At 60.7% G+C, this 113453-nt stretch carries 104 protein-coding genes, 10 tRNA genes and 1 riboswitch (2 of these 115 cut by a window edge); of the genes, 71 read left to right on the forward strand and 43 right to left on the reverse strand.

Annotated elements, in window-relative coordinates; all coding sequences use genetic code 11:
• Both AACH73_RS13915 and galA (AACH73_RS13920) read right to left on the reverse strand, forming a co-directional pair.
• Positions 1-216 carry the start of a family 43 glycosylhydrolase gene (locus tag AACH73_RS13915; protein WP_338736331.1) on the reverse strand. It extends 1389 nt beyond the left edge of the window, so 216 of the gene's 1605 nt are visible here — the first part of the coding sequence; the start codon lies at positions 214-216; the stop codon falls past the left edge of the window.
• A gap of 46 nt (positions 217-262) precedes the next feature.
• Positions 263-3130 carry a beta-galactosidase GalA gene (gene galA / locus AACH73_RS13920; protein ID WP_272741691.1) on the reverse strand — a complete coding sequence of 956 codons (2868 nt, stop codon included), beginning with the start codon at positions 3128-3130 and terminating at the stop codon, positions 263-265.
• 241 nt (positions 3131-3371) lie between these two features.
• Between galA (AACH73_RS13920) and galA (AACH73_RS13925) the strand changes: the two genes are divergently transcribed.
• Positions 3372-6209 carry a beta-galactosidase GalA gene (gene galA, locus AACH73_RS13925; protein WP_272741692.1) on the forward strand — a complete coding sequence of 946 codons (2838 nt, stop codon included), beginning with the start codon at positions 3372-3374 and terminating at the stop codon, positions 6207-6209.
• Between the two features lie 27 nt (positions 6210-6236).
• Here the strand turns inward: galA (AACH73_RS13925) and AACH73_RS13930 are convergent, their stop codons facing one another.
• Complete coding sequence (locus AACH73_RS13930; RefSeq protein WP_272741693.1) at positions 6237-6962, reverse strand: hypothetical protein; 726 nt, start codon at positions 6960-6962, stop codon at positions 6237-6239.
• Positions 6963-7123: 161 nt separating this feature from the next.
• Between AACH73_RS13930 and AACH73_RS13935 the strand changes: the two genes are divergently transcribed.
• The 3 genes from AACH73_RS13935 (at position 7124) to AACH73_RS13945 (ending at position 13286) form a co-directional block, all read left to right on the forward strand.
• Complete coding sequence (locus AACH73_RS13935) at positions 7124-9070, forward strand: winged helix-turn-helix domain-containing protein (RefSeq protein WP_338736332.1); 1947 nt, start codon at positions 7124-7126, stop codon at positions 9068-9070.
• Positions 9071-9332: 262 nt separating this feature from the next.
• Positions 9333-11684, forward strand: coding sequence for a TonB-dependent receptor (locus tag AACH73_RS13940; RefSeq protein WP_338736333.1), 2352 nt, complete (start codon positions 9333-9335; stop codon positions 11682-11684).
• Positions 11685-13286: a sulfotransferase gene (locus AACH73_RS13945; RefSeq protein ID WP_272741696.1), complete on the forward strand. Its 1602-nt coding sequence runs from the start codon at positions 11685-11687 to the stop codon at positions 13284-13286. It begins immediately after the preceding gene.
• Between the two features lie 34 nt (positions 13287-13320).
• Here the strand turns inward: AACH73_RS13945 and AACH73_RS13950 are convergent.
• A tRNA-Thr gene (locus tag AACH73_RS13950) sits at positions 13321-13396 on the reverse strand.
• Between the two features lie 182 nt (positions 13397-13578).
• Between AACH73_RS13950 and metG the strand changes: the two genes are divergently transcribed.
• Both metG and AACH73_RS13960 read left to right on the forward strand, forming a co-directional pair.
• Complete coding sequence (gene metG / locus AACH73_RS13955) at positions 13579-15297, forward strand: methionine--tRNA ligase (protein WP_272741697.1); 1719 nt, start codon at positions 13579-13581, stop codon at positions 15295-15297.
• Between the two features lie 63 nt (positions 15298-15360).
• Positions 15361-15732 (forward strand): DUF805 domain-containing protein, encoded by a 372-nt coding sequence (locus AACH73_RS13960; RefSeq protein ID WP_272741698.1) that lies wholly within the window; start codon positions 15361-15363, stop codon positions 15730-15732.
• 17 nt (positions 15733-15749) lie between these two features.
• On the opposite strand, the gene AACH73_RS13965 is transcribed toward AACH73_RS13960, so the two are convergent.
• Both AACH73_RS13965 and AACH73_RS13970 read right to left on the reverse strand, forming a co-directional pair.
• Positions 15750-15823, reverse strand: a tRNA-Gly gene (locus AACH73_RS13965).
• Between the two features lie 50 nt (positions 15824-15873).
• Positions 15874-15957: transfer RNA gene (locus AACH73_RS13970), tRNA-Tyr, on the reverse strand.
• 162 nt (positions 15958-16119) lie between these two features.
• On the opposite strand from AACH73_RS13970, the gene rlmB reads away from it, so the two are divergent.
• Positions 16120-17088 (forward strand): 23S rRNA (guanosine(2251)-2'-O)-methyltransferase RlmB, encoded by a 969-nt coding sequence (rlmB, locus tag AACH73_RS13975; RefSeq protein WP_272741699.1) that lies wholly within the window; start codon positions 16120-16122, stop codon positions 17086-17088.
• Here the strand turns inward: rlmB and AACH73_RS13980 are convergent.
• Positions 17036-17656: a class I SAM-dependent methyltransferase gene (locus AACH73_RS13980; protein ID WP_338736334.1), complete on the reverse strand. Its 621-nt coding sequence runs from the start codon at positions 17654-17656 to the stop codon at positions 17036-17038. The genes rlmB and AACH73_RS13980 overlap by 53 nt on opposite strands.
• A 227-nt stretch (positions 17657-17883) precedes the next feature.
• Here AACH73_RS13980 and AACH73_RS13985 point away from each other — a divergent pair, with 227 nt between their 5' ends.
• The gene (locus AACH73_RS13985) at positions 17884-18654 is read left to right on the forward strand and encodes a YjbE family putative metal transport protein (protein WP_272741701.1); all 771 of its coding nucleotides are present in this window, start codon (positions 17884-17886) and stop codon (positions 18652-18654) included.
• A gap of 7 nt (positions 18655-18661) precedes the next feature.
• Here the strand turns inward: AACH73_RS13985 and AACH73_RS13990 are convergent, their stop codons facing one another.
• The gene (locus tag AACH73_RS13990; RefSeq protein ID WP_272741702.1) at positions 18662-19078 is read right to left on the reverse strand and encodes a DUF805 domain-containing protein; all 417 of its coding nucleotides are present in this window, start codon (positions 19076-19078) and stop codon (positions 18662-18664) included.
• 296 nt (positions 19079-19374) lie between these two features.
• Between AACH73_RS13990 and AACH73_RS13995 the strand changes: the two genes are divergently transcribed.
• From AACH73_RS13995 to nusG, 7 genes are all read left to right on the forward strand, one after another.
• A complete protein-coding gene (locus tag AACH73_RS13995; protein ID WP_126423920.1) occupies positions 19375-19725 on the forward strand; it encodes a YbaN family protein in 351 nt (116 codons plus the stop codon).
• A gap of 74 nt (positions 19726-19799) precedes the next feature.
• Positions 19800-22025, forward strand: coding sequence for a S9 family peptidase (locus tag AACH73_RS14000; protein WP_272741703.1), 2226 nt, complete (start codon positions 19800-19802; stop codon positions 22023-22025).
• Between the two features lie 110 nt (positions 22026-22135).
• Complete coding sequence (locus tag AACH73_RS14005; protein WP_272741704.1) at positions 22136-22978, forward strand: DUF2807 domain-containing protein; 843 nt, start codon at positions 22136-22138, stop codon at positions 22976-22978.
• A gap of 242 nt (positions 22979-23220) precedes the next feature.
• Entirely contained in the window at positions 23221-24018 is a 798-nt protein-coding gene (locus AACH73_RS14010; protein ID WP_272741705.1) for an SPFH domain-containing protein, read from the forward strand.
• A gap of 107 nt (positions 24019-24125) precedes the next feature.
• A tRNA-Trp gene (locus AACH73_RS14015) sits at positions 24126-24201 on the forward strand.
• An 88-nt stretch (positions 24202-24289) separates the two neighbouring features.
• On the forward strand, positions 24290-24592 hold the full coding sequence (gene secE / locus AACH73_RS14020) for a preprotein translocase subunit SecE (protein ID WP_272741706.1): 303 nt from the start codon (positions 24290-24292) through the stop codon (positions 24590-24592).
• A gap of 13 nt (positions 24593-24605) precedes the next feature.
• A complete protein-coding gene (gene nusG, locus AACH73_RS14025) occupies positions 24606-25175 on the forward strand; it encodes a transcription termination/antitermination protein NusG (RefSeq protein WP_272741707.1) in 570 nt (189 codons plus the stop codon).
• A gap of 448 nt (positions 25176-25623) precedes the next feature.
• On the opposite strand, the gene AACH73_RS14030 is transcribed toward nusG, so the two are convergent.
• Positions 25624-26307, reverse strand: a complete 684-nt coding sequence (locus tag AACH73_RS14030; RefSeq protein ID WP_338736335.1) for a hypothetical protein — start codon at positions 26305-26307, stop codon at positions 25624-25626.
• Between the two features lie 269 nt (positions 26308-26576).
• Between AACH73_RS14030 and rplK the strand changes: the two genes are divergently transcribed.
• Together rplK and rplA are read left to right on the forward strand one after the other, a co-directional pair.
• Positions 26577-27005, forward strand: a complete 429-nt coding sequence (rplK, locus tag AACH73_RS14035; RefSeq protein WP_272741709.1) for a 50S ribosomal protein L11 — start codon at positions 26577-26579, stop codon at positions 27003-27005.
• 11 nt (positions 27006-27016) lie between these two features.
• Positions 27017-27703 carry a 50S ribosomal protein L1 gene (rplA, locus tag AACH73_RS14040; protein ID WP_126423912.1) on the forward strand — a complete coding sequence of 229 codons (687 nt, stop codon included), beginning with the start codon at positions 27017-27019 and terminating at the stop codon, positions 27701-27703.
• Positions 27704-27869: 166 nt separating this feature from the next.
• Here the strand turns inward: rplA and AACH73_RS14045 are convergent, their stop codons facing one another.
• Positions 27870-28490: a tRNA-(ms[2]io[6]A)-hydroxylase gene (locus AACH73_RS14045; RefSeq protein WP_272741710.1), complete on the reverse strand. Its 621-nt coding sequence runs from the start codon at positions 28488-28490 to the stop codon at positions 27870-27872.
• Positions 28474-29502, reverse strand: coding sequence for a transcriptional regulator FtrA (gene ftrA, locus AACH73_RS14050; RefSeq protein ID WP_272741711.1), 1029 nt, complete (start codon positions 29500-29502; stop codon positions 28474-28476). The genes AACH73_RS14045 and ftrA overlap by 17 nt, the downstream gene beginning before the upstream one ends.
• A 390-nt stretch (positions 29503-29892) precedes the next feature.
• On the opposite strand from ftrA, the gene rplJ reads away from it, so the two are divergent.
• Both rplJ and rplL read left to right on the forward strand, forming a co-directional pair.
• The gene (gene rplJ, locus AACH73_RS14055) at positions 29893-30411 is read left to right on the forward strand and encodes a 50S ribosomal protein L10 (protein ID WP_272741712.1); all 519 of its coding nucleotides are present in this window, start codon (positions 29893-29895) and stop codon (positions 30409-30411) included.
• A 40-nt stretch (positions 30412-30451) separates the two neighbouring features.
• A complete protein-coding gene (gene rplL, locus AACH73_RS14060; protein WP_013480213.1) occupies positions 30452-30838 on the forward strand; it encodes a 50S ribosomal protein L7/L12 in 387 nt (128 codons plus the stop codon).
• A 177-nt stretch (positions 30839-31015) separates the two neighbouring features.
• Here rplL and AACH73_RS14065 read toward each other — a convergent pair whose 3' ends face one another.
• The 4 genes from AACH73_RS14065 to AACH73_RS14080 all read right to left on the reverse strand — a co-directional run bounded on the left by AACH73_RS14065 (position 31016) and on the right by AACH73_RS14080 (position 34508).
• On the reverse strand, positions 31016-31924 hold the full coding sequence (locus AACH73_RS14065; RefSeq protein ID WP_272741713.1) for a YihY/virulence factor BrkB family protein: 909 nt from the start codon (positions 31922-31924) through the stop codon (positions 31016-31018).
• 118 nt (positions 31925-32042) lie between these two features.
• On the reverse strand, positions 32043-32624 hold the full coding sequence (locus tag AACH73_RS14070; RefSeq protein ID WP_272741714.1) for a polymer-forming cytoskeletal protein: 582 nt from the start codon (positions 32622-32624) through the stop codon (positions 32043-32045).
• Positions 32608-33747 (reverse strand): peptidoglycan DD-metalloendopeptidase family protein, encoded by a 1140-nt coding sequence (locus AACH73_RS14075; protein ID WP_338736336.1) that lies wholly within the window; start codon positions 33745-33747, stop codon positions 32608-32610. Before AACH73_RS14075 ends, AACH73_RS14070 begins: the two co-directional genes overlap by 17 nt.
• Before the next feature lie 245 nt (positions 33748-33992).
• Complete coding sequence (locus tag AACH73_RS14080) at positions 33993-34508, reverse strand: peroxiredoxin (protein WP_338736337.1); 516 nt, start codon at positions 34506-34508, stop codon at positions 33993-33995.
• 102 nt (positions 34509-34610) lie between these two features.
• Here AACH73_RS14080 and AACH73_RS14085 point away from each other — a divergent pair, with 102 nt between their 5' ends.
• Entirely contained in the window at positions 34611-38798 is a 4188-nt protein-coding gene (locus tag AACH73_RS14085; RefSeq protein WP_338736338.1) for an AsmA-like C-terminal region-containing protein, read from the forward strand.
• Positions 38799-39036: 238 nt separating this feature from the next.
• Here the strand turns inward: AACH73_RS14085 and tyrS are convergent, their stop codons facing one another.
• Positions 39037-40290: a tyrosine--tRNA ligase gene (tyrS, locus tag AACH73_RS14090; protein ID WP_272741718.1), complete on the reverse strand. Its 1254-nt coding sequence runs from the start codon at positions 40288-40290 to the stop codon at positions 39037-39039.
• A gap of 83 nt (positions 40291-40373) precedes the next feature.
• Between tyrS and AACH73_RS14095 the strand changes: the two genes are divergently transcribed.
• Positions 40374-41504, forward strand: coding sequence for an anhydro-N-acetylmuramic acid kinase (locus AACH73_RS14095; protein ID WP_338736339.1), 1131 nt, complete (start codon positions 40374-40376; stop codon positions 41502-41504).
• 204 nt (positions 41505-41708) lie between these two features.
• Here AACH73_RS14095 and AACH73_RS14100 read toward each other — a convergent pair whose 3' ends face one another.
• On the reverse strand, positions 41709-42359 hold the full coding sequence (locus AACH73_RS14100; RefSeq protein ID WP_126423901.1) for an alpha/beta hydrolase: 651 nt from the start codon (positions 42357-42359) through the stop codon (positions 41709-41711).
• Between the two features lie 200 nt (positions 42360-42559).
• Here AACH73_RS14100 and AACH73_RS14105 point away from each other — a divergent pair, with 200 nt between their 5' ends.
• From AACH73_RS14105 to AACH73_RS14145, 9 genes are all read left to right on the forward strand, one after another.
• Complete coding sequence (locus AACH73_RS14105; RefSeq protein WP_126423900.1) at positions 42560-43078, forward strand: Rrf2 family transcriptional regulator; 519 nt, start codon at positions 42560-42562, stop codon at positions 43076-43078.
• The gene (locus AACH73_RS14110) at positions 43078-44202 is read left to right on the forward strand and encodes a cysteine desulfurase family protein (protein WP_338736340.1); all 1125 of its coding nucleotides are present in this window, start codon (positions 43078-43080) and stop codon (positions 44200-44202) included. Before AACH73_RS14105 ends, AACH73_RS14110 begins: the two co-directional genes overlap by 1 nt.
• The gene (gene sufB, locus AACH73_RS14115) at positions 44202-45668 is read left to right on the forward strand and encodes a Fe-S cluster assembly protein SufB (protein WP_272741721.1); all 1467 of its coding nucleotides are present in this window, start codon (positions 44202-44204) and stop codon (positions 45666-45668) included. Before AACH73_RS14110 ends, sufB begins: the two co-directional genes overlap by 1 nt.
• Complete coding sequence (locus AACH73_RS14120) at positions 45665-45988, forward strand: hypothetical protein (RefSeq protein ID WP_272741722.1); 324 nt, start codon at positions 45665-45667, stop codon at positions 45986-45988. Before sufB ends, AACH73_RS14120 begins: the two co-directional genes overlap by 4 nt.
• A gap of 17 nt (positions 45989-46005) precedes the next feature.
• On the forward strand, positions 46006-46755 hold the full coding sequence (sufC, locus tag AACH73_RS14125) for a Fe-S cluster assembly ATPase SufC (RefSeq protein WP_272741723.1): 750 nt from the start codon (positions 46006-46008) through the stop codon (positions 46753-46755).
• The gene (locus AACH73_RS14130) at positions 46755-47813 is read left to right on the forward strand and encodes a SufD family Fe-S cluster assembly protein (RefSeq protein ID WP_272741724.1); all 1059 of its coding nucleotides are present in this window, start codon (positions 46755-46757) and stop codon (positions 47811-47813) included. Before sufC ends, AACH73_RS14130 begins: the two co-directional genes overlap by 1 nt.
• Positions 47803-49023 carry a cysteine desulfurase gene (locus AACH73_RS14135; protein ID WP_272741725.1) on the forward strand — a complete coding sequence of 407 codons (1221 nt, stop codon included), beginning with the start codon at positions 47803-47805 and terminating at the stop codon, positions 49021-49023. Before AACH73_RS14130 ends, AACH73_RS14135 begins: the two co-directional genes overlap by 11 nt.
• Before the next feature lie 5 nt (positions 49024-49028).
• Positions 49029-49460, forward strand: coding sequence for an SUF system Fe-S cluster assembly protein (locus tag AACH73_RS14140; RefSeq protein WP_338736356.1), 432 nt, complete (start codon positions 49029-49031; stop codon positions 49458-49460).
• Between the two features lie 68 nt (positions 49461-49528).
• Complete coding sequence (locus AACH73_RS14145; protein ID WP_272741726.1) at positions 49529-49927, forward strand: iron-sulfur cluster assembly accessory protein; 399 nt, start codon at positions 49529-49531, stop codon at positions 49925-49927.
• A 27-nt stretch (positions 49928-49954) separates the two neighbouring features.
• Here AACH73_RS14145 and AACH73_RS14150 read toward each other — a convergent pair whose 3' ends face one another.
• The 15 genes from AACH73_RS14150 to AACH73_RS14220 all read right to left on the reverse strand — a co-directional run bounded on the left by AACH73_RS14150 (position 49955) and on the right by AACH73_RS14220 (position 66027).
• The gene (locus AACH73_RS14150) at positions 49955-50377 is read right to left on the reverse strand and encodes a hypothetical protein (protein WP_338736341.1); all 423 of its coding nucleotides are present in this window, start codon (positions 50375-50377) and stop codon (positions 49955-49957) included.
• 94 nt (positions 50378-50471) lie between these two features.
• Positions 50472-50864, reverse strand: a complete 393-nt coding sequence (locus tag AACH73_RS14155; RefSeq protein WP_338736342.1) for a hypothetical protein — start codon at positions 50862-50864, stop codon at positions 50472-50474.
• 78 nt (positions 50865-50942) lie between these two features.
• Positions 50943-51701 carry a 1-acyl-sn-glycerol-3-phosphate acyltransferase gene (locus AACH73_RS14160; protein WP_272741729.1) on the reverse strand — a complete coding sequence of 253 codons (759 nt, stop codon included), beginning with the start codon at positions 51699-51701 and terminating at the stop codon, positions 50943-50945.
• A 96-nt stretch (positions 51702-51797) separates the two neighbouring features.
• Complete coding sequence (locus AACH73_RS14165) at positions 51798-52856, reverse strand: GGDEF domain-containing protein (RefSeq protein WP_338736343.1); 1059 nt, start codon at positions 52854-52856, stop codon at positions 51798-51800.
• A gap of 101 nt (positions 52857-52957) precedes the next feature.
• On the reverse strand, positions 52958-54463 hold the full coding sequence (locus tag AACH73_RS14170; RefSeq protein WP_272741731.1) for a DEAD/DEAH box helicase: 1506 nt from the start codon (positions 54461-54463) through the stop codon (positions 52958-52960).
• A 153-nt stretch (positions 54464-54616) separates the two neighbouring features.
• Positions 54617-56713 (reverse strand): DNA topoisomerase IV subunit B, encoded by a 2097-nt coding sequence (gene parE, locus AACH73_RS14175; RefSeq protein WP_338736344.1) that lies wholly within the window; start codon positions 56711-56713, stop codon positions 54617-54619.
• Between the two features lie 130 nt (positions 56714-56843).
• Complete coding sequence (locus tag AACH73_RS14180; protein ID WP_272741733.1) at positions 56844-57551, reverse strand: TorF family putative porin; 708 nt, start codon at positions 57549-57551, stop codon at positions 56844-56846.
• A gap of 415 nt (positions 57552-57966) precedes the next feature.
• Complete coding sequence (locus AACH73_RS14185) at positions 57967-59403, reverse strand: ammonium transporter (RefSeq protein ID WP_338736345.1); 1437 nt, start codon at positions 59401-59403, stop codon at positions 57967-57969.
• A gap of 333 nt (positions 59404-59736) precedes the next feature.
• Positions 59737-61143 (reverse strand): type I glutamate--ammonia ligase, encoded by a 1407-nt coding sequence (glnA, locus tag AACH73_RS14190; protein WP_013480240.1) that lies wholly within the window; start codon positions 61141-61143, stop codon positions 59737-59739.
• A gap of 42 nt (positions 61144-61185) precedes the next feature.
• Positions 61186-61524, reverse strand: a complete 339-nt coding sequence (locus AACH73_RS14195; protein ID WP_013480241.1) for a P-II family nitrogen regulator — start codon at positions 61522-61524, stop codon at positions 61186-61188.
• A 420-nt stretch (positions 61525-61944) separates the two neighbouring features.
• A complete protein-coding gene (gene rplI, locus AACH73_RS14200; RefSeq protein ID WP_272741736.1) occupies positions 61945-62529 on the reverse strand; it encodes a 50S ribosomal protein L9 in 585 nt (194 codons plus the stop codon).
• Between the two features lie 12 nt (positions 62530-62541).
• The gene (rpsR, locus tag AACH73_RS14205; protein ID WP_013480244.1) at positions 62542-62820 is read right to left on the reverse strand and encodes a 30S ribosomal protein S18; all 279 of its coding nucleotides are present in this window, start codon (positions 62818-62820) and stop codon (positions 62542-62544) included.
• A gap of 12 nt (positions 62821-62832) precedes the next feature.
• Positions 62833-63207, reverse strand: a complete 375-nt coding sequence (rpsF, locus tag AACH73_RS14210) for a 30S ribosomal protein S6 (RefSeq protein ID WP_013480245.1) — start codon at positions 63205-63207, stop codon at positions 62833-62835.
• Positions 63208-63424: 217 nt separating this feature from the next.
• Entirely contained in the window at positions 63425-63952 is a 528-nt protein-coding gene (locus AACH73_RS14215; RefSeq protein WP_272741737.1) for a peroxiredoxin, read from the reverse strand.
• A 122-nt stretch (positions 63953-64074) separates the two neighbouring features.
• Positions 64075-66027, reverse strand: coding sequence for an alpha/beta fold hydrolase (locus AACH73_RS14220; RefSeq protein WP_338736346.1), 1953 nt, complete (start codon positions 66025-66027; stop codon positions 64075-64077).
• A gap of 206 nt (positions 66028-66233) precedes the next feature.
• Here AACH73_RS14220 and fabD point away from each other — a divergent pair, with 206 nt between their 5' ends.
• The 7 genes from fabD (at position 66234) to gmk (ending at position 72316) form a co-directional block, all read left to right on the forward strand.
• Entirely contained in the window at positions 66234-67178 is a 945-nt protein-coding gene (fabD, locus tag AACH73_RS14225; RefSeq protein WP_338736347.1) for an ACP S-malonyltransferase, read from the forward strand.
• 29 nt (positions 67179-67207) lie between these two features.
• Positions 67208-67948: a 3-oxoacyl-[acyl-carrier-protein] reductase gene (gene fabG, locus AACH73_RS14230; protein WP_272741740.1), complete on the forward strand. Its 741-nt coding sequence runs from the start codon at positions 67208-67210 to the stop codon at positions 67946-67948.
• 171 nt (positions 67949-68119) lie between these two features.
• Positions 68120-68359: an acyl carrier protein gene (locus AACH73_RS14235; RefSeq protein WP_013480251.1), complete on the forward strand. Its 240-nt coding sequence runs from the start codon at positions 68120-68122 to the stop codon at positions 68357-68359.
• A gap of 92 nt (positions 68360-68451) precedes the next feature.
• Positions 68452-69735: a beta-ketoacyl-ACP synthase II gene (fabF, locus tag AACH73_RS14240; RefSeq protein ID WP_272741741.1), complete on the forward strand. Its 1284-nt coding sequence runs from the start codon at positions 68452-68454 to the stop codon at positions 69733-69735.
• A gap of 1 nt (position 69736) precedes the next feature.
• Entirely contained in the window at positions 69737-70798 is a 1062-nt protein-coding gene (gene mltG, locus AACH73_RS14245) for an endolytic transglycosylase MltG (RefSeq protein ID WP_272741742.1), read from the forward strand.
• Positions 70795-71673, forward strand: coding sequence for a YicC/YloC family endoribonuclease (locus AACH73_RS14250; RefSeq protein ID WP_338736348.1), 879 nt, complete (start codon positions 70795-70797; stop codon positions 71671-71673). The genes mltG and AACH73_RS14250 overlap by 4 nt, the downstream gene beginning before the upstream one ends.
• A gap of 1 nt (position 71674) precedes the next feature.
• On the forward strand, positions 71675-72316 hold the full coding sequence (gene gmk, locus AACH73_RS14255) for a guanylate kinase (RefSeq protein WP_272741744.1): 642 nt from the start codon (positions 71675-71677) through the stop codon (positions 72314-72316).
• Between the two features lie 200 nt (positions 72317-72516).
• Here the strand turns inward: gmk and AACH73_RS14260 are convergent, their stop codons facing one another.
• The 3 genes from AACH73_RS14260 to AACH73_RS14270 all read right to left on the reverse strand — a co-directional run bounded on the left by AACH73_RS14260 (position 72517) and on the right by AACH73_RS14270 (position 74651).
• A complete protein-coding gene (locus AACH73_RS14260; protein WP_338735739.1) occupies positions 72517-73020 on the reverse strand; it encodes a cytochrome c family protein in 504 nt (167 codons plus the stop codon).
• A 171-nt stretch (positions 73021-73191) separates the two neighbouring features.
• Positions 73192-73461 carry a hypothetical protein gene (locus AACH73_RS14265; RefSeq protein ID WP_272741746.1) on the reverse strand — a complete coding sequence of 90 codons (270 nt, stop codon included), beginning with the start codon at positions 73459-73461 and terminating at the stop codon, positions 73192-73194.
• A gap of 125 nt (positions 73462-73586) precedes the next feature.
• Positions 73587-74651, reverse strand: coding sequence for a low specificity L-threonine aldolase (locus tag AACH73_RS14270; protein ID WP_272741747.1), 1065 nt, complete (start codon positions 74649-74651; stop codon positions 73587-73589).
• A 41-nt stretch (positions 74652-74692) separates the two neighbouring features.
• Positions 74693-74799, reverse strand: a riboswitch (SAM-I-IV-variant riboswitch).
• Between the two features lie 259 nt (positions 74800-75058).
• Here AACH73_RS14270 and lon point away from each other — a divergent pair.
• The 3 genes from lon (at position 75059) to AACH73_RS14285 (ending at position 78166) form a co-directional block, all read left to right on the forward strand.
• Positions 75059-77452 (forward strand): endopeptidase La, encoded by a 2394-nt coding sequence (lon, locus tag AACH73_RS14275; RefSeq protein ID WP_272741748.1) that lies wholly within the window; start codon positions 75059-75061, stop codon positions 77450-77452.
• Between the two features lie 263 nt (positions 77453-77715).
• Entirely contained in the window at positions 77716-77994 is a 279-nt protein-coding gene (locus AACH73_RS14280; protein ID WP_013480260.1) for an HU family DNA-binding protein, read from the forward strand.
• Between the two features lie 96 nt (positions 77995-78090).
• Positions 78091-78166, forward strand: a tRNA-Val gene (locus AACH73_RS14285).
• Positions 78167-78453: 287 nt separating this feature from the next.
• On the opposite strand, the gene AACH73_RS14290 is transcribed toward AACH73_RS14285, so the two are convergent.
• From AACH73_RS14290 to AACH73_RS14305, 4 genes are all read right to left on the reverse strand, one after another.
• The gene (locus AACH73_RS14290) at positions 78454-78699 is read right to left on the reverse strand and encodes a hypothetical protein (protein WP_272742614.1); all 246 of its coding nucleotides are present in this window, start codon (positions 78697-78699) and stop codon (positions 78454-78456) included.
• 144 nt (positions 78700-78843) lie between these two features.
• Positions 78844-82050, reverse strand: coding sequence for an autotransporter outer membrane beta-barrel domain-containing protein (locus tag AACH73_RS14295; RefSeq protein ID WP_272742615.1), 3207 nt, complete (start codon positions 82048-82050; stop codon positions 78844-78846).
• 324 nt (positions 82051-82374) lie between these two features.
• Positions 82375-82451 (reverse strand) — tRNA-Asp (locus AACH73_RS14300).
• A 60-nt stretch (positions 82452-82511) separates the two neighbouring features.
• Positions 82512-82588 (reverse strand) — tRNA-Asp (locus tag AACH73_RS14305).
• Between the two features lie 321 nt (positions 82589-82909).
• On the opposite strand from AACH73_RS14305, the gene AACH73_RS14310 reads away from it, so the two are divergent.
• From AACH73_RS14310 to AACH73_RS14400, 19 genes are all read left to right on the forward strand, one after another.
• A complete protein-coding gene (locus AACH73_RS14310; protein ID WP_013480264.1) occupies positions 82910-83287 on the forward strand; it encodes an NADH-quinone oxidoreductase subunit A in 378 nt (125 codons plus the stop codon).
• Entirely contained in the window at positions 83278-83838 is a 561-nt protein-coding gene (locus tag AACH73_RS14315; RefSeq protein WP_126423697.1) for an NADH-quinone oxidoreductase subunit B, read from the forward strand. Before AACH73_RS14310 ends, AACH73_RS14315 begins: the two co-directional genes overlap by 10 nt.
• Positions 83839-83853: 15 nt before the next feature.
• Entirely contained in the window at positions 83854-84468 is a 615-nt protein-coding gene (locus AACH73_RS14320) for an NADH-quinone oxidoreductase subunit C (RefSeq protein WP_272742616.1), read from the forward strand.
• 9 nt (positions 84469-84477) lie between these two features.
• Positions 84478-85737: an NADH-quinone oxidoreductase subunit D gene (locus AACH73_RS14325; RefSeq protein WP_272742617.1), complete on the forward strand. Its 1260-nt coding sequence runs from the start codon at positions 84478-84480 to the stop codon at positions 85735-85737.
• The gene (locus AACH73_RS14330) at positions 85737-86105 is read left to right on the forward strand and encodes a hypothetical protein (protein ID WP_272742618.1); all 369 of its coding nucleotides are present in this window, start codon (positions 85737-85739) and stop codon (positions 86103-86105) included. Before AACH73_RS14325 ends, AACH73_RS14330 begins: the two co-directional genes overlap by 1 nt.
• A gap of 48 nt (positions 86106-86153) precedes the next feature.
• Complete coding sequence (nuoE, locus tag AACH73_RS14335) at positions 86154-86819, forward strand: NADH-quinone oxidoreductase subunit NuoE (protein WP_272742619.1); 666 nt, start codon at positions 86154-86156, stop codon at positions 86817-86819.
• Between the two features lie 2 nt (positions 86820-86821).
• Entirely contained in the window at positions 86822-88135 is a 1314-nt protein-coding gene (gene nuoF / locus AACH73_RS14340) for an NADH-quinone oxidoreductase subunit NuoF (RefSeq protein WP_272742620.1), read from the forward strand.
• Between the two features lie 9 nt (positions 88136-88144).
• Positions 88145-88585, forward strand: a complete 441-nt coding sequence (locus AACH73_RS14345) for an NINE protein (RefSeq protein WP_013480271.1) — start codon at positions 88145-88147, stop codon at positions 88583-88585.
• Between the two features lie 38 nt (positions 88586-88623).
• Positions 88624-90687 carry an NADH-quinone oxidoreductase subunit NuoG gene (gene nuoG, locus AACH73_RS14350; protein WP_272742621.1) on the forward strand — a complete coding sequence of 688 codons (2064 nt, stop codon included), beginning with the start codon at positions 88624-88626 and terminating at the stop codon, positions 90685-90687.
• 6 nt (positions 90688-90693) lie between these two features.
• A complete protein-coding gene (gene nuoH / locus AACH73_RS14355) occupies positions 90694-91779 on the forward strand; it encodes an NADH-quinone oxidoreductase subunit NuoH (protein WP_272742622.1) in 1086 nt (361 codons plus the stop codon).
• The gene (gene nuoI / locus AACH73_RS14360) at positions 91776-92267 is read left to right on the forward strand and encodes an NADH-quinone oxidoreductase subunit NuoI (protein WP_272742623.1); all 492 of its coding nucleotides are present in this window, start codon (positions 91776-91778) and stop codon (positions 92265-92267) included. The genes nuoH and nuoI overlap by 4 nt, the downstream gene beginning before the upstream one ends.
• A gap of 199 nt (positions 92268-92466) precedes the next feature.
• Positions 92467-93075: an NADH-quinone oxidoreductase subunit J gene (locus tag AACH73_RS14365; protein WP_272742624.1), complete on the forward strand. Its 609-nt coding sequence runs from the start codon at positions 92467-92469 to the stop codon at positions 93073-93075.
• Positions 93072-93380: an NADH-quinone oxidoreductase subunit NuoK gene (nuoK, locus tag AACH73_RS14370; protein ID WP_272742625.1), complete on the forward strand. Its 309-nt coding sequence runs from the start codon at positions 93072-93074 to the stop codon at positions 93378-93380. Before AACH73_RS14365 ends, nuoK begins: the two co-directional genes overlap by 4 nt.
• Positions 93381-93388: 8 nt before the next feature.
• Positions 93389-95425 (forward strand): NADH-quinone oxidoreductase subunit L, encoded by a 2037-nt coding sequence (nuoL, locus tag AACH73_RS14375; RefSeq protein ID WP_272742626.1) that lies wholly within the window; start codon positions 93389-93391, stop codon positions 95423-95425.
• A 16-nt stretch (positions 95426-95441) separates the two neighbouring features.
• On the forward strand, positions 95442-96944 hold the full coding sequence (locus AACH73_RS14380; RefSeq protein ID WP_338735741.1) for an NADH-quinone oxidoreductase subunit M: 1503 nt from the start codon (positions 95442-95444) through the stop codon (positions 96942-96944).
• 11 nt (positions 96945-96955) lie between these two features.
• Positions 96956-98389, forward strand: coding sequence for an NADH-quinone oxidoreductase subunit NuoN (gene nuoN, locus AACH73_RS14385; RefSeq protein ID WP_272742628.1), 1434 nt, complete (start codon positions 96956-96958; stop codon positions 98387-98389).
• A gap of 65 nt (positions 98390-98454) precedes the next feature.
• Positions 98455-99183, forward strand: coding sequence for a biotin--[acetyl-CoA-carboxylase] ligase (locus AACH73_RS14390; protein WP_272742629.1), 729 nt, complete (start codon positions 98455-98457; stop codon positions 99181-99183).
• The gene (locus AACH73_RS14395) at positions 99180-99968 is read left to right on the forward strand and encodes a type III pantothenate kinase (RefSeq protein WP_272742669.1); all 789 of its coding nucleotides are present in this window, start codon (positions 99180-99182) and stop codon (positions 99966-99968) included. Before AACH73_RS14390 ends, AACH73_RS14395 begins: the two co-directional genes overlap by 4 nt.
• Positions 99961-101628 carry a ribonuclease J gene (locus AACH73_RS14400; protein WP_126423712.1) on the forward strand — a complete coding sequence of 556 codons (1668 nt, stop codon included), beginning with the start codon at positions 99961-99963 and terminating at the stop codon, positions 101626-101628. The genes AACH73_RS14395 and AACH73_RS14400 overlap by 8 nt, the downstream gene beginning before the upstream one ends.
• 130 nt (positions 101629-101758) lie before the next feature.
• Here AACH73_RS14400 and phaC read toward each other — a convergent pair whose 3' ends face one another.
• Positions 101759-103801: a class I poly(R)-hydroxyalkanoic acid synthase gene (phaC, locus tag AACH73_RS14405; RefSeq protein ID WP_272742630.1), complete on the reverse strand. Its 2043-nt coding sequence runs from the start codon at positions 103799-103801 to the stop codon at positions 101759-101761.
• 191 nt (positions 103802-103992) lie between these two features.
• Here phaC and AACH73_RS14410 point away from each other — a divergent pair, with 191 nt between their 5' ends.
• From AACH73_RS14410 to AACH73_RS14460, 11 genes are all read left to right on the forward strand, one after another.
• Entirely contained in the window at positions 103993-104388 is a 396-nt protein-coding gene (locus AACH73_RS14410) for a hypothetical protein (RefSeq protein ID WP_272742631.1), read from the forward strand.
• Between the two features lie 26 nt (positions 104389-104414).
• Positions 104415-105383 (forward strand): class II fructose-bisphosphatase, encoded by a 969-nt coding sequence (gene glpX / locus AACH73_RS14415; RefSeq protein ID WP_272742632.1) that lies wholly within the window; start codon positions 104415-104417, stop codon positions 105381-105383.
• A gap of 6 nt (positions 105384-105389) precedes the next feature.
• Positions 105390-107258: a single-stranded-DNA-specific exonuclease RecJ gene (gene recJ, locus AACH73_RS14420; RefSeq protein WP_272742633.1), complete on the forward strand. Its 1869-nt coding sequence runs from the start codon at positions 105390-105392 to the stop codon at positions 107256-107258.
• Between the two features lie 68 nt (positions 107259-107326).
• A tRNA-Glu gene (locus AACH73_RS14425) sits at positions 107327-107401 on the forward strand.
• Between the two features lie 26 nt (positions 107402-107427).
• Positions 107428-107502: transfer RNA gene (locus AACH73_RS14430), tRNA-Glu, on the forward strand.
• 261 nt (positions 107503-107763) lie between these two features.
• Positions 107764-108324: a cold shock domain-containing protein gene (locus AACH73_RS14435; protein ID WP_272742634.1), complete on the forward strand. Its 561-nt coding sequence runs from the start codon at positions 107764-107766 to the stop codon at positions 108322-108324.
• A 130-nt stretch (positions 108325-108454) separates the two neighbouring features.
• Entirely contained in the window at positions 108455-109270 is an 816-nt protein-coding gene (locus AACH73_RS14440; protein WP_272742635.1) for a glutaminyl-peptide cyclotransferase, read from the forward strand.
• Positions 109271-109274: 4 nt separating this feature from the next.
• A complete protein-coding gene (locus AACH73_RS14445) occupies positions 109275-109736 on the forward strand; it encodes a DUF192 domain-containing protein (RefSeq protein ID WP_272742636.1) in 462 nt (153 codons plus the stop codon).
• Between the two features lie 89 nt (positions 109737-109825).
• Positions 109826-109902, forward strand: a tRNA-Pro gene (locus tag AACH73_RS14450).
• A 272-nt stretch (positions 109903-110174) separates the two neighbouring features.
• On the forward strand, positions 110175-110897 hold the full coding sequence (locus tag AACH73_RS14455) for a murein L,D-transpeptidase family protein (RefSeq protein ID WP_272742637.1): 723 nt from the start codon (positions 110175-110177) through the stop codon (positions 110895-110897).
• Complete coding sequence (locus AACH73_RS14460; RefSeq protein WP_272742638.1) at positions 110894-111277, forward strand: hypothetical protein; 384 nt, start codon at positions 110894-110896, stop codon at positions 111275-111277. The genes AACH73_RS14455 and AACH73_RS14460 overlap by 4 nt, the downstream gene beginning before the upstream one ends.
• On the opposite strand, the gene AACH73_RS14465 is transcribed toward AACH73_RS14460, so the two are convergent.
• Positions 111274-111534, reverse strand: a complete 261-nt coding sequence (locus AACH73_RS14465; protein WP_272742639.1) for a DUF2842 domain-containing protein — start codon at positions 111532-111534, stop codon at positions 111274-111276. The genes AACH73_RS14460 and AACH73_RS14465 overlap by 4 nt on opposite strands.
• The gene (locus AACH73_RS14470) at positions 111521-111790 is read right to left on the reverse strand and encodes a transglycosylase (RefSeq protein ID WP_272742640.1); all 270 of its coding nucleotides are present in this window, start codon (positions 111788-111790) and stop codon (positions 111521-111523) included. Before AACH73_RS14470 ends, AACH73_RS14465 begins: the two co-directional genes overlap by 14 nt.
• Before the next feature lie 162 nt (positions 111791-111952).
• On the opposite strand from AACH73_RS14470, the gene AACH73_RS14475 reads away from it, so the two are divergent.
• Entirely contained in the window at positions 111953-113002 is a 1050-nt protein-coding gene (locus AACH73_RS14475; RefSeq protein ID WP_272742641.1) for a COX15/CtaA family protein, read from the forward strand.
• Between the two features lie 301 nt (positions 113003-113303).
• Here AACH73_RS14475 and AACH73_RS14480 read toward each other — a convergent pair whose 3' ends face one another.
• Positions 113304-113453, reverse strand: partial view of an alkaline phosphatase PhoX gene (locus AACH73_RS14480; RefSeq protein ID WP_272742642.1) — the final stretch only. Its footprint extends 1287 nt past the window's final position; 150 of the gene's 1437 nt are visible here — the last part of the coding sequence; its start codon lies beyond the right edge, outside the window; the stop codon is at positions 113304-113306.

Genomic DNA, 113453 nt, shown 5'->3' on the forward strand with positions numbered 1-113453 from the left:
GCCGTCCTTCAGCAGGGTCGGGTCCGGGTGGTCTCCGGCAATGATCGGATTGAGATAGGTGCCATTGCCCAGATCGGCCTTGCGCTGACCTTCGATGCCTTTGCCCCAGCGCGGTTTGGGAGTTGACGCCGCTGTGGCGGGCAGGGCGACGCTGGCGGGGAGTGCGGCCGCTGTGGCCAGACCGGTGGCAAACAGGTGTCTGCGGGACGTTTCCATCAGGGAATCTCTGTGTGTCGGGGGCAAAGGGGGAGGTCGGCGGGCATCAGGTGCGGATACGCACCACATCGGTAAAGCCGAAGGGCTGTCGGCGACGGGCCCGGAAAATCAGGCTGACCCAGTGTTTACCGGCACCCTTGGGGAAGGGGGCGCTCAGAGACGCGCTGCCGTCGCTGGTTTTTTCAGCCACCTTCTGACCGTCGATATAGAGGGTGGCCGGGCCCAGCAGGCCCAGACATTCGATGACACCGCCGCTTTTGCGCACACGGGCATAGGCTTCGACCTCGACGGCGCACAGGACCTCCGTGTCGCGGTCAGGCGCAGGGAAGGGCACGCCGGCGCGGAACCAGCCCCACGAATTCATGTCATTATCCTTTGGGCGCAGATCGGGATCGAGCGGCCCCGCCTGTTCGGGGGCGCGCCGCCAGTTTTCGGTAATCTGTACGCTTTCGGAGACGGCCTGATAGGGCCAGGGCTTTGCTGCCTGCACGTCGATCCTGAGCGTTGCGGGCTTCAGACCCTCCGCCATGGCCTTCAGGACGAGCGGGCCGGACTGGCCTTCGCGCGTCTGGACGATCACCTGCGCCAGCCCGTTGAACAGGGCGCGCGTGTCGCCTTTTTCCGGGCTGATATCATTGGGATTGCCGTTGCCGAGCCCGATAATGTCGCCGCCTTCGACCGTAAAGCGCACGCTGTGCTGCGCGGTCGGCACGTGCCGACCTTTCGCATCCAGCGCTTCGACCGTAAAGGGCTGGGCATCTATGCCATCCCCCTGCATCACCGGGCGGAAGGGGGTCAGTTTCAGTTGTACCGGTGCGCCCGTCGTTTCGACCTCAAAGCGCTTGACCGCCTTGCCGTAACGATAGCCGACGGCGCTCAGCTTTCCCGGCGCGTAGGCGACGGTCCAGCGGTTCATCTCGTAACGGTCCCCCGCCTGACGCCCCAGCGAGCGGCCATTCAGGAACAGTTCCACCGCGTCCATATTGTGCAGGGCCATGACGAGAATGTCCTGCCCCTCCTGTCCGGCCCAGTTCCAGTGCGGGGCCAGATGCAGCACCGGCTCGCTGCGCCACATGGCCTGCCGCATCCAGAAGGCGGTCTTGGCGAAGCCGCACAGGTCCATAATGCCGAAGAAGGACGAGTTGGACGGCCACTGATGCGGCGTCGGCTCGCCGTGATAGTCGAAGCCTGTCCACACGAAGGTGCCCGCCACAAAAGGCCGCTCGGCTATCGCTTTCCAGCCGACGCGCTGCGTGGTGCCCCAGTCGGCGGCGTCATCGTCATAGGAGGCGATGATGTGCTTGTCTTTTATCGTCTTGTATTCCCCGCGCGTCATGAAGGCGGAGCAGTCTTCGGACGAGGTTATGGGCAGGGTCGGGTGCGCCTTATGGAAGGCGTCGTAATTCTGGTACTGGTAGTTGAAACCGACCACATCCACGGCCTGAGACACATTGACGGGCGTAAACAGGCCGTCATTCATGGCTGCCGTCACCGGACGGGTGGTGTCGAGCGACTTGACCTTCGCCACCATGCGCCGGACCATCTGATAGCCCTGTTCCGTCCCCTGCATCGGTTCTTCGTTGAAGACGGACCACAGGATGATCGAGGGGTGGTTGCGATCGCGGCGCACCAGCCACTCCAGCTCGGCCATATGGATGGGCGAGGGGTTGAAGACGCGGTTTTCGTCCATCACCAGAAAGCCCATCCGATCGCACAGGGCATAAAACGCCTTGTCCTGCGCATTGTGCGAACAGCGAATGGCGTTGCAGCCCAGTTCCTTGAGGCGGTGCAGGCGGTATTCCAGAAGCCCCGGCGGCACGGCGACCCCCACCCCGGCATGGTCCTGATGGATGCACACGCCCTTCAGCTTGAGCGGGCGACCGTTGAGGAAGAAGCCCTTGTCCGGATCAAAGCTCTGGGTGCGGAACCCGGCGGGGGTCAGCACCTCGTCGAGGATACGCCCCTGCTGGATGAGCTGCGTGCGCACCTGATACAGGTAAGGAGAGTCGATGTCCCACAGCGTCGGGTTCCGGACGCTCATGCGACCGGTCGCGACACCGGGCTGCATCGGCGGGATTTGGGCGGTCAGGCGACATTCGCTGACGACACGGCCCGCCGCATCGACCAGCGACGAGACGATCTCCGCCGATTGCGGTCGGTCGGTGGTGTTATTCAGCGTCACTTCGACCGGAATCTGCCACTGATCGCCGGTTTTGACGGGGTGGGCAAAGACGCCGTCGGTCTCAATATGCAGCGGATGACGCTTGACGATCCACGTATTGCGATAGATGCCCGCCCCTTCGTACCACCAGCCCTGCATGGCGTCGGCATCGACGCGCACCACCAGTGAATTGAGCGCCGCGCCGTAGGACAGATAGGGCGTAATATCGACATAGATGGCATTATAACCCGACCAGTTGCGATTGATCAGCGTGCCATTGAGCCAGATCGTGGCGTGGGTCGAGATGCCGTCCAGTTGCAGCTCGATATGCTTGCCGCGGTCACTTTCGTCGAACCTCAGCAGGTTGCGATACCAGGCGATGCCGCGCTTGCGATACCCCTGCGCCAGATTTTCGCGCTCATCCGGTACCTGAAAACTGGCAAAGTCGTGCGGCAGAGTGACATGCGTCCACTCCGTATCGTCATAGGAGGCCGCCGCCGCGCCCCAGGCCGATCCGGCCTTGGCATTGGCGTAGGACCAGCCGTGCCCCAGTATTTTGGGGAAGGGAATGTCGCCTTCGAAAAAGCGCCAGCCCTTGTTCAGCGAGAGCACTTCGCGCGGAGACGCTCCACTGGCGACCCTTAGCGATGGAACAGGGGTATCGCGCCCGGCGGCACTCGCCCCCGCCGGAAGCCCATAGGACACAGCCCCCAGAAGGCTCACGGATTTCAACAGGTCGCGTCTGTCCAGCACGATCTTCTCCCTTTTATTGTCGGACAATAATATTATTTTCGCCCAGCTTGTCCAGACATGATGAGAAGATTTTACCAGAAATTGGCAATGAAGGCTTGGACCCGATTGTCCGTATCTAAGCGGGATGCGCGCGGGCGTATTGAAGCGGGGGTTATTATAATATAATAGCGCCGGATCTACACAACACAGGCACGGGGACGATATGCGCAGTCAGTCAAACGGAGGCCCCCTTCTCAGGGCGATGATCGCAGCGCTTTTTCTGATGTGCGGTCTGAACGCGTCCGCCACGGCTCAGGCTCCGCGTGAGCGTCTCAATATCGACAAGGGCTGGCGCTTCGCCTATGGCCATGCCGACGACGAAGCGGCCGATTTCGGCTATGGTCTGCGGCCGTTTTTCTTCGCCAAGGCGGGTTATGGTGATGGCCCTGCCAATCCGGAGTTCAGTGATGCGGGCTGGCGCAAGGTCGATCTGCCGCACGACTGGGCGGTAGAGCTGCCGTTTGATCAACGCGGCAATACCAACCATGGCTCCAAGGCCATCGGACACCCGTTCCCGGAAAACAGCGTCGGCTGGTATCGCAAAACCCTGACGATTCCGGCCTCGGACAAGGGACGTCGGATTTCGCTGGAACTCGATGGCGTCTATCGCAACAGCGTGGTGTGGATCAACGGGCATTATCTGGGGACGGAACCCAGCGGCTATTCGGGGTTTCGTTATGACATTACCGACTACGTCAATTTCGGCGGCGAGAATCTGATCGCGGTGCGCGCCGACGCGACGGTCGAAGAGGGCTGGTATTACGAAGGGGCGGGCATTTACCGTCACGTCTGGCTGACCAAGACCGATCCGCTGCATGTGGCGCAGTGGGGGACCTTCGTCCGATCGACCGTCGAGGGAGCGAATGCCCGGCTCGACATCGACCTGACGGTGCAGAATGTCTTCAAAAGCGAGCAGGGCTTTGCCATCCGTCATGAGGTGGTGGACGCCCGCGGGCAGGTCGTGGCCGAAACGACGCAGGCCGACCGGTCGGTGAACGCCGTATCGGACGGGGTGTTTGCCGCCACCCTGACGCTGTCCGAGGCGCATCTGTGGTCTCTGGAAGACCCGTATCTCTATACCCTGCGCACAAGCCTGTTGCGCGACGGGCAGGTCGTGGACCGCTACGACACCCGATTTGGTGTGCGCACCGTCACCTTCGATCCGGACAAGGGCTTTTTCCTCAATGGCAAGGCCGTCAAACTTCAGGGCACCAATAACCATCAGGACCATGCCGGTGTCGGCGTTGCCTTACCCGACGGATTGCAAACCTGGCGGCTGAAGCAGCTCAAATCCTTTGGCGTCAATGCCTACCGCGCCTCGCATCATCCGCCGACGCCAGAGCTTCTCGATGAAGCTGACCGTCTGGGGATGCTGGTCATCGACGAACACCGCATGATGGGGACCAGCCCGGAAATCACGCATCAGCTTGAGCGTCTGATCCGTCGCGACCGCAACCACCCCAGCATCATCCTGTGGTCGGTGGGCAATGAGGAGTGGGCGCTGGAATGGAAGGACATTGGCACGCATCTGGCGCTTGAAATGCAGGATTTCGTCAGGCGGCTCGATCCGACGCGGCGGACCACGGTCGCCACCAGCGGTTCGGGCAAGGGCACCTCGATTGGCGCGGATGTCATCGGTTTCAACTATGGCGCTCAGCACGATGTCGATGGCTTTCACGCGCAACACCCGGAAAAGCCGGCCCTCATGACCGAAGAAGGCTCTACCCTGACCACGCGCGGCATCTATTTCGACGACCCGGCAAGGGTGCACCTCAATGCCTATGACCGTCAGGGCCGGCCGGGCAGCAGCCTCAGCATCGAAGAAGGCTGGACCCGCGTCATGGCGCGTCCGTGGATGTCGGGCATGTTTGTGTGGACGGGGTTCGATTATCGCGGGGAAACCACGCCCTTCGGCTGGCCGGCCATATCGTCGCAATTCGGCATGGTGGATACGACGGGCGTGCTTAAGGACACGGCCTATTATCTGAAATCGGTGTGGACCGATCAGCCGATGGTGCACATCCTGCCGCACTGGAACTGGGCCGGGCGCGAAGGTCAGCCGATAGATGTCCGCGTTTACAGCAATGGCGATGCGGTCGAGCTGTTCCTCAATGGCAAGTCGCTGGGGCGTCAGGCGATGCCGCGCTATTCGCACCTGAGATGGCGCGTGCCCTATGCGCCCGGCACCCTGACGGCCAGGGCCTATCAGAAGGGGCGGCAGGTCGCCGTACAAAGCGTTACCACCACAGCGGCGCCCACCAAGGTGGTGGCCCGGCCCGACAAGACGGCGCTGAAAGCCGATGGCAGCGATATTTCAGTGGTATGGGTTCAGGTGAGCGACAAGAAGGGGCGTCCTGTGCCCACGGCGGATAATCTGATCGACCTCAAGGTGTCCGGACCCATCCGCCTGATCGGCGTGGGTAACGGCGATCCGGGCTCGCATGAAGCCGACAGACCGGCGGAACGCCATCGCTATGCCCGCCTGTCCAACTGGCGCAGTCTGGCCATAGACGATCTGACGGCGACAGCGGCCGCCGTGGCCCAAGACGCCGACACCTCGTCGTGGCGCGATCCGTCGCAGTGGCTGCCGCCCGAAGCCCAGCCGCCGCTGACCAAAAGCTTGGTGCTGCGCGGTGAGTTTGCCCGTCCTGACGCGCGTCCGGATGAGGAGGTGGTGCTGTTTGTCGGTGCGCTGGCGGCGGATCAGGCCCTCTATGTCAACGGGCAGCCGGTGCAGGCCGAAACTCTGGACGGGGCCCTGATCGTCAGGCTGAACCCCGCTCAGCTTCGTGAAAAGAACAGCCTCGCCTATGTCTTCACCACGCCCGCCGGTGGTGTTCAGGCCCTGTATGATCAGTCGGTGAGCGCCTCCCGATGGGGCAGCCTGCGGGTGACGACCCCGGCAGCCCCGTGGCAGCGCCACCTGTTCAACGGCTGGGCGCAGATCATTGTGCAGTCCACTGGTGAGCCGGGGATGGCCCGACTGGTGGCCCGGTCCGCCGGCCTGACGTCCGCCATGGTCGATTTCAAGGTCGAGTAGAGACGGATCAGGCGGCGTGGGAAAGACTCACCCCATCAGGCTTTGGGTGAATTGCAGAACGGGCGGCGTGAAGGCCAGCGCCCCGATCGCAAGTTGCAGGGCCGTCAGAACGCATACCACGACCAGATAGGCCGGATGTACCCGCCTGTCCTTTATCAGGTCATAGGCCATGCCGATGGCGACATAGAGGATCATACAGGCAAACACCGCCCACGGTGCCAGCGCCCCCAGAAGGGGCATGGGCAGGGCACGCCCGAAGGCGGGCGAAATCACCAGTATCGTCGCCCCCAGCATCAGGCGCTTATGCCAGGCAGGGGATTGGCGCAGCGCAATGGCGGCGCAGACGAGGCCGAAAAAGACCATTACGCCCAGCCCGTCGATAAGCAGAAAAACACTGGGCGGGAAAAAGGGCGGCACCGCGCCGCGCTGAAGGCAGACAAGGGTGGTGAAGAGACCATAGCCGGTCATCAGCATGGCCAGTGCGCCACCGAAGATGCCGAGCTTACGATGCAGGCTCACCTTCTGCGCCACCACCAGGAAATTCTGCACGAGATAGAGGCCGATCCAGCTCATGAAGATAGCCGCGTGCACATGTACATGGGGTGGAAAAATCGAGGTGTCGAAATGGTAGCGCGCCGCATTCAGGCCAAACCCGATAACGACGGTAACCGCCAGAAGAATGGCCATGCCGAGAAAAAAGCGACGTTCCTGAGCTGCCGAAGTGTCGGACCGGGTGATGCCGGATGATGTCATGAAAAAAGCCCTCCTGTGGTGTTCGCCCCGTTGCGTTCGCCCGCACTATGCGGCCGGCAGACGCGGCGAAGACAGGACCTGAACCTGACCGAAACCTGATTTTTATAGTTCACAAAACCCTGTTAGGCTAAGTTGTGCTGCAAAGGATGCCTGTCGCCCCCATGTCCAGACCGCTTGCCCACCTGACCGATCGGTCCCTTGGCCGATTGCATCTCAAGCCATCGGCCTGCGAAGTGATCCGCGGCGGCGAGGTCTGGGTCGTCGAACCGCAGCTCATGCGCGTTCTCATTCTGCTGGCAGAGCGGGCCGGGCAGGTCGTCTCGCGCGGCGATCTGGTCGAGGTGTGCTGGGACGGCCGCGCCATCAGCGAAGACGCCATCAACCGCGTCCTGTCGCGTCTCAGGCAACTGGGCCGTGAGACGGGTGACTTCCATATCCGCACGGTGCGCAAGGTCGGATACCGGCTGGAAATACGGGCGGAGGCACCGCCGCCGGAGCCGCAAGCGGCACCAACCGTGCCACGGGAAGCGTCGAGGAGCGCGGGACACCGGGCGTGGCTTTACGGGGCAGGGGGGCTTGTCGCCTGTCTGCTGGTCGGGCTGGTCTGGTGGATGGCGCTGCACAACCCGTTTGCTCCGAAGAGCTTTACGCTGGCGCTGACCGATATTCGGGCGGATGCTCCGACGACGGTGTCCCCGGAGCGGCTTCGCGCCGAGCTGGCGCATACCCTGTCGCAAATGCGTGGCCTCAGACTGGTCGCCACCGCCGATAAGGACGTACCGAGCGACTACAGCCTCTCCGGCTCCATCAGCGGTCCGCCGGCCGCGCCGACCATCGAACTGACCCTGCGGGAGACGCGATCCCGGACGCAGGTATGGAGCGCGCGCTTTGATCAGGCCCTGATGGCCGATCCCGATGCCACTGAGCGTGCCGTAGCCGCCACCGCCCGCTATCTGGCGGTGGTGCTGGGCGATCGCGTCGCCGGTCGCCAGGCCGCCAGCGAGCCACCCCCGGCGGAGGTGGCAACGCACATCAGTGAGGGGCAGCGCGCCCTGTCACAGGCGCATGAGGCCCGGCACAATCGCGACTGGCCGCGCTTCAATCGCCTGATGACCGAGGTGGACACCAGCGCCACGCGGGCGCTTGCCATCGACCCGCACGCCGCCGGTGCGCTGATGCTCAAATACGAGGTCGATGCCCTGCCCCTGTATCCGCGCCTCGACGAAACGCGGGTGCAGTTCGTCGAACGCCAGCAGCGGGCGCTCAGTTCGCTCACGCAGGCCGTCACCGCCGACCCGGACAATCCCGAGGTTCTGGCCGCGGCCGGCCGCGATATGATGGATCGCCAGAGATGGGAGGACAGCGAGCGGCTGCTTCTGCGCGCCGTGGCTATCGACCCCAATTCGCGCGACGGGAACATGTGGTACACCTACTATCTCGGTCTGATGAACCGGTGCGGAGAGGGGCTGAAAACGGCTCGTCTGGCCGCCGCTTTGGCCCCGGACGATATCTGGCGGCAACTGGCTGTGCCGCGTCTGCTGCATTGCGCCGGGCGTAAGGCCGAGGCGGCGGCGCTCTATGGCCGCATCCTCGGGCGCGACCCGTCCAATGTGTTCGTTCTGCGCGAATACTATCTGATGCTGCTGGCGCAGGAAAAGGCGGGGCCCCTGCGCGATCTCACGCGCCACGTCCGGCACGATCTGTGGCGGGATGGCCCGCCTGCGCCCGTCAGCGACTTTTTGCAGCGCATGGATGTCGCCGCCGACGCCCTAGACGGCAAGTCTCAGGCCTTTCACCGCCTGCTGGATGCCGAGCGCGCCTTTCTTGACAATCCGCAACTGGCGTCGGACGGGTTTGGCAAAAGCATTGGCGACCGTCTTTTTGTGCTGGCGGTCGAATACGGCCATACGGGGCAGGCCGATGCGTCGCTCACCTGCCTTGAGCGCGCGGTGGAACAGTCGTCGCTCTATCTCCCCTGGGCCTTGCCCTATGGAGCGTCCCCTTTGCCGCAGACTGTGACGCGGCGCCCGGCGTTTCAGGCCATCTGGCGGCGAACGCCCCAACTGTCGGAACTGATCAAACGGCGGAAGGGTCCGATGGCGTTCTGACGTCTGACCCTATGCTTGCCGGCTCAGGTTCCCTAGGGGGCCATAAGCGGAAAATTTGCAGTGCAGCAAAATCGCCACAGTTTCATTTGCGACCAAGCTCTTGATAAGTCTTGTATTTGTTTATTGATAACGGGTTTCCGGACAGGTGCCTAGGCGTCACATCTTTGTTGCGAAGCACAAAAAACTGTGTGACGCTTTTGTGATCCATACACACCGAGCGACCGGTCTCCCGCACCTCCGGCGCTCTGCAAAGGGGGCATACATGTCGCATACATCGCGTCGATCCACAGGGAAAACCGTTTACCGGCTGGTCAGTGTCTCCGCTATTGCGCTTCTGAGCGCGGGGGCGGCCTTGGCGGACGAAGGGCCCGCTGCAGAACCGGACGTGACGGACGTGGTGGTGACCGCGACGCGGCGCGCCACCAATGTGCAGAAAATCCCCTACAATATTTCCGCTGTCGGAGCGGCCGAAGCGGAACGCAACGGCATTGTTGAAATCGCCGATCTGGCGCGCATCACACCGGGTCTGAGCTTTCGCGACGTAGGGGCCCGCGACAACGGCTCCGTCATCCTGCGGGGTCTGTCGGTCTCTCCGCTTCGCGTTTCCACCGGCGGGGATAACGGCTCGGTGGCCCAGTATATCAATGAAACGCCGGTCACCAATCAGCCGCGCGTGTTCGATATCGACCATATCGAAGTGCTCCGCGGACCGCAGGGCACGCTCTACGGCTCAGGCTCGCTTGGCGGTGCCATCCGCTATATCGTCAACGATCCGAAGATGTATTTCGACGCCTCGGCCGGCACAGACTTCTACAAGATATCGGAGGCCGAAAAGGGCTCACACAAACTTACGGGTATGATCAACCTGCCGCTGGTCGAAGACAAGCTTGCCCTGCGCGTCGCCCTGCAGCACCTCGACGACTCGGGTTTTACCGACTACCCCATGGTCCTCAGCGGGCCGAAGACCGATCTGGATTTTGAAAAGCGCACGACGGCGCGCGCCTCGCTCCTTTGGAAACCCACAGAGGCGTTTTCAGCCACCGCCAGTGTTTACTACGACAATGCCAAGGCGGGGGGACGCACCGGTTCCAATGCGGGCCTGACCATCAAGCCGCCCTATGATGGCGTTTCGGATAATTCCGACCCGACCCAGTGGTCCTACCCGGCCTTCAATTACCGCCCTTATACGCTCGGCAAGTACGAAATCGGTCAGCGTTTCGAGGAGCCGGAATCGAACCACTACCTTCTGTCGGCGCTTGAACTGAAGTACGATCTTGGCTTTGCCGACCTGACCTCTTCGACCTCTTACACCAAAGAAAACGTGCTGGGGCACCGCGACCAGACCGACCTTCTGCTGGGCCTGGGGTTTGGCTATGAAAACTACCCCGACTTCCGGGCCTTCACTACGGAAGAGTCGGATTTTGACGCCGCGGTGCAGGAATTGCGTCTGGTTTCGAAGTCAGGGGGCGCGTTCGATTACGTCGCAGGGCTCTACTACACCCGCGAGAAGGCCCACAGCACCTCCAAGGAATTCACACCGGGCATGGTGCAGTTCGCCGGGCTGGGGCGAACCGATGATCTGGAGTATTTTTCGGATGAGCACACAGAATACACTGAGATCGCGGCCTTCGGTGAACTGACCTGGCACGTCACGGATCGCTGGCAGCTCACGGGGGGGCTGCGAACGTTCGAGCTTAAGGACGACGCCGTGTCTTGCACCGCTTTGCCGCTTTACGACGATCCCTTCTCGGATGCCATCACCTTCTCCTGCGCCGACGGGTCGTCCAAGGTGCGCAAGACCATCTATAAGGCCAATACCTCCTATCAGTTGACGCCGGACCTGTTGCTCTATGGCACCTTTTCACAGGGTTTCCGCCGCGGCGGCGTCAATACCCTGCCGGACGGGGCGCAGTTTGCCGGCATCACCGAGGCCCAGCGCAAATATATTCCGGATACCGTCGATAATTTCGAGCTGGGTGTCCGCTCCCAATGGTTCGACCGGGCGTTGACGCTCAATGCTGCCCTGTTCCATATCGACTGGCAGGATGTGCAACTGGCTTCGCTGGCGCCCGGAAATCTTCCCATTATTGCCAATGCGGGGAAGGCGACCTCTGACGGCGTCGAACTGGAGTCCGAATGGAAGGCCACAGACGCGTTGGCGTTTAGTTTCGGCTATGCCTATACCAAGGCCGAGATCGCGGAGACCTATTACAACCGCAATGAGGATGGCGATATCCTCAACACCTTCCTCAAAGGCACGGCCCTGCCGGGGACGCCGGAACATCAGGTCAGTCTGGCGGTCGATTACAACTTACCCACCCTGTCGGTCGGTGAGTTGAGCCTGCACGCCGATGTCAGCCATTCATCGAAGGTGACCACATCAGCGGAAAAGGACAGCCTCGACTACCGCACGCTGGAGGGCTTCTCAGAGGTGAATGCCTCGGCCATGCTGATCCCCTCGGATGGCGTGAAGGTCCGGTTCTATGTCACCAATCTGACCAATGAATACGCCTTCGTCGCGTCGCAGGGCCCCTCAACCTACGGCCTGCAGGGGCAGTTCCTTATCCCCATCCGCCCGCGCACGGTCGGTTTGTCCATTTCCAAGAATTTCTGAGTGTCGCCACAAGACCCGGATCGGCTGATGGCCGAAGCTGTGGGGCTTCGGCGCGCAGGACGGCTGACCGAGGCCATGGCCTTGGCGCGACGGCTGACCGAGGCCGATCCCGGACGACTTGACGGCTGGTTCGTTTGGGGGACGACCGCGCTGACGGCGGGCAAACTGTCCGAGGCTGAGCAGGTGCTGGGGGAGGGCGCTCGTCGCGCGCCGGCCAGTGCCCGCGCACGTTTTCTCGTGCCGCGCGCCCGGACATTGACGGCTCTGGGGCGATCATCTGAGGCGGTTGCCCTGGCGCGTGAAGCCGTTTCGCAAATCACACAGGCGGCTGACTTCAATACCCTGAGTGCCGTGCTGTCGCAGGCCAATCTGCCGGACGAAGCCGTACCTCTGTCGGAAAAAGCGGTGGCGCTCGACCCGTCTGCATCGGAAGCCTGGAATAATCTCGGCAGCCTCTATCAGTTTTTAGGGCGCATGGAGGACGCGGCGGCGGCCTTTGAGCGCGCCGTGGCGACCGGACCCAACCCCGCCGCCCATCTGGCCCTCGCCAGAGCGCGCAAGTGGTCCGCCGAAGACAATCACGTCCTGCGCCTGAAAGCGGTGCCCACCGCCTCGCCGCTCGATGAGGCGAGGATAAACTACGCCCTGTTCAAGGAACTGGACGATTTGGGGCAATACGAAGCGGCGTGGAGCCATCTGCTGAAGGGCGCGGGCGCGGCAAAAGCGGCGCTTGGCGGCTGGGACGCTGCGCAGGCGGCAGAGACCCTTGCGGCGTGGCAAAGTGCGTTTCAGGCACCATCACCCGTTACCACGGCGCGACCGGGGGATGATGGAGGGGCGGAACGGCGACCTCGTCGCCTGTTTATTGTGGGTTTGCCGCGCTCAGGCACGACGCTCGTTGAGCGCATACTGACCGCCCATTCTCAGGTACAGGCGCTGGGTGAACTCCAGACCTTCGGTCTGGCGGTCAAGCGGGTGTCGCAGAGCCGCACGCCTTATCTGCTGGATGCCGATACGGTGATGCGCGCGGCCAAGGTCGATCCTGTGGAAATCGCCGCGCTCTATGCCGCCGAAACCGCCTATCTTTGGGATGGGAAAAGCGCCGTCACCATCGACAAGCTGCCGCACAATCACGACTACTGCGCTCTGATCCGTCGCGCCTTTCCCGACGCCATCCTGCTCCACGTCCGTCGAAACCCGATGGACGCGCTGTTTGGCGCCTTCCGCTTGCTGTTCGCGCACGCTCACAAATGGTCCTACGACCTCACGGACCTTGCGGTACATTATGACCATTACCACCGCCTTATGACGCACTGGCGCGCGATGGACACGGACATTATCGACGTGTCCCTTGAAAGCCTTATTGCCAATCCGGAGAGCGAAATTCGCCGGCTGCTGAGCGCGTGCGGGCTGACGTTTGAGCCCGCGTGTCTTTCACCTCATGAAGCGAATGGTGCCGTGGCGACCGCTTCTTCGACGCAGGTCCGCAGGCCGATAAATGCCGATGGCGTAGACGTTTGGCGGCGCTACGAAAAGGGTCTCAGACCGCTGTCCGAACGGTTGAATGCCCTCGGTTATATTCCACGGGCCTCAGCATTATAGCTGACTTTAAGGCATTCGTTGTGGGACGAGGTGATGGTGCCGGTTGCAGGATTCGAACCCGCGACCTGATGTTTACAAAACAACTGCTCTACCAACTGAGCTAAACCGGCACGCCGCGAGTCAAAAGGGTATCGCCCGCAGGGCCGTCCTTATGCCGGGAGCCATTACGGAACGCAACGGATTTGCCGCCTTCGCCACAGATTTTTTCGTACTTTGGCTATCAAACCTGTGTGCAGGGCGGCAAAATGGTCTAAAGGACAAGCCGATTTCCTGAGTTTTAGACGGTCTGAGCATGTCCCGCATTCTGATCACTTCCGCGCTGCCCTATATCAACGGCATCAAGCACCTCGGCAATCTGGCCGGGTCCATGCTGCCGGCCGATGTCTATGCCCGGTTCATGCGGGCGCGCGGGCACGAGGTGCTGTATATCTGCGCGACCGACGAACACGGTACGCCGGCTGAGCTGGCCGCTGCCAAGGCCGGGCAGGACGTTAAGACCTATTGCGACGAGCAGCACCTGATCCAGAAGGCCGCCGGTGAGGCCTTCGGGCTCAGCTATGACTGGTTCGGCCGGTCAAGTTCGGCCGAAAACCGCCACCTGACTCAGGCCTTTTGCGAGGCGCTGGACCGTAACGGCCTGATCGAGGAACGCACGGACAAGATGGTCTATTCCATCGACGATGGCCGCTTCCTGCCCGACCGCTACGTCGAAGGCACCTGTCCGCATTGTAAGTTCGAAAAGGCGCGCGGGGACCAATGCGACAATTGCGGGCGGTTGCTCGATCCGACGGACCTGATCAATCCCTATTCGGCGGTGTCGGGGTCGCGGAACCTTGAGGTACGCGATACCAAGCACCTCTATCTGCTGCAAACGAAGGTCGAACCGCAGTTGCGGGCGTGGATCGAGTCGAAGACGCAGTGGCCGCAACTGGCCAAGTCCATCGCGATGAAGCACCTCGAAGAAGGTCTGATCGACCGTGGCATCACGCGTGACCTGAAATGGGGCGTGCCGGTAACCAAGGACGGAAAGCCCAGAGAAGGCTTTGAAAACAAGGTCTTCTACGTGTGGTTTGATGCGCCGGTGGAGTATATCGGCGCCACGCAGGAATATTTCAATGCGAAAGGAAACGCCGACGGCTGGCAAAGCTGGTGGCGTCTCGATCAGGGGGCGGAGGACGTAACCTACGTTCAGTTCATGGGTAAGGACAATGTCGCCTTCCACACGGTGAGCTTCCCGGCGACTATTATCGGGTCCAATGAGCCCTGGAAGATGGTCGATACGCTGAAGGCGTTCAACTGGCTGAACTGGTACGGCGGCAAGTTTTCGACTTCGATGAATCGCGGCGTGTTCATGGATCAGGCGCTGGAGCTGCTGCCCGCCGATTACTGGCGCTGGTATCTGATTTCGCAGTCGCCGGAAGGCTCGGATTCGTCGTTTACCTGGGAGCAGTTTCAGGGCGCGGTGAACAAGGATTTGGCCGACGTGCTGGGCAATTTCGCCAACCGCATCCTGAAATTTACCGAGTCGAAGTTCGGCGGCGTCGTGCCGGAAGGCGGCGAGGCGGGCCCGCTAGAACAGAAGCTCTACGCCGATCTGTCGGCCTTGCTGGCTGAGGCGACCGAAGCCTTTGAGGCCATGGAAATGCGCAAGGCCGCGCAGGCGGTGCGGCGCATCTGGGTGCTGGGGAACGAGTATCTTCAGGAAGCCGCCCCGTGGACGGCCTTCAAGACCGATGTGGAGCGCGCGGGGGTCATTGTGCGTCACGGCCTCAATCTGGTGCGCCTCTATGCCGTGCTGGCCCAGCCCCTGATGCCGTTTGCGGCACAGTCCATTGCCGACTGCGTGGGCGTTGACCTGCCGCTCGACTGGCCGACGACGGACGCTCAGGCCGAACTGTCCAAACTGCCGGCCGGTGCGACGGTCCGATCCGGCGAGGTCCTGTTCAAAAAGATCGACGACGATAGGGTCGCCGAGTGGGCCGCCCGCTTTGGCGGCAGCGAAACGGGCTGAAGAAAAATTCATTAGGGATCAAAGGCGTTCGGGCGTATCCATGGATAACGGAGGATTGCCGTTATGGATATATCGAACGCTTTTTTCAGCTATCGGGGGCGGTTTCGCCGGCGCGATTTCTGGCTCTACAGCCTGTTCCTATGGTTGATCAGTTCGGCCTTTCTGGCCCTGTTCGGCGGCGATGACCACGGCATGAGCCTGTTCAGGCCCTATCGCTTTGATGGCGTGGGGCTGGTCGGCTTCGTGGCCTGGCTGGGCGTGCTCTATGCCACCTTTGCCGTGCAGGTCAAACGCTGGCACGATCGCAACAAGTCGGGCTGGTGGGCGCTGATCACGCTGGTGCCACTGATCGGCTGGCTATGGGTTCTGATCGAATGTGGCTTTCTGGAAGGCACAACCGGCGACAACCGCTATGGGCCAGCAATGAAGCTCTGAGGTTTCAGGGAAGATATTGGAGCGGGTAGACGGGATCGAACCGACATCCTCAGCTTGGAAGGCTGCTGCACTACCATTGTGCTATACCCGCCTGTGGTCAGGCTTCGATCCGTTGCCGAAAGCCGTTTCAAGGACGTGCGGTGGTGGGGGAAGCAGGACTCGAACCTGCGAAGCTTACGCAGCGGATTTACAGTCCGCCCCCTTTGCCGCTCGGGACATTCCCCCAAAGCACGCCCGTTGAAACGAGGTGGTCCTTAAACTCAATCTTTGAACAAAGAACAAGTCCAAAAACAAAAAAACTTTTTGGTTTCTGTGGATGCCCGCATTAAACAGACCGCCAATCCAGCCAAAAAGCCTTATCGGCCTCTCATCGGAGCGCGTCTTATAGTGTCAAGCCAACGCGAACGCAACGACCCTAAATCGCGGAAAGGGCCCAATAGCTCTAAAAAATCCGGGGCGAAGGCCGCTTTTTCGGGACAATCCAAGCCTTTTACCAAGGATAAGCCGCGCGACAAGGGCGGCAACGCCCCGGCTCAGACGGCGCGCGTTCAGACTCAGACCCACTCTCAGACACGGGCCAAGCCGTCGGTGCGGGTGTCCGAAGACGGCTGGATCTGGGGCCTGCACGCGGTGGAAGCGGCGCTGAAAAATCCGTCCCGCCACGGACCGATTCGTCTTTATGTGACGCCGGAGCGTCAAAAGGCGCTGGAGCAGGTGGCCCCCAAGCGCGGCGACCTGCACGTGCGCCTGACCGAGATGGCGGAATTTTCCGGCTTCCTGCCGCAGGGGGCGGTGCATCAGGGCGTGGCGCTGAACGGCCCACCGCTGGAAGGCGACGACCTGAACGGCCTGATGGAAGGGGCGCTGAGGCAGGCGCACCCGGTGCTGGTCATGCTGGATCAGGTGACCGATCCGCAAAATATCGGGGCCATTCTGCGCACCTGCGCCGCCTTTGGCGCGGCCGGGCTGATTATGCAGGATCGCCATTCGCCGGTCATGCAGGGCGTGCTGGCCAAGACGGCGGCGGGGGCGATGGATATAGTTCCATTCGCGCGGGTGACCAATCTGTCGCGGGCGCTGGAGTCCCTGACGGAAAATGGCTTTGTCAGTCTGGGCATGGCGGGGGAGGCCGAGCACAGCCTTCAGGTCGTGTTGGAGCAGCAGGGCTGGCGTCAGACGGGCAGCCCGCGGGCGCTGGTCATCGTCATGGGCTCAGAAGGCGAGGGGCTGCGGCGTCTGGTGGCCGAACACTGCGACCATCTGGTCAAAATCCCCATGCCGGGCGGCTTTGAGAGCCTGAACGTCAGTCATGCGACGTCGATAGCGCTTTATGAGGCTCTGGGTCGCACGGTTTGATCGCCTCGTAATAGTGGTTGCCGCCTTCATCGTGGTGACTGCCGACGAGGGACAGGCCGTGGGCGTCCAGAAGCGCCGTATAGGTAGCCTGACCCAAGGCGCGTGAGAGACGCCCGGTCAGGTTGTCCGGCCATTCGCAGACCTGAAGCGGGGCGGTAAACAGAAAGCGCCCGCCGGGTTTCAGCGCCTGGGCCACCCTGCCGATCAAGTCCGCCTGATCCGCCTCCGACAGCAGAAAGATCAGACCCACGCAGACCGCCGCATCGAAAGTTCGGTCAAAGAAGGCGCTGACCTGCGCCGCTTCGCAGGCGACCGGCGCGTCGGGAAAGCGGGCGTGAAAGGCAGCGACCAGACGGGGCGAAGCGTCTATGCCCGACACGGCAAATCCCGTTTCCATCAGGGCTTCGGCAATCGGCACGCCCGATCCGCAACCCACATCGACTATGGCGCTGCCGGCGGGCAATTGGGCAATGGCCCAGTCGCGTACAAGACCGGCCCCGACGACGGAGCGCATTTCCATAAAGCGCTGGGCAAGAGCGTCCCAGCCTTCGGAGGGATCATCAGGCATGGTCAGGCTCCGGTGCGATTTAGAGCGTTTTTCGCTCAAGTGGATACCGGTTGAGCGTGAAAAAACGCGACAAAACAGAAATTTAGAGCAACATTTCGACTCAGAATGAACGAAATGCACTCTGAGGATTGTCCAGCCTGACATGCGTTCTGCCTCTGGACAAGGCGGGATGCGAAAACTAGGAGAGAGGCAAACCTTTTCACCCGATCCTGTTTTAAGGGCCTATTATGGACTTTTTCAGTCATCCTGAATTTGCGTCTCAGGTCTCGGCCTTTTTTCAGGTCGTGTTCATCGACATCGTCATGGCCGGGGACAATGCCGTGGCGGTCGGTCTGGCGGCGGCCGGTCTGGCGCCCAATGATCGCAAGAAAGCCATCCTCTATGGCCTGATCGCAGCGGTCATCATGCGTATCGGATTCGTGCTGCTGACGGCCCAGCTTCTGACCATTGTGGGCCTGCTTCTGGCGGGCGGGTTGCTGCTTTTGTGGGTGGCGTGGAAGATGTGGCGGGAACTGCGTGAACCGGATACCCACGCGCAGGAGCACGCCGAAGCCGTGTTGGAAGACGCCACCGGGGCCGATATCAACGGCAATACCACCACCGGCGGCGCTACGGCGCGCAAACCCAGAACCAAGAGCTTCAAGGCCGCTGTGCTGCAAATCCTGCTGGCCGACCTCTCCATGTCGCTCGACAATGTGCTGGCCGTGGCCGGGGCGTCGCACGCCCACCCGGAAATCATGGTCTTCGGCCTTATTCTGGCCATTGCCCTGATGGGCGTCGCCTCGCACTTTATCGCCAAGGTCCTGCACAAGTACCGCTGGATCGGCTTCTTCGGTCTCGCCGTCGTGCTATACGTGGCGCTGAACATGATTTGGGTAGGCCACCGCGACATCGTGGTCGATACGGGTAAGGTCGCGGAATATAACCAGATTGTGCCGGACTTTATGGACATCACCGAAAAAGACATCAAACACTTCGGCCCGAAACCGGCGCATTGAGCCGGGCTCAGGGCATGTCTTCGGGCATGTCCTCAAGGCGATAGGCGTTGAGCATGGGGCGGTGGCCTTCGGGCGAGGGGCCAAAGCGGTTGCCGCCCCTTTGCCCGGCCAGAAACCCACATTCGATCAGCGCCCAGAGCTGCCCCAGCACCGGCACCAGGCCGACCATCAGCCACCAGCCGGACTTGCCGCGATCGTGCCAGCGCTTGACGCTCAGGCAGAAACCCATCCACAGGAGCGGCAACCCCAGAACCAGCCACATCGGGTCCAGCCCTTCAGCCGGGCTGAGGCCTATGCGCTCGCCGTAATTGGCCCTGAGCCACCACAGGGTTACGCAAACGACGGCGATGCCGAGGCTCCAGCCCCAGAAGCCGATGCGCGACAGCCGCCCATTCGGGCTGAGCAGGGTATTGATGATATTCATGGTTTCCTCCCGGCCGCGTCACCAGCGACTCTGTTTGCCTGAATTTACCATAACGCGGTTCCTGACCGCAGAGGGGCGGCAGTAAACTTATCGGGAGCGGCGGGATCATTATGGTTTCTGGAAGAAACATAATGATCCCGCTTTTGTTTTGCCTCTCGCCGGGCGGTGGCTGCGCCACCTAGGCCGCCGCCTCAATGGCGGCTTGAGCGGGATGATTTCATCAAAATCATCCCGCTAAGTTACGCTGTGACCATAAGGCAGATGCGCCCGCCGGCAATCGGGGCTATGCTGTGCGAATGAGAGTGGTTCTGAACCTGCTTGGCCTGTGTTTCGTCGCGCTTGGCGTCATCGGCATGTTTGTGCCGGTGCTGCCGACGACTGTGTTTCTGATCATCGCGGCCGTCATCTTTGCCCGCTCCAATCCGGAATGGGAGCGGCGCATCATGGCGCACCCGAAGTTCGGCCCACCCATCCGCGCCTTCCGTGAACGCGGTGTCATCGGCCCGACGGCCAAGATCGCGGCGGTCAGCGGCATGGCGGTGTCTTCGGTGATCGGCTTCGTCACCCTGCGCGGTGTGTGGGCCTTTGTGCCAGCCGGGGTGTGCCTGTTGTGCGCCCTTTACGTGCTGTCACGACCGTCTCAGTGATAGTTACCCGTGTGACCGCTTGACCCGTTGCGAAGGAAGGCGCTAGCTTCCGACATTGATTTTCGGAGCGCCCCATGCCGTCCAAGCTGACTATTGCCGTCTCTGCCGTTGCCCTCATGGGTGCGGCGGTTGTCTCCCCCGTCTTTGCGCAGGCCACGCTGACCCCTGAGCGGGTGTTTGCCAATCCGGACCTCTCCGGGCCGAAGGCGGTAGGCGCGCGCCTGTCGCCGGACGGTACGCTTCTGACCTTCCTGAAGCCCAAGCTGACCAACGCCACGGTGCAGGACCTGTGGGCCGTCGATGTCAAGGGCGGTGAGCCCTATGTGCTGGTCGATGCCGACACCCTGTCGTCCGAAGGTAAGGAACTCTCCGAGGCCGAAAAGGCGCGGCGTGAGCGGATGCGTGTGTCGGCGCGCGGCGTGGTGGCCTATGACTGGGACCCATCGTCCAAAACCCTGCTGGTGCCGCTGGATGGCGACATCTATCTCGTGGATCGTGCCACCAAAAAGATCAGTCGCGCCACCGAAACGCCGGGCGATGAGGTCGATGCCAAGCTCAATCCCAAGGGCGGACAGGTGGCCTATGTCCGCGATCAGACCCTCTATGTGCGCGATCTCGACACCGGCAGTGAGCGCGCCATTACGCCCAGGGGTGAGGGCGTGATCTCCTATGGCGTGGCCGAGTTTATCGCGCAGGAGGAACTGAACCGCTACACCGGCTACTGGTGGTCGCCGGACGGCACGAAGATCGTCTATGCGAAGGTTGATGAAAGCCCCGTTGATATTGTCGAACGCTTCGAAATCAGCGGCACGGGGACGCGCACGGTCGATCAGCGCTACCCCAAGGCCGGACGACCCAATGCCATCGTCACCCTGTTTGTGCACGATCTGAAAGCCGGTACGGATGTGCCGCTCGATCTGGGGGCCAACAGCGATATCTATCTGGCGCGCGTCAACTGGAGCCGCGACGGTCAGTCGATCTTCGTCCAGCGCCTGAGCCGCGATCAGAAGACGCTGGACCTGCTGCAATATGCGGCGACGGGCGGGGCGGCGCGCACGGTTCTGACCGAAACCTCGGACACCTGGGTCGAACTGAATAACGAGCTGCGTTTCCTGAAGGACGGGCGCTTCCTGTGGGCGTCGGAACGCGACGGCAATAACCACCTCTACCTCTACGACAAGGACGGCAAGCTGATCCGTCAGGTGACCAAAGGCGACTTCCCCGTAGCGCGGGTCGCGGCGGTCGATGAGGCAAAGGGCGAGGTGTGGTTTGAGTCCTCCTACAAGACCGTGGTCGAGATGGGGCTTTACAAGACCTCCTACCTCAAGCCGTCCGAGCCGGTCGCCCTGACCCACGCCGGTGGCTGGTGGTCCACGGACGTGTCGCCCAATGCCAAGGCTTTTATCGGCACCTATGCCGACCCGCAAACCCCGGCCCAGACCGGGCTTTATGACGCGACGGGCAAGCGCGTGCGCTGGATCGAGGAAAACGCGCTCGACGCCAAACACCCGTATTTTGCTTACAAAGACACCTATAGCGCGCCGGAATTTGGCACGCTGAAGGCGGTGGATGGTGAAGACCTGCACTGGCTGATGCTCAAGCCGCGCGGCTTTGACCCAGCGAAAAAGTACCCGGTCATCGTCTCCATCTATGGCGGGCCGGCGCGGCAGGACGTGCGCCGCGGCTGGGTGTCGCCGGCCAACCGCCTGTTTCAGGAGGCCGGATACATCGTCTTTACCCTCGACAATCGCGGCACGCCCAATCGTTCAGTGAAGTTCCAGCGCGCTATCTATAAGCAGTTCGGCGGGCCGGATATCGACGATCAGATCATGGGGGCGAAGTGGCTGCAAAGCCTGCCCTATGTCGATCCGGCAAAGATCGGCATTATGGGCTGGTCGCAGGGGGGCTTTGTCACCCTGATGGCGCTGACGGCCAAGGACACGCCATTCGCGGCCGGCGCGGCCGGCGCGCCGCCGACCGAGTGGGGGCTTTATGACACGGCCTATACCGAGCGCTACATGTCCACGCCACAGGCCAATGCGGATAACTACGCCAGGTACGACGTGGTCAATCGTCTCGATAACCTCAAGCCGGGCAGTCTGTTGCTGATGCACGGCATGGCCGACGACAATGTCATTCTGCAAAACACGACGCGCGTCGTCGATGCCTTGCAAAAGAAGTCGATCCCGTTCGAACTGATGCTCTATCCGGGCGACCGACACGGCATCCGCAGCAACGAGAAAAACCTGTTCCGCTATCGGTTGTATCTGGACTTTTTCGACCGCAAGCTGAAAAAATAAAGAAGCCAAAACCTTGTTATATTACAATTGCTTCATGACACGTAATTAAGTTGTCCTGAACGCCCGCCTTGTTCATGCTTAGCCTATTCAAGTCATTCAGGGGTTTGACAATGGGCAAGGGCATGAAGGCGGGCGTTTTGGTCGCCGTAGCCGGTATAGCCGTAGCGGCGGGCGCGCAGGCGGCCACGCAGGTGGAACTGAAGAACATGGCGGCACGCGTCATCGTCACGCCGGAAAACCGCAGCGACGTGCAACTGACCGTCAATTACGGCAAGGCCGATCTGCCGAAGATTCTGGTTACGACGACGGGCGACAAGCTGGTGGCGTCCGGTCAGTTGCGTAAACGCAGCTATAGCTGTGCCCGCAATCAGACAGTTCGCATCGACGGCAAGGGGGCGGTGGCTGTGTCCGACCTGCCCGTCGTCTATCTGCGCGTACCTATGGACGCCAGGGTGGCCTCCGAAGGCGCCGTCTATGGCCGTATCGGTGCCACGAAAACTCTGGAATTTGCGCTGGGTGGCTGCGGCGACTGGACCACGGATACGGTGCAGGGCAAGGCCGAACTGAATATCGGCGGCTCAGGCAGTATCCGCGCCGCTGACGCCGCAGAGGCTGAAGTCGCCGTCGGCGGCTCGGGCGACATCTATCTGGCGCGCGTCAAGTCCCTGTCGGGTGCCATCGGTGGCTCGGGCTCCATCAATGTGGCCGAGGTGGCCGGGCCCGTGGAAATCGCCATTGGCGGCTCTGGCGACGTGCGGATTGAAAAAGGTGTCGCGCCCAAGGTGGACGTGTCGATTGCCGGTTCCGGGAATGTGCGCTTCGGCGGTGAAGCGGGCGATGTGGATGTGTCCATCGTCGGCGCCGGCGACGTGTCCGTGCGCAAGGTCACGGGCCGTGTCTCGCGTTCGGTCATGGGATCGGGCCGGGTTCACATCGGTGAGGGCGGTCGCTGACATAATTGAGTATTCGGTCAGGTGTAAGATGCATCCGACGACGTAATCTCCGCCTGCACTTTCCGGGGCAGGTGGCGATCAGGAGAAGGGCCTGATCTTTCGGTCTTGCAATTCTCTGGTTCTCCATAAACTCAGACGCGGCGGCCCTTGTGACCGTCGCGTTTTTTTTGTCACCGTACCGTCTTTTGACAAGAGGGGGCGACTGCGTTAACCCTTGAGGCTGGACTTGGGGGAGGGGTGTCATGCAGACCTTGGTGGATGGCCTGTCGGTGCTTGGCGGATGGCGCATCAATTTCATGCAGTTTGTCGCTATCGGTACCATACTGTGTGTCTTCGTCATTCAGGGTTTTCGCATCAATCAGGAGTATCAGCGCGCCGTCGTCTATCGGTTGGGGCGCTTCGTCAATGTGCGCGGGCCGGGCCTGTTCTGGATCATTCCCTTCATCGAATGGAGCACCAAGGTCGATGTGCGGATACTTTCGGTCAATCTCCAGACTCAGGAGACGCTGAGCCGCGACGGCGTGGCGGTGAAGGTCAACGCCGTCGTTTGGTACTGCATCGACAACCCGGCCAAGGCGGTCAACAGCGTGCTCGACCCGCATACGGCCGTGCTTCAGGCGGCGGAAACCTCCCTGCGGGATGTGATCGGGCAGCACGATCTGGACGCCATCCTTAAGAGCCGCGAACAGATCAACGCGCTTCTGATGACTCAGCTTGACCGCGCGGCCAACAAGTGGGGCGTGGATATCGACGCCGTGGAAATGCGCGATCTCGACATTCCGGTGCAGATGCAGCGTGCCTTGGCTCAGGAAGCCGAAGCGACCCGTGAAGCCAAGGCTCGCCTGATCAAGGCGCAGGGCGAACAGGCGGCCTCAGAGACGCTCCGCGCCGCCGCCATGGCCATTGCCGAGGCACCGGGCGCGATGGAACTGCGCCGCCTCCAGACCTTGCAGGAGATTGGCACGGAACAGAATTCGACCATCATCCTTGGCTTCCCGCAGGAACTGCTGCACGCGGCGAAGCGTCTGTCTGGTGAATAACAAGTTTTTGGTGGATTTTGCGTGGCGGTGGCTTGCCCTTTGCCCCAACCGCTGATACACGCGACTTCCTCTGAAACCGCCGTGTTATGACAGGGCCGGTTTCTTATAGGGGTATAGCTCAGCTGGTAGAGCGCCGGTCTCCAAAACCGGAAGTCGTGGGTTCGAGTCCCTCTGCCCCTGCCATTTCATCGCAAATGAGGCTTGAAATCGCGATTTCGAGCCTCATTTGTGTTGGAAGCGCACCCCTGAATAAAGCTGGACGAGAACACTTATGGCCAAAAAGCCCCCTTCGACCCCGACGGTAGACAGCGCGCGCAAAGTCGCGGTCGCCCCCGTGGCTGCGGCCAAGGCGACCGGCAGCGAAGCCGTCATCCCGAAGAAGCGTACCAGCCCGGCCAAATTCTTTCAGGAAGTCCGTCAGGAAGCGCGCAAGATCACCTGGACCTCGCGCAAGGAAACCTGGATCACCACGGTGATGGTGTTCATCATGGTCGTCGTCGCCTGTGCGTTCTTCTATATCGTTGACGGCGGACTGGGATTCGCGGTCAACTCGCTCATCAATCTCGGACGTTAAGGGCTCACAACACATGGCCGAAACCCTGGAAGCGACGCTCGCACCGAACCCCAAGCACAAGTGGTACATCGTCCACGCCTATTCCAACTTTGAAAAGAAGGTGGCCGAATCCCTGCGCGAGCAGGCCAAGGCGCAGGGCCTTGAGGACAAATTCTCCGAAATCCTCGTCCCCACCGAAGAAGTCGTCGAAGTCCGTCGCGGCCGCAAGTTCAACTCCGAACGCAAATTCTTCCCCGGCTATGTGCTGGTGAAGATGGAACTGACCGACGAAGCCTTCCACCTCGTCAAGAATACCCCCAAGGTCACCGGCTTCCTCGGTTCGGGCTCCAAGCCCATGCCGGTCTCCGAAAAGGAAGTGCAGCGCATCGTCGGTAATGTCGAAGTCGCCGCCGAAAAGCCCAAGACCGTCCTGTCCTTCGACATCGGCGAAAAGATCAAGGTCACCGACGGCCCCTTCGCCTCGTTCGATGGCGTGGTCGAAAGCGTCGATCAGGAACACGCCCGCCTCAAGGTCTCGGTGTCGATCTTCGGTCGCGCCACCCCGGTCGATCTGGAATTCGGTCAGGTCGAAAAGACCGTCTGATCGTATTCGCAAAATCCGTTTGCGCAAACTCCACATGGCTCGGCCGTGTGGGGTTTGTTTTTTGCCTTCTCGGCTTTCGGGTCAGGGTAAGATCCCGGGGTCAGTTGACCCCGGACCCCGGATGTCGGTGCGCGATTGCTGATGACTCAGTTTGAGGTTGGGAAGGGCTTTGGCCACCAAAAACACAAAAAAGCACGAACGGGAGCCTGTGGCACAGGTTTGCGCCTGACCTATCAAACCACAGATTACACAGATTTCACAGATTATCCGTGTCTGCGTAACGCATAGGCGCGTAGCGCCAATCTGTGTCAATCTGTGAAATTTGTGGTTCAAAATCTTTCGGCGCGCAGCGCCCCTCACTCGCGCAGGCCGCACAAAGGTCAGGGCCCTGCGGGCCGGGCAGTTCAACGGCTCTTTTTCGTGGCCAACGCTTTATAGGTTTAGCCGTTCACCCTGTATCCAGCGGGAAGAGATCAGGCCACAACAGGTTGAGGTCCGCGCGGCTAAACTGCTTGAGCCCTTTCAGGATCGTCTCCCGCGTCTCGCCCCTGGCATAAAAGGCGCTGAGCCGGTCACCGTGGATGATTTCCACATCCTCATCATGGATCAGACCGAAATCGTGGTACGCCAGCAAGGCATCTTGCGGTCGGGGGATGGCCACTGTGTTCAGGACGCGCTCACGCAAGGCCGTCTCCTGCGGCGTCAGGGGCCGCGAAGGCGGCTTGCGCGGCTTTGGCATCCGAAGTTCGCGTTTAGCCTCCGCCGGCGGTACGGACGCGGGCTGAGGTTTGGCTTCGGGATGTGGCTCGGTCCGGGCGCGCGTGGCGGCCCTCATCCGTTCAATCTGCGCCTTGAGTTCACCAACGGGATCGCGGTCCAGCCAGTGGCCGGGCTCGTCGGGCGTATTTTTCAGCTTTTGATTGTCAACGGCGGCGATGGGGTGCCTATGGGCCTGCGCCTCGGACGCGTCGCAGCGGGCATAGAGGCGCTCGATCATCAGCGCCGTGCGGATACCCTTGGCGACTTCGTCCGGCGTTTCGGGTGCGTCCATCGCGGTCAGCGCCCTCAGCATCCGGTCCGCATAGGCACGCAAATGTGCGCGCCGCTGTTCCGGGGTCAAAGGGGCTGCCATGTCCGTCGTCTCGGTCATGCGCCCAAGGGTAACCGCGCTTTTTCCGGTGGGGATAGATTTCGCGCCCCTAAACCGGATGCAGGGGCTGTGCCCCTGCCCGCCGGAGGCTCTTGGTTTGCCACGAAATCGCATAATCGCCCTTGCGGTGACGGGGCTTTTCGTCTAAGGCACCCGCTCTTCGTCTTCGGACGGAGTTAAATCCGTGGAAGGGGCGACCCGCACCACGGCTCACAACGTCCCAAAAGATCGGGACTTTATGGAGATATCCAATGGCTAAGAAAATCCTGGGCTACATCAAGCTCCAGGTGAAGGCCGGCTCTGCCACGCCTTCGCCCCCCATCGGCCCGGCTCTGGGTCAGCGCGGCGTCAACATCATGGGTTTCTGTAAGGAATTCAACGCCCGCACCGAAAACGTCGAAAAAGGCACGCCGCTCCCGACCATCATCACGGTCTATCAGGACAAGTCGTTCACCTTCGTCACCAAGACGCCGCCGGCCACCTTCTTCATCAAGCAGACGCTTGGTCTGAAGTCGGGTTCGCAAAAGCCCGGCCGTGACTCGGCGGGTTCGATCACCCGTCAGCAGCTGAAGGACATCGCTGAGAAGAAGATGAAGGATCTTTCGGCTCACGACATCGACGCCGCCGCCAAGATCATCGAGGGCTCGGCCCGTTCGATGGGTCTGAAGATCGTCGATTAAGGGGAATTCTGATGACCAAGATTGCAAAGCGCATTCAGGCCTGGAACGTCGAGGCCGACAAGCTGCACAACCTGACCGACGCTCTGGGCGTTGTGAAGGCCAATGCCAAGGCCAAGTTCGACGAGTCGGTCGAAATCGCCGTCAACCTGGGCGTTGACCCGCGTCACGCCGACCAGCAGGTCCGTGGCGTCGTTCAACTGCCGTCGGGCACGGGTAAGGACGTCCGCGTCGCCGTGTTCGCCAAGGACAAGAAGGCCGAGGAAGCTCTGGCCGCCGGTGCCGAAGTCGTGGGTGCCGAAGACCTGGTCGAAAAGATTCAGGGCGGCTTCATGGACTTTGACCGCGTTATCGCGTCTCCGGACATGATGGCTCTGGTCGGTCGCCTCGGTAAGGTGCTGGGCCCGCGCGGCCTGATGCCGAACCCGAAGGTCGGCACCGTGACCCCGAACGTCGCTCAGGCCGTCAAGGACGCCAAGTCGGGTGCCGTCGAATTCCGCGTCGAAAAGGCCGGTATCGTGCACGCCGGCATCGGCAAGACCTCGTTCACGGTCGAGCAGCTCGAAGCCAATGCCAAGGCTCTGGTGGACGCCCTCGTGAAGGCTCGTCCGTCGGGTGCCAAGGGTCTCTATGTGAAGAAGATCTCGCTGTCTTCGACCATGGGCCCAGGCGTGAAGGTCGATACCTCTTCCGCGCTCTAAATCGCGCTGACGGGCTGCAAACCCTCATCTGCTTGCGATACGGTGCTCACGTACTGAAGTACGCTGCGCTCCGTTTCTCATCAGCTAACGGTTTTCGCCACGCCATCCCGATTTAATGATTTTAAAAAGCCGCTCCGGCAACGGGGCGGCTTTTTTGCGTCTGGCTTCAGGCCGCCACGAGCGTCGGTAAGCCGCTATGGAAGCGGAACTCCGGGTCGGGGTCGTGGATCAGGGCCTGTTCCACCGGGCGGATGGCGTCGATGCGCGCCGCAATGTCGTCGGCGTCGCCATAGAGGTGCGCCAGTTTGAGATAGTTGCGGAAATGGCGGCCCTCGCTGTCGAGCAGGCCCTTATAGAACTTGCCCAATTCGTCATCGAGATATGGATAGAGCGCCGCGAAGCGCTCGCACGAACGCGCCTCGATAAAGGCTGAGATGACCAGAATATCGGTCATCATGCCGGGTTCCGTTCGCCGGACCATGGTGCGCAGCCCGGAGGCGTAACGTGCCGCTGACAGCGGGCGCAGGGCGATGCCGCGCTTCCTGATCAGCTTCATCACCTGTTCGTGGTGGACCAGCTCCTCGCGCGCCAGCCGGCTCATGGCGTCCACCAACTCGGCATGGGTCTGATACTTGGCCATCAGGTTGATGGCGTTGGAAGCCGCCTTGTACTCGCACGCCTTGTGATCGAGCAGGAGAATGTCCTGATGAGCCAGGGCGGCTTCAATCCATTCGGGCGGTGTCGCAGAGCCCAGAAAGGCCAGTATGTCGTCAAGATCGGTACGCATAGCCTGCCTCTGCCAAATCTGGTGACGGCGCGCAAGCTACAGCCGGCGCTAAACGCTGAAAGGTCTGGCGGTAGGCCGTGGGCGTGGTCGAAAGCTGTTCCCGGAAATGGTGGCGGAAGTTGGCGGCGCTGCCGAAACCGCAGGTGTGAGCGATCAGGTCGATACTGTCCGTCGTGGCCTCCAGAAGGTCGCGTGCGGTTTGCAAGCGAACCTGCATCAGCCATTTGGCGGGCGTTGTCCCCGTGGCTTCTTCGAAACGGCGCAGGAAGGTGCGTTCACTCATACCCGCCCGGCGGGCCAGTTGCGCCACCGTGTGCGGCTGATCCAGGCATTCGCGCAGGTAGTCGAGCAGGGGCCCCAGCCGGTTGCGTTCATATTCGATGGGGACGGACCTCTGGATATACTGTGCCTGACCGCCGTCGCGGTGTGGTGGCACCACGAGGCGTCGGGCGACCTTGTTGGCGGCTTCCGGGCCGAAATCGCGGCGGATGACGTGCAGGCACAGGTCGATCCCGGCGGCACTCCCGGCCGAGGTCAGGATCTGCCCCTCGTCGATATACAGAACGTCCGGCACCAGCTCGACCTCCGGCCAGTGGCATTTGACGTGCTCAACGTACTTCCAGTGGGTCGTGGCGCGCCGTCCTTTGAGCAGCCCGGCGGCGGCCAGCACAAAGGCCCCGGAGCAGATGGTGACGATGCGGGCCCCGCGCGCATAGGCGCGCTGGATCAGGGCCACCAGATCATTGGAAATGGGCTTGTCCAGCGGCCAGCCGGGGATGATCAGCGTGCCCGCGGTGTCCAGCCACGGGCGCGGCCCTGTGGCCGCGAGTGAGAGGCCCGCCGTCGTGCGGCAGGGACCGTCTTCGACATTGACCACCTGAAAGCGATACCAGTCCGGCCCCATTTCCGGGCGTTCCAGACCGAACAGCTCAACAGCGATCGAAAACTCAAACAAGGGCATCCCGTCGAAGGCTAGGGCGCAGACATCGTGATTGAGCAGGGTCTTTGGCATGATTTTATCTTTCGGGCCAATATCTGCCAAAAGCCATAGCGCCGAACCGCGGCCAACGCAATAAATGTCAGGGGCCTCTTGCTTTTGCGGCGACTTACGGGTAAGGGACCCGCCTCGGTGTGGGAATTTCGGTTTCCCTCCGTTCTGTCCGAGACCTTCGTGGGAGCAGGGGCCGCCTGTTCCATAAGTTTCCGGTAGCCGCCGGAACCCGAATATAGACGGGACGCGAAACGCCTCTAGGATTTCATGCCTGCCTTAAGGGCAGCGTGGTCTGGTTGCCTTTGCCTCTCATCATGGACAGTGACTTTGCCGTTCCGGGTAACCGGGACGTTTAAGTCGTTTCACCTTTGCGGGATTGTCCCGCAAAGCAATCCTCAATTGGAGGCCACAATGGACCGCGCTAAAAAAGCCGAATCGATTGAAGAGCTCAAGAGCGTCTTCGCCGAATCCGGCTCCGTGGTTGTTGCCCAGTATTCGGGCATGACCTTTGTGGAAATGGCTGATCTGCGTCTGCGTCTTCGTAAGGAAGGCGCGGTTCTCAGAGTGTTCAAGAACCGTCTGGCTCAGAAGGCTCTGGCTGGCGCTGCGGGTGAAAAGGGCGATGCCCTATTCAAGTTCCCGACCGTGCTCGCCTACGCCAATGATCCGGTGACGGCCGCGAAAATCGCCGCCCAGTACGCCAAAGAGAATGACAAGTTCAAGATCGTTGGCGGCATCATGGAAGGGACGACCGTCCTCGACGCCAATGGCGTCAAGGCTCTGGCCACCCTGCCGTCGCTGGACGAACTGCGTGGCAAGCTCATCGGTCTGCTTCAGGCCCCGGCGACCAAGGTTGCTGGCGTGCTTCAGGCGCCTGCCGGCCAACTGGCTCGCGTTTTCAACGCTTACGCGACCAAAGAAAACGCCTAACAGCTCATTCCCCAACCCCTCTCATCCTTAAGGAAATACCATGTCTAAACTCGAACAACTGGTCGCCGACCTGTCCGCCCTGACCGTTCTGGAAGCTGCTGAACTGTCGAAGCTCCTCGAAGACAAGTGGGGCGTCTCCGCCGCCGCTCCGGTCGCCGTCGCTGCCGTCGCCGGTGGCGCTGCTGCCGCTCCGGCTGAAGCCGTCGAAGAGCAAACCGAATTCACCGTCGTCCTGGTTGACGGCGGCGACAAGAAGATCAACGTGATCAAGGAAATCCGCGGCATCCGTTCGGAGCTCGGCCTGAAGGAAGCCAAGGACCTCGTCGAAGGCGCTCCGCAGACCGTCAAGGAAAACGTTTCGAAGCAAGAAGCGGCTGACATCAAGAAGAAGCTGGAAGACGCCGGCGCCAAGGTCGAAGTTAAGTAATTTCGACTGTCTTCGGAAAGTCAAAACAGCGCATTCCGAAAAGTGTGTAGCGGTTTTCGGACCTAAATGCGCGACAAACGAAACAGAAAGCTCGGATCGCAAGGTCCGGGCTTTTTGCATCTGGGTCGTTATGATTTCTGTTAGAAACATAATGATCCAGATTTTGTTTAGTCCGCTCTATAACTCCGGGGTGGCCTTGCGTTTGCGGCGCGGCTGGATGGTCTTGCCGAGGTGACGGCTATAGACCTGCGTAAATTCGGCACCGAAAAAGAAGATCTGGGTCGAATAGTAGATCCATACGAGAAGCACGATCAGCGACCCGGCGGCCCCATAGGCCGAGGACATGGCGCTTTGCCCCAGATACAGGCCGATCAGTTGCTTGCCGAAACTGAACAGTATGGCGGTGATGGCCGCGCCGACCCATACATCGCTCCATTCGATGCGCGCATCGGGCAGGATTTTGAAGGTCATGGCAAACAGGAAGGTCACCACCCCGAACGACAGGATCAGATTGATCAGACCCATGACGGGGGCGGGGATGTAGGGCGAAATGAACGCGCTGAAGGCCGCCAGCCCCGCCGACACCACCAGCGAGATCAGCAACAGGAAGCCGATGCCGACGACCAGCGCAAACGACAGCAGGCGTTTCTGAATAAACACCTTCCAGTGCAGGCGCGGCGGCTCGACATTCCAGATATCGTTCATCGCCTCCTGAAGCTGAGCAAAGAAGCCCGTGGCCGAAATGATAAGGGTTATAAAGCCTATGACAGTGGCCACCAGTCCCTGACGCGGGTTGAAGGCCCCGCTCAGCATGGTCTGCACGGCGCTGGCCCCCTGATCGCCGATCAGGGCGCTCAGTTCGGCCATCATATAGCCGTTGACGGCCTCGCGCCCGAAGGCGATGCCCGCTATGCCGGTGACGATCAGCAGCAGCGGCCCGATAGACAGGATGCTGTAAAAGGCCAGCGCCGCCCCCAAGCGCGGGGCCTTGTCCTCATTCCATTCGTGCAGGGCTTCCAGCAGCATACGCCCCAGCAGGCTGAGGGTCAGGGGCGGGCGGGCAGGGGAAGGGCGGGGTTCGGTCATAGGCCTGTCAACACGCAAAAACGCCGGAAAAAGATCAATCCTTTTCCGGCGTGTCTGACTAAACTCGGTATCGGTTCCTTATACCCGCAGCCGAAGATGCGGATCGCATCTGGTCGGACTATTTCAGGTCCGACAGCGCGTTGAAGTCGTAGCTGTTCATGGCCGAGGCCTCACCGCTGCTGTAGCTGGCGGGAGCGGTTTGCGCCACCGGTGCGGCCGCAGGCTGGGCCGGGCGGCTTTGCAGGCAGCGGCCCTGGAAGAAGGCACCGATGTCGATGGACAGGGTTTCGTGCGTGATGTCGCCTTCGACATAGGCCGAAGAATAGAGTTTCACGGCCTTGCCTGCGATGCTGCCGACGACGCGGCCGCGCACTTCGATGGTTTCGGCTTCGACATCGCCTTCGATATTGCCGGCTTCACCGACGATCAGATGGGCGACCTTCACATTGCCACGCACATTGCCATCGACCTGAAGATCCGCCGTGCCGTTGATATTGCCTTCGATACGCAGATGCGCCGCCAGAAGCGACGGAGCACCGCGCGAAACCGTGGGCGCAACCGGAGCCGGGGTCGGGGCGGGGGCGCCTGACGTTTTCATATTGACCGTGGACATGTCCAGCGGCGGGGGGGTGTTGGCCTTGACCGGCGCGCGACTGGCGTCGGACTGAGGGCGGACGGGTTTGCTAGTTTTGTTGAACATAGTCTCCAGCCTTTACGAAGCGCGCAGGGTTTTGAGGACGGCCATTGAGCCAGACCTCATAGTGAAGGTGAACACCGGTGGAGCGGCCCGTGGAGCCCATCGCGCCCACCCGCTGACCGACGCCGACGCGCTGACCGGGGCGCACGGCAAAGGACTGCATGTGGGCGTAACGGGTCTTGAAGCCGTTACCGTGGTCGATTTCGACGCAGTTGCCATACCCGTTGCGCACCCCGGCAAAGGAAACGATGCCGGGCGCCGTGGCATGGATCGGCGTCAGGAAGGGACCAGCAAAATCCAGGCCAGTGTGTGTTTTGGGTCTGTGCGTAAAGGGATCGAAGCGCACGCCAAAGCCGGAGGTCGTGCGCGTATTGAAGGTCGGCCGCGAGAACGGCAGCACGCGCGAGGATTTTTCGAGGCCGCGCATATCCGACAGGTTCAGAGCCGCACTGCGGATACGCTCGGCAAAGCCCTGATCCACATCGAGAAACGTCGCCAGTTCCTTGGCATCGCGGGTTTCCAGAAGCGCGCTTGAGCCCGAACCGGCATAGCTTTGCGGATTGAGGCCCGCCAGACGGAAGGCCAGTCTCAAGCGCTCGGCGCGCGACTTGGCGAATGTCTCAGCTTTGGACACCATGCGTTCCTGTTCGGCACGCACCGCATAGATGCGCTCGACCGGCGGCATGGACGGATCGATACGTGCCGGAGCCAGAGCCGGAGCGGCACCCGGTACGCCCTTGAAATCCTGAAGAATTTGAACAAGCGCGCTGTGGCGCTTTTCGACCGTCTGCGCCAGTTGCTCCAGAGAACCGGAAGAGGCCGCGCTCTGCTTCATCAGCACATCGAGGCGCGCCTGACGGTCGGCGACGAGGCGCTCGGACTGAGCGCGCGCCATCATGATCTGCTTTTCCGCACCGTTGCCGCCGGAAATGGCCATGAAGAACACGGCCCCTGTACTCATGGCCAGCCAGGTCAGTCCAATAGTGGCGAGGACCGCGAAGCCGAATTGTTTACCGGTGCTGAGAATATAACCGTGGGTTTCATCGCCACTGCGGATGTAAAGATGCCGCTCCGGAAAGGTTTGTTCCAGAGCGCCCCTCAGGCGTTGAAAGCTTTTCTTAGGCATCACACCCGCGCCCTTCCACTTGATTTTAATTATGGCTTAACCAAACGCGCTTTGGCAAGCCTTAATCGAATCGCCGGATGATGCGCCGCACACATACCCAATAGTTCTTTTGGAAACAGAAGGTTAGTGGTGGTGATCACAGGCGGTTTGTCCCGTTTTGAGAGAGTCAAAATCGCCTGTTTCAAGAAAAGTGCCGCGTAACGCGGTTATTGTGAATATATTGTGTCAATAGGGAATTCGCGAGGTCAGGCCGATTTTGCGCGCAGTGTGTCCAGAACGGCCTCGACGTGCCCTTTGATGCGAACCTTGCGCCAGGCGGCCTGTACCACGCCATGCGGGTCGATCAGCCAGGTCGAACGGTCGGTACCCATATAGGTTTTGCCGTACATCGACTTTTCAACCCATGCCCCCAGTGCGTCGATAAGGCCCGGCGTGGTGTCCGAAAGCAGGACAGGAGTCAGGGCGTGTTTCGTTTTGAAGCGGGCATGGCTGTTGAGATCATCCTTCGACAGGCCGATCACCTGGGCGCCCAGTGCCTCGAACTGCGGTACGGCAGCGGTGAAGTCGATGGCTTCCTGCGTACAGGTCGGCGTGTTGTCGGCGGGATAAACGAACAGCACCGTCCAGCGGCCCTTCAGGCTGTCGGGCGTCCAATTCTGACCGTCGTCAGCGGGCAGGTCGAAGGCCGGGAGCGGGAAGGGGGCGAAGCCCGCATCCGTGGGGTTTTCACGACCTGCCTTTTTTGCCAAATTTTTTGCCATGACAATGCCTTCGGTTGATCTTATGAGAAAAGGTGCGCCCGATTTCGGGCGGCTTTTGTGTTTTCGTTTTGTGGTACGCCCGGCGCGTGCGTTCGGATCTTCGTGAATAGCCTGATCACCAAGCTCAGACAACACTGGAGGCTCAGTCTGGCGGGCGTCGGCCTGCTGGCCGCGCTGGTTTTTGTCGGCTGCCTGTCGCAAGGACCGATACGCGTCGATGGTCTGCGCTTTCTGATCGTGTCGCGGCTGGAACGCACCATCCCGGGGGCTGAAGCCAGTCTCAAACATCTGGACCTTGTGTGGTTCCACGACTCCAATGCTCTGGGGCTGCGCTTCGACGATCTGCTGCTGAAGGACAAGGCGGGCCGCACGGTGGCCTCCGCTGACCAGATGGAGGCGGCGCTGGCGCTCGACAGCCTGTTGTGGCTGCATATGGCCCCGGCACGGCTGACGGCAGATAATTTCTTCGTCGCCCTGTCGGCCTCACCCAATGGTCGTATCGAACTGGGGTATGAGGCCAAGGGCGATCCGGAGGCCTTTGCCGTGGAACGCGTCTTCTACGATCTGACCGGCAAGGAGACTCTGGGCCGTCCGATGAGTTTCACCCGGCAGGTGCATCTGACCGATGGCACACTGGCCTTCCGTCAGGTGGGGACGCCCCTCGACTGGCGCGCCCACGTGGCCCGTATTGATTTTTCCAAGCGTGATCAGCAGATACGCTCGCAAATCGGACTGGCGGTCGAAAGTCAGGGACGCAAGGCCTCTCTGGCCCTGACGGCGCAGGCCCAGACGGGCCTGCGTACCGCGGAGCTTGAGGCCGAAATCCGCGACCTCATCCCGTCGCAGATATTCCCGTCTTCGGGGTCTTTAAAAAGCCTGTCCCACTTCCGGGCGGCGATCAACGGGCGTGGGACTCTGAAATATGCCGCCCGCACCGGGCTTCAGAGCGCCTTTCTCGATATTTCGGCCGGCAAGGGCAGCTATGATTTCGGCAAGTCGGCGCAGAATTTTGACTCCTTAAGCCTCAAAGCGGATTATCTGCCCAAAACCCGCACCGTGCGCTTCACCACCTTCCGGCTCAATTCGCGTTATCTCGATACGGACCTGTCGGGTCGCGTCTTCATGACGCCCGAAGACCCCAAACGCGACCGCAAGATGGCGGTGCATTTCGACTTTGCGGGACCGCGCGTCACCGGGCAACTGGCCGATGACTTCCCGGCTCAGACCCTTACCGAGGTGCACTTCAAAGGCACCTATACGCCGGATCTGCGTCAGCTCGATATCGAGTCGGGTAAGGCGCTGCTGGTGGATGCGCCCCTGACCACCAAGGGGCGGCTCTATACGGACGATCAGGGGCAGTTGGGGGCCGATCTGACGGCGCGTATCGACGGCGATTTCCGCAAGGAGGTGGTGTTCGCCTTCTGGCCTGAAAACCTGACGCCTATCACGCGCGAAGACCTGATCCGCCGCATCAAGGGCGGCACCTATTCCAATGCCGATTTCATACTCAAGGCCCCGCCGGGCCATTTCCGCGACGGGCAACTGGAAAAAGAGGATTTGCGCCTGACCTTCGGGTTCCGCGATATGGGCCTCAGCGTCGATAGCCGCCTTCAGGACGCCACCGGGCTTTACGGCACCGGGCTGTTGCAGGGGACCAGCTTTGACCTCAGTCTCAGAGGCGGGCATCTGGTCGAGGTCCCGCTGACCGGGGGCGGCGTCTCCGTGCCGCAGTTTCACAAGAGCCGCGCCCCGAAGGCCGAGACCCATATCTGGCTGACCGCGCAAAGCGGGGCGGCGCAACTGATCGAAGCCATCGACCCGCTGACCGGCGGGCATCTGCAAACAGAAGGGCTGACGCGCGATCGTCTGAGCGGCGAGGCCGAAACGCGGCTCGATATCCGCTTTCCGACTTTTGACAATCTGACGCTCAAGAATCTCGACCTGACGTTTACGGGCAAGATCCGTAATGCCGGCCTCAAACAGGCGGCGCTGGGCTGGGATATTGTCGAAGGCGACCTGACGGTGACCGGGGACTACCTCGCCAACCGGCTGGAGGTGCGCGGCCCTGCCAAACTGGGCCCCTATGCGGGGGAAATCGGCTACCGGACGCAGTTCGAGCCGACCATGCAATATATCGACTTTACGGGCAGCTTTAATGCGCGGCAGTTTGGCGGCTCCCCCACCCGGCGCGTCGCTATTCGCGGACAACTGGAGCTGTTCAACAATATCGGCAAGGGCCGCATCGAGTCCGATATCTTCAATGGCACGGTCAACTGGGATGGCCCGGAGCCGCGTCCGACGCAGGTCGTCCTGTCCGGCAATACGCTGAGCGACGGTATGAAGGGGCAGGGCCTGCCCATCTTCGGGCGTTTCCGTCCCGAAATTCCCACAGATATCCGTCTGCGCCGGTCGGGTGACGTGTGGACGGGCGAGGTGCAGGCCGAGGGCTTTTCCGGCGATCTGGCCTATATCGACAGCCAGCATCCACGACTGGTCTATAAGGCCAATATCTCGCCGGAACGCGCCCGTCTGCTGGGGCTGGGCGCCTTGCCCTATTTCAGCGAAACGCGGCCGCTGACGGTCAATATCGGGCTCGACGCGCAATCGCGCGAGGCCCGCATCCGCGTCGGCGATATCAATTCCGTTCTCGACTGGACCGACGAAGGCGACAAGCCGCCCAAGCGCACCCTGACCACCCGTCTGACGCCCGAGCAGATGTACGCGCTGGGCCTGCCGCGCGCCTGGTTCACGCCGCAGGAAACCCTGCCCGTGTTTGCCCGCTGGGAACAGGACGCGCGCGGTATAGACGGCGACGTGTTTATTGGTAATCAACAGTTGACGTTTGATCTGCCGGACAGCGACGGAGCCGCCTTCCTGTTCGGCCCGCCCAAGGCGTGGGCGCGCATCGGGGGGACAGTGGACCGCGCGTTTCTGGGGCGGCTCGGCTATGTCAGCCACAGCCTTGAACTGGACGGTAAGGTCGGGTTCGAGCTGAACCTCTATCAGACGGAAAACCGCACGGCGAACGCCCTTTCGCCGGCACAGATTTCGGCCGCCGTGCTGGACATCGACGCCACGCCGACGCGGCTGCAACTGGCACGCAGCGACTGGGTCAAGCCGGTGGGAGAGGCGGCCAGATTGTCGATCAGCTTCGATGAACGCCAGGGCGGCGGCCTCGACATGCCGCGTATCCGCGCCACGGGCGAGCGTCTGGATATTGATGGACGTGCGGCGATCAAGGAGTCTGGCGAAGTCGATTATGTCGATTTTTCAAAGTTTTATTTGAAAGATTTTGCCGATCTCAACGGCCGCCTGTCGCCCGCTGATGCCTCTGGCGTTCAGACCCTGACCCTTCGCGGCAAGCGGTTGGATGTCCGGCCGTGGTTCAATCCGCCGCGCACCCAGCCGACGGTTACCGACACGCGCCCGGTGGCTACGGTGGACCTGCCGCACCCGCCCGTGAAAACGGATGGGACGGCGCTGCGCCTTGAGCGCCCCATCCGCCTGATCGTCGATATCAGCGCGGTACGCACCGCTCAGGATGGGGTCTTCAGCGAGGTCGAACTGAAGGCCGGATGGGACGGACGCAACCTGATCTCTGGCGAAGGTTCGGCCCTGACGCGTATGGGCTCTCTGGTGACGCTCGATTTCCGGCCGCAGACCGACTACACGGCCTTCACCTTCGAAGCCGACGACCTTGGCGATCTTGTGGCGACCGCACTTGGCGACAAGCGCCTGTCGGGTGGCGATGCCGTCATCGAAGGCGTCTATCGCAACGGGCAGATCGACGCCACGCTGAAAGGCGAAGACATCCGCGTCAAGCAGATACCGGCCTTGGGTCAAGTGTTGACTCTGGCCTCCCTGCGCGGTCTGTCCGATACCCTTTCGGGCGGCGGTATCAAGTTTGATGACTATGAATTCCCCATCCGCTATCGCGACAACTACCTGTTTATCCGCAACGGCTGGGCGAAGGGCGATGCGCTGCGCATCAATGTCTGGGGGGCGCAGGATTTCAGCAAGCAGACCATGGACTATCACGGTACCCTGATCCCGGCCTACGGCGTCAACGCGGCCTTTGCCGGTATCCCGCTGATCGGGGACGCCCTGACCTCCAACCGCGGCGAAGGCGTGCTGGGTCTCAAATATCGCCTCAAGGGCCGCTTCGGCACACCGCAGGCCGAGATCAACCCCTTCTCGCTGGTCCTGCCGGGCTTCTTGCGTCGTATCCTCGATGAGAAACGCGAAGACCCGTTGCCGCCGGTCGATGTGACCTCACCGCGCAAGAGTTAAGTTGGAAAGGCTCAGGATTTGTGGGGTCGCAGACCCCACACCCCGTCATAGGGAGCCAAAGGAAAGGCCGGAGCGTGAACTCCGGCCTTTCAACGCTTTGGCGAAGTATCTCCCCTGATTTCAGGGGAGGTGGATTTTTGTCTGAAAGACAAAAAGACGGTGGGGTTAATTACCTATCCATACCCCCCTCCGCCGATTCCGGCGGTCTCCCCCCTGATATCAGGGGGGAAGCTAACGCTTAAACCGGCTTGACCAGCACGATCTTCTTCTTGCCCTGAGCGACCTTGATCACCCCATCAGCATTGAGATCGGCCAGGGTCACGGCCTGATTGCCATCGGTGATGGCCGTGTCATTGACGCGCAGGCCGCCGCCCTGAGCCAGACGACGCGCTTCGCCGTTCGATTGGGTCAGACCGATTTTCGTTGTCAGGGCCGCGAGCATGATCCCGGCCTCAAGTTCGGCGCGGGCCACCTCGACCGTGGGGAGGTCAGCGGACAAGACGCCCTGTTCAAAGGCCTTTTGCGCCGTGTCGCGGGCCGTGGCGGCCGCCGCTTCGCCGTGCACCAGACGCGTGGCCGCGTCGGCGAGAATCTTCTTCGCCTCGTTGATCTCCGCCCCTTGCAGGGCTTCGAGGCGGCGAATCTCGTCCATCGGCAGGTCGGTGAACAGGCGCATGAACTTGCCGACATCGGCGTCTTCGGTGTTGCGCCAGTATTGCCAGTAGTCATAGGGCGACAACGCGTCGGCATTGAGCCACACGGCACCGCCGACCGTCTTGCCCATCTTGGCACCCGACGCGGTGGTCAAAAGCGGCGTGGTCAGGCCAAAGGCGGCTTTCTGGTTCAGGCGGCGCGTCAGTTCGACGCCATTGACGATATTACCCCACTGATCCGAACCGCCCATTTGCAGGACGCAGTTATAGGTGCTGTTCAGTTCGCGGAAATCGACCGCCTGCATCAGCATGTAGTTGAATTCGAGGAAGGTCATCGGCTGTTCACGCTCAAGGCGCAGCTTGACCGAGTCGAAGGTCAGCATACGGTTGATGGTGAAGTGGGTGCCGAAGGTGCGCAGAAATTCGATATAGCCAAAGCCCGACAGCCAGTCGTCATTATTGACCATGAGGGCGTCGGTCGCGCCATCCCCGAAGGTCAGGAAGCTGTTGAACACCGACTTGATGCCGTTCATGTTCGACTGAATCTGTTCGTCGGTCAGAAGCGGGCGCTGGGTGTCCTTGAAGGTCGGGTCGCCGACCTTGGTCGTGCCGCCGCCCATCAGGACGATCGGCTTGTTGCCCGTCTTTTGCAGCCAGTAGAGCAGCATGATCTGCACCAGATGCCCGGCGTGCAACGACGAAGCCGTGGCATCATAGCCGATATAGCCCGTGATCGGTCCGGCAGAAGCCAGCGTATCGAGGGCTTCCGCGTCCGTGCACTGGTGGATGAAACCGCGCTCCGAGAGGACGTTGAGGAAATCGGATTTGAAGGAGGTCATGTCTCTAACGATGTTGCTGTCACGCGGGTTTGCGTGCAAGTTGCGTCTAACACGTAGCCCCCGCTTTTCCATAGGCTTTTCGCATGAAAATCATCGGCTTTATGACCGGCACCTCGCTCGACGGCATCGACATGGCGGTGCTGGAAACCGACGGCGAGGCTAAGCTGAGCTTCGGGCCATTTGCCGAAAAGCCCATGTCCGTTGAGGTCCGCGCGGTTCTGGAGGCCGCCACAAAGGACGCGCTCAACTGGCCACGCGGTGCGGCAGAACCGGACAGTTTCGCAAAGGCGCGGCGCGTGATCGCCGACTATCATCTTCAGTCTCTGGGGCAGTTTTTAAGCGAAAACGATCTGAATGTGCAGGATTTTGACGCTCTGGGGGTGCATGGGCAAACCGTGCTGCACGAACGCCCGAAGGACGGCGTGCCGGGGCGGACCGTGCAACTCTTCGACGGTGACTATATGGCCGAAAAAACCGGCCTGACCGTCGTCTGCGACTTCCGTCGCGCCGATATTGAAGCGGGCGGTGAGGCGGCCCCGCTGGCGCCCGTCTATCACAGCGCGCTGGCGCACAAGGCCGGTCTGGAATTACCCGTACTTGTTGTCAATCTGGGGGGCGTGGCCAATATCACCGTGATTGCGCCCGATGGTCTGACGGCGCTCGACACCGGCCCGGCCAGCGGCCTGATGGATCAGTGGATGCGGCAACACACCGGCCAATGGTTCGATGAAGATGGCGCGGTGGCGGCAAAAGGCCGGGCAGATATGGCGATCGTCGCCGATTATCTGTGCCACCCTTATTTCGCAGCCCCGGCACCCAAGTCATTGGACCGATACGATTTTACGCTGGAGCGTGTGCGCCACCTCAGCCACGCCGACGGTATGGCAACGCTGATGGCTTTTACGGTCGAAAGCCTGCGCCATGAGATCGTGCGCGCGGGCGTAACCCCTTCGGCCATCGTCCTGTGTGGCGGCGGCCGCAACAATCGCCAACTGGTCAAGGTGTTGCGTGAGCGTCTGGCCGACATCGCGCCCGTGCGTATCGCCGAAGACCTCGGCTGGCGCGGCGGGGCAATCGAAGCCGAGGCCTTTGCCTATATGGCCGCGCGGTCGCTGAAAGGGCTGCCGATTTCCTTCCCCGGCACCACGGGAGTGAAGTCGCCGCTGACCGGTGGGGTCATCTATCGCCCCGAAAGCGCGCGCCGCAGCGCCTGAATGTTCTCCACAGATGGCCACAGATGCGGCCCGCAAGGCGGGCCTTTCACAGATTTAGAGCTGTATTTAAGACTTTGGCCACTTACTCAGGCCATCTGTGTGACCGCCTTTTGGCGGTCATCTGTGTCATCTGTTGTAAAACAAAATTGGCCACAGGACTTTGGTTTTGCCATTAAAAAAGGACGCTGAAGCGTCCTTTAAACCCTACTCAAGCTCACCGGCCAGACGACGATCGAGGTAACCGCCGACGCGGCCTTCGATTTCCGGCAGGTGTTCGGTCCAGAAGTGGCCCGCGCCGTCCACGACTTCGTGGGCAATGGTGATGCCCTTTTGCGTGCGCAGCTTGGCCACGACGCGCTCGACTTCGGTCGGCGGCACCACCGAATCGGCTGAGCCATTGATGAACAGGCCTGAGGCCGGGCAGGGGGCCAGGAAGCTGAAATCATAGGCATTGGCCGGCGGCGATACCGAGATGAAGCCGTCGGTTTCCGGGCGGCGCATCAGCAACTGCATACCGATATAGGCGCCGAAATTATAGCCCGCGACCCAGAATTGCGAGGCGGTCGGGTTCTTGGCCTGAAGCCAGTCGAGCGCGGTCGCCGCATCGGCCAGTTCACCAATGCCCGAATCGAACTCGCCCTGCGACTTGCCGACGCCGCGGAAGTTAAAGCGCAGCACCGAAAAACCGCGCGTCATAAACAGATGGAACAACTGCGCCGTCACCGGGTTGTTCATGTGCCCGCCGGCCTTGGGATGGGGGTGAAGGATCAGGGCAATGGGCGCGTTGTCCGTTTTTCCGGCGGTGTACCGGGCCTCAATTCGACCGGCAGCACCGGCGAGGATCACTTCAGGCATATAGAACCCTTGTTTCGTAATAAAATGTGTCATGGTGCGGCGCATAATTCTTGACTATAATAGTCAGGATTACTATGTCCCGCGCAGGGAAGACGGCGCCCCCTTATCAGGCAAGCCGTTTAGCACACTCTTTTCGGCTTTGGGCAGGTTTTTCATCGACCTGTTGCGATTTAGCCAGGGGCAGCCACAGGACTGACGGCATGAGATTATCGACCAAGGGACGTTACGCCGTCATGGCCATGACGGATCTGGCGCTCAATGCGCAGGGCAAGCCCATCTCCCTGTCCGAAATTTCCGAGCGTCAGCAGATTTCCCTGTCCTATCTGGAGCAGCTCTTTGCCCGCCTGCGCAAGGCCGGGCTGGTCAAGAGTGCGCGCGGTCCCGGCGGCGGCTACACGCTGGCGCGGACGGCGGATGCCCTGTTTGTAAGTGAGATCGTGCTGGCCGTCGATGAGCCGATCAAGGCGACGCGCTGCGCTTTGACCTCCAACAAACTGGGGGCGAATAAACGTCTGTCCAAGGAACATGCGGCGCGCGAAATCGGCTGTATGCCGGGCGGGCAACGCTGCCTGACGCACAATCTGTGGGAAGATCTGGGCTTTGCCATCCACGACTACCTTTCGACCGTATCGCTGAACGACGTCGTGCATAAGCGCACGCGCAAGCGGGTGACGATCGAAAACCGTTTCCCGGTCGATGCCCAAAGGGAACTGGCCTGATGGCAAACGCGCCCCTCTATCTGGACCATGCCGCCACCTCGCCGATCCGGCCGCAGGTGCGCGAGGCCATGCTCCGGGCGTGGGAGATCGGGGCCAATGCGTCTTCGGTGCACGCCTTGGGGCGTAAGGCCAAGCTGTTGCTCGAAGAGGCGCGCAACGCCGTTTTGGCATTCGTCAACGGCGTCGGTCCGGCGCGTCTGGTCTTCACGTCGGGCGGTACGGAGGCCAATCAACTGGCGCTCAGCCAGTCGCGCGGCTTCGACCGTGTGATCGTCAGCGCCGGGGAGCACGACAGCGTCTATAAAGCCGCCGAAAGCTATGGTTTACCCGTGGCTTATGCGCCATTGCTAAGGTCAGGCGTGGTCGATACCGAGGCCTTGCGTCAACTGTTGAACGCGGGCGGCAAGCCCTTTGTGGCGGTCATGTGGGTCAATAACGAAACCGGCGTCATCAACCCCATCCGTGCGATTGCCGATCAGGTCCACGCCGCTGGTGGCTGGCTGCACGTCGATGCGGTGCAGGCGGCGGGCAAGGTCGCGATCGACTTTGAAGCGTTGGGGGCCGACAGCCTGTCGCTGGCGGCGCACAAGATCGGCGGGCCGCAGGGCGTGGGCGCGCTGATCTACAGCGCGGACCGCGATATTCACGCCGCCATTCCCGGTGGCGGGCAGGAGTTCGGCCATCGCGCCGGTACGGAAAACATCGCCGGGATCGCTGGTTTTGCCGAAGCCACCAGCCACGCGCGTCCGATGACCGATACCGCTCAGGCCGAGGCCGAGGCGGCGCTGAAGGCACTCGGCGCGACCATTGTCGGCGAAGAGGCGCCGCGCGCGCCGGGGATTACCTGTTTCACCGTCCCCGACTGGACGGCGCAGCTTCAGCTTATCCACATGGATATGGCGGGCATCTGCGTCTCATCGGGGTCGGCCTGTTCGTCTGGCAAGGTCAAATCGAGCCGTGTACTGGAGGCCATGGGCCTCTCTGACGTGGCCGACAAGGCCTTGCGCGTCTCGTCCGGATGGACGACAAGCGCCGCCGACTGGCAACAATTCATAGAGGTTTGGTCCACGGGCTATGCGAAGCATCACGCCCGACAAGCGAGTAGAGTAAAGGAAAGCGCCTGATGGCAGCGGTCAAGGAAACCATTGAAACGGTTCAGAAGCTTGAGACCTATGCGCACGGTTTCGTCACCGATATCGAGACGGAATACGCGCCCAAGGGGCTCAATGCCGACATCGTGCGCTTCATTTCGGCCAAGAAGAACGAGCCGCAATGGATGCTCGATTACCGTCTGGCGGCTTTTGAGCGCTGGCAGTCCATGGACGAGCCCGACTGGGCCAAGGTCCATTATCAGAAGGTCGATTATCAGGACCTTTATTACTACGCCGCGCCCAAGCCGAAGCCCAAGCTGAACAGCCTGGACGAGGTCGATCCGGAACTGCTGGCCGTCTATGCCAAACTCGGCATCCCGCTGAAAGAGCAGGAAGTGCTGGCCGGTGTCGCCACGGCGCCGAAATACGCCGTCGATGCGGTGTTTGATTCCGTGTCGGTCGTCACCACCTTCAAGGACGAGCTGAAGAAGTCGGGCGTCATTTTCTGCTCTATTTCCGAAGCCTTACGCGAACATCCTGAACTGGTGAAAGAATATCTCGGTTCGGTCGTGCCGGTGTCGGATAACTATTTTGCCGCGCTGAACGCCGCCGTATTTTCGGATGGGTCGTTCGTCTATGTGCCGCCGGGCGTGCGTTGTCCGATGGAGCTTTCGACCTATTTCCGCATCAATGCGGAAAATACAGGTCAGTTCGAACGCACTCTGATTATCGCCGACAAGGGGGCCTACGTCTCCTATCTGGAAGGCTGCACCGCGCCGATGCGCGACGAAAACCAGCTTCATGCCGCCGTGGTTGAGCTGGTGGCGCTGGAAGACGCCTCGATCAAATATTCGACCGTGCAAAACTGGTATCCCGGCGACGCCGAGGGCAAGGGCGGTATCTATAACTTTGTGACCAAGCGCGCCGATTGCCGGGGCGCGCGCTCGAAAGTGTCGTGGACTCAGGTGGAAACCGGTTCGGCGGTGACGTGGAAATACCCGTCGTGCATCCTGCGCGGTGACGACAGCGTGGGTGAATTCTACTCCATCGCCGTTACCAACGGGATGCAGCAGGCCGATACCGGCACCAAGATGATCCATCTCGGCAAGAACACCCGCTCGCGTATCATCAGTAAGGGCGTATCGGCGGGCAAGTCGTCCAACACCTATCGCGGTCTGGTCTCAGCCCACGCCAGGGCGGGCGGGGCGCGTAACTTCACCCAGTGCGACAGTTTGCTGATTGGCAAGACCTGTGCTGCCCACACCGTGCCCTATGTCGAATCCGACACCGCTTCGGCGCAGTTCGAGCACGAGGCGACAACGACCCGCCTCAGCGAGGATCAGTTGTTCTACGCCATGCAGCGCGGTCTGTCGCAGGAAGAGGCCGTGGCATTGCTGGTCAACGGCTTCGTGCGCGAAGTGTTGCAAGAACTGCCGATGGAATTTGCCGTCGAGGCGCAGAAGCTGCTGGCCATCAGCCTTGAAGGGAGCGTGGGATGACGCTGTCTTCGGACATTCAGATACGAAAAACCAAGTGTATTTGGTTCGAAGATGCGGCTCTGGACAGCCTTGGACACCCTGTAGGCATACACTCCGTGGTTACCCCCATCGAGGTGATCCATCAGAACTATGCAGAAAATGAACCACCCATTGTTGTGCAACCCGGAGATCGGTTGCTCGTCCTTGGTATCGCTGATGGAAACAGAGATTTCCTTTGGGCGGAAATAGATGACAAGTCCCTTGCTTTTGCATCGGCGGACATTTGTGTGCCCGCCTCAAAGGTTCGGAATGTGTATGAAGTCGGTGAAGGCTCGGCTTAAAGAAGGTTGCTATAACAATGCTTAATATCGAAAACCTCACCGTCAGCGTTGACGACAAGACCATCCTCAAGGGCCTGAACCTGAACGTTCCGGCGGGTGAAGTGCACGCCATTATGGGCCCCAACGGGGCCGGGAAATCGACGCTGGGCTACACGCTGGCCGGGCGGCCAAATTACGAAGTGACGCAAGGGGCGGTCGATTTCAACGGCGAAGATCTGCTGGAGAAGGACGTGCATGAGCGCGCCGCGGCGGGGCTTTATCTGTCGTTCCAGTATCCGCTCGAAATCCCCGGCGTGCCGGCCATGACCTTCATCCGCACGGCGCTCAATGCCCAGCGTAAACTTCGCGGCGAAGAGGAGATGTCGGCCCCCGAATTCCTCAAGACCATCCGCGACGTCGCCAAGACGCTGAAAATCGACATGGACATGCTGAAACGTCCGCTCAATGTCGGTTTCTCCGGTGGCGAAAAGAAGCGCATGGAAGTGCTGCAAATGGCGCTGCTGCAACCGAAGTTCCTGATCCTTGATGAAACGGATTCCGGCCTCGATATTGACGCGCTGAAGGTGGTGTCGGACGGCGTCAATGCCCTGCGCAGCGATGATCGCGGGATGCTGGTCATCACCCACTATCAGCGCCTGCTCGACCATATCAAGCCGGACCGCATCCACATCCTCGTCGATGGCAGGATCGTCCATTCGGGCGGGCCGGAGCTGGCGCTGGAGCTGGAAGCGCACGGCTATGACCGCTACGTCAATGAGGCGGCGTAATGGCGTTTGACCTTACCCCGCTCGACCTGTTCGACCCGTCGTCCTACCCGACGCGGCGTCATGAGGAATGGACATATTCTGACCTATCGCGCGCCCTGCGGGACGTGCCGGCGCGCGCCGAGCTGACGCATCTTCAGGCCGAAGCCGGGGATTTCGGGGGCTTCTACTGGCACTGTGCCGGTGACGGGCAACTGGCTGACCTGCAAGCCGCCGTTTCCAAAGCCGTTCAGGGTTCGGGCGGTCGTCTTTACCTCGACATGAGCGATTTCGGGGAAGAGGGCTCTGTCGCCGGTTATCAGGGCGAGGGCCGCATCACCCTTGGCGCGGGTGAACACCTCATCCTGCTCGAAGACTATAGCGGGGCGCTGGACTATGCCGCCAGCACGGTCCTGCACTTCGACGTGGCCGAAGGGGCGACGCTGATCCGCGTGGTCATTCTCGATGAGCCGGAAAGCGCCGTGTCGGTGCGCCGTTCGACCGTGACCACCGCGCCGGACAGCGTTTTCAAGCAGTACGTTTTCGCCACAGGCGCCAAGTTCCAGCGCTTTGAAACCCATGTCACGCACGCCGGGCAAGGCGCTCTGGTCGAGATGCACGGGGCCTATCTGCTGAAAGACGCGGCGCACTTTGACTACACGACGCGCGTCACCCACGTCGAGGTCGATGGCGCGACTCAACAGTTGATCAAGGGCCTCGTCAAGGACCGCGCGACGGCGGTGTTTCAGGGCCGCATCTATGTCGAAAAGGGTGCCGATGGTACCGATGCCCGTATGCGCCATCAGGCCCTGATGCTCAATGACGGGGCGCATGTGCGCGCCAAGCCGGAGCTGGAAATCTACGCTGACGATGTGCAGTGCGCGCACGGCAACACCATCGGCGCGCTGGACGAGTCGGCGCTGTTCTTCTGTCAGTCACGCGGTATGCCCGAAGAGGTGGCGCGCGCCCTCCTGATGCAGGCCTTTGTCGTACCGGTCGCTGAGCAGATCGAGGACGAGGGCTTACGCGAAATGGTGCTGAACTGGATTGAGGATAAGGCGGGAGGCTTCTATGCCCTTTGATGTCGAAGCGGTCCGCCGCGACTTCCCTATCCTCAGCCGTCAGATCAACGGTAAGCCGCTGATCTATCTCGATTCCGGGGCCTCGGCACAGAAGCCGACCGCCGTCATCGAGGCCATGAGCCACCATATGGCGCAGTCCTACGCCAATGTGCACCGCGGCCTCCACCGGCTGGCCAATGAGGTGACCGATGCCTTTGAGGCCGGTCGTGAAACGGTCGCGACCTTTATCAACGCCGCGCGTCCGGAAGAGGTGATCTTCACCAAATCGGCGACGGAATCGATGAACCTCGTCGCCCAGACCTGGGGGCAGGCTCATATCAAGGCGGGCGATGAAATCCTCATCACCGAGCTGGAGCATCACGCCAATATCGTGCCGTGGCACATGCTGGCGCAGCGCACGGGCGCGGTGCTGAAATGGGTGCCGATCCTTGACGACGGCAGCCTCGATATGACCGCGTTTGATCAACTGTTGACAGATCGCGTCAAGCTGGTCGCCGTGGCGCATATGTCGAACGTTCTGGGTACGATCAATCCGGTACAGGACATTGTCGAGAAGGCCCATACGGTGGGTGCGAAGGTGCTGATCGACGGCTGTCAAGGCGTGGTCCATCTGCCCGTCGATGTGCAGGCGCTTGGCTGCGACTTCTACGCCTTTTCGGCGCACAAGCTGTACGGCCCGACAGGGCTGGGCGTTTTGTGGGGCCGCTATGACCTGCTGGAGGCCATGCCGCCCTGGCAGGGCGGCGGCGAAATGATCGCACACGTCTCCAAAGAGCGCATCACCTATGCCGAGCCGCCGCACCGTTTCGAAGCGGGCACGCCGGCTATTCTGGAGGTGATCGGGCTGAAAGCCGCCATCGACTGGCTGTCGCAGATCGACCGTGAGGCCGCTGCGGCGCACGAAATGGCGCTGTATGAACGCGCTCATGCGGGGCTGAAAAAGATCAATGCGCTGCGCATCTATGGCGAAGCACCAGAAAAAGGCTCGATCCTGACCTTTTCGCTGGGCTCGGCTCACGCGCATGACGTTGCGCAGATCCTTGACCGCTACAATATAGCGGTGAGGGCGGGGACGCATTGCGCGGAACCGCTGATGACGCGCCTGGGCGTGACCTCGACGGTGCGCGCCTCTATCGCCATCTATAATACCGAGGCCGAGATCGACGCGCTGATTGCAGCGGTTGAAAAGGCGCAAGGGTTTTTTGAGTAATGACCATGTCCAAGCACGAGATCATTTCCCTGTCCGGCGATGACGCCAGCGAAGCGGCTATCGACCCGGGGCAGGCCGAGCTGTTTGCCCCGGAAGAAACGACGGCGGTCGAACCGCTGGCGCAGGAAGAGTTGGATCGTCTGACCGATGAGCTGATCGCGGCGTTCAAAACGGTGTTCGACCCGGAAATACCGGTCGATATCTATGAGCTGGGTCTGATCTATCGCGTCGATATCAATGACAACCGCGAAGTCGTGGTCGATATGACCCTGACCGCGCCGGGTTGTCCGGTGGCGGGGGAGATGCCCGGCTGGGTGCAGAATGCGGTGATGGGCGTGCGCGGCGTGGCCGATTGTCACGTCAATCTGGTCTTCGATCCGCCGTGGGAGTCGTCCAAGATGAGCGACGAGGCCAAGCTTCAGCTCAACATGTTTTAGTTCGCATGGGGGAAACGCAGTTTCCCCCATGTACCCCTTCCGTGAGAGTAAAGGCCGCAGAGATAGCTATGGATATTCAGCCTGTTATCACGCCTCGTCCCCGTCGGCCGCGTCCGGCCATCGTGTCGCTGACCGATGCGGCGGCGGCGCAGGTGAAGGCCATTATGGCGCGCGCTGATAAACCCTATGTCGGCCTGCGCGTGGGCGTCAAACAGGGGGGCTGCGCCGGGCAGGAATATGTGCTGAGCTATGCCGAAGCGGCCGATCCGCTGGACGAGGTGGTCACCGACAAGGAGGTGACCATACTGATCGAACCCAAGGCTGTGCTGTATCTGGTCGGCACGGTCATTGACTATGAGACGACGAAGCTGGCGTCGAAGTTCGTGTTTAACAACCCGAACGAGACGGATGCCTGTGGCTGCGGCGAGAGTGTAACGATCAAGCCCGCAGCCACGCACTCTGACTAAAAATTGGCTGCGGCGAGCGTGTACGGATCAGGCGCGCAGCGCCTGAGGCACGAATTCGACCTCATCGCTTCGACCCGTCAGCCAGTCGAGCGCCTCATCCGCCGTATAGAAGTTACGCATCGTGTCCTTGGGGAAAGAGGCGTAGTCCTGCTGTATATACACCTCTTCCACCGCGTCATGCGTTACAAAGGCGACCCGGCGGCCTTCGGTCACGTGACGTGTCCATTCGGCCCAGGTGCGGGCAAAGCGCTGGCGGTCCTCGTCTTCCATATGTCCCGTATAGCGGCGAAAATCGATCAGGCGGTCATAACGCCACGGTTCGCCGATTTCGGCATAGGCTTCGAGAAAGCGGTCGCACAGCTCGGCGCTCGGGATAGGGCCAAAGACGCGGGCAATAAGGATGGAATTGTTTTCATCCAGATAAACACTGAGGCGGTATTTTTGCGACATGGGTAAGCAGGGACTTTGTGATTGCCAACCCATTCTACGCGTCAATACTTAAGAACCACTTAGCTTAAGCGTGAAATGTCGTTTCGGTAACGGGTTACGGTTGTGGAGTCGCCAGCCATTCGATGGCTTCATCACGACGGTCGAACAGCTGGATATAGGCATGGGGGAAGGCGTCACCCAGCGCATTCATGCGCGCCCGGTCGAAGGGATCATTGGAAATCAGGGCCAGACGGCGGCGCGGGGGCGGTGGGGTGCCGGCCACCTGCGCCAGCCATACAGAGACCTTTAGCAGGTCCTGAAATTCCACCACGCCCTGCGCGGAGCGCATATCCAGTATCCGGTCATAGGTCCAGGGACGCTCGACCTGCTGATAAACCGCGATCAGGGAGTCGGCGAAACCCTCGCTGGTATAGTCTCCGCGCGCCGTCACCAGCAGTATATGCCTGTCGGGGTCAATGAGATGGGAGAGGCGAAGAGGGCGCGGCACAACTGACCTTACAGAACACAAGGATAAGGTCTTTGTGTCTAGCAGGGCTTTATTAAAAAACGCTTGTATTTCCGTTGTCTATGCCGGAATTGCGCCTTCGTTGACAAGGATGGACGCTTCCACCGGGCCGCCTGTGGCTTCGGCGATCAGTTCCTGCGTGCGACCTTCGATGCGCGCCTGCAAAAGGGCCATGAACTGCGCCTTGTCGAGGCCGGGGTCGATGGGGTCCAGAAACTCCAGCACGGCGGTCCCGGCGGTCTTTTGATAGCGCGTTTCCTGCCAGAACAGGCCCAGATTGGTGGCGACGGGCACGACGGGACGGTTGAAATTCCGGTACATGTGCCACACGCCTGAGCGATAGCGGCGGTAGGTGCCCGGCGCATTGAGGTGGCCTTCGGGATAGATGAGGATGTGGCGGCCATCGCGGTCGGCTTCGGCGGAACGCTGGCTGAGATTGCGCCGCGCTTCGTGCCCGCCGCAATTATTGACGACAATCGCGCCCAGCTTGCGCAGCAGCGTCCCCATCAGCGGGAATTTTTCCAGATGGTCACCGGTAACGAAGGCCACGTCTTCGAACTGCGAATAGAGACAAAAGCCGTCGCCCCAAGACTGGTGCTTGGCGGCGAAAATGACCGGCGTATCGGGGACCAGATGACGGCCGCGGACTTCAAGCCGGATGCCGGCCAGCGCACGCATGGCCCACACCATGCGGCGCGTGTAGCGCTGCACCACCCACAGGACGGGCTTGCGTCCGGGCAGGAGCGACAGGCCAATGGCCATCAGGCTGTAGGCGATGGAGAAGGTCCAGTAGGCGATGGAAAACGCGAAGGCGCGCATGAGGCTATCCACGAAAAAGGGGCTTGATCAATGGATCACGCCCCCTTGTCGCATAAATTTGAACAATGTTCAAATTATATTTTTGACCTTGATAACTCAGGCAGCGTCGATGGCTTTCAGGGCCGAGGCCGCGCAGGTCACCATGTTGCGGCCGCCATTCTTCGACTGATAAAGGGCCTTGTCGGCGCGATCGAGAAGGTCATAGGCGTCTTCGCCGTAGTCGCGTTCGGCAATGCCGACCGAAATGGTGATGGTCCCGAGGTCTTCGTTGGTCGAGCGGCGTTTCAGGACGCGCGAAGCGATTTCCTGCCGCGCCTCGTTGAGCAGGCGCTCGACCGAGGCAATGGTTTCGTTGGGGAAGATCATGGCAAATTCTTCACCGCCATAACGCGCGGCCATACGCGGCGCGCGCCCGATCCGCGACAGGACCGAGGCGACGTAACGCAGCACCTGATCCCCCGTCTGGTGACCCCAGGTGTCGTTGAAGCGTTTGAAATGGTCGATATCGAGCACGGCCAGCGTGATATTCTTGCCTTCGTCGCTGTCGCAATGGCGCTCCAGCGCCTCATCGAACGACTTGCGGTTGGCCAGATTGGTCAGGGCGTCGGTCATGGCTTCCAGACGTACCTGATCGAGGTGCTTGCGCAGGCGCGCCACTTCACGTGAGGATTCGCTCAGGCGAACTTCGAAATGCGCATGTTGGCTCAGGATTTGCGAGGTCGCATCGGTCAGGCGCCCGACAAGCTGGCGCAGACGCTGGGCATCGGAGTCGCCGTCAAAGCTGCTGCGCGCGCCTTCCAGCGTCTCGTTATAGTCTTTCTGGGCCTTCTGGGCTTCCGTGATGACTTCACTGACCGAAGCCAGTTCGCGCGTCAGGCGCAGACCAGCGTCGCGCACCTCATCATTGAGCTTAAGGCGGGAAATGAATTTGGACGCGAGGCTTTCGGAGATTTCTTCGGTGATTTTTTCGCCCGAACCGATCAGGCGGTGAATTTCCTGCGCCAGAGCCGAGTTGGGATCGCCCGCGACATAGAGCCAGATTTCGTAATTAAGTGGCGTCGGCCAAACCCCGTGCAGTTCCATCAGCCGAATGGCCTCCATGGCCAGACTATAGGCATTGGAACTGCGAACGCTCACTTCTATGTCGTTGCTCATAAAGGCTTCCTCGTGTCACGAATCGGGTGACGAAGGACAGCCTAAGCTAATTTCTCTGACAGGCGGTTAACGCCGGAAGTTATTTTCGCTTACCCGTGATCTCAGCGGTAGGCGCTGCGCAGCATAAAGGCGGGGACATGGCCGCCAAATCCCTGACCTTCCGGTCCTCTGGGCAGGCTGTCTTCGTTGTCTTTCAAGGGGAAATCGTCCTCGGCGGCCCTGGCGCGCGGGGCAGGGCTTTCTGTTGCCGATGACTTGCGGCGGCGCGTTTTTTTCTCCGGGAGCGGAGCGGGTTCGGCGGCGGCAACCTCCGGTTCGATGGCTTCGACCGTTACCTCTGCCGGGGCATCGCTCTTGCGGCCGCGTTCACGCCGCGGGCGTGCCGAACGATCGCGCTCACCCCGTTCGCCGCGACCCCTCGCCGGTTTTTCCCTGTCCGGACGGGCATCGGCCAGAGGCCCCCAATCGACGTCCAGTTCAAGTGCGTTGGGCTCTTTCTTGATGAGCTTCAAAACCTTGTCGTAGTTCTTCTCGTCATTGGGCGCGAGGATGAGATAGGCTTCGCCCGTGCGTCCGGCGCGGCCTGTGCGCCCGATACGGTGCACATAGTCGTCGGCGTGATGCGGCACATCGAAGTTGAACACATGGCTGACGCTGGGGATGTCCAGCCCGCGCGCCGCCACATCCGAGGCCACCAGCAGTTTCAGCTCACCGCTGCGGAAGGCATCGAGCGTCTTCATGCGCAGGGACTGATCTAGGTCGCCGTGGATCGGCGCGGCGTTAAACCCGTGTACCGACAGCGACTTGGCGACGATATCGACATCGGTCTTGCGGTTGCAGAAGACGATGCCGTTATTGATCTCCAACTGGCCGATCAGGGTGCGCAGGGCCAGACGCTTGGCCTTGGCCAGCAGTTTGGAATCGCCCGCCGGCACGCGATAGACGTACTGGGTGATGTTCTCGTTGGTGGTCGCAGGGCGCGAGACTTCGATGCGTACCGGGTTCTTCAGAAACTGCTCGGTCAGGCGCGTGATTTCCGGCGGCATGGTCGCCGAGAAGAACAGGGTCTGGCGCGACGGCGGCGTCAGCTTGAAGATGCGCTCGATATCGGGGATGAAGCCCATATCCAGCATGCGGTCAGCTTCGTCAACGACCATCAGTTGCACGCCGTTGAGCATCACCTTGGACCGTTCGAACAGGTCGAGCAGGCGGCCCGGCGTGGCGATCAGCACATCGACGCCCTTGTCCAGCTTGGCCACCTGATCGGCCATCGAGACGCCGCCAATCAGCAGGGCCCAGTTGAGCTTGCAATATTTGGCATATTTCTCAAAAGCTTCGGCAACCTGATCGGCCAGTTCACGCGTCGGGGCCAGCACGATGGCGCGCGGCATACGGGCGCGCGAACGGCCCGAAGCCAGCTTTTCGATCATTGGCAGGGTGAAGGCCGCCGTCTTGCCGGTGCCTGTCTGCGCAATCCCCAGTACGTCCAGTCCGATCAGGGCAATAGGAATGGCCTGTTCCTGAATGGCGGTCGGCGTATCATAGCCGGTATCGGCCACGGCTTTCAGGATATCGGGGTTCAGGCCTAGATCGGTAAATTTGGTCATTCAGCTTTGAAGGGTTGCCGTTTCGGACAGTCGCAGGAAAAAATCAGCCGCCGCGTAAGCGCGGACACGGCGACAAATACGCCGGTAAAGGCTTTGCGGCCTCTAGTATCAGATTTTACATAAAAGGACAGAGATTTATTGCGCTAAGGCGGCTCAGACGTCCAGATCATCGCCGATAAATTCGGCGTTTTGCTGAATGTATTTGAAGCGCAGTTCCGGTTTACGACCCATCAGAGTCTCGACCAGATCCTCGATATCGCTCTCGTTCTCCGGCAGGGTGACACGCGCCAGGGTCCGCGTTTTCGGGTCCATGGTCGTTTCCTTGAGTTGTGCCGGCATCATCTCGCCCAGACCCTTGAAGCGACCGATTTCGGGCTTCTTGCCCTTGAACTCTTTTTCAAGGATTTCAAGTCGGTGCGCATCGTCCTTGGCATAGATGATCTTGGTGCCGTGGCTGATGCGGTACAGCGGCGGCATGGCCAGATAGAGGTGACCATTGCGGATCATCGACGGCATGGTGCGGTAGAAATAGGTGATCAGCAGCGAGGCGATGTGGGCCCCGTCCACATCGGCGTCGGTCATGATCACCACGCGCTCGTAGCGCAGATCGTCTTCCTTGAAGCGCGCGCCCGGTTGTACGCCGAGCGCCAGCCCGAGATCGGACAGTTCCTGATTGGACTTGGCTTTGTCGGCGGTCGCAGAGGCGATATTGAGGATCTTGCCGCGCAGGGGCAGGATGGCCTGCGTATTGCGGTTACGCGCCTGCTTGGCGGAGCCACCGGCCGAGTCGCCTTCGACGATGAACAGCTCGGTGCCATTGGCGTCCTGACGCGCACAATCGGCCAGCTTGCCCGGCAGACGCAGCTTGCGCGTGGCGGAGGCGCGCTGCACCTCCTTATCCTTGCGCTTTTTCAGGCGGTCCTCGGCGCGTTCGACAACGAACTGCAACAGGCGATCGGCCTGTTTGGGCGAACTGATCAGCCAGTGGTCGAACGGATCGGCCAGCGCCTTTTCGACCAGGCGCTGGGCTTCGCTGGACGACAGGCGGTCCTTGGTCTGGCCCTGAAACTCAGGGTTCTTGATGAAGACCGAGATCACCACGCCGGCTTGCGCCACCACGTCTTCAGCGGTGATGATGCCGCCGCGCTTGTCGCCGGTCATGTCGGCATAGGCCTTCAGCGAGCGGGTGAGGGCGGCGCGCAGACCCGCCTCATGCGTACCGCCGTCGGGCGTCGGGATGGTGTTGCAATAGGACTGCGTAAAGCCGTCAAATTCGCCGAAACCGGCCCCGGACCAGGTGACGGCCCACTCCACGGCCCCGGCTTCACCTTGCCGTTCTACGCGGCCGGAAAAGATGTCGGTGACGGTTTCGGTCTCCTGCACCCGCTCGGCCAGATAATCGGCTAGACCGTTGGGGAAGTAGAACCTGTCTTCGGGCGGGGTGTGATCGGTGATCTGGCTGGGGTCGCACTTCCAGTGAATCTGCACGCCGCGGAACAGATAGGCTTTCGCTTTCGCCATGCGGTACAGGCGCGCCGGTTTAAAGTGCGCGCCGACGCCGAAAATCTCTTCATCCGGCTTAAAGCGTTCGCGGGTGCCGCGTTTCTTCGACGGGGCGATCTGCTGGATGGGGCCCTGACTGAGGCCGCGCGAAAAGACCTGCTGCCATTCAAACCCGTCGCGCCACACCGTCACTTCGAGTCGCTCAGACAGAGCGTTCACCACCGAGACGCCAACCCCATGAAGACCGCCGGAGGTCTCATAGGCCTTGCCAGAGAACTTACCGCCGGAGTGCAGGACGGTCATGACGACTTCCAGCGCCGACTTGCCGGGGTATTTGGGGTGCGGATCGACGGGGATGCCGCGCCCATCATCGCGTACCGACAGATAACCCTCGGCGTCCAGCTCGACCCATATGGCCTTGGCATGACCGGCGACGGCCTCGTCCATAGCGTTGTCGAGCACTTCGGCGAACAGATGGTGCATCGCCTTTTCGTCGGTGCCGCCGATATACATGCCCGGACGCTTACGCACGGGCTCCAGCCCTTCCAGCACCTCGATCGCTTCCGCGCCATAGCCTTCGGCGGTCATGGCCGAGGGCTTGGCAGCCGGCGTAGCCACCGGTTGCGCCGCCTTGACGGGTTCAGGCTTGGCCGGGGCCGGTTTGGCCGCAGGCGAAGAGGCAGCGTCTGGTTGAGGCACGGGGGCGTCACCGCCGAACAGGGAAGGTTGGGGAGGCGTAGTAGACATGCGCGTACTGTGGACCGATTCGGTGAATTTCCATCCGTCCGGCAAGGGTGGACGTGAACAATCCATAAACAAAAAGGCCGCAAACCCCAAGGGGCTTGCGGCCGATTTCTGTGGCTTAATGCCAGGTGGCTTAGAACGCCGCCTTAAGGGTCAGGGCAACCTGTTCCTTCATGTTATTACGGCCGTCAGCGTTCCAGCCCAGCGGATGGTCGCCGGTGTCCCAGTAACGCAGGTCGAGCGACAGATTTTCGGACAGGGCGTAACCGACGCCGACATTCCAGGTCGTGTAGCTGTCATAGGCCTTTTCCTTCGGCGTACCAGCATAGGCGGTGAAGGAGCCTTCTTGCTTACCAAAAGCACCCGAAACCGACCATTTGTCAGTCAGCGGATAGGCCGCGTTCAGTTCATAGTAGGGGTTTTCCAGCGTTTCCCAGTTGGTGTAGAGGGTGGCACCGATCGAGCCCTTGCCCATCGGGTGGGTGAAGCCGGCCTTCAGTTCACCGAAGTTCAGCGAGTCTTCATCGGGGTAGGAATAGTAGATGGCACCGAAGTCAAACGCCCAGTTGCCGACGGTCGGCTTCAGGCCGGCGTACAGATCGACTTCCAGCGAAGCGTCCGAACCAAAATCGACGTTCGACGCCCAGGTGCCGGCGTAGAAGGTGCCGTTGGTGTAGTCGATGCCGCCCTGAACAGCCGCATCCTTGCTCGACTGGGAGATGCCGCGCCAGACATAGTTGTTGGTGGCGGCGATGTTGTAGCTGAAAGCGCCTTCGGCGGAAGCGGCGCCAGCGACCAGAGCAGTTGCGGCGATCGTGGCGGCGAGGAGGAACTTCTTCATGATCTGTATCCTGTATTATGGTTCAGATTATATCGACCACAGTACGCAACTGCGGCGTAAATCGAAGTTCAATGTAGCAATTTTTACGTTGCGTACTACCCCCCGCTGAAGGTTTGAGCGGTCTTGATGTAAAATTGTCACGAATTCCTAACGCGACGTTCACAATTGCCAAGTGAATATAATTCATTGTTTTAAAATAAAAAATCCCAAAATTTTAGCCTGAATCCAAACCTTTGTGTTGCCAATGTGGCGGGCATATCTTGCGCTGCAACGTTACTTTTTCGCCGCAGCGCGCAAAAAGCGAATCGCGTTCTCACCACAAGCCGTCTGAGCGAGCGCATAGTGCCTGACATCCACGCAAAAAAATAGGGTGCCTTTCGGCACCCCATCTGTAAGCGTACTGAAGTTCTGATGATTAGTGGTGAACTTCGTCATGCAGAGCAGAGTCGAGACCGGCTTCTTCATCCGCTTCCGACACGCGCAGGCCCGTGGTGAACTTGCAGATGACAAGGATGATAAAGGTGCCGATGGCGGACCACAGGATCGTAAAGACCAGACCCATGAACTGAGCCCCGACCGAAGCGCCTTCGGCCAGCGGGTTGATCGACGGGTCGGCAAATACCGCCGTCAGGATCGCGCCGAGGAAACCACCCGCACCGTGGATGCCGAAAGCGTCCAGCGAGTCGTCATAGCCCAGCAGGCGCTTCACCCACACCGCCGAGGTGTAGCAGAAGGGACCCGCGATCAGGCCGATGATCAGTGCACCGGTCGGGTTGACGAAACCGGCGGCCGGGGTGATGGCCACGAGGCCCGCCACGATACCGGACAGGATGCCGAGCAGCGACGGCTTGCGGCGGATGGTCCATTCGACCAGCTTCCACGTCAGACCAGCGGCGCAGGCGGCCAGAATGGTGTTCAGCAGAGCGGCGGCGGCGATACCGTCAGCGGCCCATTCCGAACCGGCGTTGAAACCGATCCAGCCAACGAACAGCAGCGAAGCGCCGATCATGACGAAGATCAGGTTGTTCGGTGTCATTTCTTCGGTGCCGTAACCCTTACGACGGCCAAGGAAGATGGCGGCCACCAGACCAGCGACACCGGAGTTGACGTGAACAACGGCACCACCGGCAAAGTCGAGCACGTGCATGGCCGCCAGATAACCGCCACCCCAGACCTGGTGACAGATCGGCGCATAGATGAAGACCGACCACAGGGCCATGAACAGCAGCAGACCCGACAGCTTGATCCGTTCGGCAAAAGCGCCGGTGATCAGGGCGGGCGTGATGATGGCGAAGGTCATCTGATAGGCGATCCACAGCATTTCCGGCAGGCCGGGCGCCGAGGCATAGGCCGTCGAGGTGGTCACGCCCTTGAGCAGGAACACGTCGAAGCCGCCGATGAATTTGTTGACGGTTTCACCCGGGATGCCGAACAGCGCCTTGTCAGCCACCCCGAAGGACAGGCTGTAGCCGACGACGAACCACAGGACCGCCACGACGCAGGTCACGGCGACCGACTGGGTCACGGTGGCGATGATGTTCTTCTTGCGCACCATACCGCCGTAGAACAGGGCGAGACCCGGCATGGTCATCATCAGCACGAGGGCCGTGGCGACGATGATCCAGGCGGTGCCGGCGGCGTCAAGCGTCAGCGGCTTCTGGTGGGCGAGGAGGACGGGGGCCGGCGCTTCGGCGGCCGCCGTAGGTGTGGCGGCTTCCGAAGCCGGAGCCGCTTCCGAAACCGCAGCTTCGGAGGTGACCGCCGCCGCGTGGGCGACAGTGACGACCGGGGCCGTCATGAGGAGTGCGGCGGAGGCCGCCAGCACTTTTGAGAATTTAATCCACGTTTTCAAGTTATCCCCCTTGGATAAGCGGATGTTGCACCGGCGAAGAGTGCCGCCATGCGTTTGTTTCGCAAAGGGTTTTGTTAAGACATGGCGGGGTGAGGGGGCGTGCGGGGATTTAATGCGTCATTTATGTGTCAATATGGCGGGGTGAAACGCGCAAACCCTGAAAATCAGGTTGGTATCAAATGATATTATAAAAGTATCCAGTGAAACTATATTTTAGACAGCGCTTTCAGAACGGTAATCAGGTCTTTTAACCACCACCCATATGCAAACAAGCCGCCCCAGTTAGGAGCGGCTTGTTCTTTAAAATCAACCCTTTGCGGGGAGATATTGAGCTTAGCCCTTGTAGTACATCTCGAACTCGATCGGGTGCGGACGCAGTTCGAAGGCCATCACTTCTTCCATCTTCAGTTCGATGTAGGAGTCGATGAAATCGTCGTCGAACACGCCGCCCTTCTTGAGGAAGGCGCGGTCCTTGTCGAGGTTGTCGAGGGCTTCACGCAGGCTGCCGCAGACTTCCGGCACGGCCTTTTGCTCTTGCGGCGGCAGGTCGTACAGGTTTTTGTCGGCCGCGGGGCCCGGATCAATGCGGTTTTCGATACCGTCGAGACCAGCCATCAGCAGGGCGGTGAAGGTCAGGTAGGGGTTGCCCAGCGGATCGGGGAAGCGCGCTTCGATACGCTTGCCCTTCGGCGAAGACACCCACGGAATACGGATCGAGGCCGAGCGGTTACGCGACGAATAGGCCAGCTTCACCGGGGCTTCATAGCCCGGAACCAGACGCTTGTAGGAGTTGGTCGTCGGGTTGGCGAAGGCGTTGATGGCCTTGGCGTGCTTGATGATGCCGCCGATGTACCACAGGCACAGGTCCGACAGACCGGCATACTTGTCACCAGCGAACAGCGGCTTGCCGTTCTTCCAGATCGACTGGTGGACGTGCATACCCGAACCGTTGTCACCGAACATCGGCTTCGGCATGAAGGTCGCGGTCTTGCCATAGGCGTGGGCGACGTTCTGCACGACGTACTTGTAGAGCTGGGTACGGTCGGCCATGGTCAGCATGTCCGAGAACTTCAGGCCGAGCTCGTGCTGGGCCGGCGCCACTTCGTGGTGGTGCTTTTCCGGTTCCATGCCCAGTTCGCCCATGACGGCGAGCATTTCACCGCGCAGGTCCTGGCAGGAGTCCACCGGGTTGACCGGGAAGTAGCCGCCCTTCGGGCCCGGACGGTGACCCATATTGCCTTCGGCGTATTCCTTGGCCGAGTTAATCGGCAGTTCCGACGAGTCGAAGGAGAAGCCGGTGTTGTTCGGCGCGATCGACCAGCGGACGTCGTCGAACAGGAAGAATTCGGCTTCCGGACCGAAATAGACGGTGTCGCCGATGCCGGCCGACTGCACGTAGGCGAGCGCCTTCTTGGCGATCGAGCGCGGGTCGCGGTTATAGGGCTCGTTGGTATCCGGATTGATGACGTCGCAGAACAGGAAGAGGGTGGTCTGCTGATAGAAGGGGTCGATATAGGCCGTCTTCAGGTCCGGGCGCAGCTTCATGTCGGATTCGTTGATGGCCTTCCAGCCGGCGATCGACGAGCCGTCGAACATGGTGCCGTCATTGAGGAAGTCTTCATCGACGAGATCGATGTCGAAGGTCACATGCTGCATCTTGCCGCGAACGTCGGTGAAGCGAACGTCAACATACTTGACGTCCTTTTCCTTGATGAGCTTGAGAATGTCTGCTGCGGTCATTTTTTGACGCCCTGGGTTTTTGGTTGGGTAGTTTGGGGAGGATCAAACCGCTTGCGGTCCGGACTCCCCGGTGCGGATGCGAACGACATCAATGACGTCGCTCACAAAAATCTTGCCGTCGCCAATCTTGCCCGTGCGCGCCGCGGTCTGGATGGCCTCAAGTGCGGCCGGTGCCAGATCGTCGGCAACCACGAGTTCAATTTTGATCTTCGGCAGAAAATCAACAACATATTCCGCACCCCGGTAGAGTTCGGAATGTCCTTTCTGGCGGCCGTAGCCCTTGGCTTCCAGAACGGTCATACCCTGCACGCCGATTTCCTGAAGGGCTTCCTTCACTTCGTCCAGCTTAAAGGGTTTGATAACAGCTTCGATCTTTTTCATGAGCAATCCTGATCACGACCGTTAACAGCGAAAATCTTTTGCATTGCGACAGAATGCAAGCCAGATTCCGGTGAAACAGCTCACTTGACTGTAAAGATTTATTACGATGCGTGAGCGCACCCGTTCTGCCTTTAGCCGCAGTCGGGGGCAAATTCAAAAGGAAATTACGCCTGTTAGCCGATTTGGAAACCGCAACCCCTTTTCCAGCGGGCGCAGGCCTCGCCTGTCAGGCCACATGATTTCCTCTGAAATCATATCACGACCCTAAATCACGCCTTTTGGGCCGTAAAGATAGACCAAAGAGAATTTTTCCCGGCGTCGCTGCCGCACCGGCGAAGAAGTCGCCAAGGAAGCCTCTGGGCCAAAATAAAACCCCCGGATCGTGAAATCCGGGGGTCTTTGAGTATCCGATATCGGATTTTAGTACTCGTAAGACTCTTCGATGGCCTGACCGGCACCGCCTTCGAGAAGGTCGGCAGCGGCGGCTTCGTCAGCCAGACGGTCTTCTTCGAACTGCGCGGCGATAACGTTTTCGCCGGCGGCCTGACGTTCGGCCTCTTCAGCCGAGCGCGCGACGTTGACCGTGATCGAGATCGTGACTTCGGCGTGCAGACGCACCTTAAGGGCGTGCAGACCAAGGGTCTTGATCGGGGTGTCGAGAACGATCTGGTTGCGCTCGACCTTGCCGCCGGTTTCAGCGACGGCGTCAGCAACGTCACGGCCGGTGACCGAACCGTAGAGTTGACCGGTTTCACCCGCCTGACGGATGATCACGTACTGCTGACCGTCGAGTTCAGCGCCTTGCGTTTCGGCAGCCGAGCGAGCGGCGGCGTTACGGGCGACGATCTGTTCCTTCTGAGCTTCGAAGAACTTCAGATTGGCGGTCGTGGCGCGCAGGGCCTTGTGACGCGGCAGCAGGAAGTTACGGGCAAAGCCGTCCTTCACCGACACGACGTCACCGATAACGCCCAGATTTTCAACGCGTTCCAGGAGAACAACTTTCATGGGTGCGTCTCCTTACTTCACGACGTAGGGCAGAAGTGCCAGGAAGCGGGCGCGCTTGATGGCCTTGGCCAGCTCACGTTGCTTCTTTTGCGACACGGCGGTGATGCGCGACGGCACGATCTTGCCGCGCTCGGAGATGTAGCGTTGCAGCAGCTTCACGTCCTTGTAGTCGATCTTCGGAGCATTGGCGCCGGAGAACGGGCACACCTTACGGCGGCGGAAAAACGGACGACGAGCCGGAGCGGAGCCGACGGGAGCGCCCGGAGTGGCGGCGATAGTGTCTTCAGCCATCTTCAGCTCTCCTTATTGCTCAGCGAATTCAGCACGTTCGGAACGCTCAGCGCGCTCCGGACGGTCACGACGCGACAGAACCGGCGACAGTTCCAGATCCAGCTCTTCGACGCGAACGGTCAGGAAGCGGATGACGTCTTCGTTGATCGACAACTGACGTTCCATTTCCTTCACGGCGGCCGCCGGCGCATCAATGGCCAGCAGCGAGTAGTGCGCCTTGCGGTTCTTCTTCACGCGGTAGGTGAGGTTGCGCAGACCCCAGTATTCGATCTTGGCGACCGAGCCGCCCAGTTCTTCGATCAGCGCCTTGAGGGTATCGTTGAGACCTTCCGCCTGTTGCGGCGAAATGTCCTGCCGTGCGAGCACGACGTGTTCATAAAGTGCCATTTGGTCCTCTTCCGTTGAGCGGGGTGGCGCGCATCCGGGCGGAAGCCCCGGACACACGATGGATCATGGCTCCTCACAATGAGGAATGACCACCACGCAAGCGAAGCGGGCGCTATAGTCGATAACGCCCGCATAATCAAGTGTCGGTAACCGTGTCAAAACGGCCTGCAACGGACGTTTCACAGCGTTCTGACGCGACTACGGTGTTGGGACAGCCCTATTTCAGGCTGTCGGCAGCCGCCAGCAGGCTGGGCACGTGGGTCGCCGCATTGCCGGAATCGTGGACGAAGGCGATCTTGCCGTCCTTACCAATAATGTAGGAGACGCGACCCGACATCGGCACAGCCGGCATCTTGGCATCGTATTTCTCGGCGATCCTGGCCCCCTTGTCCGAACCGACCGGGAACTTGCCACCGCAGTCCGCCTTTGAGAACTTCTTGAGCGTCGGCACATCATCCGCCGACAGGCCGACGACGCTGATCTTTTTGGCGGCGAACTTGTCCATGTTTTCGGAGAACTGACGCGCTTCCAGCGAGCAGCCGCCGGTGAACGCCTTGGGGTAGAAGTACACAATCACCGGGCCTTGCTTCAAAGCGGATTTCAGCGAAAACGCATGAGTTTCGCCGTTGGTGGCGGCCTCGACCTTGAAGTCGGGGGCCTTGTCGCCAACCTTGAGCGCGGCCAGCGCAGGCGAAGTGGCGGTAAGGGCAAACGCAGCGGCAACCAGAGCGGCACGGATGAGCATGAGACGTCTCCATTGTGTGAAGTGTCTCCATATACGCCGATTTGGCGACCTTGGCTCAGATAATCGACCGGACTTTGACTTGCCAATCGCAATCTGGATGATTGCTATTGGCAAGTGAGGCATTAGTAGGGCGGATTGTGCTTCTCGATAAAGGCCACCACGGCGTCCATGGTCTGCACGCGGGTGGGTTCCCGCGACAGCCAGTGATCCTCTTCTTTCAGAAGGATCAGATCAACCTCCTTACCGGCTTTTTTCAGGGCGTCGCGCATTCGGTAGCTCTGATCAATCGGCACAACCGTGTCGTCCTTGCCGTGGATTAACTGGATGGGGATGGTGATATTAGCGGCCTTCAGGTCCGGCGATACCTCGGCCCAGCGGCTTTCATCGCCCAGAAAACGCTTCCAGTACAGCACCCGCCGCGCTTGTTTGTCATAGCCGACGGACTCTTCTTCGTAAGCGATCATCTTCTTGAGATTGGTCACCGGCGCGATGCCGCTGGCGCAGCGATAGACGCCCGGATCAAGCGCCGCCCCCGCCATGGCCGCATAGCCACCGTAGGAGGCCCCGACAATGCAAACGCGCTTGGGGTCGATCGTCCCTTCCTTGGCCAGATAGCGCACGCCGTCCGACAGGTCGGTCTGCATCTTGCGGCCCCATTCCCCGTAGCCCTTTTCGGTAAAGCTGTCACCGTAGCCGCTCGAACCGCGGAAATTGGGTTGCAATACGGCATACCCGCGCGAGGCGATGGCCTGAGACATCCAGTCATATCTGATGTCGTCATAGGACTCCGGCCCGCCATGCGGCAGGACGATCAGGGGCAGGTTTTTGGCCTCACGACCGGGCGGCAGGGTCAGATAGCCGTTAATCTCCAGCCCATCTGCCGCCTTATAGGTCACCTTGCGCTTTTCGGCGACCCATTCCGAAGGTACGTCAGGTCGCGTCTGGCCAGCGAGTTTGAAGCTCTTGGTGGTGTAGTCGATATAGTAGTAGGTGCCTGGATCGCCGGGTCCTTCGCCATAGACGATGATCTGGCGGCCATCATCAGACATATCAACCAGCTTTCGGTAGGTATAGTCCGGCATACCTTTCTCGATCAGATGCGGCAGGTTGGCCAGATCGGGAGCAAAAAAGGTATAGGCGGGGCCATCGGGGCTGTAATTGATAAAGCCCGCCAGCTTGCCCGTCGCCGGATGATAGAAGGTGCCGACATTACTGCCCTTGGTATCCAGAGGCTCGCTGAACCGGCCATCCGGGAAGACTTCGTAATAGTTGCCAGCCTTTTCGCCGGCATTGATATAGACCAACACCGATTCGTCATCGCGGCCGCGTCCCACAAGAGACGGCGCGTCCAGCATCTGTTTTTCCGAATAGATCGCGCGCCATTTGCCATTCTGGTGATAGCGCAGGGTCCATATCTTAGTGTCGCGATCATATTCGGCCCGGGCTATGATCTCGCCATCGCCGCGCACAATCCAGTTCTGAACGTGGTAGGGGACTTCGTCCATTACCCGCCCGCGCCCGGTGTTCAGATCAAAATTGTAGAGGCTGCGCAGGCCTTCGTTCTCGATCTTGGTATTGGAGGCGGTGACCCGATACTCGCCCTTGATTTTGATGCGCTGAAAATCCCCCATGACGATGGGATAAAAGCCTCCGGTCTTGTCAAACAGGGCAAAGGTCTTGTTGCGGGGCAGGTCCAGTATCTGTCCGGAATAATACTCGTCCTTTCCGCCGACGAATTCACGCAGATATGCGGCTTGCGACGAAATGAGGATGATACGAGTTGCGTCTCCCCAGAAGAGGCTGCGGACCTTTACGCCGCCGACCCGCATGGCCTTGAAGTCGTTCTTGTCGATGTCGATGTCCATCAGGAAGCGTTCACCGCCCGCGTTCCGGATCAAGGCGACCCGCTTACCATCCGGGGACAAGGCTACTTCGTCGATGGCGGGCAGTTTACTAAAGGCCGTCAGCGGCGGCGGTGTGCCCAGAGTGTTTGCCGCAGGCGCGGTTTCTGCCACGGCGGAAAAAGCGCAGGCCGTCGCAACGCCGGCCAGGACGATGGTCTTCAGAATAGTCATAAAACGCCCCCAATAGTCGCGCAGCGACGCCCCCGTCGCTTGATCATCCACGTCTGGGTTTACGACGGGTTGCGGCAATCTACAACCGTTTTCGACATGCGGTTGCAGACTGTCGCACAGGGCAGACCGGCGTAAACCCCTTGCCCTTGCGGACGGATTGCCCTAACCCATGCCGCTCAAATCAACTGGTCGGGACAAGGCATTACATGACTTTGGCATTCGTTTTTCCGGGACAGGGCTCTCAGAGCGTCGGCATGGGGAGCGAGCTGTTCGATAATTTCGCGGCCGCCCGTGAGGTCTTCGGCGAAGTCAACGAGGTGTTGAGGCAGGATCTTCTGAAGCTGATGCGCGAAGGGCCGGAAGCCGACCTGACCCTGACCGAAAACGCGCAGCCCGCCCTGATGGCCGTTTCGCTGGCCGTTGTGCGCGTGCTGAAGGCCGATTTCGGCATCGATGTGTCGAAGGCGGCTTTCTGCGCCGGTCACTCTCTCGGCGAGTATTCGGCCCTGGCGGCGATGGAGGTGCTGACGCTTTCGGACGCGGCGAAACTGCTGAAACTGCGCGGTCAGGCCATGCAGCGCGCCGTACCGGTGGGGCAGGGGGCTATGGCGGCCCTGATCGGGGCGAAGGCCGATCTGGCCCTGGCCGAGGCCGCCTGCGAAGCCGGGCGTGCGGCGGGTATAGTCGTCGTGGCCAATGACAATAATGCCGGGCAGGTGGTGATTTCCGGTGAAAAGGCAGCGGTCGATCTGGCCGTTGAAAAGGCCAAGGAACTGGGCGCCAAGGCCATGTTGCTCAACGTCTCCGCCCCCTTCCACAGCCCGCTGATGCAGCCGGCCGCTGAAGAAATGGCTGCCGCCCTGTCCAAAACCACCTTCCATGATCCGAAGTCTGTGCTGGTGGCCAATGTCACAGCCCAGCCCGTCGGCGACAAGGCACAGTTCGCGCCGCTGCTGATCGAGCAGGTGACGGGACGCGTGCGCTGGCGCGAGTCGGTGCAGTGGCTGGCGCAGGACGGCGGCGTGACGCAGTTTGCCGAGCTTGGCGCGGGCAAGGTGCTGAGCGGCATGATCAAGCGTCTGGCCCCCGACTCCGAAGCCGTGGCGCTGAACGGCGCGGCGGACTTTGAAGCGTTTGCCAAAAGCCTCTGATTTCCTCTTCCTTCTTACAGGAGACACCTATGTTTGAACTGACCGGCAAGACGGCGCTTGTGACCGGGGCCACCGGCGGGCTGGGGGCGCAGATTGCCCGTGCCCTGCATAACCAAGGGGCAAAGGTCGTGCTGTCCGGCACGCGCGAAGCCGTCCTCAACGATCTGGCCGCCGAACTGGGCGAAGGGGCGTTTGTCGCTGCCTGCAACCTGTCGGACGCGGCAGAGGTCGATGGCCTGATTGCCAAGGCCGAGGCGGCGGCGGGCTCACCGCTCGACATCCTTGTCGCCAACGCCGGCATTACCAAGGACGGCCTGATCCTGCGCATGAAGGATGAGGACTGGGAAGCGGTGATCAAGGTCAATCTCGAATCTTACTTCCGCCTGTCGCGCGCCGCCGTGAAGGGGATGATGAAGCGTCGCCACGGCCGCATCATCGGTATTACCTCGGTGGTGGGCGTCATGGGCAATCCGGGGCAGACCAACTATGCCGCCTCGAAGGCAGGCATGATCGGCTTTTCCAAGGCGCTGGCGCAGGAAGTGGCATCGCGCAATATCACCGTCAACTGCATCGCGCCGGGCTTTATCGCCTCGCCGATGACCGATGTCCTCAATGAGCAGCAGCGCGACGGCATCCTGTCGAAAATCCCGGCAGGGGCGCTGGGCGAGGGTACCGATATTGCCGCCGCCGCCGTCTATCTTGCCAGTAATGAAGCCGGTTACGTGACGGGCCAAACCCTGCACGTCAACGGCGGCATGGTGATGATTTAATCCCGTCATCACGTCTTTGTTGTGAAAGACTGGCTTTTCGCGCACTGAAAATGGCTTGAAACCTGCACAGTGTGTGCATAAAAGGCAGTTGGCTTAGATTCCGATACCCGGCCCCTGCAAAGCCATAAGCCGCTTTGGGTCGTGTTTATATAACCTGTTAGAGGGCCTGATATGTCTGAAGTTCTTGAACGTGTTCGCAAGATTGTGATTGATCATCTGGACGCCGATCCGGATAAGGTCACGGAAAAGGCGAGCTTCATCGACGATCTGGAAGCCGACAGCCTCGACATCGTTGAGCTGGTTATGGCTTTCGAAGAAGAATTCGACATCGAAATTCCTGATGACTCGGCCGAGCACATCCTGACCGTTGGCGACGCCGTCAACTACATTCAGGAAAAGCTCTCCGCTTAATCTGAATTGCCGGATTGAGGGCGTGGTTTCGACGGTCAGTGCCGCACCGAAGCCGCGCCCTTCTGCTATTTGCATAACAGGACAGGATTTAAATGGTTCGTCGCGTCGTCATCACCGGTTTGGGTCTTTTGTCGCCTCTGGGCGCGGGTGTGGATATTTCGTGGAAGCGTTTGCTGGATGGGCAATCGGGCGCGGGGACCATTACCGCTTTTGATACCACCGACTATGCCTGCACGGTGGCCTGCGAAATCCCGACGGTCGATGGCCGGGGCGGTGGCGGTCCGGACATCGAAGGCTCCTTCGATCCGTCCACGGTCCTGTCGCCCAAGGAACGCCGCAAGGTCGATGACTTCATCCTCTACGCCATCGCGGCGGCTGATGAAGCGCTCAAGGATGCCGACTGGCACCCCGAAAGCGCCGAAGATCAGGAGCGCACCGGCGTCATGATCGGATCGGGCATCGGCGGTCTGGGCATTATCGCCGACACGGCGCTGGAGCTTCAGGCCAAGGGCCCGAAGCGCATTTCGCCCTTCTTTATCCCGTCCTCGCTGATCAATCTGGCCTCCGGTCAGGTGTCGATCCGTCACGGCCTCAAGGGCCCGAACCATTCGGTCGTTACCGCCTGCGCCACTGGCGCGCACGCCATCGGTGACGCGGCGCGTCTGATCAAGTGCGGCGATGCCGACGTCATGGTCGCCGGCGGGGCCGAATCGGCCATCGTACCCATCGGTATTGCGGGCTTCATCGCCTGCCGCGCCCTGTGCACGGCCTTCAACGATCAGCCGACCAAGGCCTCGCGCCCCTATGATAAGGACCGTGACGGCTTCGTCATGGGCGAAGGCGCGGGCATCGTGGTGCTGGAAGAATACGAACACGCCAAGGCGCGTGGCGCCAAGATCTACGCCGAAGTGCTGGGCTACGGCCTGTCGGGCGACGCCTATCACATTACCGCGCCGTCGGAAGACGGCGACGGCGGCTACCGCGCCATGGTCGCGGCGGCCAAAAACGCGGGTATCGACCCGACCGAAATCGACTACGTCAATTCGCACGGCACCTCGACCATGGCGGACGGCATCGAGCTGAAGGCCATTGAGAAGTTTCTGGGTGAACGTGCGGCGACGGGCACGGTGTCCTCGACCAAGTCGGCGATCGGCCACCTGCTCGGTGGGGCGGGCGCGGTCGAAGCCATCTTCTGCGCCCTGGCCATCCGCGACCAGATCGCGCCGCCGACCATCAATCTCGACAATCCGGCCTATGAAACGCCCATCGACCTTGTGCCGCACAAGGCCAAGCCGATGACGATTAACAAGGTTCTGTCGAATTCCTTTGGCTTTGGCGGCACCAATGCTGCCCTGATCCTCGGCAAAGTGGACTAAGATGGCGAAACAGAAGGCCCGCCCAGCCCCGCGGCGCAAGAACCGGCGTCTGATGGCGCCGGTGGCGGGCCTCATGTCCGGTATCGTCCTGCTGCTTCTGGCGGCAGGACTGTTTGTTTTTGCCAACACCTACGGCCCCGGACCTTCGGCGAAATCCGGAAACGTCACCGCCGTGACGGTCGAACGCGGGCAGGGGCTCAATGCCATAGCGCGCAAGCTGAAACAGCAGGGCGTCATTCGTTCGGTGACCTTTTTCCGCATCGCCGCCAAGCTGGATGGCCGCGACAACGCCCTGCGCGCCGGCACCTATGAATTTCCATCGCGCCTGTCGATGATCGGCGTCCTGCATCAGATCCTTGAAGGCCGTGTGGTGCAGCACTTCATCACCATCCCCGAAGGCCGCACCTCGGCGCAGGCCGTGCGGATACTAATGGCGACGCAGGGCCTGACCGGCGATGTCGAAGTGCCGCCGGAAGGCTCGATCCTGCCCGAAACCTATCAGTACGAAATCGGTGAAACCCGTCAGTCTGTGCTGGACCGGATGCTGGCCGCCGGGCGTGAGACGCTGGATGAACTGTGGGCCGGGCGTGCAAAGGATTTGCCGCTGAAGACCAAGGAAGAGGCCCTGATCCTTGCTTCTGTGGTCGAGAAGGAAACGGGTCTGGCCAATGAGCGTCCGAAGGTTGCGGCTGTGTTTGTGAATCGCCTGCGTAACGGGATGCGCCTGCAATCGGACCCGACCGTCGTCTATGCGGTGTCCAAGGGCGAGCCTTTGGGGCGTGGTCTGAAACGCTCTGAACTGGATGCGCCCAGCCCGTGGAACACCTATCTGATCGACGGTCTGCCTGTTACGCCGATCGCCAATCCGGGTAAGGCCTCACTGAAGGCCGTGCTCAATCCGCCACCCACCAAAGACGTCTATTTCGTCGCCGATGGCACGGGCGGTCACGTTTTCGCCGAAACCTATGAGCAGCACCTGATCAATGTCGCCAAATGGCGTCAGATCGAGGCACAGGATAAGGGAATCGCGGCCGCCCGCCCTGCCAAGGACACCGGTAAATGACCCTGTCGAGCATGACCGGCTTTGGCCGGGTAGAAGGCCATCATGGGACTGTCGCCTGGGTCTATGAGGTGCGCTCGGTCAACGGGCGCTCGCTGGATCTCAAGACGCGCGTGCCCTCGGGCTACGACTATGTGGAGAGGGCGGCGCGCGATCTGGTCAAGCAGCGTTTCCAGCGCGGGCAGGTGTCGCTGACTCTCAGTGTGCAGACAACCGAGGTCCAGACGGGCTACAGCGTCAATCACGCTGTCCTCAACCAGTATCTCGAAGTGGGGCAGGGCCTGATGCAGGCCGGTCAGGCGACCATGCCCTCACTGGACGGGCTTCTGTCCCTGCGTGGCGTCATTGAAGCGGCCAGTGCGGAAACGGATACCGACGTCGCGGCGCTGGAAGCGCCTCTGCTGGCCGATCTGGGGGCGGTGCTGGAGCATCTGAAGACCGCGCGTCAGGATGAGGGGCGGGCGTTGTATGACCTGCTGACCCAGCACTTGAGCGCCATGACCGACGCTGTGGATCGGGCCGAGGCGCTGGCGGCGCAGCAGACCGAAGTAATCCGCGAACGCTTCACCCGGCGTCTGAATGAGCTACTGCCCGATGCTGACCTTCAGGAGCGCATCCTTCAGGAAGCGGCCGTCATGGCCGTCAAGGCCGATGTGCGCGAGGAACTGGATCGTCTGCGCACCCATATCGCCTCGGCGCACACGCTTCTCAGCGACAGCCAGTCGCAGGGGCGCAAGCTCGACTTCCTGTCGCAGGAATTCATGCGCGAAGCCAATACCCTCTGTTCGAAAGCCGCTTTCAGCGACCTGACCAAGGTCGGTCTGGAGTTAAAGTCGGTTATCGACCAGTTCCGAGAACAGGTTCAAAACGTAGAGTAATATGCCTAATTCCCAACGTCTTCGCCGCGGCCTCATGCTGATCGTTTCCTCGCCTTCGGGCGCGGGCAAGACCTCGCTGTGCCGCCGCCTGATGGCCGATCACGCCGATCTGGATCTATCCATTTCGGTGACCACGCGCTCACCGCGCCCCGGTGAAAAGGACGGTCGCGAATACCACTTCATCAGCGACGCCGAGATGGACGATCTGGTCAAAAACGACGCCCTGCTGGAATGGGCGGCGGTGCACGACCACCGCTATGGCTCGCCGCGCGAACCGGTGGAAAAAGCCCTGTCTCAGGGCCAGAACGTGTTGTTCGACATCGACTGGCAGGGGGCACAACGCATCTCGGCCAAGGCCCCCTCAGACGTGGTGCGCGTCTTCATCCTGCCGCCGTCGATGGAGGAACTGAAGCGCCGTCTCTATGCCCGTGCACAGGACGCCGACGACGTCATCCAGCGCCGTCTCAGCCGGGCCAAGGGCGAGATCGCCCACTGGGCCGAATACGACTACGTGATTCTGAATGACGATTTCGACCGGTCCTATGCCGAACTGGTGCATATCTATCATTCAGAAACGGCGCGCCGGTCACGTGGCCTGTGGATCGCCCCGTTTGTCGATGAACTGATGAGCGAGCCGCTTTAGAGCGATGTGCGGAAACGAAGTTCGGCGAAGCCAAAAGTGTGAGCGGTTTTCCGCAAAAAAATCGCGACAAAACAAAAATTTAGAGCGAAATGGCGTTTCCGCTCATAGACATTTCGCTCTAAGCGCAAAAGAGGAAGGGGTCTCGCCTCCTTCACCCCGGAACTATAAAGCCCTCCGAACGGTTCGGAGGGCTTTTTTACTTACTTTTGGGCCGGGCTGGTTTCGAGCTTGAGATAGGCGATCAGATTGTGGCGCTCCGTCTCGTCCTTGATACCCATGAACCCCATCTTGGTGCCGGGTACGGTGCTTTGCGGGTGGGTGAGATAGTCATCAAGCGTGGCAAAGTCCCACACGGCGTTGTGGCCCTTCATCGCATCGCTGTACTGATAATCGGCCTTGCTGCCCGACTTGCGACCGAATACGCCGTAAAGGTTGGGGCCGACCATATTGGCCCCGCCTTCGACCAGCGTATGGCACGAGCGGCACTTGTTCCACGCCTTCTCACCCGCCTTCAGATCGGCGGTATTGTAGGGGGCGGGCAGGGTGGCGAGTTTGGCCACTAACTCGGCCGGTGAAGGTCCCTCAACCGCCGGCAGATTGGCTTGCGCTGAACCGCTGTCGCCTGCCGTCTCTGCGGGTTTGTCGCCGCACGCCGACAGACACAGGGCAAGGGTCAGGGTACCGAAAAACAGAGATGCGCGCATCAAACTCTCCATGGATTTAGCCATGGGTTTAGCTGACGCCGTGGGCGTTGGCGAGGGGGGACGATCCTGTGGCCTGCGGCGGCTTGCCGCAGGACAGACGTCTGCATACGAAAAGGCCGCACCCGACAAAGAGCACGGCCATTGTAAAATCAATAGCTTTCAGAAAAAATCTTATGAGCGACGGTAATTCTCGTCCATGTCCTGAGAATTGAGACGCTCCTCGGAACCGTCGATAAAAATGCGGTATTCGACAGAACCCGCCTTGTTCACCTCGCCCTGCTCGATGCGATTGATGACCGCCGGTCCCCCGTAGCGCGCCACAAGCTCCGGGTCGCGGATCAGGTGATTGACCGTCGGCATGGCGGCGAAGTCGAAATCGTCCGAGGCGAACACCTCTTCACCGGTATTGTTGTCGAAAAAGCGGTAGGCCAGTCCGGGCATAATCCATCTCCCATCTTTGTGGTTGAAGGATCAGGATGCGCCCGGCCCGGTAAATAATCAATGCGCGCAATGCCGCAGGTGAGGCCGTCAAAACTGCAAGTGGACTCTCAGAAAAATGCACCTGATTATTTGTTTTCAGACGCTTTTTGAATATCGGCGGCCAGTTGATCCACTCGCGCCGGGTCGGCGTCCCAGGCGAACATGAATCGCGCCCCGCCACCGATGAAGGTATAGAAGCGCCAGCCTTTGGCGCGCAGGGCATCCAGAACAGCCTCCGGCGCCTTGAGGAAGACGGCATTGGCCTGCACGGCAAACATGGGCTCTATTTCCGGCAAACCGGAAATTTTCTCGGCTAGGCGGCGGGCGCAGGCATTGGCGTGCTGACCGTTTCTCAGCCACGCCCCGTCCTTGATCATACCCAGCCACGGCGCGGCCAGAAAACGCATCTTGGAGGCCAGTTGCCCGGCCTGTTTGCAGCGATAGTCGAAGTCCTGCGCCAGGCCGCGATCAAAAAACAAAATGGCCTCGCCGACGCCCATACCGTTCTTGGTGCCGCCGAAGCACAACACATCGACCCCGGCCTTCCACGTTATGTCTGCCGGGCTACAGTTGAGTGCCGCGCAGGCATTGGCAAAGCGCGCCCCGTCCATATGCAGACGCAGACCCAGTTCGCGGCAGACGGCGGCAATGGCCTTTACCTCCTCGATGGCATAGACGAGGCCGGTTTCGGTGGGTTGGGTGATGGTGACGGCGCGCGGCTTGGGGAAGTGGATGTCGGAACGGCTGGTGGCCAGCGCGCGGATGGCCTCCGGCGTCAGCTTGCCGTCGGTTGAGGCCGCCACCAATAGCTTCGAACCATTGGAGAAGAATTCCGGCGCACCGCATTCGTCGGTCTCGACGTGGGCCGAGGCCGAGCAGATGACGCTGTGATAGGACTGGCACAGAGAGGCCAGGGCCAGTGAATTGGCCGCCGTGCCATTGAAGGCAAAGAAGACCTCGGCCTCATGCTCGAACAGGTCGCGCAGGGCGTCGGCGGCGCGCTGAGTCCAGGGGTCGTCGCCATAGGCCGGCACCGAGCCGGCATTGGCCTCGTGCATGGCGTTCCACGCGTCGGGGCAGATGCCCGCATAGTTATCGCTGGCGAATTGCTGCGGGGCGAGGGTGGTCAGCGGCAGGGCGGTATCCGGCATGGGGCGTCTCTCAGATAGAACGAGTTTTGCGACGCGTGAGCCTAGGTCCCGTTGGTTGCCGGTTCGGCCGCATCTCCGTTTCCGGACGCCACCTTGCCGGGAAGGGCAGGTTGGCGTTAAGCGCGTCGCTTAACTCTGGATGCCGTTTCGCCATAACCGTTCATAAGCGCTTTCGCAAGCGAAAGTTTCTGCGGAAACCGCTGGCGGGGCCCGATCCGGCCTCCCTTGAATATGGGTGGGAAAGTCCCACATTCAGCCTAGGTTCAGCCGAGGAATCGTCTAAGGTGAATGGTGAACCCCTGCGCAGACATTGCGCGTATATATCCGGAGAACGCGCCCTTTTTCTTTACGCAGGGTGGTCGTTGGACGCCCTTGGCGAGGCGCGCTGTCCGGCTCAGGAGTAAGTAATGTTTGATGTTCTGACCATACCCGTATTGCCTTTGAGGGATATCGTGGTGTTCCCGCACATGGTCGTGCCGCTGTTTGTCGGACGTGAAAAATCCGTGCAGGCGCTCGATGAGGTGATGAAGGGCGACAAGCAGATCCTGCTGGCCACCCAGAAAAATTCCGGCGACGATGATCCCGAAGCCGATGCCATCTATGACATCGGCGTGCTGGCCAATGTGCTGCAATTGCTAAAATTGCCCGATGGCACGGTCAAGGTGCTGGTCGAGGGCAAGTCGCGCGCCAAGATCAAGGGCTTTACCGGTCGTACCGAGTTTTATGAGGCGGAGGCCTACGCGCTGGAGCCCGCCGTTACGCAGGGGCCGGACCTCGAAGCGCTGGTGCGCGCCGTCACCGACCAGTTCGAAAACTACATCAAGCTGAACAAGAAGATTCCGCCGGAAGCCCTTCAGGCCTTGGCCGAAGTGTCGGAAGCCGACGTGCTGGCCGACTCGATTGCCGCGCATCTGGTCATCAAGATCGGCGAAAAGCAGCAGCTTCTGGAGCAACTGGCGGTGGCCAAGCGTCTGGAGCAGATCTATGCCCTGATGGAAGGCGAGATCAGCGTCCTTCAGGTCGAAAAGAAGATCCGTTCGCGCGTCAAGCGACAGATGGAAAAGACCCAGCGCGAATATTATCTGAACGAGCAGATGAAGGCCATTCAGCGCGAACTGGGTGAGCAGGACGACGCCAAGGACGAGATTCTCGAACTCGAAAAGAAGATCAAGGCCACCAAGCTCAGCAAGGAAGCCCGCGCCAAGGCGACATCCGAGCTGAACAAGCTGCGTCACATGTCGCCCATGTCGGCGGAATCGACCGTGGTGCGCAACTATCTCGACTGGTTGCTGGCCATTCCTTGGGGGGCGTCGAAGCCCAAGCCCATCGACCTCAGCAAGGCCGAAGACACGCTCGATGCCGACCATTACGGGCTTGAGAAGGTCAAGGAACGCATCCTTGAGCATCTGGCCGTGCAGGCGCGTATGGGCACGCTGAAAGGCCCCATCCTGTGCCTTGTCGGGCCCCCGGGGGTCGGTAAGACCTCGCTTGGCAAGTCTATCGCCAAGGCGACGGGCCGCGAATTCGTGCGCATCAGCCTCGGCGGCGTGCGCGACGAATCGGAAATCCGGGGCCACCGCCGCACCTATATCGGCTCCATGCCGGGTAAGATCATTCAGTCGATGAAGAAGGCCAAGACCACCAATGCCTTCTTCCTGCTCGATGAAATCGACAAGATGGGTGCCGACTGGCGCGGCGACCCGGCTTCGGCCCTGCTCGAAGTGCTGGATCCGGCGCAGAATTCGACCTTTAACGACCATTATCTGGAGGTCGATTACGACCTGTCCAAGATCATGTTCGTGACGACGGCCAATTCGCTCAACATGCCGCAGCCCCTGCTGGACCGCATGGAGATCATCCGCATCCCCGGCTATACCGAGGATGAAAAGGTCGAAATCGCCAAGCGCCACATCCTGCCGTCTCTGGCCAAGGATCACGGCCTGAAAGGCGACGAATGGATCGTGCCGGAACAGGCCATCCGCGACCTGATCCGCTATTACACCCGTGAAGCGGGGGTGCGCTCGCTGGAGCGCGAGCTGGGCAATCTGGCGCGCAAGACCATCCGTGACCTGGCGCGTGAAAAGGTCAGCTCGATCACGGTGGATGAGGCGCGTCTGGCCAAATATGCCGGCGTGCGCAAATTCCACTATGGCGAAACCGACGAGACCGATCAGGTCGGTATCGTCACGGGCCTCGCCTGGACGGAATTTGGCGGCGACATCCTGACCATCGAAGCCATCAAGATGCCCGGCAAGGGCAATATGAAGGTCACGGGTAACCTCAAGGACGTGATGAAGGAATCCGTTTCGGCGGCCAATTCCTACGTCAAGGCACTGGCGCCGAAGTTCGGCATCCTGCCGCCGGTCTTTGAACGCACCGACGTCCACGTGCACGTGCCCGAAGGCGCGACCCCCAAGGACGGCCCCTCTGCCGGTGTGGCCATGGTCACGGCCATGGTTTCGGTCCTGACCGGCATTCCGGTGCGCAAGGATATCGCCATGACCGGTGAAATCACCCTGCGCGGTCGCGTGCTGGCCATCGGCGGCCTGAAGGAAAAGCTGCTGGCGGCCCTGCGTTCGGGCGTCAAGACGGTGCTGATCCCCAAGGAGAATGAGAAGGACCTGGCGGAGTTGCCGGAGAATGTGAAGGCCGGTCTGGAGATCATTCCGGTCAGCCATGTCGAGCAGGTGCTGACCCACGCCCTGACCAAACCGCTCGAATCCATCGAATGGGTGGAGCCGGTGATTCCGCCTCCCGCCGTGCCTGTGGCGGACGATGGAGATGGTCTCACGGCCCATTGACACCTGAGAGATGTGCTATTTTGGCGTGCAAATGCCAAAAGGGTTGAAAATAAAGAGCGGAATTTGCAGGCTAAGCGCCTCAAATTTCGCTCTTTTTTGTGTAAGTCCTTAAAAAAACTCGGTTTGCAGTGCAAAAAGTGCTATTTCGCTTTTGACGTGCCGGGGTTTTTGTAGTCTCTATCGGGTCCACCCGCCGACGACTCGCTGAGTCCGACAGGGAACGGTTCACACAAATGCCCGTCATGGCGGGCAGGGAGAAACTTATGACGACCAAAGCTGAACTCGTGGCCGCCATTGCCGATCAGGCGGGCCTGACCAAGGAACAAGCCAAGAAGGCCGTTGACGCCTTCACCGACTCCGTCGTGGACGCCCTGAAAAAGGGTGAAGAAGTCCGCCTCGTCGGCTTCGGCACCTTCCTCGCTGTGAAGCGCGAAGCCGGCACGGCCCGTAACCCGCGCACCGGCGAAACCGTGTCGCGTCCGGCTTCCGTCACCGCGCGCTTCCGCGTTGGCGAAGGCCTGAAGAACGCCCTGAACGGCTAATACCACTCACAGAATTTAAGCCGAAACGGCTTGACTTCGGGACCGGAGGTTGGCATTGACCGGCCTCCGGTTTTTTATGTCCGGTCCCCTGTGGAGGGGCGATTAGCTCAGCTGGCAGAGCGGCTCGTTTACACCGAGTAGGTCGGCGGTTCGATCCCGTCATCGCCCACCATTTCTCCTCACATTTCGCGAACCGCCGTATTTTTGTTTGTTTGCTTGCGCAAACGGGGGTTCGATCCCGTCATCGCCCGCCATCTCCTCACATTTCGCGAACCGCCGCATCGTCGCTATGATTGCTTGCGCAAACGGGGGTTCGATCCCGTCATCGCCCACAGTTTCCCTCCAACACTGCGCGAACCTCCGCTCACCCTGTCCCCTTTAAGCCTCTGACCTGTTCGTTGGCTCTCCTGCGGGAGGGTAAAAAAAACCGGCCTGAGCGTTCTCAGACCGGTCTGATTTTTAGTTCGTGGCCTTTTCGGCGTTGCGCTTGATGTTCTCGGCGGGGGGCTGATCGCCCAGCTCATTGGCCGCCTTGTCCACGCCCTGCGGCAGGGCCTCTACGGCGTCGCCCAACCGCTCAGAGCCGCTGCGGTTGTCCTGCATCAGAAACACCGCGCCGACCGCCAGCAGGGCGATCACCGCGACCCCAATCAGGATGAGAATGCTGTTCGTGCCCTTACCGGGGGCCGTTGTCGTGTTAGCCATGGGATGCTCCTCTGCGTCTTAGCTGATCCCAGAATAGGCACGTGAACGAAAGCGCTCAGCACGGATAACCGCGGTTGCGCGTAGGAAGGGCATAAAAAAACCGCCGGGGGTACCGGCGGTCTTTTCGATCCGATCTGAAACCCGTCAGAACTGGAAGCGGGCACGCAGCGACAGCGACACATTGTCGTAGGCGTCGTACTTTTCGTATTCGGCTTCGATGCCGAAATAGCTGTATTCGTTCGAGGCCGCGATGCGGACACCGGCGATAGGCGCCCCGCCCTTGATATCGCCGCCCTTGAGGGTAAAGGGCGTGGCCGTGCCAAAGCGCGCCACCGTATCGGCGATTTCAGCCGAGAAGTTGTTGCGGTAACCGACCCACACTTCCGGGCGGAAGAGGGCGGTCTTGTTCGAGCGTCCGATATTCAGCAGGGCCGTCCCGCTGAAGATATGACCCGTGCGCTCATCGACCGACAGGTCGAAGGCCGTGCCGCCACCGGTCTCGGTGTGGGCATCTTCCTTCAGGCCGTAATAGTCGGCACTGACCATCGGGGTCAGGCTGAGCCAGCCCGCATCGACGCTGTAGGAGGCCCCGACGCTGCCCGAATAGCTGACGCCCTTCCACTTGGCGGTCGAACTGGCGATGAAGGACGGTTCCAGTATCTGACGCTTGGAGTCGAAGTGGGCGTAGCCGACGCCCCCGCGCACCCAGCTCTTGAGACCCGAACCGGTGTCCATGCGCCAGTAGAGGCCCACGGACAGGTCGGTCGAGCTGAGGTCTTCGTCCGGCGCGCCCAGCGTGCCCTTGGGGTTGGCCGCGGTATAGGCGAGATAAAGACCCGCCGCCTGGGTGGAGGTGATGCCGCGTTCGACGCCGCCGGCAAAGGCAAAGCCGGTCGAATCAAAGCCCGTGGCCTCACCGCGATCGCGGTTGATCTGATAGCCGTATTCCTGCGCCCAGTACTGGTTCACACCGGCCTGCGGGATAATGGACTGGCTGGCCATGGTGCGCGACAGGCCGTCATTGCTCTTCGACAGGGTCAGGAGGGTTTCACCGGAATAGTCGGGCAGGAAGGACAGATAGGCCTTGTTGAAGCCATCGGCGCTTGTCGGGTCGAGCAGGGCGCGGGTCGCTCCCGTATTGCCCTGAGCCGCTGTCAGAACGGCGTCGAAGGCCGCGAACTCATTGGGCGACAGAGTGGTTTCGCTCTGGGTGCGCAGACGCACGTCGGCATAAAGCGCCGTATTGCCCGTATTGGTCGAAAGGGCCGCCTTATACAGGTAGGGGATATTGCTATCCAGGCTGGCCGTGTCGAGCGTCCCCAGTGTGATGTTGGAGGCGGTTATCAGCGTGTAGCGCGTCGTCGGCTTGACGATGCTGGACATGCCGATCTGCACCTTGGCCCCGGTTTCGAACACGGCGGCCCCCGACGCGACGATGATGGGGGTGGTCGGATTGGCCGTGTCCGGCACGAAGCGCAGCACGCCATCCTTGCGCACATTCACCGTCGTGGCATTGAGCTTTGAACCGGCGTCGAGGTTGAGGGCGCCCTTGACGATGTCGATCGACACCGTGCCGGCCCCCGTCATCTTGCCGGCGACGATACCGTTGGTGGTGATGCTCAGGCTGTTGCTGCCAGCACCGAAGTCGATATTGCCGACCACAAAGCCGCCATTGATATTGACCGCATCATTACCTGAGCCGAGACGGATATCGCCGGTGATGACCGGGGCCACCGCCGTGGCATCGTCCGGCTTCAAATTGGTCTGGGTGAGGGTAACGCCCGCCGTATTGCCGCTCAGGTCGATGGCCACGGCGCGGTTGCTGGTGGCGTCCACCACGCCGTCGCCATCATCATCCGTGCGGGTGAGGGTGGCGGAGATGCTGCCGGTATTGGTCAGGCGCACCAGCGTGTTCGAACCGTCGAAAATAGCCGTGGCGTTGGATTTGGAGCCCGTCGCTGCGGCACTGACCGTGCCGCTGACGTTGATTTCCGGCACCTGCGCCCCGGAAGCGATATAGACCGCATAGCCGGTTTCGTTCTTGGTGGACGAATTGGCGGCGCGCACGGTGCCGCCAACATTGAACTTGTTGGCGATCGTTCCGGACAACAGATTGACCGTCCGCACCCCGGCCAGATAGGAGGTGGCCGACACCGTGCCGTTGACGAGGATGCCGTTTTCGAACGTCACAGTGCGACCGAGGCCGCCCGTTTCAATCGCCTTGGCCACCACACCTTCGAACACGCCGGACGAGGCGATGTTGCCGCGCACGACCAGACCGAAAGTCTGGTTCTTGTAGGTGTCGGTCGCTGTGGAGGCGATCGAGATGGCGTTGATGGTGATGTCCTGCGTGGCCGAGCCGACCTTCAGGGCTGCCGCGCCGCCATATTGCGACAGGCTGGCGGCACCGTCATCCGTATCCAGGACGCCGTTGCCGTCTTCATCATTGTTCTGTTCGGCCGCGGGCTTGGTCGAATCGGTGTTGGCGATAGTCGATTGCAGTAGAATGCCTTTGGTGACATTGCCGGAAATATTGACCAGCGGACCGGCCTGCAGCTTGTCTTCGGCCTGAAGTTTGTCCAGCGTCGTCTTGTCTGCCACCGTCGTCAGGCGATAGCCCGTTCCGGCGATACTTCCGTCCAAAATGAGCGCCCCGGTCAGGTTGCTGCCGAGGTTCAGCGCCGTGGCATTCTCGCCCTGAACCGTGGTCGCGCCGCCGATAACGATATTGCCGGTGACGCCGCCCTCAAACGAATAGGCGCGGGCATTGGTGCCCACGACGGTCACGGTGCTGTCGGAATTGAAATTCCCCGTCAGGGCGTTTTCGAAGCGCACGCCGTAGGAATTATTGCCTTCGACCTGAATCGCGCTGCCCGAAGCGAGGCTGACATTGCCGACAAACGGCGTGGTACCGACCGAGCGGATGCCGTAACGGCGCTCGCCCTTGGCGAACGGGCCGTCCGTAATGCCGTCGGCCGGCGAGTCGGTGTCGGTAGGGGTGTAGTCGTCAGTGACCGTGATCTTGCCGGAGAGGGTCAGGCCACTGGTGCGACCGCCGTCTATATAGATACCCGTCGCGTCATCGCCCGAAGACGACATGTCGATCGCACCGACGACATTCACCTTGTTGTTCGAATCGACCGTGATGGCGCGGGCCCCTGCCGTCTTCAGCGTGATGGTTCCGCCCGTATCCAGCTTGATATCGTCCGCCGTGCCCGTCGAGGTCGCCGTTGAGGTCTTAACGGCCGTCGTGGTCGCGGTGTTGATAACGGTTTCGGCCTGTACCGCGCCGGCGGCGAGGCCCATGACCAGACCGATGGCGGTGGCGTTGAAAAGGTGAGATTTGCGCATAGTTTCGCTTTCGCTCGTCGATGTAAATTCTCAGACAGAACAACGCGTCGCGTCATGCAATGGCGCGCCTGCCCCCAAGGAAACACAATATGGGCGGTATTTTCCGCCTTTGGCCAGTGGCGACTCTTCGGGACGAATATGGGCTATTCTATGTCATCATGGACATGCCGAGGCCCGTATGTGTCGTTTGCGTCAACCCTGTTTCGTCACAGACATACACGCGGACACACAGATTTGCCTAATGCAAACTTTGCGCGAAGATGAATTTAGCTGAGAGAAAAAGAAAGGATATGCGGGGCCACCTGAGAGAGCGTATCCTCTAGGTGGCGCGAGTGACGGGGCTCGAACCCGCGACCTTCGGCGTGACAGGCCGACACTCTAACCAACTGAGCTACACCCGCATTCCTGTTCGGGCGACGACGTTTCGGGATGCGAAGGCCACCGGCTTGCGTTACAAGGGGTGGCGCGAGTGACGGGGCTCGAACCCGCGACCTTCGGCGTGACAGGCCGACACTCTAACCAACTGAGCTACACCCGCATCCATATATTGTCGTCCTCTGCGTCCGGACATATGCCCGTTCGAAGAGGTGCGCTTGATAGTGCGGGGCGGCCTGCGGTGTCAAGCGACATATTGCGTAAAACCGTCAAAAAGCCATTTGGCTGTGGAAGACAGGGGAGGGGGTGAGAACGATTTTCAAATGCAGAAATTTTGGCGACATTTTTGGCATTTCCCCCGATTTTAGGCTTTTGAGTGTTTGAAGCGCGGCGCGAGGTGGTCTAATAGGCTCAGTTGAGTCTGTCCCCCGAACCTTTTGCGGTGCACCATTGGCGGGGCAGAGCCAAAAAGTGGGATCGTACAATGGAAGCCCTCCTTATAAAGTATCTGCCGATTGTGATTTTCTTCGGCATCGCCCTCGTCCTTGGGCTGGGGTTCATCATCGCGGCGCTGGTTCTGGCGCCCAAGGCCCCCGACACCGAAAAGCTTTCGGCTTACGAATGCGGTTTCAATGCTTTCGACAGCGCGCGTCAGAAGTTTGACGTGCGCTTCTATCTCGTCTCGATCCTCTTCATCATCTTCGACCTCGAAGTGGCCTTCCTCTTCCCTTGGGCGGTGTCGATGTTCGATCTGCCGCAGGCGGGTATGCAGTTTGCCTTCTGGTCGATGATGGTCTTTCTGGGCGTCCTGACGGTCGGCTTTATCTATGAGTGGAACAAAGGAGCCCTGGAATGGGAGTAATCATTCCTGCCGGTCAGGCTGGCCGCACTACGGTTGAGGGCTACGATCCCAAGGTCCACGACAAATTCTTTGAGGCCGTGTCCTCGGAACTGAACGAAAAGGGCTTCCTTGTCGCCTCGGCGGATGATGTCATCACCTGGGCGCGCACCGGCTCGCTGATGTGGATGACCTTCGGTCTGGCCTGCTGCGCCGTGGAAATGATGCAGGCCTCGATGCCGCGTTATGACATGGAGCGCTTCGGCATGGCCCCGCGCGCCTCACCGCGTCAGTCGGACCTGATGATCGTCGCCGGCACCCTGACCAACAAGATGGCGCCGGCCCTGCGCAAGGTCTATGACCAGATGCCCGATCCGCGCTACGTCCTGTCGATGGGCTCATGCGCCAATGGGGGTGGTTATTACCACTATTCCTACAGCGTCGTGCGCGGTTGCGACCGCATCGTGCCGGTGGATGTCTATGTGCCGGGCTGCCCGCCGTCGGCTGAAGCGTTGCTCTACGGTCTTCTTCAGCTTCAGAAGAAGATCCGCCGCAACGGCACGATCCGCCGCTAAGAGGGATTTCACGCCATGTCTGAAGAAAAATTCCTCAAGATCGCCGAGCAGGCCCGCGCCGACTTCAAGGAAGCGCTGATCGACGTCATCCACGCCTTTGGCGAACTGACCCTGGTGGTGGAGCGTGAGCGTATCGTCGAGGTGCTGAGCAAACTGCGCGCCGAACCCTATCGCTTTCATCAGCTCATTGACCTGTGCGGGGCCGACTATCCGAAGCGCGAGCGCCGTTTCGACGTCGTCTATCACCTTCTGTCGCTGACGCAGAACCTGCGCTTGCGCGTCAAGGTGATGACCGACGAAACCGTCCCCGTTCCGACCGTGCGCAGCGTCTATCCGAACGCCGACTGGTACGAGCGCGAAGCCTTCGACATGTACGGTATGCTGTTTTCGGGTCAGCCGGACCTGCGCCGCATCCTGACTGACTATGGCTTCTCCGGTCATCCGCTGCGCAAAGACTTCCCGATGACGGGGCATGTCGAAGTGCGCTATGACGAAGAGCAGAAGCGCGTCGTGTACGAACCGGTCAAGCTGGTTCAGGAATTCCGTCGTTTCGACTTCCTGTCGCCATGGGAAGGGGCCTCCTACGTCCTTCCGGGCGATGAGAAGGCTGCCAATCCGAACAAGGCGTAAAGGGTTATCATGGCTGAAGACATCAAAACCCCGCTGTCCTCCTTTGTTGATCCCCGCACCGGGGCCTTCGAAGAGGTCGAGGCACGCGCCAGTTTCGACGACCGTAAGTTCACCATCAATTTCGGCCCGCAACACCCGGCGGCCCACGGCGTTCTGCGTCTGGTGCTCGACCTTGACGGGGAAATCGTCGAGCGCGTCGATCCGCATATCGGCCTGCTGCACCGCGGCACCGAAAAGCTGATGGAATACCGCACCTATCTGCAGAACACGCCCTATTTCGACCGCCTCGACTACGTGGCGCCGATGAATCAGGAGCACGCCTTCTGCCTGGCGATCGAGCGCCTGCTGGGCCTCGAAGTGCCCAAGCGCGCGCAACTGATCCGCGTCCTGTTCTCGGAAATCGGCCGTATCCTGTCGCACCTTCTGAATATCACCACTCAGGCCATGGACGTCGGCGCCCTGACGCCGCCGCTATGGGGCTTTGAGGAGCGCGAGAAGCTGATGGTGTTCTACGAGCGCGCCTGCGGGGCGCGTTTGCACGCCAACTACTTCCGTCCGGGCGGCGTCCATCAGGACCTGACGCCGGAGCTGATCGACGATATCGAGCAATGGTGCAAGGCGTTCCCGAGCGCCCTGGCCGATATCGAGTCGCTGGTCACGGAAAACCGCATCTTCAAGCAGCGCAATGTCGATATCGGCGTGGTCAGCAAGCAGGAGGCCTATGACTGGGGCTTTACCGGCGTCATGATCCGCGGTTCGGGCATCGAGTGGGACCTGCGCAAGTCGCAGCCCTATGAATGCTATGACGAACTCGACTTCGATATCGTCATCGGCAAGAACGGCGACTGCTGGGATCGTTACCTCTGCCGCGTCGAAGAGATGCGTCAGGCCGTGAAGATCATGGAACAGTGCGTGCAGAAGCTGCGCGTCACCGGCGGCGAAGTGCTGGCCACCGACCACAAGGTCACGCCGCCGCGCCGCGCCGACATGAAAAATTCGATGGAAGCCCTCATCCATCACTTCAAGCTTTACACCGAAGGCTTCAAGACCCCGCCGGGCGAAGTCTATGCCGCCGTCGAAGCGCCTAAGGGTGAGTTCGGCGTCTATCTGGTGTCGGACGGCTCCAACAAACCGTACCGCTGCAAGATCCGCGCGCCGGGCTTTGCCCACCTTCAGGCGATGGACTGGATGAACCGGGGCCACCTGCTGGCCGACGTGTCGGCCATCCTCGGTTCGCTTGACATCGTGTTCGGGGAAGTGGACCGCTGATGCAGGGCTTTCAACTCCAAACCTGGCAATCCTTCCTGCTCGTCTTCGTCTTTCTGGCGGTGGCGCTGGGCCTGCGTTTCTGGCTGGCCAAGGCCGCCTGGGGCTTTCACCCCGGCGGCGCGCGGGGCTATTTGCAGGATCTGGTGCTGGAAACCGTCATATCCTACGCGCCCATGCTGCTGATCATTTTCGGCGTCAAAATCTATATCGACGTCAATCCGCAGTATGCGCAATCGCCCATGGTGTTCGCGTCCATAGCCATTGCCATCGTGTCCATGATGCTGGCGCGACGCATCCCGCCGGTCAAGGCGGCGAGCGAGCGCATGATGAAGGCGCGCAACGACCGCTGGGAGGCTCTGAAACAATGAGCCTTTTCGCTTATAATCCTATCGTATCCCAGATGAGAGAGGCCTGAGATGTCCGTTCGCCGTCTCGCCGCCGTTCAGCCGGATAGCTTTGCGTTCAAGCCGGAAACGCTTGAAAAGGCTAACTGGTGGATTGCCAAGTATCCTGAAAACCGTCGCCAGTCGGCGGTCATCCCCATCCTGTGGCTGATCCAGAAGCAGGAGGGCTGGGTGTCGGAACCCGCCATCGCCGTCGTCGCCGAAATGCTGGGCATGGCGCGCATCCGCGTTTACGAAGTGGCCACCTTCTACACCATGTTCATGCTGGAGCCGGTGGGCTCGGCGGCGCTGATTCAGGTGTGCGGCACGACGCCGTGCCAGCTGCGCGGCTCTGAGGCCCTGATGAAGGTGTGCAAGGACAAGATCGGCCCGAAGGACAAGCTGTCGGCCGATGGCAAGTTCTACTGGCAGGAGGTCGAATGCCTCGGGGCCTGCACCAATGCGCCGATGGCGCAGATCAACGACTATTTCTACGAGGACCTGACGCCGGACAATCTGGCCCAGATCATCGACGATTTCGCGGCGGGCAAGACGCCGAAGACCGGCCCGTACAATGGCCGCTTCACGTCCGAACCGCTGGGTGGCGCAACCACGCTGAAAGACCCGTCGCTCTATGACGGTTCGGCGGCCAGGCCGGTCAAAATCCCCAATGCTCCGGAAGCAGAGGTCAAGGCGTAATCATGGTGGGTATTCTCGAAGACAAGGACCGCATCTTTACCAACCTCTATGGCTTCCATGACTGGGGCCTTGAGGGGGCAAAGCAACGCGGCTGCTGGAACGCGACCAAGGACATCCTGTCCTACGGGCGCGACTGGATCATCACCAATGTGAAGAATTCGGGGCTGCGCGGGCGCGGCGGTGCCGGCTTCTCGACCGGTCTGAAGTGGTCCTTCATGCCGAAGGAGGTCAAGGACCGTCCGCACTATCTGGTCGTCAATGCCGACGAGTCGGAACCGGGCACCTGTAAAGACCGCGAAATCATGCGCCACGATCCGCACCTGCTGATCGAAGGCTGCCTGATCGCCTCCTTCGCCATGCAGGCCCACGCCTGCTATATCTATATCCGTGGTGAGTATGTCTTTGAGCGCGAGCGTCTCGAAGCGGCCATCAAGCAGGCCTATGAGGCCAAACTGGTCGGCAAGAATAACGTCCACGGCTGGGATTTCGACATCTATGTCCACCACGGTGGCGGGGCCTATATCTGCGGTGAAGAAACCGCGCTTCTGGAATCGCTGGAAGGCAAGAAGGGCCAGCCGCGCCTGAAGCCGCCGTTCCCGGCCGGTGCCGGCCTCTATGGCTGTCCGACGACGGTCAACAACGTGGAATCCATTGCGGTTGTCGGCACCATCCTGCGTCGCGGTGCGGCGTGGTTTGCCGGTTTCGGCGCACAAAACAATACCGGCACCAAGCTGTTCTGCATTTCGGGCCATGTCGAGCGCCCCTGCAATGTCGAAGAGGCCATGTCGATCCCCTTCCGTCAGTTGATCGAAGATCACTGCGGCGGCATCCGGGGTGGCTGGGGCAATCTGAAGGCCGTCATTCCGGGCGGCTCGTCCGTGCCGATGATCCCGGCCGAACAGTGCGAAAACATGCCGATGGATTTCGACACCCTGCGCGGTCTGGGCTCCGGCCTCGGCACGGCGGCGGTGATCGTGATGGACAAATCGACCGACCTGATCAAGGCCATTGCGCGTCTCAGCTACTTCTACAAGCACGAATCCTGCGGTCAGTGCACACCCTGCCGCGAAGGGACGGGCTGGATGTGGCGCGTGATGGAGCGCATGGCCAAGGGCGACGCCGACCCCAAGGAAATCGACATCCTGCTGGACGTGACCAAGCAGGTCGAAGGCCATACCATCTGCGCGCTGGGCGACGCGGCGGCCTGGCCGATTCAGGGCCTGATCCGGCACTTCCGTCACGAAATTGAAGACCGGATTGCACTATATCGTTCGTCGAAGGGTAATTTCGCCGGACATTCGATTGCGGCAGAGTAGGGGACGGTCATGCGGGGCAAGGTACTCTCATTCAGCGATGCCACGGGTCAGGGCCTGATCAGTGGCGATGACGGTCAGCGCTACAGTTTTTCGCGCGCCGATCTCATGGGCGGTGCCCGCTCCGTGGCGGCCGGTATGGCGGTGGATTTCGAAGGCTCTGAAGGCGTCGCCGTCAGCGTCTATGTCATCAAGTCCGGCATCCCTGACAAGAACAAATGGGTGGCGGCCCTCCTGACCTTCTTCTTCGGGATCTGGGGCGTCCACAAATTCTATCTCGGCAAGACCAATGCCGGCATCATCATGCTCGCTTGCGGCACGATTGGCTGGTTCCTGATCCTGCCGGGTCTGGCGGTGGCGTTCATCTCGTTCATCGAGCTGATCATCTACCTGTTCAAGTCCGAACAGCAGTTCCACGAGGACTATGTCGCTGGCGACAAGTCTTGGTTTTGACGGTTCGGAATGCTTTTTTTGTATGAGGTTTGAGGCAGATGCCGATAGCTAAAGTCAATGGTGTCGAGGTCGAGTTCGAACCCGGCATGACCGTGCTTCAGGTGGCGGAGCTGGCGGGTGAGGAGATTCCCCGTTTCTGCTACCATGAGCGCCTGTCGATCGCCGGCAACTGCCGCATGTGCCTCGTCGAGGTGAAGCCCGGACCGCCGAAGCCGCAGGCTTCGTGTGCGCTGCCGGCCGCCGACGGTCAGGAAATCTTCACGAACACGCCGATGGTCAAGAAGGCGCGCGAAGGGGTGATGGAGTTCCTGCTCATCAACCACCCGCTCGACTGCCCGATCTGCGATCAGGGCGGCGAATGTGACCTTCAGGATCAGGCCATGGGCTATGGCCGCGATGGCTCGCGCTATCAGGAAAACAAGCGCGCCGTCGAAGAAAAGTATCTCGGGCCGACGATCAAGACCTTCATGACGCGCTGCATCCAGTGCACGCGCTGCGTTCGCTTCTCGACCGAAGTGGCCGGTGTCACCGAAATGGGTATGATCTCACGCGGGGAAAACGCTGAAATCACCTCCTATCTCGAACAGGCCGTGTCGTCGGAACTGTCGGGCAATCTCAATGATCTGTGCCCGGTTGGTGCCCTGACGCACAAGCCGTGGTCGTTCAACTATCGTCCGTGGGAACTGCAAAAGGTCGAAACCATCGACGTGCACGACGCCCTTGGCGCGCACATCCGTATCGACTATCGCGGTTCGACCGTCCTGCGCGCCCTGCCGCGCCTGAAGGACGACATCAACGAGGAATGGCTGTCGGACAAGTCGCGCTATGCCGTCGATGGTCTGAGCCGTCAGCGTCTCGACCGTCCCTATGTGCGCAAGAACGGCAGCCTGACCCCGGCCTCGTGGGATGAGGCGCTGGACGTTGTGGCGGGCAAGCTGCAAGCGACGTCTGCGGACAAGATCGGCGTGATCGCCGGCGACCTTCAGGACGCCGAAAGCCTGAAAGCGGCCAAGGACCTGTTCACCTCGCTGGGCGTGAAGAACCTCGATTGCCGTCAGGCGGGCGAAGCCTTCGGTCCGGTTTCCGCCAACACGCCGCGCGAAGCCTGGCTGTTCAATTCAGGCATTGCCGGGATCGAAGAGGCCGATGTTATCCTGCTGATCGGCACCAATCCGCGCCTCGAAGCGCCGCTGATCAATGCGCGCATCCGCAAGTCGTGGCTGAAGGGCAAGACGCAGGTCGCCGTGATCGGCGAAGCCTGTGATCTGACCTATGATTACGCGCACTTAGGAACCGGCGCGAAAGCGCTGAAAGACTTTAAGAAATCAGCTTTCCGCGATCTCTTGAAGGATGCGAAGAAGCCCGCGGTGCTGATCGGTTCCGGCGCGGTATCGGGCGAAGAGGGGGCTGCCGTGCTGGCCCTGATCGCCAGCGAAATCCTCAAGCCCTACACTGTGGTGCGCGACGACTGGAACGGCTTCAACATCGTGCATCAGGCCGCCGCGCGCGTCGCCGGTCTCGACCTCGGCTTCGTGCCGGGTGAGGGCGGGCTGGACACCCAAGGTATCCTGAACGCTAAGCTGGACGTCGTGGTGCTGCTGGGTGCTGACGAGATCGACACCGCCAAACTCAAGGGGGCGTTCGTGGTCTATGTCGGCTCGCACGGCGATGCCGGGGCCTCGGCGGCCGACGTCATCCTGCCGGGCGCGGCCTACACCGAAAAGTCGGGCCTTTACGTGAATATGGAAGGCCGCGTGCAGATTTCCGAACGCGCCGTCTTCCCGAAGGGCGAGGCCAAAGAGGACTGGGCCATCTTCCGCGCCCTGTCGGCGAAGCTGGGCAAGACCCTGCCTTACGACAGCCTGTCGGACCTGCGCCACACCCTGATCACCGATCATCCGACCTTTGGTCGCATCGACGCGCGCCCGACGCCCAAGGCGTTCGACGTGGCGATACTGGGGGCCAAGGGCGAGATCACCGGCGAAACCTTCGCCAGCACTATCAAAGACTTCTACCTGACCAACCCCATCGCGCGGGCGTCCGTGGCCATGGCCGATATCTCGGCCACCCGGTCCGGTCCGGTGAGCCTGGCGGCGGAGTAAGAGCATATGACAGACGCTAATTTCTGGGCCGGTCCGTGGGGCTGGACGATCATCACCATCGGGCAGGCCCTCGCCGTTATCGTCGGCGTGATGGTTTCGCTGGCCTTCCTGCTGTGGGGTGACCGCAAGGTATGGGCCGGCGTGCAGATGCGCAAAGGACCGAACGTCGTCGGTCCTTTCGGCCTGATGCAGTCCTTCGCCGACTTCTTCAAATTCGTGCTGAAGGAAGTGATCATCCCCGCCGGGGCTGACAAGCCGGTCTTCCTGATCGCGCCGCTTCTGACCTTCGTTCTGGCCTTTATGTCGTGGGCGGTCATTCCGTTCGCGCCGGGCTGGGTGGTGTCCAACATCAATGTCGGCATCCTCTACCTGTTCGCCATCTCGTCTCTGGGTGTTTATGGCATCATCATGGGCGGCTGGGCGTCCAACTCAAAATACCCCTTCCTCGGCGGCCTGCGGTCTGCTGCGCAGATGGTGTCCTACGAAGTGTCGCTGGGCTTCATTATCATCACGGTTGTGCTGCTGGCCGGGTCGATGAACCTGTCGGACATTGTCAACAAGCAGGCGGGCGGCATCTGGAACTGGAACTTCCTCGGCGGCGGCGGGCTTCTGGGCCTTGGCATCATCAAGCTGCCGGTCATGTTCGGCATGATGGTCATGTTCTACATTTCGGCTCTGGCCGAAACCAACCGTCCTCCGTTCGACCTGCCCGAAGCCGAGTCCGAACTGGTCGCCGGTTATCAGGTCGAATATTCCTCGACGCCGTACCTGTTGTTCATGATCGGTGAATACGCCAACATCGTGCTGATGTGCGCCATGATCACCATCCTGTTCTTCGGCGGCTGGCAATCGCCCATCCCGATGGACTCGATCATTGCCCCCGGCACGCTTGCCTACACCCTGATCAGCCTTGGCTGGTTCATCGTCAAGGTGGTGTTCTGGTTCATCATGTTCGCCATCGCCAAGGCCATCGTTCCGCGCTACCGCTACGATCAGCTGATGCGTCTGGGCTGGAAGGTCTTTCTGCCCCTGTCTCTCGTTGCCGTCGTTATCATCGCGGCCTACCAGGTTTTCGGAGGTAATTTCGCATGATCGGCCGTATTGTCCAAGCCGCCAAGGGCGCGCTGCTGCTTGACTTCGTCGGGGCCACGGGCCTTGCCGTGAAATATATGTTCAAGCCGAAGAAGACCATCAACTACCCGTTCGAGAAGGGACCGATCAGCCCGCGCTTCCGCGGTGAGCACGCCCTGCGTCGCTATCCCAATGGCGAAGAGCGCTGCATCGCCTGCAAGCTGTGCGAAGCCATTTGCCCGGCTCAGGCCATCACCATCGAGGCTGAACCGCGCGAAGACGGGTCGCGCCGTACGACGCGCTACGACATCGACATGGTGAAGTGCATCTATTGCGGCCTGTGTCAGGAAGCCTGTCCGGTCGATGCCATTGTCGAAGGCCCGAACTTCGAATTCGCCACCGATACGCGCGAAGAACTGTACTACGACAAGTCGAAGCTGCTGGCCAATGGCGACCGCTGGGAGCGCGAGATTGCGCGCGCCCTCGAACTGGACGCGCCTTACCGTTAAGGCGCGTGAGCGCGTTCCGAAAAGTGTGAAGCGGTTTTCGGAAACAAACGCGCGACAAGAGAGTAAGAGCGCTTCCCACTCGGGAAGTGCTCTGGAATATCCACCGATTCCGTAAGGATATGCCTTGCGGGATCACAGTCTGAGGGGCTAGGGAGCGATCCCGAACCCGCAAAGTAGAGAAGGGGCGGAGGTCCCGATCATGCTGGCAATAGCCTTTTACATTCTGGCGGCCGTGACCGTCGTATCGGGGGCGTTGGTGATTACCGCGCGCAACCCGGTGCACTCGGTGCTGTTTCTGATCCTCGCCTTCTTTTCGGCGGCGGGCCTGTTCGTCCTGATGGGGGCGGAATTCCTCGCCATGCTGCTGGTCGTCGTCTATGTCGGCGCGGTGGCGGTCCTCTTCCTCTTCGTCGTCATGATGCTGGACGTGGACTTCACCAAGCTGCGGCAGGGCTTCGCCAACTACCTCCCCATCGGCATGGTGGTCGGTATCCTGCTTCTGATCGAACTGATTATGATCTCCTCGGCGGTGGCCCAGCGCGGCGCGGCGGCGGGTAAATCGCCGCAGGTCTATGGCGCAGAGATGAGCAATATCGAAGCCATTGGTCGCGTGCTCTACACAGATTACGTCTATGTCTTCCAGGCGGCGGGTCTGGTGCTTCTGGTGGCCATGATCGGCGCCATCGTGCTGACGCTCCAGCACCGCACCTATGTCAAGCGTCAGGACATCCACACCCAGGTGACGCGCCGCCGCAAGGACGCCGTGGCCATCGTCAAGGTCAAAACCGGCGAAGGAATCAAGGAATGACTATCGGTCTTGAACACTATCTGATCGTTTCGGCCATCCTGTTCACCATCGGGGTGTTCGGCATCTTCATGAACCGCCGCAACATCATCATCATCCTGATGTCGATCGAACTGATCCTGCTCGCGGTCAATATCAACTTCGTCGCCTTCTCGACGCACCTGCATAATGTGCAGGGTCAGGTCATGGCGATGTTCGTCCTCACCGTTGCGGCTGCGGAAGCGGCGGTCGGTCTGGCTATTCTTGTGACGTTCTTCCGTAACCGCGGTGACATCGAAGTCGATGACGCCAGCATGATGAAGGGCTAAGGGAAGTCATGCAAAATCTGGTTACGATCCTTGTTCTGGCCCCGCTTCTGGGGGCTCTGGTCGCGGGCCTGTTCGGGCGCAAGATCGGTGACATCGCCTCTCAGGCGGTGACCACCGGGCTGCTGTTTCTGTCCTGCGCCCTGTCGTGGTACACCTTTGCCCAGCACACCTGGGGCGGTCTTGAGCCCTTCACCGTAAAGCTGCTCGACTTCATCAATATCGGCACCTTCCACTCGGCGTGGTCGATCCGCATTGATGCCCTGTCGGCCACCATGCTGATCGTGGTGACCTCGGTCTCCTCGCTGGTCCACCTCTATAGCTGGGGCTACATGGCCGAAGACCCCAGCCGTCCGCGGTTCTTCGCTTACCTGTCGCTGTTCACCTTTGCCATGCTGATGCTGGTGACGGCGGCCGACTTCATGCAGCTCTTCTTTGGTTGGGAAGGCGTCGGTCTGGCCTCCTACCTGCTGATCGGTTTCTGGTTCCAGAAGGACTCGGCGTCTTCGGCGGCCATCAAGGCCTTTGTCGTCAATCGCGTCGGCGACTTCGGCTTCGCGCTGGGCATCATGACGATCTACTGGATGTTCGGGACCATCAACTTCCACGAGCTGTTCCCGCTGATCGCCGCTAAGGCCAATACCAGCTGGATGTTCCTCGGCCACAGCTTCTCGGCGCTCGATCTGGCCGCCTTCCTGCTGTTCATCGGGGCCATGGGTAAGTCGGCGCAGTTTTTCCTGCACACCTGGCTGCCGGACGCCATGGAAGGCCCGACGCCGGTGTCGGCCCTGATCCACGCCGCCACAATGGTGACCGCCGGCGTGTACATGGTCTGCCTGCTGTCGCCGCTGTTTGAATACGCGCCGGTGGCGAAGATGATCGTCACCTATATTGGGGCCATCACCGCCATCTTCGCCGCCTCCATCGGCTTCACGCAGAACGACATCAAGCGCGTTATCGCCTTCTCGACCTGTTCGCAGCTCGGCTACATGTTCTTCGCCGCGGGCGTCGGTGCCTATGAGGCGGCCATGTTCCACCTGTTTACCCACGCCTTCTTCAAGGCGCTGCTGTTCCTCGGGGCCGGGTCGGTCATCCACGGCATGCACCACGAGCAGGATATGCGTCACATGGGCGGTCTGGCCAAGTATCTGCCGGTCACCTACGCGGCCATGACCATCGGCACCATCGCCATCACCGGCCTTGGCATTCCCTATACGCAAATCGGTTTCGCGGGCTTCTTCTCGAAGGACATGATCATCGAAACCGCTTGGGCGGCCCATAATACGCCGCAGGGCATGTTCGCCTTCGTGATCGGTATTCTGGCGGCTCTGCTGACGGCCTTCTATAGCTGGCGTCTGGCTTTCATGACCTTCCACGGCAAGAAGCACTGGGAAGCGGCGCACGACGATCATCATGCGCACGGCCATGACGACCATGCGCACGCTCATGGCCATGACGATCACCACGGCCACGCGCATACGCCGCACGAAAGCCCGATCGTCATGCTGATCCCGCTGATCGTGCTGTCGATCGGTGCGGTGGCTGCCGGTTTCGTCTTCGCGCCGTACTTTATCGGCGATTATGCCCACGCCTTCTGGGGCCACGCCATTCAGCACGGACCGCACAACCACGTCCTGCATGAGGCGCACCACATCGAAGAAGCCTGGGTCAAGTGGGCGCCGCTGGTGGTGACCCTGATTGGTACGGCTCTGGCTGTGTACTTCTACCTGCTGAAGCCCGCCCTGCCCAAGGCCATGGCCGCGCGCAAGGGGCCGCTGTACACCTTCCTGTACAACAAGTGGTTCTTCGATGAGCTGTATCAGGCGACCTTCGTGAAGGGGGCCAAGGCGCTGGGCGACCTGTTCTGGAAGGTGCTCGATGTCAAGATCATCGACGGCCTGGGCCCGAACGGTGCCGCTTGGACGGCGCTGAAATCGGCGCAGCGTCTGGTCAAGACCCAGACCGGCTATGTCTATCACTACGCCTTCGTCATGTTCCTCGGCATCGCGGGTCTTCTGACCTGGGTTGTCTTCGGTATGGCGCGATAGGGGAGAGCTTTTAAGTATGTCACCGGTAATCCCCAATCTTCTCAGCCTTATTACCTTCCTGCCACTGGTAGGGGCGTTGGCCATCCTTGGCGTCAAATGGGTCTCGCGCAAGGATGACGCCAGCGTCATCGAGCGAAATGCCAAGTGGATCGCCCTGTGGACGACGCTGGCGACCCTGGCCCTGACGGTCATCCTGCTGGCGGGCTTTGACCGCACCACCACCGACTATCAGTTTGTGGAAAAGGTGCAGTGGTTCAGCTTCCTGAGCTATCACATGGGCGTCGATGGCATTTCGGTGCTGTTCGTGGCCCTGACGGCGCTGCTGATGCCGCTGTGCATCCTCGCCTCGTGGGACTCGGTCAAGACGCGCCTCGTCGAATATATGATCGCCTTCCTCGTGCTGGAAACGCTGGTCATCGGCGTGTTCACCGCGCTCGACCTGTTCCTCTTCTACGTCTTCTTCGAAGGCGGTCTGGTCCCGATGTTCCTCATCATCGGTATCTGGGGTGGCAAGGACCGTATCTACGCGGCCTACAAGTTCTTCCTCTATACCCTGCTGGGGTCCGTGCTGATGCTGGCGGCCATGCTGTACATGGTCAGCGTCGCGGGCACGTCGGACATCCCGACCCTTTCGACCTACGCCTTCTCGCAAGCGGCACAGCCGTGGCTGTGGTTCGCCTTCTTCGCCTCGTTCGCGGTGAAGATGCCGATGTGGCCGGTGCACACCTGGCTTCCGGACGCCCACGTGCAGGCCCCTACGGCGGGCTCGGTCATGCTGGCCGGTATCCTGCTGAAGCTCGGCGGCTACGGGTTTATCCGCTTCAACCTGCCGATGTTCCCGCACGCTTCGGAGCTGTTCACGCCCTTCGTGCTGACCCTGTCGGTCATCGCCATCGTCGTGACCTCGCTGATCGCCTTCCGTCAGACGGATATCAAGAAGCTGATCGCCTATTCGTCGGTCGCCCACATGGGCTTCGTGACCATGGGGATCTTCGCCGGTAATCAGGCGGGCGTGCAGGGTGCGGTCTATCAGATGATCTCGCACGGCTTTATCTCCGGGGCCCTCTTCCTTTGCGTCGGTGTGGTCTATGACCGCTGGCATACGCGCGAAATCGCCTTCTACGGCGGTCTGACCAAGCTGATGCCGCACTTCGCCTTCGTCTTCCTGCTGTTCACCATGGCCAATGTCGGCCTGCCGGGCACGTCGGGCTTTGTCGGGGAAATCCTGACCATGACCGGTCTCTATCAGGCTTCGACCTGGGCCGCGCTGGTTGCCGCCACGGGGGTCATCCTGTCGGCCATGTACGCCCTGACCCTGTTCAAGCGCGTCATGTACGGCGAGGTGACCAATGAACAGCTCAAGGGCCATCCGGACCTGAGCTTGCGCGAAAAAATCATCTTTGCGCCCCTGATCGCGGGGACGCTGCTGCTGGGTATCTATCCGGCCTTTGTATTTGACTTTACCACCGCCAGCGTGGACGCCGTTGTGGCGACGTACCGCGCTATTATCGGCGGATAGGAGCGCCCCTCATGGATTTGACATCGGCTCTTCATCTGGCCCTTCCGGAACTGATACTGGCGGTTTCCGTTCTCGGCATCCTCGTTTACGGCGCGCTGCGCGGTGACAAGGCGGCAGGCTCGGTCGCGGCACTGTGCGGTGCGGCCCTGATCGCGGCGGCCTTTGCCGCGGCCTTTAACGGTCACGGCAAGGTCTTCAACGGGTCCTTCATCGCCGACGGCGTGGCCAATTTCGCCAAGACCTTCATCTACATAGCCTCGGCTCTGGTTGTGGTGCTGGCGCGCGGCTATTTCGAGCGTCAGAACAATAACCGCTTCGAATTTCCGATCCTCGTCACCCTGTCGGCCATCGGCATGAGCATGATGGTGTCGGCGGGCGACCTGATTGCCCTCTATATCGGCCTCGAACTGAATTCGCTGGCGGCTTATGTCATGGCGGCTTTCCGCCGCGACGACGCCAAGGGCTCGGAAGCCGGCCTTAAGTATTTTGTGCTGGGGTCGCTGTCGTCGGGTCTGCTGCTTTACGGCATCTCGCTGGTCTATGGCTTTGCCGGCTCGATGAATTTCGACGCCATTGCCGCCTCGGCGCAGGCCAATATGCAGGTCGGTCTGATCTTCGGTCTGGTTTTCGTTATTGCCGGTCTGGCCTTCAAGGTCTCCGCTGCGCCGTTCCATATGTGGACGCCCGACGTTTATGAAGGTGCGCCGACTCCGGTCGTAGCCCTGTTCGCCGGCGCTCCGAAGTTTGCGGCTCTGGTGCTGCTGGCGCGCGTCCTCAACGACGCCTTTGCCGGCCTGCACGATCAGTGGGCGCAGGTGCTGCTCGCCATCGCCACCCTGTCCTTCCTGATCGGTGGCCTCGGCGGCCTGATGCAAAAGGACTTCAAGCGCCTGCTGGCCTATTCGTCGATTGCCAATATGGGATACGCCATGCTGGCCCTGGCGGCCGGTACGGACAAGGGAGTCATGGCACTGCTGCTGTTCTCGGTCCTGTACATGGTCGATACGCTGGGCCTGTTCTCGGCGCAGATCGCCCTGTCGCGCAAGGGCATTGCGGTCAGCAAGATCGACGACCTGTCGGGTCTGTCCAAGGTCGATATGAAGCTGACCATCGCCATCACGGTGCTGGCTCTGTCGGTGCTGGGGATGCCGCCCTTCTCCGGCTTCTGGGGCAAGTTCTTCGTCTTCGGTGCCGCCCTCGAAGCCGGTTACTGGGGCTTCGCCGTGGCCGGTCTGGTGGCTTCGGTTATCGCCGCCTTCTATTACCTGCGCATCATCAAGGTGATGTGGTTCGATGGGGATAAGGGCGAGCTGGACAAGGCCCCGTTCGAAGCCAAGTGGATTGCCTATGCGGCCGCCGCCTTTGCCTTCCCGATCGCGGCCTTCGCTCTGTCCGGCCTCTATCCGCTGGCGGAAACGGCGGTCAAGAGCTTCGGCCTGAACTAACGCACTGTTGACGTAGCCTGATTTATGGGGTGCAGGGGTTTGTAACCCCTGCATCTTTTTTTCATATGACACCTGTTGATCTGTTTGAAACCCTGACATCTACCCAGACTGAAGCCCTGAACCGGCTGCGGGCGGGAGATTGCGGCCCGCGCTGGATCCGCGCAGAGCGGCAAACGGCCGGGCAGGGGCGCATGGGGCGTCAGTGGGAAGGGCCGTCGGGCAATCTGATGGCCTCGTGGTATGGGGTGCTGCCGGTCGAGATGCGCCGCGTGACGCAACTGTCCTTCGTGGCGGCGCTGGCGGTGACCGAAGCGATCCGTCCCTTGCTTCGCGTGCCCGACCCGCTGAAGATCAAATGGCCGAACGACGTGCTGTACGAGGGTCACAAGCTGTGCGGCATACTGGCCCAAAGCGAAACGCTTGAAACAGGGCTGGGTGTGGTCATCGGCATCGGCATCAATATCGCCGAAGCGCCGCAGGGGCTGAGCTATGGCCCGGCGGCGCTCAACGCGTTGGCGGCGCAACCGCAAACCGTCGAAAGCGTCCTCGAAGCCCTCGATGCCGCCCTGACACGGCGTCTGGACGACTGGCTTACGCATGGCTTTGAAGCCACAGCCGCGCAGTGGTGGGATCAGGCCTATGGCCGCGACCGCCTCTGTCTGATAGAGCAACACCCTCAGGCCCGGACGGGAACGATTCTTGGCCTTGATGACTATGGCGCGCTGCGCGTCAGAGACCCGGACGGCACGATCCACGTGATCGCCAGCGGGTCCGTTTCGTATCCGGAGGCCTGATGCTGCTCGCCATCGAACAGGGCAATACCAATACGTTGTTCGCCGTGCACGATGGCGAAGGCTGGCGCGCGCAGTGGCGCACGGCCACCGAATCGACGCGCACCGCTGACGAATACGCCGTCTGGCTCTATCAGCTCCTTCAGATGAACGGCCTCGATTTCAATCAGATCGAAGACTGCATCATTTCCTCCGTCGTGCCTCAGTCGCTGTTCAACCTGCGCAAGCTGGCCCAACGCTATTTCAACAAGACGCCCTACGTTATCGGTGACAATACGCACATCGGCATCGAAGTCCGCATCGACAAGCCGTCAGAAGCCGGGGCGGACCGTCTGGTCAATACGGTGGGCGCGTGGATCAAATACGGCGGGCCGCTTATCGTCATTGACTCCGGCACTGCCACCACCTTCGATGTAGTGGCCGCCGACGGCGCGCTAGAAGGGACGGCGATTGCGCCGGGCATCAACCTCTCAGTTCAGGCCCTGCATTCGGCGGCGGCCAAGCTGCCGCGCATTGCGATCGAGCGCCCCGCGCACTATATCGGCAAGGACACGGTCAGCGCCATGCAATCGGGCATATTCTGGGGCTATATGGGCCTTATCGAATATCTGACCGACAAGATTCAGGCCGAATACGGTCAACCCATGACGGTCGTGGCGACCGGCGGCGTGGCGTCGCTGTTCGAAGGCGCGACCGACCGCATCCATCATTTCGATCCCGATCTTACGCTGCGGGGTCTGCTCGAAATCTATCAGCGTACCCTCTCTAACCAAAAGAAAAATGAGTAAAAACAAAGACGAACTGGTGTTTCTGCCGCTGGGCGGCTCAAACGAAATCGGTATGAACCTCAATGCTTACGGCTTCGGGCCGGAGCATGACCGTAAATGGATTCTGGTCGATGTAGGCGTCACCTTCGGCGACCTGACCACGCCGGGCATAGAAGTCATCGTGCCTGACCCCAAATTCCTCGAAGGTGAGGAGATTCTGGGTGTCATCCTGACCCACGCCCACGAAGACCATATCGGGGCGCTGGGCTGGCTGTGGGACCGCATCAAGGCGCCGCTCTATGCCACGCCCTTCACCGCCTTTCTCATCCGCGAAAAGCTGCGCGAAGCGGGGGTCGAAGACTTCGATCTGACCGAGGTGCCGCTGGGTGGCAAGGTGCATCTGGGTCCGTTTGAAATCGACTATATCACCATCACTCACTCGATCCCGGAACCCAACGGCCTGTCGATTAAAACACCGCTGGGGACCGTTTTGCACACCGGCGACTGGAAGATCGACCCGGACCCCATTACCGGTAAACCCACCGACATCAGCCGCATTGTCGCGCTCGGCGATGAGGGCGTGCTGGCCATGGTCTGCGACTCAACCAATGTGTTCGTGGACGGGCAGGCGGGCTCCGAAGCCGATGTGAAGGTGGCGCTTGAGGCGGTGATCCGTACACTGAAAGGTCGCGTCGCCGTGGCCTGCTTCGCCTCGAACGTCGCCCGCATGGACAGCGTCATTCGCGCTGCCGAAGCGTGTGGGCGCTCGGTCTGCCTCGTCGGGCGCTCCATGCACCGCATGGCGGCTGCTGCGAAATTCGTGGGCCTGATGAAGGGCGTGCAGGAATTCGTCTCCGAAGCCGAAGCCGCCAAGATGAAGGACACCGACGTCCTTTATCTGTGTACGGGCTCTCAGGGCGAGCCGCGCGCCGCCCTGTCGCGCATTGCCGACGGCAACCACCCGCTGGTGCGTCTGGGGGCCGGGGATTCCTGCGTCTTCTCGTCCCGTGTCATTCCGGGCAACGAAATCGCTATCCGCAGCCTGCAAAACCGTCTGTCGGACCTCGGTGTCGAAATCCATACCGAAAAGGATCACCCCGGGATCCACGTCTCCGGCCACCCCTGCCGCGATGAACTGAAGCAAATGTACGCCTGGGCGCGCCCGAAAATCGCCATTCCGACGCATGGGGAACGCCGCCATCTGCAAAAGCACGCCGCTCTGGCCGCCGAAATCGGCATCCCGGAACAGGTCGTCCTGCGCAATGGCGATATGGTCCGCCTCGCGCCCGGTAAGCCCGAAATCATCGACGAAGTGCCGTCCGGCCGCCTGTTTGTCGATGGTGGGATGCTGGTCCCCGAAGCCTCCGAAGCCCTGCGCGAACGTCGCCACGCCGCCCACAACGGCATGTTATTCGTCTCCTTCGCCCTCAACAGCAAAAACCAGCTCGCTTCCTATGTCGAGGTGCGGGGTCTGGGCCTCGCCTTTGAGGACGAGGACAGCATCTCCGATCAGCTCGAAAAGCTGTGTGATATGGCTGAAAAGGCTGTGCAGAAGCTATCGCGCGAAGAACGGGACGACGATCAGACCGTCGAAACCGCTGTGGCGCGCGTGCTCAAGAAGGCCGCTCAGAATACCTGGGGCCGCAGACCGATCGTCGAAACGATTATTCTGAGGTTGTAAGGGTTTAAAAGACGCAGGGGCCACAGGCCCCTGCACCCCATATCGGGTTCGCACCCCCAAGACTCCGGCGTTATCAGACTTCCGGTTTTGGGGTGTGGGGCCTGCGGCCCCACGATCTTGCGTCTTCTTCTTACGATTTTACCAGAACATACGAACCCGGTGCATCCATATCGGGTTTGAACTTACCCTTGGACGGGTCACGCGCCGGGACCATCGGGCCGGACTTATCGTGCAACCATTGGGCCCAATAGTCCCACCACGACCCCTTATGCTCGACGGCGTCCTTTTGCCAGGCCTCAAGAGTCTCCGGTAAGCCCCTGGCATTGCTCAACTCGTTGATCCAGTGTTGGTACTTCTGGGCCGCAGGCGGGTTGACGACGCCGGCGATATGGCCGGAGCCGGCCATGACGAAGGTCACCGGGCCCCCGAACAGTCGCGCCGATTTGAACACCGAGCCCGGCGGGGCGATATGGTCTTCGCGGCCAGACTGCTCAAAGACGGGGATTTTGACGTTTTTGAGGTCGATGGGCACGCCCGCAATGGTGAGCTTGCCCTGAGACAGGGCGTTTTCGTGATAGAATTTACGCAGGTAGTACATGTGCAACGCCTTGGGCATGCGCGTCTGGTCGGCATTCCAGCACAGAAGGTCGAAGGCGGTCAGGTCCTTACCCATCAGGTAGTTATTGACGAAGAAGGACCAGACGAGATCGTTGGCGCGTAAGGCGTTGAACGTATCCGCCATGGCGGCACCGGGCAGAACGCCCCCGGCGGCGTCCATCTGGCGCTCCAGCTCTTTCAGCCAGGCTTCATTGGTGAACAGGAGCAGGTCGCCGGCTTCGGAGAAATCGTGCTGGGCGGTAAAGAAGGTGGCCGAAGAGACGCTGTCGTCACCCTTGGCCGCCATGTGGGCCAGAGCGACGCCCAGCAGCGTGCCGCCGATGCAGTAGCCGACGGTATTGACCTTGGGCGAACCCGTCTGTTCACGGACTAATGATACGGCCTTGTAGATGCCGCCGAACATATAGTCTTCAAAGGTGACGTCTTTGAGGTCTGCGTCCGGATTGACCCACGACACGACAAAAACCGAAAAGCCCTGATCCGTCAGCCACTTAATCAGGGAGTTCTTCGATTGCAGATCGAGAATATAGTATTTGTTGATCCATGGCGGGAAGATGAGCAATGGCGTTTCGCGCACTTCGTCCGTAGTCGGATTATATTGCAGCAGTTCGAACAAGGGCCCGCGCCACACCACCTTGCCCGGCGTGGTGGCGACGTTTTCGCCGACCTTGAAATGGGCATAATCGGCCTGAGAAATCTTCAGCTTGCCATCACCGCGGGCCAGATCGTCGGCGAATTTCTGCATCCCCTTGACCAGGCTTTCGCCCTTGGAGGTGAGCAGCGTATCGAGAGCCGCCGGGTTGGACATCAGGAAGTTAGAAGGCGAAAAGGCGTCTGTGACCAGCTTGGTGAAAAACTCGGCCCGGCGCTTATGCAGCGGATCGACGTCGTCGACAGAGGACACGAGGTTGTTGAGCCAGGTCGAGGACAGAAGATACGACTTGCGCATCATGTCGAAGACAAGGTTTTGCTGCCAGCGCGGATCGGAGAACCGCTTGTCCTTGGGCGTGGTGTCGGCTTCGCTTTCGACGCCCAGCGACCGGCGGGTCATTTCGGCCCACAGCGACATGTAGCCGGTCATCAGGTCGGTCTGGGCTTCGATGACCTTTTCCGGATTCTGAGCCAGTGAGGTCATGACGCTGGTCATGGCAGGGGCGACCTGAAACGGGTCGCCGTTCGGGGCACCGTTAAAATCCGGCTGTTTCAACACCGCGCTGGCGAGAGCGGTCTGGGCTGTGATGGCCGCCTTGGCGAGATTGATCGACAGGTCCTCGATGGCCTTCATCTGCTCGGCGTCGAAAGGGCCTTCAGGGGCTGGTTCAGAGGCCGCCGGGGCCTCGACGGCGGGCTTCGGCGGGGGCAGGGCCTCTTGTGGCGCAACCTTGGGCGCGGGGCGCGCCTTTGGGGCGGCCTTGCGCGGCGCTTTGGCCACCGGAGGGGCAGGGGCCGCGACCCCGGTTTCCGCGGCGACGACCTTTTTGGGCGCAGCGGCCTTACGGGTTTTGGCTTTGGAAACGGTTTGCCCGGTCGTTTTTTCGGTCGGTTTCTCTGTCATGGGGGCCCTCGGTGAGTCGCGTCCTTGGTGTTTTTCTAACGCGCTTCCTGAGCCTTTGCGCCACAATTTTCACTGTATAATGTGCAACATCGCGTTATGACGTGTTTTAGGGCTGTTCAGGTCGCCGAAAGTTTGCTTTTGATCAGCCCGGTTTTTCGACCCCCGGACGTCTTCGGTTGCGGAGTCTCATCATGACCCAGCGGTCTGCGATCTACGCCCTCCTTCTGCCCTGTGCGATTATGGGGGTTTTCGCTGTGTCTACTTCGGCGCAGGACACCGCGTCACCGCGCACCTACGACAGCTTCCCAAAGTGGTCGGAGTTTCCGCCGCCGCCGAAGGACGTGCCGACCCCTGCACAGATCCGGCAGCAGGTCGTTGCCCTTAAGGCCACCGCCGAGCAGCTTCAGAAAACCGCCGATGCCTTGCCATGGGAACTGAAGGCCCCGGACGCCATGGCCGCCGCGGCCAATGCCCGGATCGACCCCGTTCTGGGGGCTCCGGTGCAAACCGGTGTCGATAAGGTCGCCGTCGAAACTCTGGCCGCCCGTCTGAGGGCGCGGGCCGAACCGCCCCCCGTGGCGAAATAAAGAATAGAGAAAACAGGGAATTGCGTATGTCACAAACGGGTTTCGACCTGGGCCTCGACATTGTTCGGGTGGCCGAAGATGCCGCTATCGCCGCGCACGGCTGGATCGGCAAGGGCGATGAAAAGGCGGCGGATCAGGCGGCGGTGGACGCCATGCGTTCAGCGCTCAATGCTCTGGAAATGGATGGCCGCATCGTTATCGGCGAAGGCGAACGCGACGACGCCCCCATGCTGTTTATCGGCGAAAACGTCGGTACGGGTAAAGGCCCGGCTATCGACATCGCGCTTGACCCGCTGGAAGGGACGACTCTGGCGGCCAAGGCCATGAACAACGCCCTGACCGTGGTGGCCTTTGCGCCGCGCGGCGGCCTGCTGCACGCACCCGACACCTATATGGACAAGATCGCCATCGGCCCCGGCTATCCGGACGGTGTGGTCGATCTGGACGCTAGTCCGGAAGACAATGTGCGGGCCCTGGCCGCCGCCAAGGGCGTGGATGTGTCTGAAATCGTGGCCTGTGTGCTGGATCGTCCGCGCCATGACCGCATTATCGCCTCGCTGCGCAAGGCGGGGGCGCGCGTCCATCTGATCACCGACGGCGATGTTGCCGGCGTCTTTCACACGGCGCAGCCGGAAACCGGCATCGACATCTATCTGGGTCTGGGCGGCGCACCGGAAGGCGTGCTCGCAGCGGCGGCGCTGAAATGCGTCGGCGGTCAGTTTCAGGGCCGTCTGGTCTTCCGTAATGATGATGAGCGTCAGCGGGCGCAGCGTCTGGGCCTGACCGATTACGACCGCAAATACAGTCTGAACGAACTGGTCTCGTCCGATGTCGTCTTTGTCGCCACGGGCGTCACGCCCGGCGCGTTGCTCGACGGGGTGCAGAAGGAAATGTCTGCCGACGGACAGGTTTTTATCAGTACCGAAAGTCTGGTGATGATTTCGCGGACTCAGACTATCCGTAAGTTGTATATGCGTCGCCCCCTCCAATCGTGAGGTCTCATGCCCGATGATACTGCCCACTACAGCCTGAGCGAATGGCCGCCTTTTCTGGGGGTCGATACGTCGGTGACGGGCCGGTTATGGGTGGATCGCCGCGACAGTCAGCGCGTCAGCGCGCATGAATTGCGTCAGATCACGCAGCAAATCGCACTGAAGGACCTGATGGAAGAGGCCTTTGTCGAGCCGGTGGCGCGTTCCATTGCCGCGCGCGGTGTCACGGCGGCGTCGCTCGACGACTATCTGCGCCCGACATTGAAAGCGCTGTTCCCCGATCCGGATGGCTTCATGGATATGCCGCAGGCGGTGGCGGCCATTCTCGATGCGCTTCAGGCCCGGCAGAAGATCTATATCTTTGCCGACTATGATGTGGACGGCGCCACCTCGGCGGCGCAACTCGTGCGCTGGTTCCGCCATATGGGCCACGAACTGAGCGTCTATGTGCCTGACCGGATGCTCGAAGGCTATGGCCCGTCGGAAAAGGCCTTTGACCGCCTGAAAGCCGAAGGGGCCGATCTGGTCATCACGGTCGATTGCGGGGCATCGGCGCACAGGGCGCTCGACTATGCGGCGCGCATCGGGCTTGAGGTGGTGGTGATCGACCATCACATCATGCGCGAAGACCCGCCCAAATGCCGCGCCGTGGTCAATCCCAATCGGCCCGGTTGCACCTCGGCCCAAGGCAATCTGGCGGCGGCTGGCGTAGTCTTCGTGGTGCTGGCGGCGCTTAACCGCGAAGCCGAAAAGCGCGGGCTGTTTGCCGAGCGGCCCAGACCGGACCTGACCCAGTGGCTCGATCTGGCGGCGCTCGGGGCCATCTGCGATGTGACGGCACTCAGCGGCTTCAATCGCGCCCTGGCTTCGCAGGGGCTGAAGGTCATGTCGCGCCTGAACAATCCGGGCATCCGCGCCCTGATGCAGGTGGCCGGGGGCGAGCCGAAGGATGCGGCAACAGCGCTCGGGGTGTTTCATTCCGGCTTTGTGCTGGGGCCGCGCATCAATGCCGGCGGTCGTATCGGTCGCGCCGATCTGGGGGTGCGGCTTCTGTCCACCGACGATGCGGATGAGGCGGCGGCGCTGGCGCAGGAACTGGATGAACTGAACAAGACGCGCCGTGACGTTGAAGCCGCCGTGCAGGAACAGGCGCTGGCTATGGCCGATGCAAAGGGGCTGGTGGCGGCCGAAGACCACGTCATTATCGTTGCGCACGAAGACTGGCATCCGGGTGTCATCGGTATCGTAGCGGGTCGTCTGCGTGAACGCTGGCACAAGCCGGTCATCGTCATTGGCATCGACCCGGTTACGGGGATAGGCAAGGGGTCGGGCCGGTCTCAGGCCGGCATCAATCTGGGGCAGGCGGTGACGGCGGCCTTTGAAAGCGGATTGTTGCTGTCGGGGGGCGGTCACGCCATGGCCGCGGGCCTGAGCATCGACGCCGCGCGGATCCCTGAGTTGCGGGCGTTCCTGAACGCCCACATCGCCCATGCCACGGTGGAAGCCGACCGTAAGGACCGGCTGGAAATTGATGCAGCGCTCAGCGCGGCAACCTGTACGCGCGCCTTGCTCGACCGCTTTGAGATTATGGCGCCCTTCGGTCAGGGCAATCCGGAGCCGATGTTTGTCCTGCCGGGGATGCGGGTGGGCTATGCCTCAGCGCTAAAGGGCGGGCACGTGCGCTGCGACCTGATCGATGAAGGGGGCAAGCGGCTGAAAGCCATTGCCTGGCGGGCGCAGGATACGGCCGTGGGGGCGGCGCTGCTCAATCCGGTCGGGGCCATCCACGTGGCGGGGCGGCTTAAACCGGACGACTATATGGGACGCAAGGGCGTGCAGTTCGAAATCGAGGATATCGCCCATATATTCACAAGTTGACGTGAGAATGCCGAAAATAGCGCTTGCAACGGACAATCCGTGACGCTATCAAGCGCACCTCTTGACGCGGTCCCTTCGTCTATCGGTTAGGACGTCAGGTTTTCAACCTGAAAAGAGGGGTTCGACTCCCCTAGGGACTGCCAGTCAGGACATGTGAATACGGACACGCGGTCCCTTCGTCTATCGGTTAGGACGTCAGGTTTTCAACCTGAAAAGAGGGGTTCGACTCCCCTAGGGACTGCCACCGTCATTCTGCTGCCATTCCCGTCATTTTTCTTGTCGAATTTGTGAACGCCACGCAGGCGCGTGTGTGTTAAAAACGTCATATATGGGCCAAACGCTACCCCATGCGACAAGATTACGGCTTTTTTACTCGCAATAAGCGATATTTTCGCATATCGTCTTTAAAAAGAGAGGGGCAGGGGATAACGAGGTGCTGCCCATTTAAAAATATCCATGTTACAGTGCTCGCACACCAAAATTATCTGTGGGCTTGGTGAGGAATATGAGTTTGTACGATTACGCAAAGAGCAGCGAGGCGGAAGACGTAAAGGCCATTTCAGGCCGCGTTAAGTGGTTCGACGCTGGCAAGGGCTACGGCTTTATCGTTCCACAATCTCCGGAATTGACCGGTATGCGTGACGTGCTGCTGCATGTATCCGCACTTCGCGATCTGGGCCGCGACGTGGCGCACGAAGGTGCCGCCATCGAGTGCAAGATCGCCAAGCGTGCCAAGGGGTGGCAGGTTATCCAGATTACGTCGCTCGAAGACACCGGCACTGGTCCGCTACGCGAAGCGCGCGACCCGTCGGCTGTGCGCTCGACGCACAATGTTCAGGCGACAATCGGCGATCTCGAAGCCGCGACGATCAAGTGGTTCAACCGTACCAAGGGCTATGGCTTTGTGGTGCGCGGCAACGACCCGACCGATATCTTTATCCACATCGAAACCCTGCGCCGTTTCGGGCTTGAGGACGTTCAGCAGGGCGACACCCTGATGGTGCGTTTCGGTGAAGGGCCCAAAGGGCTGGTGGTCACCGAGGTTCAGCCCAAGGCTCTGGTCTGACGGCTCTAAGAAGGGCCTTGAAACGGCCATTGAATCCGGCGAATTTCAAACGGAGGCGACATCCCGCCTCCGTTTTTCTCTGTGGGTGTGAACGGTGAAATCGGTTTTCAAAGCCCTTGGATGCTCTCTGATGCTGATGGCCGGTGGCCTGTCGCCCGTCGTCGGGTTTGCTCAGACGCCGACGCCCCCGGCGACGGTTGCGGCCCCTGCCGCTTCTGAGGTGGCGCATTACACCTACCGCGTCGTGAAGGTCTATCCGCACGACCCGCAGGCCTTTACACAAGGCCTGTTCATTCAGAACGGCCGTCTGTTTGAAAGCACCGGCATGGCGGGGGCCTCGTCGCTGCGCGAGGTCGATCTGACCACTGGCGAGGTCAAACGCAAACGCGAGATTGCGCGGCCTTACTTTGCCGAAGGCGTCGCCCCCTGGGGTAACGCCATCATCGGCCTGACCTGGACGCAGGGCAAGGCCTTCGTCTGGGACCGCGACAGTTTCGCGCCGAAGGGGGAGTTTGCGTACACGGGGGAGGGTTGGGGCCTGACCGGTGACGGCACGCACCTGATCCTCAGCGACGGCAGCGACCGGCTGCGCTTTCTGGACCCGCAGACCTTCAAGGTGGTCAGCGAGGTGCCGGTGACCCTGCGCGGCGAGCCTATCGAGATGCTCAATGAGCTGGAATATGTCGAGGGGCAGGTCTATGCCAATGTGTGGCAGACCGATTATATCGTCCGCATCGACCCCAAAGACGGCAAGATCAATGGCATAGTCGATCTGAAAGGTCTGATGGCCTATGGACCGGCCATCACCCAGCGCATCGACGTGCTGAATGGTATCGCCTTCAATCCGGAAACGAAGCATTTGCTGGTCACCGGAAAATACTGGCCCGCCCTGTTTGAGATCGAACTGATCGACAAGGCGACGGGTAAACCCTATGTTTTTCGGTAACCCTATGATCAAGAAGGTAAAATGGCTTCCCTTGTTTGTGGTTCTGGCCGCCTGTCAGCCGAAACCGCCGGAGCGCGAAGCGCTTCAGGTTTTATCAGGTGGGGCCACCCACGCGTTTCAGGTGGAAATCGCCGATGATGAGCCGGAGCGAGAAACCGGTCTGATGAACCGCGACAATCTGCCGGCGGGGCAGGGGATGCTGTTCCTGTTTCCGGATGCGCGCGAACGCGCCTTCTGGATGAAGAATACGCATATACCGCTTGATATTATTTACATTTCCAAGTCGGGCGAAGTCATCTCCATTCAGAAAAACACGATGCCGATGAACGAAACACCTTTGCATTCGTTCGGCCCGGCGGCGGCGGTTCTGGAAATCAATGGCGGGCAGGCCGATGCTCTGGGGATCAAGCCGGGCGACCGCATTACGCACCGCTTCTTCGAAGGCAAGGGGCCGATGCCGCAATAGGCAGACTTGTCCTGTGGGTGGTGCGTAAAACGGCTTGCGGAACGGGCTTTGAAGTGGCATGAAGCGCGCCTTGCCTGCGGGCAGGGTGTCGGGGTGTAGCGCAGCCTGGTAGCGCAGCTGTTTTGGGTGCAGCAGGTCGGAGGTTCGAATCCTCTCGCCCCGACCATCACTAAAAAAGGGACTGCCTATAGGGCAGTCCCTTTTTTATTGATCTTCAGAGCAGGGTTCGAACCGATAAGAGGTTCGCGACGCTCAAAAGGGGTAGCGTAGCCACATCGACCCGAAAGGGCGATGGACGCCGAAGGCGCCCGAAGGGTAAGCCGCGTTAAAACGCGGCGCATCAATCCTCTCGCCTGACTCGACCGCAATACCCTGTCTCAATTTACCGATACATCCGTGGCGACTTTGCGTTATCCTGTAACCAGTTGGAGGGATGCCATGAACGGAAAGCGTGGGTTATTACTGGTCACAGTCATAGTTGTTCTTTGCGGTTCGCTTTGGGCCGTCAAGCCTTGGGAGTCGGGCGCGGCAGACCTTCAACAGGTACGAAAAGAGCGCCTGAGCCATATCCGGGCGTCCTTGACTCAAAACGACCTGCAACTGGGTCAGCCCATACTCATCCGCATCTTCAAGGAAACGGATGAACTGGAGGTTTGGGTCAAGTCGGGGAGCAAATACCGACTCTATAAAACCTTTCGTATCTGTAGCTGGTCCGGTGCTCTCGGTCCCAAACAGAAAGAAGGGGATGGGCAGTCACCCGAAGGCTTTTATAGCGTCTCACGTGCGCAGATGAAACCCGATAGCCAATATCATCTGGCTTTCAACCTCGGATATCCTAATGCCTTTGATCGAGCCAACCGCAGAACCGGCAGCTATCTAATGGTCCACGGCAAATGTGCCTCAATCGGCTGTTATGCCATGACTGATAAAGGGATTGAGGAAATCTGGTTGATAGCTGATGAGGCCTTGAAGGGAGGGCAGACCGCGTTTCAGGTGCACGTCTATCCGTTCCGCATGACTGACCCCAATATTCAACGCCATGCGGGTTCGCCGTGGTTGGACTTCTGGATGGATATCAAAGCGGGTTATGACCGGTTTGAGCAAAATCACTCCGACCTGAATGTTACGATCGTTAATAAAAGATATAGGGTCGCCCCATGAACCGCGCCGTCGCTGTCTTCGCAGGTCTTGCCGCGCTTTTGCTGCTCACCGCCGGTGTGCCGTTGCGCGGGCCGCTGACCGGACCTGAGTGGGTGGTCTGGGGCTCTGGCGTAGCGGCTTTTGTGGTCGGGATGCTGGGTCTGTTGGCGGTTTTAAGGCGGGGCATACTGCACGTACTGGTGCACATAGGAGGTGTCGCCCTGCTGACCGCGGCCTCAGTCTGGATGCTTCAGCACGCGCAGAAGGGGGTCGAAGATCGTCTGGTGATCTGTGCGCTGGGGCTCGGTGTGCTGACCCTGTGGAGCCTGTGGGCCGCCAGCGGCTTCGCCGTGGGTAATAAGCCTCCTGACTCCGACGACGACAGCTTTCTGCAGATCTAACGCGTCTTGCGTTTGTAATTCTCGGACCAGCTTATGATCGGCAGCACCGGAATCCCCCAGAGTATGCCGGACAGGCCGTAATACAGCAGGTGCACGATCTGATTGTCGGGCAGCTTCTGGCCGATGCTGGAAACGATCACCACATAGACCGTCAGAAATACCACAATGCCGATACAGGCGATGACACGGCGCACAGGCAGGCTGAGACCCTTTGTCGCATCTGCGCTCATCGGCTTACCCGTTTCATTTCTTGACATTGACCTTCTCGATGGCGCGGGTCAGGTGAAACAGCGCCAGAAGACCGGCCGAACCGGCGCCCGCCGCTCGCAGGGTTGTGTAAAAGCGATCTGGATAAATATCGAGAATATGGATGAAAAAGGTCATCAGGATCGCCCCGAAAATGCCCACAAACATATTGATGATGGCGCTGTAGCGGCTTTTGGTCAGGTTGTTGGCGATCCAACCGACGATGAACCCCGTCATACCGGCCAGAATCCAGTCCTGAACACCCATTTGTGGAACCTTTCACATTTTTCCGTCGCGCATCGCTTGAATTTCACCCCTCCCTGTGGGCAAATCACTGCGCGCGGCCAAAGCCTATTACAGGTTATTTCGCCGCAGTTGAACAGGGCCGCCCGACGGAACCCAACAATTATTTTTCAGTGAGGCGTAACGGTGAGGCTTCCGCTCAAATCCCCTTCCGTGGCCATCTGGCTCTATATCGTGGCCGCCATGGTCGTGCTGATCGTCATGGTCGGTGGCGCCACGCGCCTGACCGGATCCGGCCTGTCGATCACCGAATGGAAGCCCATCCACGGTGTGGTGCCGCCGCTGAATGACAGCCAGTGGGCCGAAGAGTTCACCAAATACCAGCAGATACCGCAGTTCAAGCAGGTCAATGCGAACATGACGGTGGCGCAGTTCAAATTCATCTTCTGGTGGGAATGGGGCCATCGTCTGCTGGGACGGCTGATCGGTGCCGCCGTGCTGATCCCCTTCGTCGTGTTTCTGCTGATGCAGGCCATCCCGCAACGCCTGATCTGGCGCTGCGCGTTACTTGTCGGGCTGATCGGCGTGCAGGGGACGATCGGCTGGTGGATGGTGCACTCGGGACTGGCCAATCGCATCGACGTCGCCCCCGAACGGCTGATGACGCACCTCAGCCTGGCGCTGGTCATTATGATTTTTGCCATATGGACCGCCAATGAAGCCCTGCACGGCCAATCGCGCGGGCATGGCGCGCCCGGTGGCTGGGTGGCCGCCGTCGCCGGTCTGTTCGGCCTGACCTTCCTGCAATCCATGCTGGGCGCGCTGGTCGCGGGTAACGATGCCGGGCTGGTCTATAATGACTGGCCGCTGATGGGCGGGCGCATCGTGCCCTTTGTCGATTACTCCAAAGGCCTGTGGCACGTCTTCGTCCACGATCAGGGCATGGTGCAGGTCCTGCACCGCTTCAACGCCTACTCCCTGCTTATCTACGCCACGGCTCTGGTCCTGTGGCTGTGGCGGCGTTGCCTTGATGACGGCATGCGCCTGATCGCCGCCGCCTTTGGCGTGCTGGTCTGGTGTCAGGCCATGCTGGGCGTCGCGACTCTGTGGACCAATGTGCATATCGCCTTTGGACTGACGCACCAGTTGGGGGCCGTCCTGCTGCTGATCCTGGCCACCCTGCTGCTGTGGAAGGTCGCCCGCGCCGATCGCGACTTCCGCCGGCGTAATTTTTAAGTTGACCCTCCTCTCTGTGCCGCAGTCATGGGGAGGTGGATTTTTGCCTGAAAGGCAAAAAGACGGAGGGGGAGGCGAAGCCGAAGGAAAGACGCAGGGGCCACAGGCCCCTGCACCCCACACCTATCCGCGCTCAAACTGAGATACAGCGTGTGAGGGAAGGATTATTTTGGGGGCGAAGCCCCCCCTTTTTCACGTCAAACACGCGCCGATGTTCGCTGTTTAAACACTCAGTGATGGGGTGTGGGGGCTTTGAAGTGCGCTACCGCTTCGCTGTTTGAGCGCAGGCCCCACGTCTTTCTTACCCCTTGACCGCTTCCGTGCTGAACCGATCCCACGGACCGGTGATGGCCAGCGTCCAGCCGGGGTTTTGCAGGTTGACGAACATGGTCGAGCCGTCGGGCGAGAAGCAGACCCCGGCCCATTCCGAATTGGTCGGCTCGGTATTGCG

The sequence above is a fragment of the Asticcacaulis sp. DW145 genome (assembly GCF_037101385.1).
Taxonomy (GTDB): domain Bacteria; phylum Pseudomonadota; class Alphaproteobacteria; order Caulobacterales; family Caulobacteraceae; genus Asticcacaulis; species Asticcacaulis currens.

What these genes read in the sequence shown, in the direction of transcription:
- galA (WP_272741692.1), top strand. Translation starts at nt 3,372, where the DNA reads ATGATCGCAGCGCTTTTTCTGATGTGCGGTCTGAACGCGTCCGCCACG.
- AACH73_RS13930 (WP_272741693.1), bottom strand. Translation starts at nt 6,962, where the DNA reads ATGACATCATCCGGCATCACCCGGTCCGACACTTCGGCAGCTCAGGAA.
- AACH73_RS13935 (WP_338736332.1), top strand. Translation starts at nt 7,124, where the DNA reads ATGTCCAGACCGCTTGCCCACCTGACCGATCGGTCCCTTGGCCGATTG.
- AACH73_RS13940 (WP_338736333.1), top strand. Translation starts at nt 9,333, where the DNA reads ATGTCGCATACATCGCGTCGATCCACAGGGAAAACCGTTTACCGGCTG.
- metG (WP_272741697.1), top strand. Translation starts at nt 13,579, where the DNA reads ATGTCCCGCATTCTGATCACTTCCGCGCTGCCCTATATCAACGGCATC.
- AACH73_RS13960 (WP_272741698.1), top strand. Translation starts at nt 15,361, where the DNA reads ATGGATATATCGAACGCTTTTTTCAGCTATCGGGGGCGGTTTCGCCGG.
- AACH73_RS13980 (WP_338736334.1), bottom strand. Translation starts at nt 17,656, where the DNA reads ATGCCTGATGATCCCTCCGAAGGCTGGGACGCTCTTGCCCAGCGCTTT.
- AACH73_RS13985 (WP_272741701.1), top strand. Translation starts at nt 17,884, where the DNA reads ATGGACTTTTTCAGTCATCCTGAATTTGCGTCTCAGGTCTCGGCCTTT.
- AACH73_RS13990 (WP_272741702.1), bottom strand. Translation starts at nt 19,078, where the DNA reads ATGAATATCATCAATACCCTGCTCAGCCCGAATGGGCGGCTGTCGCGC.
- AACH73_RS13995 (WP_126423920.1), top strand. Translation starts at nt 19,375, where the DNA reads ATGAGAGTGGTTCTGAACCTGCTTGGCCTGTGTTTCGTCGCGCTTGGC.
- AACH73_RS14000 (WP_272741703.1), top strand. Translation starts at nt 19,800, where the DNA reads ATGCCGTCCAAGCTGACTATTGCCGTCTCTGCCGTTGCCCTCATGGGT.
- AACH73_RS14005 (WP_272741704.1), top strand. Translation starts at nt 22,136, where the DNA reads ATGGGCAAGGGCATGAAGGCGGGCGTTTTGGTCGCCGTAGCCGGTATA.
- AACH73_RS14010 (WP_272741705.1), top strand. Translation starts at nt 23,221, where the DNA reads ATGCAGACCTTGGTGGATGGCCTGTCGGTGCTTGGCGGATGGCGCATC.
- secE (WP_272741706.1), top strand. Translation starts at nt 24,290, where the DNA reads ATGGCCAAAAAGCCCCCTTCGACCCCGACGGTAGACAGCGCGCGCAAA.
- nusG (WP_272741707.1), top strand. Translation starts at nt 24,606, where the DNA reads ATGGCCGAAACCCTGGAAGCGACGCTCGCACCGAACCCCAAGCACAAG.
- AACH73_RS14030 (WP_338736335.1), bottom strand. Translation starts at nt 26,307, where the DNA reads ATGGCAGCCCCTTTGACCCCGGAACAGCGGCGCGCACATTTGCGTGCC.
- rplK (WP_272741709.1), top strand. Translation starts at nt 26,577, where the DNA reads ATGGCTAAGAAAATCCTGGGCTACATCAAGCTCCAGGTGAAGGCCGGC.
- rplA (WP_126423912.1), top strand. Translation starts at nt 27,017, where the DNA reads ATGACCAAGATTGCAAAGCGCATTCAGGCCTGGAACGTCGAGGCCGAC.
- AACH73_RS14045 (WP_272741710.1), bottom strand. Translation starts at nt 28,490, where the DNA reads ATGCGTACCGATCTTGACGACATACTGGCCTTTCTGGGCTCTGCGACA.
- ftrA (WP_272741711.1), bottom strand. Translation starts at nt 29,502, where the DNA reads ATGCCAAAGACCCTGCTCAATCACGATGTCTGCGCCCTAGCCTTCGAC.
- rplJ (WP_272741712.1), top strand. Translation starts at nt 29,893, where the DNA reads ATGGACCGCGCTAAAAAAGCCGAATCGATTGAAGAGCTCAAGAGCGTC.
- rplL (WP_013480213.1), top strand. Translation starts at nt 30,452, where the DNA reads ATGTCTAAACTCGAACAACTGGTCGCCGACCTGTCCGCCCTGACCGTT.
- AACH73_RS14065 (WP_272741713.1), bottom strand. Translation starts at nt 31,924, where the DNA reads ATGACCGAACCCCGCCCTTCCCCTGCCCGCCCGCCCCTGACCCTCAGC.
- AACH73_RS14070 (WP_272741714.1), bottom strand. Translation starts at nt 32,624, where the DNA reads ATGTTCAACAAAACTAGCAAACCCGTCCGCCCTCAGTCCGACGCCAGT.
- AACH73_RS14075 (WP_338736336.1), bottom strand. Translation starts at nt 33,747, where the DNA reads ATGCCTAAGAAAAGCTTTCAACGCCTGAGGGGCGCTCTGGAACAAACC.
- AACH73_RS14080 (WP_338736337.1), bottom strand. Translation starts at nt 34,508, where the DNA reads ATGGCAAAAAATTTGGCAAAAAAGGCAGGTCGTGAAAACCCCACGGAT.
- tyrS (WP_272741718.1), bottom strand. Translation starts at nt 40,290, where the DNA reads ATGACCTCCTTCAAATCCGATTTCCTCAACGTCCTCTCGGAGCGCGGT.
- AACH73_RS14095 (WP_338736339.1), top strand. Translation starts at nt 40,374, where the DNA reads ATGAAAATCATCGGCTTTATGACCGGCACCTCGCTCGACGGCATCGAC.
- AACH73_RS14100 (WP_126423901.1), bottom strand. Translation starts at nt 42,359, where the DNA reads ATGCCTGAAGTGATCCTCGCCGGTGCTGCCGGTCGAATTGAGGCCCGG.
- AACH73_RS14105 (WP_126423900.1), top strand. Translation starts at nt 42,560, where the DNA reads ATGAGATTATCGACCAAGGGACGTTACGCCGTCATGGCCATGACGGAT.
- AACH73_RS14110 (WP_338736340.1), top strand. Translation starts at nt 43,078, where the DNA reads ATGGCAAACGCGCCCCTCTATCTGGACCATGCCGCCACCTCGCCGATC.
- sufB (WP_272741721.1), top strand. Translation starts at nt 44,202, where the DNA reads ATGGCAGCGGTCAAGGAAACCATTGAAACGGTTCAGAAGCTTGAGACC.
- AACH73_RS14120 (WP_272741722.1), top strand. Translation starts at nt 45,665, where the DNA reads ATGACGCTGTCTTCGGACATTCAGATACGAAAAACCAAGTGTATTTGG.
- sufC (WP_272741723.1), top strand. Translation starts at nt 46,006, where the DNA reads ATGCTTAATATCGAAAACCTCACCGTCAGCGTTGACGACAAGACCATC.
- AACH73_RS14130 (WP_272741724.1), top strand. Translation starts at nt 46,755, where the DNA reads ATGGCGTTTGACCTTACCCCGCTCGACCTGTTCGACCCGTCGTCCTAC.
- AACH73_RS14135 (WP_272741725.1), top strand. Translation starts at nt 47,803, where the DNA reads ATGCCCTTTGATGTCGAAGCGGTCCGCCGCGACTTCCCTATCCTCAGC.
- AACH73_RS14140 (WP_338736356.1), top strand. Translation starts at nt 49,029, where the DNA reads ATGTCCAAGCACGAGATCATTTCCCTGTCCGGCGATGACGCCAGCGAA.
- AACH73_RS14145 (WP_272741726.1), top strand. Translation starts at nt 49,529, where the DNA reads ATGGATATTCAGCCTGTTATCACGCCTCGTCCCCGTCGGCCGCGTCCG.
- AACH73_RS14150 (WP_338736341.1), bottom strand. Translation starts at nt 50,377, where the DNA reads ATGTCGCAAAAATACCGCCTCAGTGTTTATCTGGATGAAAACAATTCC.
- AACH73_RS14160 (WP_272741729.1), bottom strand. Translation starts at nt 51,701, where the DNA reads ATGCGCGCCTTCGCGTTTTCCATCGCCTACTGGACCTTCTCCATCGCC.
- AACH73_RS14165 (WP_338736343.1), bottom strand. Translation starts at nt 52,856, where the DNA reads ATGAGCAACGACATAGAAGTGAGCGTTCGCAGTTCCAATGCCTATAGT.
- AACH73_RS14170 (WP_272741731.1), bottom strand. Translation starts at nt 54,463, where the DNA reads ATGACCAAATTTACCGATCTAGGCCTGAACCCCGATATCCTGAAAGCC.
- parE (WP_338736344.1), bottom strand. Translation starts at nt 56,713, where the DNA reads ATGTCTACTACGCCTCCCCAACCTTCCCTGTTCGGCGGTGACGCCCCC.
- AACH73_RS14180 (WP_272741733.1), bottom strand. Translation starts at nt 57,551, where the DNA reads ATGAAGAAGTTCCTCCTCGCCGCCACGATCGCCGCAACTGCTCTGGTC.
- glnA (WP_013480240.1), bottom strand. Translation starts at nt 61,143, where the DNA reads ATGACCGCAGCAGACATTCTCAAGCTCATCAAGGAAAAGGACGTCAAG.
- AACH73_RS14195 (WP_013480241.1), bottom strand. Translation starts at nt 61,524, where the DNA reads ATGAAAAAGATCGAAGCTGTTATCAAACCCTTTAAGCTGGACGAAGTG.
- rplI (WP_272741736.1), bottom strand. Translation starts at nt 62,529, where the DNA reads ATGAAAGTTGTTCTCCTGGAACGCGTTGAAAATCTGGGCGTTATCGGT.
- rpsR (WP_013480244.1), bottom strand. Translation starts at nt 62,820, where the DNA reads ATGGCTGAAGACACTATCGCCGCCACTCCGGGCGCTCCCGTCGGCTCC.
- rpsF (WP_013480245.1), bottom strand. Translation starts at nt 63,207, where the DNA reads ATGGCACTTTATGAACACGTCGTGCTCGCACGGCAGGACATTTCGCCG.
- AACH73_RS14215 (WP_272741737.1), bottom strand. Translation starts at nt 63,952, where the DNA reads ATGCTCATCCGTGCCGCTCTGGTTGCCGCTGCGTTTGCCCTTACCGCC.
- AACH73_RS14220 (WP_338736346.1), bottom strand. Translation starts at nt 66,027, where the DNA reads ATGACTATTCTGAAGACCATCGTCCTGGCCGGCGTTGCGACGGCCTGC.
- fabD (WP_338736347.1), top strand. Translation starts at nt 66,234, where the DNA reads ATGACTTTGGCATTCGTTTTTCCGGGACAGGGCTCTCAGAGCGTCGGC.
- fabG (WP_272741740.1), top strand. Translation starts at nt 67,208, where the DNA reads ATGTTTGAACTGACCGGCAAGACGGCGCTTGTGACCGGGGCCACCGGC.
- AACH73_RS14235 (WP_013480251.1), top strand. Translation starts at nt 68,120, where the DNA reads ATGTCTGAAGTTCTTGAACGTGTTCGCAAGATTGTGATTGATCATCTG.
- fabF (WP_272741741.1), top strand. Translation starts at nt 68,452, where the DNA reads ATGGTTCGTCGCGTCGTCATCACCGGTTTGGGTCTTTTGTCGCCTCTG.
- mltG (WP_272741742.1), top strand. Translation starts at nt 69,737, where the DNA reads ATGGCGAAACAGAAGGCCCGCCCAGCCCCGCGGCGCAAGAACCGGCGT.
- AACH73_RS14250 (WP_338736348.1), top strand. Translation starts at nt 70,795, where the DNA reads ATGACCCTGTCGAGCATGACCGGCTTTGGCCGGGTAGAAGGCCATCAT.
- gmk (WP_272741744.1), top strand. Translation starts at nt 71,675, where the DNA reads ATGCCTAATTCCCAACGTCTTCGCCGCGGCCTCATGCTGATCGTTTCC.
- AACH73_RS14260 (WP_338735739.1), bottom strand. Translation starts at nt 73,020, where the DNA reads ATGCGCGCATCTCTGTTTTTCGGTACCCTGACCCTTGCCCTGTGTCTG.
- AACH73_RS14265 (WP_272741746.1), bottom strand. Translation starts at nt 73,461, where the DNA reads ATGCCCGGACTGGCCTACCGCTTTTTCGACAACAATACCGGTGAAGAG.
- AACH73_RS14270 (WP_272741747.1), bottom strand. Translation starts at nt 74,651, where the DNA reads ATGCCGGATACCGCCCTGCCGCTGACCACCCTCGCCCCGCAGCAATTC.
- lon (WP_272741748.1), top strand. Translation starts at nt 75,059, where the DNA reads ATGTTTGATGTTCTGACCATACCCGTATTGCCTTTGAGGGATATCGTG.
- AACH73_RS14280 (WP_013480260.1), top strand. Translation starts at nt 77,716, where the DNA reads ATGACGACCAAAGCTGAACTCGTGGCCGCCATTGCCGATCAGGCGGGC.
- AACH73_RS14290 (WP_272742614.1), bottom strand. Translation starts at nt 78,699, where the DNA reads ATGGCTAACACGACAACGGCCCCCGGTAAGGGCACGAACAGCATTCTC.
- AACH73_RS14295 (WP_272742615.1), bottom strand. Translation starts at nt 82,050, where the DNA reads ATGCGCAAATCTCACCTTTTCAACGCCACCGCCATCGGTCTGGTCATG.
- AACH73_RS14310 (WP_013480264.1), top strand. Translation starts at nt 82,910, where the DNA reads ATGGAAGCCCTCCTTATAAAGTATCTGCCGATTGTGATTTTCTTCGGC.
- AACH73_RS14315 (WP_126423697.1), top strand. Translation starts at nt 83,278, where the DNA reads ATGGGAGTAATCATTCCTGCCGGTCAGGCTGGCCGCACTACGGTTGAG.
- AACH73_RS14320 (WP_272742616.1), top strand. Translation starts at nt 83,854, where the DNA reads ATGTCTGAAGAAAAATTCCTCAAGATCGCCGAGCAGGCCCGCGCCGAC.
- AACH73_RS14325 (WP_272742617.1), top strand. Translation starts at nt 84,478, where the DNA reads ATGGCTGAAGACATCAAAACCCCGCTGTCCTCCTTTGTTGATCCCCGC.
- AACH73_RS14330 (WP_272742618.1), top strand. Translation starts at nt 85,737, where the DNA reads ATGCAGGGCTTTCAACTCCAAACCTGGCAATCCTTCCTGCTCGTCTTC.
- nuoE (WP_272742619.1), top strand. Translation starts at nt 86,154, where the DNA reads ATGTCCGTTCGCCGTCTCGCCGCCGTTCAGCCGGATAGCTTTGCGTTC.
- nuoF (WP_272742620.1), top strand. Translation starts at nt 86,822, where the DNA reads ATGGTGGGTATTCTCGAAGACAAGGACCGCATCTTTACCAACCTCTAT.
- AACH73_RS14345 (WP_013480271.1), top strand. Translation starts at nt 88,145, where the DNA reads ATGCGGGGCAAGGTACTCTCATTCAGCGATGCCACGGGTCAGGGCCTG.
- nuoG (WP_272742621.1), top strand. Translation starts at nt 88,624, where the DNA reads ATGCCGATAGCTAAAGTCAATGGTGTCGAGGTCGAGTTCGAACCCGGC.
- nuoH (WP_272742622.1), top strand. Translation starts at nt 90,694, where the DNA reads ATGACAGACGCTAATTTCTGGGCCGGTCCGTGGGGCTGGACGATCATC.
- nuoI (WP_272742623.1), top strand. Translation starts at nt 91,776, where the DNA reads ATGATCGGCCGTATTGTCCAAGCCGCCAAGGGCGCGCTGCTGCTTGAC.
- AACH73_RS14365 (WP_272742624.1), top strand. Translation starts at nt 92,467, where the DNA reads ATGCTGGCAATAGCCTTTTACATTCTGGCGGCCGTGACCGTCGTATCG.
- nuoK (WP_272742625.1), top strand. Translation starts at nt 93,072, where the DNA reads ATGACTATCGGTCTTGAACACTATCTGATCGTTTCGGCCATCCTGTTC.
- nuoL (WP_272742626.1), top strand. Translation starts at nt 93,389, where the DNA reads ATGCAAAATCTGGTTACGATCCTTGTTCTGGCCCCGCTTCTGGGGGCT.
- AACH73_RS14380 (WP_338735741.1), top strand. Translation starts at nt 95,442, where the DNA reads ATGTCACCGGTAATCCCCAATCTTCTCAGCCTTATTACCTTCCTGCCA.
- nuoN (WP_272742628.1), top strand. Translation starts at nt 96,956, where the DNA reads ATGGATTTGACATCGGCTCTTCATCTGGCCCTTCCGGAACTGATACTG.
- AACH73_RS14390 (WP_272742629.1), top strand. Translation starts at nt 98,455, where the DNA reads ATGACACCTGTTGATCTGTTTGAAACCCTGACATCTACCCAGACTGAA.
- AACH73_RS14400 (WP_126423712.1), top strand. Translation starts at nt 99,961, where the DNA reads ATGAGTAAAAACAAAGACGAACTGGTGTTTCTGCCGCTGGGCGGCTCA.
- phaC (WP_272742630.1), bottom strand. Translation starts at nt 103,801, where the DNA reads ATGACAGAGAAACCGACCGAAAAAACGACCGGGCAAACCGTTTCCAAA.
- AACH73_RS14410 (WP_272742631.1), top strand. Translation starts at nt 103,993, where the DNA reads ATGACCCAGCGGTCTGCGATCTACGCCCTCCTTCTGCCCTGTGCGATT.
- glpX (WP_272742632.1), top strand. Translation starts at nt 104,415, where the DNA reads ATGTCACAAACGGGTTTCGACCTGGGCCTCGACATTGTTCGGGTGGCC.
- recJ (WP_272742633.1), top strand. Translation starts at nt 105,390, where the DNA reads ATGCCCGATGATACTGCCCACTACAGCCTGAGCGAATGGCCGCCTTTT.
- AACH73_RS14435 (WP_272742634.1), top strand. Translation starts at nt 107,764, where the DNA reads ATGAGTTTGTACGATTACGCAAAGAGCAGCGAGGCGGAAGACGTAAAG.
- AACH73_RS14440 (WP_272742635.1), top strand. Translation starts at nt 108,455, where the DNA reads ATGCTGATGGCCGGTGGCCTGTCGCCCGTCGTCGGGTTTGCTCAGACG.
- AACH73_RS14445 (WP_272742636.1), top strand. Translation starts at nt 109,275, where the DNA reads ATGATCAAGAAGGTAAAATGGCTTCCCTTGTTTGTGGTTCTGGCCGCC.
- AACH73_RS14455 (WP_272742637.1), top strand. Translation starts at nt 110,175, where the DNA reads ATGAACGGAAAGCGTGGGTTATTACTGGTCACAGTCATAGTTGTTCTT.
- AACH73_RS14460 (WP_272742638.1), top strand. Translation starts at nt 110,894, where the DNA reads ATGAACCGCGCCGTCGCTGTCTTCGCAGGTCTTGCCGCGCTTTTGCTG.
- AACH73_RS14465 (WP_272742639.1), bottom strand. Translation starts at nt 111,534, where the DNA reads ATGTCAAGAAATGAAACGGGTAAGCCGATGAGCGCAGATGCGACAAAG.
- AACH73_RS14470 (WP_272742640.1), bottom strand. Translation starts at nt 111,790, where the DNA reads ATGGGTGTTCAGGACTGGATTCTGGCCGGTATGACGGGGTTCATCGTC.